This window comes from Marinobacterium sp. NO-S09 (assembly GCF_059179545.1).
Genome location: NZ_CP168954.1, coordinates 2,245,712 through 2,361,054 on the forward strand (window position 1 = coordinate 2,245,712; position 115,343 = coordinate 2,361,054).

Genomic DNA, 115,343 nt, shown 5'->3' on the forward strand with positions numbered 1-115,343 from the left:
GATTTTGCCGAAGTAAAAGGGGATGGTTGTATCAGCAAACAGATCGCTGATCTGGCCCTGAATATGCTGAATGTAGATGAACGGGGCTTTGATCATATGGATCGGCGCCTGTTGCTGACCATGATTGAAAAATTTTCCGGTGGCCCCGTCGGAATCGATAACATCGCCGCGGCGATCAGTGAAGAGCGCGATACCATTGAGGATGTGCTGGAGCCCTACCTGATTCAGCAAGGCTTCATTATGCGCACCCCGCGTGGACGCGTAGTTACCGATCATGCGTATGTCCACTTCGGACTGGAAAGGCCTGACTGATATCAATCCCTCGTGATGAATTGATGACGTGGACTCAGGGTGTGATCAAGGTCAAGTAATCCTGGGTCAATCCTGCTTTAGCATGGCTGTAGCCACTAAACAGGGGGAAGCCCAGATGTCCGCGTTATTAAGTCACGATGAGCTTGAGGGTATCGCCCTGGAGCTGCGCGAGTTATTGGACAGCCTGCACGAAGAGCTTGCAGATGAGCTGCATACCATCGAGCATGCCCGTCATCAACTGCAGCAGGCACGTGCCAGACAGAGTGACCGCGAAGCGGCGCTTGAGTTGGCGCAGCGCCTCAATCTTGAACATCTTCGAGAGCATCTGGATACCATTGCCGCCTGCAACGAGGCTCTGCAGCGAATCAGTCGTGGCCATTACGGCCGCTGTACCCGTTGTGGTGAAGCAATTGAGCTGAATCTCTTGCGCGCAGACCCGCTCACCCATCGCTGTATGGCCTGTCAGAGCTAATCTCTTGTTTTAAAATCTGCGGCTGTTATTGTTGTCTGCCATCATGGTTTGATTAGGGCAACGGCATGCCGTTTCAGTGGCCGGTTCGGGTCTACATCGAAGATACCGACGTAGGTGGTATCGTCTACTACGTAAACTATCTCAAATTCCTTGAGCGTGCCCGTACCGAGTTGCTGCGCAGTCATGGCTATTCTCAGCAGGCGTTGGCAGCTGCCGGAACCCTCTTTGTCGTCACCCGAACCGAGTGCGACTATCGCAAGCCCGCCCGGCTGGATGATGAACTTCTGATTGAAGTCGAGATCGAAAAGATTTCAGCCACGCGTGTCACGTTTTTGCAGCAGATTGTCCGATCTTCAGATTCTGTTCTGCTTTGTCAGGCTAGAGTAGTGGTTGCCTGTGTGTCGGCAGCTGAACTCAAGCCACAGCGTTGGCCCGCAACACTTATTGAATATATGCAATGTAATCTTAGGCGCAGCTGACCGTTGAGGAGAAGTAATGGAAGATAAGCTGTCTATCTGGAGCCTGGTGCTTAACGCAAGCCTTGTTGTGCAGCTGGTTATGCTATCGCTGTTGCTGGCATCGTTTTTGTCCTGGGTGATGATTTTTCAGCGCAATCAGGTCATGCGCAAAGCACGTCGCTCGTTGAAGCTGTTTGAGGATCGTTTTTGGTCAGGTATCGATCTGGGCCAACTGTTCCGTGAGGTAAACCAGACACCCAACCCCAACAGCGGTGCCGAAAATATCTTCCGTGCCGGCCTGCAGGAATATACACGCCTGAGCCAGAAAAGCGGCAGTGACCCTGACATGATCATGAATGGCGTTCAGCGTGCCATGCGCGTTGCCATGGCGCGTGAAGAGGAGCGCCTTGAGCGTCATCTGCCGTTTCTGGCGACGGTAGGCTCTACCAGTCCTTATGTCGGTCTTTTTGGCACCGTCTGGGGCATTATGAATGCCTTCAGGGGCTTGGCAAACGTGCATCAGGCTACGCTGGCATCGGTGGCGCCAGGTATTTCCGAGGCGCTGGTGGCGACTGCAATTGGTCTGTTTGCGGCTATTCCGGCGGTTATCGCCTTTAACCGTTTCTCGGCTCAGGCTGAAGGCTTGTTGAGTGCCTATGACACCTTTGCTGATGAGTTCTCCAGCATTCTTTACCGCCGCGTACACCGTGCGGCCTGAGGCTGAAGCATGATTCGCAAACAACGCAAAAAGCGCAGGCTGAACTCTGAAATCAATGTTGTTCCCTATATCGATGTGACTCTGGTGTTGCTGGTGATATTCATGGTCACCGCGCCGATGCTGACTCAGGGAGTTAATGTTGAACTGCCCCAGGCATCAGCGGAGCCCGTAGATGATCAGAATGAAGAACCAGTGATCTTGACGGTGGATGCTGCCGGACAGTACTACATTAATGTCGGTGGGGGTGAAGAAACCCCCTTGAGTGCTGACCAGGTAGCTGAGCGAGTGGGCAAGGTTCTGCAATCCGCACCGGACAAGTTATTGCTGGTGCGAGGTGACAAGAACACCAACTATGATCAGGTCGTCCAGTTGATGGTGCTGCTGCAACAAGTCGGTGCAGGCAGTGTCGGGCTGGTGACAGAATAGGGCGCATGGTGGATTTTAGAAGTTACATTCTGCCCACGTTTCTGGCTCTGCTAATTCACGGCCTGGTGCTGGCGCTGTTAAGCACGCACTGGATTGATCATTCTGAATCCAAGCGACCCATGCCGAGGCACATTCAGGCCCAAATGATCGACTTGAATGCACTGGCCGACCGTCAGGCAGAGCAGGAGCGTATCACTCAGGAAAAGGCCAAGCAGGCTGAGGCTGCTAAAGCCAAGGCTCAGCGTGAGCGTGAGCAGGCGGCTGCCGAGAAGCGGCGTCAGGAGCTGGAGCGCAAGAAGGCCAAGGCGGAAGCCGAGCGCAAGGCAAAGCAGGAAGCTGAGCGCAAGCGACAGCAGGAAATTGCTCGCAAGCGTGAAGCCGAGCAAAAAAAGAAGGCAGAGCTGGCAGCAAAGAAAAAAGCAGAGGCCGAAGCTCGCAAGCGTAAAGCTGAAGAGCAGGCACGGCGTGAAGCCGAGAAGGCGAAACAGGAGGCTGCCGAGCGTGCTCGTAAAGAGGCAGAGCGGCGTGAGCAGCAGGCAAAAGCTGAGCAGGAATTGCAGCAGGCGCTGGAACGAGAGCGTCAGGCACGCGCCAAGGCTGAAGCGGCTGCGGCTGCTCGGCAGCAGTCGCAGGCAGTGATTGGTGATATTCGCAGTTATATTCAGGCTGTGTTGCAGGATAGCTGGCGTATACCCAGTACTGCGCGTAACGGAATGGAAGCAATCGTGACGATTCATCTGCTGCCCAGTGGTGAGGTGGACCAGGCATACATCGCCAAAAGCAGTGGTAATGCGGCCTTTGACAATACCGCAGTTCAAGCCGTTTATCGTGTCCAGTCTTTTCCGCGTGTAGCGGATGTAGATCCGATACTGTTTGAGCGTCAGTTGCGTAAATTACAGGTTAAATTCAAGCCGGAGGGCCTCAGGTGGTAAAACTGAATCAGTTACTGGTATTGGCGCTGGCGGCGCTTATGTCTATGTCCATTCGCGCCGAGTTGGTCGTGGAGGTGACTCAGGGTGTGGAGTCACCTACCCGTATCGCGGTCGTCCCTTTTGCCAATGACAGTGGTCTGGCTCTGAGTGAGGACGTAGCAGATCTGGTGCAGCAGGATTTGGGGCGCAGTGGCTTTTTCGAACCCATGGCGCGTGAAAACATGCTGGGCTTTCCCAGCCGTCGTGCTGATGTCTATTTCCGTGACTGGCGTATATCACGGATGGACTACGTGGTAATCGGTCGTGTTGAAAGCAACGCAAACGGGCAGCTTAATATTACCTATGAGTTGTTTGATGTGTTGCGCGAAGAGTCTTTGATGATTGAGCCGCTAAGTGTCCCCCAGGGTGGTTTGCGCGATGCGGCACACTTCATTGCCGACCGTATTTTCGAAGAACTGACCGGGCTTAAAGGGGCTTTCTCGACACAGATCGTCTATGTTACGGCTGAGCAGCTGTCCGCTGGAAAGCAGCGTTTCCGTCTGAAGCTGGCCGACTGGGATGGCGCGCGCGCGCAGACTATCCTTGAGTCTCCTGAGCCTATTCTGTCTCCCGCCTGGTCAATGGACGGCAGTAAACTGGCGTACGTTTCTTTTGAGACCAGCAAGCCCTCTATCTATGTGCAGCACCTTGCGACGGGTAAGCGTGAACGTATTCAGTCGTTCCCGGGGCTGAACGGTGCGCCGGCCTGGTCACCGGACGGCAATCAGTTGGCGTTGGTGCTTTCGCGTGATGGCAACCCGGAAATTTATGTGCTGAATCTGCAGACACGTGAGCTGCAGCGCATTACCCGTCATTACGGCATTGATACCGAGCCCAATTGGTCGCCGGATGGCCGCTCATTGATTTTTACCTCCGACCGTGGTGGTCAGCCGCAGATTTATCGTCTGGACCTGGCGAGTCGCAACCTGGAGCGTCTGACCTTTGAAGGCAATTACAACGCAAATGGTCGTCTTACTCAGGATGGTCGCTTCCTGACCATGGTTCACCGCAGTCAGGGCGGGGGCAATGGATTTGATATTGCCGTGCAGGATTTGAAAACCGACCGTGTGGATATCCTGACGCGTTCAGGTTTGGCAGAATCACCCAGTATTGCGCCTAATGGTAGTATCGTAATCTATGCTACCCAGGAAGGAACGCGTGGTGTGCTGTCGGCCGTATCTCTGGATGGTCGGGTACAGTTCAGAATGCCGGCGAATGAAGGGGATGTGCGTGAGCCTGCATGGTCACCCTATCTCCGCTAATTTGCATGATCCAAACATTACACTGATAACCAATTAACTATATAACGCTTAGAGGAAACAGCATGCGCGTAGCCAACTTTACCAAAGCCGTCGCCATTACATCTGCAATGATTCTGGCCGGTTGTAGCACAACCAGCACTACTACTGATGGTGGTGCTGCAGGCTCTGCTAATGGTGGTCAGGACGGCGCTGGTGCCAGCAGTTACGGTGCAAACAGCGGTGGTGTATCCGCCGGTCAGGTGGTCACTCGTGAAGACCTGAATCAGCTGCAGACCGTTTTCTACTTCGACTTTGATAAAGCCGTTGTTCGCCAGCAGGGTTTTGCTGATCTGGAAGCACATGCGCGTTACCTGGCACAGAACCCCACTGCCTCGGTGCGTCTGGAAGGGCATGCTGACGAGCGTGGTACCCGTGAATACAACATGGCGCTGGGTGAGCGTCGTGCCAAGTCCGTCGAGCGTCTTCTGATGGTCAATGGCGCGACTGCCAACCAGGTTGAAACTGTCAGCTACGGTGAAGAAAAGCCTGCCATGATCGGCCATGATGCCGCTGCCTGGGGCAAAAACCGTCGCGTTGAGCTGAAATACCTGAGCAAATGATCCGTATAGCCAAAAATGGCATCCTGGTGGGGCTGCTCAGTGCAGCCGCACCGGCTTACGCCGATGTCCCGGTAATTGAGATTCGTGAAGCGGGAAGCGGCTCCACGACTTCCGGTCAGCCTGTTGCGCTGGGCGCCAATTCTGCGGGAAATGAAATGGTGCTGCTGATTCAGCAGCTTCAGGACGAAGTGAGGAGCCTGCGTGGCACGGTAGAGCAGCAGCAGCGTCGACTGGACCTGCTGGAGCAGCAGCAGCGTGAGCGTTACCGGGATATTGATCGTCGCCTGAGTCTGCTGTTCCAAAGCCTGCCCGCAGATGCAGCGCTGGCGACGGGTGAAGGCTCTGCGACAGCAGCGCCACCTGTTCCAGGGCCTGCCGAGTCTAAGGTTTCAGCTGATAAGCAAACGGTTCCCGAGTCGGTAGCACAGGATGTTCCGCAGGCTTCTGAAAGCCCGTCAGCACCCGCCAGTGCCGATCAAAATGCTTATGAAGCGGCTTACGGTCTGATACGTCAGCGTGACTTTGTTGAAGCCAACAAGGCGCTTACAGCGTTTATCAATACCTATCCCAACAGCGGGCTCATTCCTAATGCCTGGTACTGGAAGGGTGAGGTGCACCTGGCGCAACAGCAACTTGAGGGTGCCCGTCAGGCGTTTACACAGGTGCTGGATAATTACGCCGAGCACAGTAAGGCACCGGATGCCATGTATAAGCTGGGAGTGCTGTTCGGGCGCAGTGGTGACACGGCTGGGGCTGAGCAGATGATGCGTAAGGTGATTGATACCTATCCGCAGTCATCAGCTTCTGAGCTGGCACGGGGTTATCTGACGCCTTAATTTGTAGCCAATAGATTTGATGTGAGTTGATGAAACAAGGTGAAAAACGAGCAGTTGTTCTGCTCTCCGGTGGTCTGGATTCAGCCACTGCTTTGGCAATGGCAAAAGAGCAGGGTTATGCCTGCTATGTACTCAGCTTTGATTATGGTCAGCGCTCTCTGACCGAGTTGAATGCGGCGCGTGCCATTACCGCTCAGGTGGGTGTTGCCGAGCATCGTGTGTTGCGCCTTAGTCTTGAAGACTTTGGTGGTTCAGCGTTGACCGACAACAGCATTGATGTGCCTGAAGATGAGTGTGAAGGTGTTCCGGTGACCTATGTGCCGGCACGTAATACCGTATTTTTGTCGCTGGCGCTGGGTTGGGCTGAAGTGCTGGATGCCGATGCCATATTTATTGGCGTGAATGCGGTGGATTACTCCGGTTATCCGGACTGTCGACCGGAATTTATCCAGGCATTTGAAACCATGGCGAACCTGGCAACACGTCGAGGCGTAGAGGGTGATCCGATCAGTATCGAAACACCGCTGATGCACCTGACCAAGGCCGATATCATCGAAAAGGGCACGGCGCTGGGTATCGATTACGCATTGACCGTCTCCTGTTATCAGGCCGATGATGAGGGGCGTGCCTGTGGTCGTTGTGACAGTTGCCGGCTGAGAGCCAAGGGCTTTGCCGACGCCGGTGTGGCAGATCCGACTCGTTACATGTAATTCTTTTGAAAAAGGGGTTGCCTTTCACGCAGTTAGGCGTAAAATGCGCAGCCCAGTGGGTCGTTAGCTCAGTTGGTAGAGCAGTTGGCTTTTAACCAATTGGTCATAGGTTCGAGTCCTATACGACCCACCACTTCCTTTCATCAGGCCGTCTGCCTGAGTCGATGGGTCGTTAGCTCAGTTGGTAGAGCAGTTGGCTTTTAACCAATTGGTCATAGGTTCGAGTCCTATACGACCCACCATTTTTTTCCAGTACTATCTTCATTTCCCTGTCACATTCTATCTGTATGCCTGTGCGCAATGTTTTCCGTGCATTGCTGCAACTATGGTATAATCTGCACCCTAGATTTATGCCCTCATTGGCAGTAACCCCCGCGGGATGACAAGAACCAATATTATGTTGAGTAAGCAGGACCTTGATGATCGCATTCTGGTGCAGGAGCATTTTGCTCAGGAGCACCTGCCGTCGCAGATGGGATCAGCAGAAATCGAACAATACAAAGAAAAGATTCGTCGACTCCTGGCAGAAAAAGATGCCTGTCTGGTTGCGCATTACTATACGGATGATCTGATCCAGCAGCTGGCCGATGAGACCGGCGGTTGTGTGTCAGACTCTCTGGAAATGGCGCGCTTTGGAGCCAAGCATCCAGCCTCGACATTGATTGTGGCTGGCGTTCGTTTCATGGGCGAGACGGCCAAGATTCTGAGCCCTGAAAAGCGCATTCTGATGCCGACCCTGGAGGCGACCTGCTCACTGGATATCGGCTGTCCTGCGGACGAGTTTTCGGCATTCTGTGATCAGTATCCCGATCATGAAGTGGTGGTGTACGCTAATACCTCGGCTGCCGTAAAAGCGCGTGCCGATTGGGTTGTTACCTCCAGTATTGCGCTTCAGGTCGTTGAGCACCTGAGTGATCAGGGTAAGAAGATCATCTGGGCGCCTGACAAGCATCTGGGCGAATATGTTCAGAAGCAGACCGGCGCAGAAATGATTCTTTGGGACGGCAGCTGTATCGTTCACGAAGAGTTCAAGGCCAAGGGTGTTCTGGACCTTAAGCAGGTTTATCCCGATGCTGCGGTACTGGTTCATCCCGAGTCACCGGATTCGGTTGTCCAGATTGCAGATGCCGTGGGCTCTACCAGCCAGCTTATCAAGGCGGCTCAGGAAATGCCCAATGAGACCTTCATCGTAGCGACTGACCGCGGTATCTTCTACAAGATGCAGCAGGCGGCGCCGGGTAAGCGTCTGCTTGAAGCCCCTACGGGTGGCTCTGGCGCGACCTGTCGCAGCTGTGCCCATTGTCCGTGGATGGCCATGAACGGTCTGGATAACATCCTTGCGGCACTGGAAAATGGTGCGGATGAGATCCACGTGGATGATGAGTTGCGTGAACAGGCGCTCAAGCCGCTTCAGCGTATGCTGGAGTTTCAGGCCAACTGATCCCTGTTCGGAAACGGCTTCACACCAGGGTGCGAAGCCGTTTTCATCACACTCTTCCTTGCTTGCACGTATCAACCTAGAACTGCTGTTTCATCTCTTCTCGAAGCGCCTTGGCTTCACGTTCACGCTGTTCCAGTCGAGCCTTGTCTGAGCCTGTCAGACCTTTTTCCCGTTTGGCATACTCAATCTGACGCAAAGCAAGATCAAACTGCGCTGTCAGCAGGAAGTATTCTATACGCGCTTCATGCACACCCAGCTTGTCGTCTATGAGGCCCAGGGTCTCGCTTAGCTGGTACAGCACCTCTGCATCCTCGGGGTAATCCCGTGCCAGACTGCGATAGGCGCTTGCTGCTTGCTGAGGCTGACCGGCTAGGTGCAAAGCGTTCGCGCGCAGCATGCGCACGGGGCGGTTGCCTGGATACAGTTGTAGCAGCTGGTCGGCGAGGGCAACGGCCTGCTGATGTTGTCCAGCTGACTGTAGCTGTTCGATACGTGTCATCTGCACGTAGGGGTGGCGTTTCAGTGAGTCTGGCAGGGACTGCCAGGTTGATTCAGCGAGTTGATGCTGCCCATCAGCAATGGCAGACAAGAGCAATCCATACTGATTGGCCAGTGACGGGTTTTTCTTGTGGGTAGCCTGGTACTGCTCAAGAATCTTGCGAGAGCTTTCATTGAAATGCACGGTCATGCGTGCTTTGACCAGCTGGAATTCAAGCGATGATTCCGTGTTGCGTGGTTTGGGCAGCTGATGCGCGCGGTTCATGGAGTCGGCGATACGAGACTCGGTTACCGGGTGAGTCAATAAAAACTCGGGTGGTTTCTGGCCATAGAAGCGATAGCTGCGCTGTAAGCGCGCAAACATGCTGGGCATGGCTTCGGGGTCGAAACCGGAAGCAGCCAGTGTTTGCATGCCGGCTCGATCGGCTTCCTGCTCGTTTCGACGGCTAAAGGCAAGTTGCTGATAGGCTGAAGCACCCATGGTAGATGAAATGACCGCCATGCCACCTTCTGAATCCGCGGCTGCCAGCAAAATACCGGCCAGCATGCCCGCCAGCATCATGGGGCGATTTTTGCGTTCCTCTTCAAGGCGCTGGGCGTAATGACGCTGGCTTAAATGCGCCAGTTCGTGTGCCAGCACGGAAGCAAGCTCGCCTTCTGATTCAGTGGTCAGAATGAGACCACCGTTAACGCCAATCACGCCACCGGGAACAGCAAAGGCGTTTATGCCGCGATTATCCAGCAGAAACATGGAGACGCGGCGATCCTGTACCTGACTGTTCGGCAACAGGCGCCAGATCAGGTCTTCCAGATACTGATAGCTTATCGGGTCCTGTAGCATTGGGGCCTGACCACGTAGTACACGTGACCAGCTTCGGCCCAGTCGGTACTCCTCTTGCAGGCTAATAGTCGCAGAGGTGCTGTCATTCAGCTGCGGCAGGTTATAGTCGTTAGCCTGGGCGGTTGGGGGCAGTGCCCACAGCAGCATACAGATCAGGATATGACGAAGTTGCAACATGGGGCCTTCACTTGTTCGGTTAACCTGTTGAAAGGATATGGTATAAAGTGCGATGCGTTCATGGCTAGTGTATAGGAGATAATGGATGACCGAACCTACGTTCGACCAGGAGCTGGATACCAGCGGGCTGAGTTGCCCCATGCCGCTGTTGAAAGCCAAGGTGGCCCTGCATCAACTCCTGCCGGGTCAGGTGCTCAAAGTGATCGCTACCGATGCCGGCTCTCTGCGAGATATTCCTGCCTATACTGGCCTGTCTGACCATGAACTGATTGATACGTTCAGCGAAGAAGGGCGTTACATTTTCTGGATTCGTCGTGGCCATTCGGCCTGAGGTCTTAGATGCGCAAGATTTTAAGTAAATGGATTGATCAATATTTCTCGGACGAGGAAGCCCTGTTTCTGTTTCTGCTGCTCGGTGGTGCCTTGCTGGCTATCTGGGTGCTGGGGCAGCCGCTGGCGCCTGTGATTGCCGGGGTTATTCTGGCTTTCCTCATGCAGGGAATGGTGGACTGGCTGTGTGAAAAGGGGATGCCTCACCTGGCGGCGGTGGCGCTGGTTTTTGTGCTCTTCCTCGGGTTTGTATCGGGCTTCCTGATTTTCGTAATGCCGATTGTGTGGCAGCAGCTGGTAAACCTCTTCAATGAGGCGCCCCGCATGGTGGCCGAGATGCAGGCGTTACTGCTGGTTCTGCCGGAGCGCTATCCGGATTTGATTTCAGAGACGCAGGTGCGGGAGCTGATTGCAGCGGCAGCAACTGAACTTAGCCGTTTGGGGCAGTGGGTGCTGACCTTCTCGTTGAATTCGATCACTGGAATCATGACCATCCTGATCTATCTGGTACTGGTTCCGATCCTGGTGTTTTTCTTCCTCAAGGACGGGCGTCGCTTGATGAGCGGTTGGGTCGCCTTCCTGCCACCGAAACGTGAAATGATGACTCGTGTCTGGCATGAGATGGATGACCAGATCGCCAACTATGTACGTGGCAAGGCGATCGAAATCATGATTGTCGGGGTGGTCAGTTACGTGACCTTCGCATTTTTCGGCATCAACTATGCCGCGTTGTTGGGCATTCTGGTCGGGCTGTCAGTGGTTATTCCCTATATCGGCGCGGCCGTTGTGACCTTGCCGGTAATGCTGATTGCCCTGTTTCAGTGGGGCTGGAGTAACGAATTCATGTACCTGATGATTGCCTACGGTGTGATTCAGGCGCTGGATGGGAACGTGTTGGTGCCTTTGCTGTTCTCTGAGGCTGTAAACCTGCATCCGGTCTCGATCATTGTCGCGGTGCTGGTATTTGGCAGTTTCTGGGGGTTCTGGGGGGTGTTCTTTGCCATTCCGCTGGCTACCCTGGTCAAAGCCATCGTCAGTGCCTGGCCCAAGGCGGTAGAAGAAGCGGCAGCCGAATAGAGCATCGGCTGCCGGAGGTTTTTACAGGGCCTTAACGGCTTCCAGTACCTCGTCAACGTGCCCTTTGACCTTTACCTTGCGCCATTCCTTGCGCAGTACGCCTTCCTTGTCGATCAGGAAGGTGCTGCGCTCAATGCCCAGGTGTTCGCGGCCATACATTTTCTTCAGCTTGATCACATCAAACAGCTTGCACAGCTCTTCTTCCTTGTCGCTGATGAGCTCAAACGGGAATTCCTGCTTGGCTTTGAAATTCTCGTGGCTGCGCATGCCGTCACGGGATACACCGAAAATCTCGGTATCCAGAGCCTGGAATTCCTGGTAAAGGTCACGGAAATCCTGGCCCTCGGTGGTGCAGCCCGGGGTGCTGTCCTTGGGGTAAAAATAGATCACGATGTTTTTGCCTTTAAGGGCGCTCAGGCTGACTTCAGTCTCGCTTGTGGCCTGGGCAGTAAAATCCGGAAAAGGCTTGTCGATTTCGGGTGTGCTCATGGGAACTATCCTTGGCTGATAAAAAGTCGCTTACACTACTACGCGAGGCAGCACGATTTCGTTTAGAATGCGTTGTTTACGATAGCAAAAAAGGCGCTGCTGGTTGAGGCTTCTGATTCTCACCGGTAGCATGGAAACCTTAGCTCACTGAGTTCCCGGACAAGATGGAGAAGAAAATGATTCGCGGCAGTATGGTAGCGCTCGTGACCCCGATGACAGCCAACGGAGAAATCGATTGGGCTGCTCTGAACAAGATAGTGGATCTGCATCTTGATAAGGGAACCGACTCCATCGTTGCCGTTGGTACCACAGGTGAGTCTCCGACACTGGGCTACGATGAGCATCTGGACGTAGTAAAGGCCGTCGTTGAGCGCGTCAATGGACGTATCCCTGTTATCGCCGGTACCGGCGCCAACTCCACAGCAGAAGCGATCGAAATGACCGAGCGCGCTGCCAAGGTCGGTGCTGATGCCTGCCTGTTGGTTGTTCCCTACTACAACAAACCGACCCAGGAAGGTCTGTATCAGCACTTCAAGGCGGTTGCAGAAGCGGTTTCCATTCCGCAGATTCTGTACAACGTACCGGGCCGTACCTCTTGTGACATGTTGCCCGAGACAGTTTACCGTCTGGCCGAAATCGACAATATCGTTGGTATCAAGGAAGCCACCGGTAACCTGGACCGCGCACGTGAACTGATCGAAAACGTGCCGTCCGATTTCGCGGTGTACTCCGGTGATGATGCAACGGCCATCGAACTGATCCTGATGGGCGGTAAGGGCAACATCTCGGTTACAGCCAACGTGGCGCCTGCTGAAATGGCCGAACTTTGCCGTCTGGGTCTGGAAAAAGACTTTGAAGGTGCGCGTGCACTGCAGGCCAAGTTGATGCCGCTGCATACCAACCTGTTTATTGAAGCCAATCCGATTCCGGTTAAATGGGCGATGGCAGAGATGGGTCTGATTGAGCAGGGTATTCGCCTGCCGTTGACTGTTCTGTCCGAGCAGTACCAGGAACTGGTTCGTGCATCTCTGCGCGAGTGTGGCGTCATCTAACAGGGCAGTTTTATGCAAATACTACGGACGCGCTACCTGCCGCTGGTGCTGGCGGTTTCCTTCGCTACAGGCTGCAGTAACAACCCGATCTACGGTGACGAAGGTCTGGTGAGGGATCGAAGCCAGGATTACGAGCTGGCAACCAAGGCTGATCGACTCGATTTGCCGCCGCACCTGCGTGCCAAATCCATGCAGGATCAGCTGGTGGTCCCGGATGCCGGTGTTACAGCTGTCGGTCGCGGCGGTGATTTCAAGGTGCCGCGTCCGGAGTTCTTCTACGCTGAATCCGGTACGGAGAACGTCAACCTGCGCCGTATGGATGGCGAGAAGGTGATCCTGGTTGATGAGCCCATTGCCGATGTCTGGCGCAAGTTGCATGATTTCTGGACTTTCAATGATATCCAGATTGCCTATGCCGACCCGCGCCAGGGCGTGATGGAAACGGACTGGATTACCCTGGATGGTCATGATTACAGTGCCATCGACCTTTGGGTGAAGCGTCTGACGCTGCAGGATATCGATTCAGATACCCGTAACAAGCTGCGCATGACTGTACGTCCTGATCCCGATGATTATGGCCGTACTTCCATTCGCCTCTCTCACGTCCAGTTCCCGCTGGAGCAGGACGTTGCCGAGATTAACTGGCAAGAACAGGCAACGGACGTCGAGTACAAGTCCGACATGATGTTTGAAATGTTGCGCTACCTCAGCAAGGCCAGTGCCGAACCGACGGCACAAACCCTGCTTTCCATGCAGCAGAAAGACGGTGTCGTGCGCCCGTTGCTGGGGCGTGATGCCCAGGGTAATCCGGTGTTGAAAGTCGGTGCCGGTGCCGATCAGGCATGGGAGCTGGTTAACGAAGCGCTGGACAAGGCAGAGCTGGATGTAGGTACGCGTGATCAGTCACTGGGTGTGTTCTACCTGACCTACACCACCACGACACCGGTTGAAGAGGTCAATAAAATGGGCTTCTTCGAGTGGTTGCACTCGGACCGCGACGAAATCACTCTGAATACTGACTTCATCGACTCTGCGCTTGGGTTCGAAGAGGGTAGTGACGTGATTCGTTATAGCTCCAATTCCAATGAGCCGGCTGCTGAAGCCGGCGGTGATGTCGAATCTGAGCTGTCTGATCCGAACAATGCCGCCAATCAGGACGGCTATAAAATCTGGTTCGGTGGTCGTGTGCTTTATGTCTTCGGCAGTGGTGATGATTCGGGCCGATACAACGCAGAAACTGACAGCTTTGAGCATGTCGGGCGTTATCAGCTACACCTGAACCGCAGTCGTACCGGTGTTTTCCTGAGTGTGCATACTGAACAGGGACTGGAAGCACCTGCAGTTGTCGCAGAGGAGATTCTCTGGGCGGTAAAAGACCAGATGCCGGAACAGATCTAGTTCGATATCATCCAGTTCACTAGAAACGGGAGCCAAGGCTCCCGTTTTTTATGCGTGTAATCCTGAAGTAATGGGGTCAGAGGTTCATTCGGGATTTCAGAATGGGCAGGGGCTTTCCAGCTCCAGACGCTCTCCGGTTTCCGGGTGATCAAACGCCAGCATTTCGGCGTGTAGATGCAGTCTGGAGTACTGCTCTGCCTGTTCTGGTAGCGCATAAAAACGATCACCCAGAATAGGGTGGCCAATGGCCATCATATGTACCCGTAACTGGTGTGAGCGTCCGGTAATGGGATACAGGGTAACCCGACTTGTATTCAGTACCGGGTCACGTAAGGTGCACACCCATTCGGTGGTGGCCTGCTTGCCCTTGTCATGATCAACCATCTGCAGGGGGCGGCGTTCCCAGTCACAGCGCAGTGGCAACTCGACACACCCCTGATCCTGTTCCATAAGGCCTTCTACAACAGCGCTATAGCGCTTGTCGGTACCGCGCTCCTGAAACTGCATGCTGAGGTGGCGATGGCTGTCTGCACTCAGGGCAAGGACCAGTATGCCTGATGTGGCCTGATCCAGCCGGTGCACAATACGAGCTGTCGGAAAGTGCTGCTGCACACGCCGCCACAGACAGTCCTGTTTGTCTTCGCCACGCCCGGGTACAGAGAGCAAACCGGCAGGCTTGCTCACAACAACAACCTGGTCGTCGTGGTAGAGAAACTCAGGCATCCGGATGCACCAGCAGTAGCATGGACTCCACATGGGCGGTCTGCGGGAACATATCCATGATGCCAAACCGTTTGATGCGGTAGCCCTGTTCCAGTAGTGGGGCCAGATCGGCCACCAGTGCTGAAGGGTTACAGGAAATATACAGAATGCGTTTGGCACCATAGCTGGCCAGCTGATTGACGGTTTCACGGGCGCCAGTACGCGGTGGATCAAGCAGAATCAGGTCAAAACCTTCACGGAACCAGGGTGCGTGGCGGAACGTCTGGGTTAGATCGGCCCGGTAAAAGCTCACATTGTTCAGGCCAGCCTGTTCGGCGTTACTGCGCGCACGCTCGACCATGGTGTCGGACCCTTCGACGCCTACCACCTGCGCAGCTTTTTGCGCCAGCGGCAGAGTGAAGTTGCCAAGGCCTGAAAACAGGTCCAGCACGCGCTCCTCGGCAGAAGGTGCAAGCCACTCGAGCGCCTGATTGACCATCGCCTGGTTGATGGCCGCGTTTACCTGAATAAAATCCGTGCTGGCAAAAGCCAAAGACAGGTCCTGTCCTGGCAGGCTATACATCGCTTGGGCATCAGTCGACGCGGAGTTATCCAGGGCAATTTCCAACGCCAGGCCAAGTTCGTCTGCGACCTGTTGCAGTCGTACATGAAGGTTTTCTGGCAGGCCTCGTGTACAGCGCAGACGCAGGTAGCCGCCCTGATCGCCCCGGCTGATATCTGCATGTGTGATGCGGCGTACATCGCCCTGGTCATGCAGAGCCTCGCGCAGTAAGGCGAATACGGGTTGTAGCTGCTTATCCATGACCGGGCAGCTGTCGATATCCAGCAACTTGTTACTGCCGCGGCGGCGAAAACCGACAATGACTTCACCGTCACGTTGACGCTGATTAACTCCGATACGTGCAGAGCGGCGGTAACCGGATGCGTCGGCAACAAGTGGCGGCAGAATCTCTTCAGGTTCCACATTGGCGTAACGCTGCAGTTGGTCCAGTACCTGGCGGGATTTGTGCTGGCGCTGCGCCTCAATGTGCAGGTGTTGCAGGTCGCAGCCGCCACAGTCTCCGTAATGTGCACACAGTGGCTCGACACGGTCCGGACTGTCAGTGTGGCGCTGGATTACCTTGGCCGTATTGTAGCGTTTATGCGTTTCCTCAATACGGATCTCAACCTCTTCTCCGGGAAGTGCATCAGCAATAAACGTGGTTTTACCGTCAATCAGGCCAACACCACGGCCTTCATGGCTAAGGCGCTCCACTTTCAATGTGTGTGTGCTGTCGATGTTGGTTGAGGGCGTGCGGCGCTTGGAGGGGCCGCCATATTTGATACGTGAACGTCGCATAAATGCTGAATGCCTTGCTGATACGGGTTAATCGAGCGCTGAAATTGAATGCAGATGCCAATTGTACTGGATTTGATAGCGGTATGGGCGGTATCAGCCGCTAATGGAGTCCGTTCGGCATTGGTCTGCAACTCGTGTCATAATTTGATCCTTCATTTCCATTCCAGTCGAGTCAGAGAGGCATCAATGTCGCAGGAGCATCCATTCGCACCCTATGTCCGAATTCTGGGGAAGGGTAAAAAGGGTAGTCGTTCCCTGACAACCGAAGAAGCCCGTGATGCAATGGGCATGATCCTGGATGACAAGGTAGAGCCTGAGCAGCTTGGCGCTTTTCTGATGCTTATCCGAATCAAGGAGGAGGCGCCGGAAGAGTTGCAGGGTTTTGCGCAGGCTGTGCGAGCGCGCATGCAGCCTCCGGCTGAGCTCACGGCTGACCTGGACTGGTCGTCGTATGCCGGCAAGAAGCGTCGCCTGCCCTGGTTTTTATTGGCTGCGCTGGCTTTGGCTGACGCTGGTATCAGGGTATTCATGCATGGGGCGCGCGGTCATACCCCAGGCAGGATCTATACCGAAGATGTGCTGGCTCAGTTCGGAATAAGTGCCTGCGCGGACTGGGCAGCAGTTGGAGAGCAGCTGTCACAGAAAAACTTTGCCTTCATGTCCATTGATGCCATGGCCCCGCGCCTTGGACAAATTATCCAGTTGCGGCCTGTTTTGGGCCTCCGCTCACCCGTACATACCCTGTGTCGTCTGTTAAACCCCTTGCAGGCAGAGTGCTGCATTGATGGCGTTTTCCATCCTCCTTATGCGCCTATGCATCAGAAAACGGCGCAACTGTTGGGAACGGCATTTAGTCTGACCATCCGTGGCGATGGTGGCGAAGCTGAAATGAAGCCTGACTCTGACAGCGAGCTGCATTGGGTAATGAAAGAGCAGCTGACCGAAGAGTTCTGGCCTCGTTTGTACGCACAACGACTGGTGCGCGAGGATGAGCTGGATACTGAAGACTTGTTGCGTTTCTGGCGCGGTGAACTGGCGCATGAATACGGTGAGGGCGCTGTCATCAGCACGCTTGCCGGAGCGCTGAGATTAGTGTCCAAAGGGCAGCAAAAGTCAGCAGCTGAGTGGGTGAAGGATGCGCGCCAGTGCTGGCAAAAGCGCGATCTGACGCGGTTTGGCTAATATCCGATCAATTTACTCAAGATTAAATTGGGTGTATGCTGACACCAAGTGCAACCTAGAGCCAAATGAAGATTCACAAAGGTAGTTTATGACCATTACAGTGACCAAGCCTGCCGAAGGGTATCTGGCAGAGCTGCTTGAAAAACAGAATGTTGAAGGTATTGCGGTACGCCTGTTCGTCACTCAGCCCGGTACTGCCTACGCCGAAACCTGCCTTGCCTACTGCCGTCCTGACGAGGTTAATTCGGAAGACGAAATCATGGACCTGGAACTGCTGCGCTTCTATATTGAGCGTAACAGCCTGCCATATCTGGAAGAGGCGCTGGTCGACTTTTCCGAAGATCGTATGGGTGGCCAGCTGACAATCAAGGCTCCGAATGCCAAGGTGCCGAAGGTCTCAGCCGATAGTCCCATGGATGAGCAGATCAATTATGTGCTTTATTCAGACGTTAACCCGGGCCTGGCATCTCACGGCGGTGAGGTTAAGCTGGAACAGTTGATTGAAGAAGAAGACGGTGCAATTGCTGTATTGCGTTTTGGTGGCGGTTGTCAGGGCTGTAGCGCAGTGGATATGACGCTCAAGGATGGTGTTGAAAAAACGCTGATCGAGCGCGTACCGGGCCTGAAAGGCGTGGTAGATGCTACCGACCACAGCGTTCGTGAAAACGCCTACTTCAAGTAATCCTCTCGCTTCATCCGCGGGGGAATTGAGTCAGGTTCCCCCGTCCTTCCGCACCGGTCTGCCATTTTATTAGTCGTAAGTGGTTGTATTTAGATTAAAGATCCCCATTGAATGACTAAGCGAACATTACCAAGTAGCGTCAGCGTACCTGGCGCCCTGCAAAGAGGCACTCATCATGGATCATATTGAAGCAAACGATGACGCTGTGACCGTCGAGCTTCCCGTATTGCCCCTGAGGGATGTGGTTGTATATCCCAATATGGTGATCCCGCTGTTCGTGGGTCGTGAGAAGTCGATCCATGCGCTTGAACTGGCAATGTCAGGGGATAAGCAAATTCTGCTGGTTGCCCAGAAGAGTGCATCTGAAGATGAGCCCAGAGCGGGTGATCTGTTCGATATTGGCTGTGTTGCCAATGTATTGCAGATGCTGAAGCTGCCGGATGGCACCGTGAAGGTGCTGGTAGAAGGTGAATACCGTGCCGGTGTAGAGCAGCTGGTTGAAGAAGCCGAGTGTTTCAGTGCCCAGGTTAAGGTGCTGCCCGTTGATACTGTCAGCAGCGCTGAAGCCGAAGTCTACAAAAAAACGGCGCTTGACCAGTTTGAGCGTTTTGCTCAGGTCAACAAGAAGATCCCGAGCGAAGTCCATAGCTCTCTGCAAGGCATTGACGATATCGGCCGCCTGGCAGATACCATTGCTGCTCACATGGCGCTGAAGCTGGAAGAAAAGCAGTCCATTCTGGAAATGCTCGGCGCGCGCAAGCGTCTTGAGCACCTGATGTCGCTGATGGAAGCGGAGATCGACCTGGTTGAGGTTGAGAAACGTATCCGTGGACGCGTCAAGAAACAGATGGAAAAGAGCCAGCGCGAGTACTATCTGAATGAGCAAATGAAAGCGATTCAGAAAGAGCTGGGCGATATGGACGAGTCTGGCGCCTCCGATATGGAAGAGCTGAAAAACCGTATCGAAGCCGCTGGCATGCCTCAGGAAGCGCTGGACAAGACATTGAGCGAGTACAACAAGCTCAAGATGATGTCTCCCATGAGTGCAGAAGCCACGGTTGTCCGCGGCTATATCGACTGGATGCTGCAGATTCCCTGGACCAAACGTTCACGCGTGCGTCTGGATATGCGCCATGCCGAGAAAATCCTGAACGAAGACCACTATGGTCTGGAAGAGGTCAAGGACCGCATTCTGGAATACCTGGCGGTACAGAAGCGAGTCAAGAAAATCAAAGGCCCGATTCTGTGCCTGGTTGGTCCTCCGGGTGTAGGTAAGACCTCACTGGGCCGCTCCATTGCGCGTTCCACCAACCGCAAGTACGTTCGTATGGCATTGGGTGGTGTGCGAGATGAGGCCGAGATCCGTGGCCACCGTCGTACCTACATCGGCTCCATGCCCGGTAAGCTGATCCAGAAAATGGCGCGTATCGGTGTTAAGAACCCGCTGTTCCTGCTGGATGAGATCGACAAAATGGGTATGGATCATCGCGGTGATCCCTCATCAGCTCTTCTGGAAGTACTGGATCCGGAGCAGAACAGCAGCTTCAACGACCATTACCTGGAGGTGGATTACGATCTCTCCGATGTGATGTTCGTGTGTACCTCCAACTCCATGAATATCCCGGGTCCGCTGCTGGACCGTATGGAGATTATTCGTATTCCGGGTTACACCGAAGACGAAAAGCTCAATATCGCACGTCGTTACCTGGTGCCTAAGCAGCTGAAGAACAACGGCATCAAGGCGAAAGAGCTGGAGATCACCGATGAGGCGATTCTGGGTCTGGTGCGCTACTACACCCGTGAAGCCGGTGTTCGTGGCCTGGAGCGTGAAATAGCCAAGATTGCACGTAAGGTTGTGCGCGAGCTGGCACTGGAAAAAGAAGGCCAGAGCCTGAAAGTGACAGCCGATGAGCTGGAACATTACAACGGCGTCAAAAAGTACAAGTTCGGTATGGCGGAAGAAGAAGACCAGGTGGGTCAGGTAACTGGCTTGGCCTGGACTCAGGTCGGCGGTGATATTCTCACCATCGAATCCGCTGTTGTGCCGGGTAAGGGCCGTCAGATGAACACAGGCTCTCTGGGCGATGTCATGAAGGAATCAATTCAGGCTGCCATGACGGTGGTGCGCAACCGTGCCCGCCTGCTGGGTATTCAGCCGGATTTCCATGAGAAGCGTGATATTCATATTCACGTGCCTGAAGGGGCAACTCCGAAAGATGGCCCCAGTGCCGGTATTGGCATGTGCACCGCAGTTGTTTCGGCTCTGACCGGTATTCCTGTACGTGCAGATGTGGCCATGACGGGTGAAATTACCCTGCGTGGGCAGGTTTTGGCGATCGGTGGGCTCAAGGAAAAGCTGCTGGCAGCACACCGAGGCGGTATTCGTACGGTGGTCATTCCGGAAGAAAATACCCGCGATCTCAAGGAAATTCCCGACAATATCAAGGCAGATCTTGATATTCGTCCGGTCAAGTGGATCGACGAAGTGCTGGATATTGCACTGACGCATGCACCAAAGCCCTTGACAGATGATGAAATTGAAGCTGCTGCAAATGAGAAAAACGGCAGCCGAAATGAACCCAGTCAATTAAGTACGCATTAACGCAAAGCCCCAGCATAAAAGGGCTGCAGCCAGTTGACACCTGTTTCGGGCAGTTGGTATAAAGTTGCAGACTATGCGCTGGGCAAAGACAACGGATAGAACACGACAACGATTCTAAAAGGGGAACAATGTGAATAAATCTGAACTGATCGACGCGATTGCTGCATCTGCTGATATCCCGAAGGCAGCCGCCGGTCGTGCACTGGATGCAACACTGGAATCTGTCACTGAAGCGCTGCAGCGTGGTGAATCCGTCGCTCTGGTTGGTTTCGGCACCTTCGCGACCAAAGAGCGTGCTGCTCGTACCGGTCGTAACCCGCAGACTGGCAAGCCGATCGATATCGCCGCTGCAACTCTGCCGACTTTCAAGCCGGGTAAGGCTCTGAAAGACGCAGTAAACAAGTAATCGGAACTAAAGTCCTGATTACCTCGGAGCGGTAGTTCAGTTGGTTAGAATACCTGCCTGTCACGCAGGGGGTCGCGGGTTCGAGTCCCGTCCGTTCCGCCAACTTACGATCCTGTCCGACATTTCGTCGGATATTTAAAGTGATCTGAAAAAGCGCATTCCCTCCGGATGCGCTTTTTTTATAAATCAGAGTGTACGCTTACAATGCTTCAAACCATCAGGGAAAATTCACAGGGGATTATCGCCAAGGCGATCGTCGGCCTGATCATCGTGACCTTCGCGCTGTTCGGTGTGGAGTCACTGATCGGTCTGGCCAACAGTGAAAAACCGCCTGCTGAAGTCAACGGTGCCGAGGTCAGTGCCGTGGATCTGCAGCGTGGAGTCGAACTGCAGCGCCGCCGGATTCTGGCTCAGATGGGCGAGGATGCGGATCCTGCCGCAATTGACGAGAATCTGTTGCGCCGCCAGGTGCTGGATGCGCTGATTAATCAGGAAATCCAGTTGCAGTCTGCCGAAGAGCAGGGGCTGTATCTGTCTGATGCCATGATTGATCAGATGATTGTATCCACGCCGGATTTTCAGATTGATGGCCGTTTTGATCCCAACCAGTTTGAATCCACTTTGCGTACGGTTGGCATGACGCCGCTGATGTATCGTCAGCTGCTGCGCAAGGAGCAGTTGATTGGTCAGGAGCGCAGTGCATACCAGCTGTCTGCATTCGCCACGCCGGCTCAAGTGAAACAGCTGCTGGCACTGGATCGGCAGACACGCGACATCGCCTGGACACGTCTGTCCCGTGACGCAGTCGAGGAAGGTCTGGAGATCACCGAGGCCGACCTTAAGGCGCGCTATGAAGCCAACCTGGATCGCTTCATGACAGAGCCACAGGTAGTGCTCTCCTATGTCGAGCTGAATCAGGCAGATTTTGCCGATCCTGAAGCTGTATCGGATGCTGATGTGCGTGGCGCCTATGAGCAGGAGCTGGCGCGCTTTGAAGCTGATGAAGAGCGTGATGCTGCCCATATCCTGCTTGAAGTCGGTGATGCAGGTGAAGCTGAAGTGCGTACAGAGGCTGAGGCATTGCGTCAGCGTATTCTGGATGGCGAAATCACGTTTGCGCAGGCGGCTGAGGAGTTCTCTGCAGACCCGGGCTCCGCTGCACAGGGTGGTGAGCTTGGCTTTAATGCCCGTGGTGTATTTATTGGTCCGTTTGAGGACACGCTGTTTGGCATGCAGTCAGGTGATCTGTCTGAGCCGGTACGCACCGAGTTCGGTTACCACCTGATCAAGCTGAATGACATCCGTGCCACAGAAGCGCCTACCTATGATGAGCGTGCTCCGGTTCTGCGTGCAGAGTTGGCAGCGCAGCAGGCCGAAGCCGGCTACGTTGAGGCTCTGGAGCGTCTGGCTGATTTGAGCTTCTCGTCGGCAGATCTGGAAGTTCCTGCTGAAGAACTGGGTCTGGCCATTCAGACAACTGAGCCATTTGCCGAAACCGGCGGCAGCTCTGAGTTGACCAATAACTCTAAGGTCCTCCGTGCGGCCTTCAGTGCTGATCTGCAGGATGAAGGGCTCAACAGTGCTCCACTTGAACTGACGCGTGAGCGTGCGGTTGTCGTACGTGTGAAGGAAAATATTCCGGCACGCCAGTTCGCATTTGAAGAAGTGGAAGCACAGCTTGAAGCTGAGCTGCGTCAGGAGCGAGGCTCTGAAGCGCTTTCAGCGCGTGCTGAGGCACTTATTGCTGCGCTGGGTGAAGGAAAGTCCCTGGATCAGGTGGAGCCTGACCTGAGCTGGTCTGTTGCTGCTGATATGGCGCGTGAGTCGGATCAGGCGCCTTTGGCGGTAAATCGCCTGGCCTTCGAAATGGCACGTCCTGCTGAAGATCGGCCGGTCTATGCTGAAGTCGCCTTGAGCGATGGTGACCTCGCGGTGGTGGAGCTTTCCGCAGTTAATGAAGCAGACCTGAGTGGTGTAGATGCTGAGATGCTGCGTCAAATGGGTGGCTTTATGGCTAACCGTAATGGTCAGTTGAGCTACCAGGCGCGTCTGGAGGCGATGGAAGCTGCTGCTGAGGTAGAGCGTAACTAACCTTAGGTGTTTATCTTAGCCATGAAAAAGCCGCCCAAGGGCGGCTTTTTTCGTTGTTGTGGTGTTTGCCAGACTGGAGTTAAAGGGCTGATGCAGCCAGCAGGTTACGGGTGTACTCGTGTTTTGGTGAAGAAAACAGTGTTTCGGCATCAGCATGCTCAACCACGTTGCCCTGGCGCATCACCATGACCCTGTGGCTCATTGCGCGAACAACAGCCAGGTCATGGCTGATAAAAATGTAACTGAAACCATAGCGAGTCTGTAATTGGCGTAGCAGTTCAATCACCTGTTTCTGCACGGTTCTGTCCAGCGCCGAGGTTGGCTCATCAAGAATAATCAACGCCGGTTTGAGGGCTAGTGCCCGTGCTATGGCGATACGTTGACGCTGACCACCAGAGAATTCATGTGGATATCGGTTCTGCATCTGCGCATCAAGACCCACTTCCTCAAGCGCCTGGCAGATGATCCTGTTCAGCTCATTGCTATCCCTGATGCCCTGCACCTCCAGGCCTTCAGCAATGATATCACCGATCGTCATGCGGGGACTGAGGCTGCCGAACGGGTCCTGAAACACCACCTGTAGCTGCTGTCTAACTGGGCGCATCTGTTTGCTCTTGAGCGTATCAAGCCGCTCACCCTTAAACTCAATTTGGCCTTTGCTGCTGATCAGGCGCAGTATTGCCATGGCCAGGGTGCTTTTGCCGGAGCCTGATTCACCGACGACGCCCAGTGTTTCACCGGGGTTGAGTGTGAGATCGATACCGTCGACTGCGCGGTGATAGCCCTTGATGCGTTTGAGGAGTCCTCCGCGTTGTTCAAACCAGACTTTAAGGTCTTTGGTCTGCAGCAACGGAGATGAATCAACTGCTATGGGGTCCGGGCTGCCTTCAGGTTCTGCCTCGAGCAGGGTGCGTGTGTAGGGGTGTTTAGGTGCTCGGAACAGGCTTTCACAGGGGCCTGTTTCCATGATTTCGCCCTGGTGCATAACACAGACGCGGTCAGCAACACGGCGGACAATATTCAGATCATGGGTGATCAGTAAAATTGCCATGCCCAGGCGCTGTTGCAGAGATTGCAGAAGTTCCAGTATCTGCTGTTGTACGGTTACATCCAGTGCAGTCGTCGGCTCATCTGCGATCAGAAGTTCCGGCTCGTTGGCCAGTGCCATCGCGATCATGACACGCTGTCGCTGACCACCTGAAAGCTGATGGGGATAGTGCTCCAGTCGGCCTTCAGGGTTATCAATGCCCACCAGTTCAAGCAGCTCAATCGCTTTTTCCCTGCATTGCTGGCGCCCAAGGCCGCGATGCAGGCGCAGCGTTTCGCCAATCTGCTTCTCCAGGGTATGCAGGGGGTTGAGCGACGTCATCGGCTCCTGGAAGACATAGCTGACTTTGTGGCCGCGAATCTGCCGCAGCTTGAGTTCACTGGCCTTGATCAGGTCCTGATCACGATAATGAACAGCGCCGCTGGGAAAGCTCACCTGATGTGATGGCAGCAGTTGCAGCAAAGACAGGGCCGTGACCGATTTGCCGGAACCTGACTCGCCGACCAGCGCCAGGGTTTCACCCGGATTGATCTGAAAACTGACCCTGTTCACTATCGGGGTGTCTGACCCGGTAAATTGCACGCTCAACTGGTCAACGTTCAGTAGAGGTTTGGTCATGATCAAACTTTCCTTGGGTCAAAGGCATCGCGAACCGCTTCGCCGATGAATATCAGCAGTGTCAGCATAACTGATAGCGTGATAAAGGCTGTCAGCCCAAGCCAGGGGGCGTGCAGGTTTTCCTTGCCTTGTGCCACCAGCTCACCCAGAGAAGGCGAGCCCGGCGGCAGGCCAAAACCAAGAAAATCCAGTGCAGTTAGCGTCACGATGGCGCTATTGAAAACAAAAGGCATGAACGTCAGCGTGGCCACCATGGCGTTGGGGAGTACGTGTCGGTACATGATTTGTACATCGCTAAGCCCCAGGGCGCGTGCAGCGCGGACATATTCAAGATTGCGCCCGCGCAAAAACTCCGCCCTCACCACATCGACCAGGCTCATCCAGGAAAACAGCAGCATGATGCCCAGAAGCCACCAGAAGTTGGGTTTGATGAGGCTGGCCAGAATGATCAGCAGGAACAGGACGGGCAGTCCCGACCAGATTTCGATAAAGCGCTGAAACAGCAAGTCGATGCGGCCACCGTAATAGCCCTGCACCGCCCCGGCACAAACCCCGATGACTGAGCTGGCCAGTGTGAGAATCAGCGCAAAAAGCACTGAAATCCTGAAGCCGTAAATGACGCGTGACATCACATCACGGCCCTGATCATCGGTGCCAAGCCAGTTGGTGGAGGTCGGTGGTGACGGGGCGGGCTGCTCCAAATCGTAATTGATGGTGTCATAGCTGAAGGGAATCGGTGGCCAGAGTATCCAGCCACCATCCTCTTCAATGATTTCCTGCAGGTAGGGGTCCCGGTAATCGGCGGGCAGGGCAAACTCGCCGCCGAAATCGACCTCGGTATACTCTTCCACTACAGGCACAAAGTACTGGTTGTTATGCTGGATCAGGATCGGCTGGTCATTGGCGATCAGCTCGGCAACCAGGCTGAGAAAGAAGAGAGTGGCAAAAATCCAGAGCGACCAGTAACCCCGTCGATTACGTCTAAAGCTGTCCCAGCGGCGCTGTTGTATAGGACTCAAGCGCATGTCAGATCTCCCGGCTCTCGAAATCGATACGGGGGTCAACCAGGGTGTAGGTGATGTCGCTGACCAGTTTCAACAGCAGGCCTACCAACGTGAATATATATAGAGTGCCGAAGATTACGGGATAGTCACGGTTGATGACGGCTTCGTACCCGAGCAAGCCCAATCCATCCAGAGAGAAAATCACCTCGATCAGCATGGAGCCGGTGAAAAAAATACCAATTAGTGCGGCAGGCATGCCGGCAATAATCAGCAGCATGGCGTTACGGAAGACGTGGCGATACAGCACCGAATTTTCACTCAGGCCTTTCGCGCGTGCAGTCAACACATACTGTTTATGGATTTCATCCAGAAAGGCATTTTTGGTTAGCATGGTCAGAGTTGCGAAGCTGGATACCACTGATGCCAGTACCGGCAGGGTAATGTGCCAGAAGTAGTCACCAATCTGCTGCCACCAGGTCATTTGATCAAAGTCGGGGGAGGTTAGCCCGCGCAGCGGGAACCATTCCAGATAGGTGCCCCCGGCAAACAACACAATCAGCAGAATGGCGAACAGGAAGTTGGGAATGGCATAGCCGATAATGATCAGGCTGCTGCTCCATACATCAAAGGGGGTGCCGTCGCGAACGGCCTTGCGAATACCCAGAGGTATGGAAATGAGATAGGTGATGAGTGTGGTCCAGAGCCCCAGTGAGATCGAGACCGGCAGCTTTTCGATGATCAGGACTACAACGCTTTTATCGCTGTAAAAGCTCTTGCCGAAGTCGAATTGGAGGTAGTTGCCCAGCATCTGCAAAAAACGTTCGTGTGCGGGCTTGTCGAAGCCGTACAGCTGCTCAATTTCGGCAATCAGGCTGGGGTCCAGTCCTTCTGCACCTCGGTAGCCATCGCCAGTGGTATCGCTTTGGGGGCCGCTGCCCATGCGGTTGGTGGCCGCAACGCCCATCCCTTCCAGTTCTGCAATTGTCTGTTCCACCGGCCCGCCGGGCGCAAACTGAACCAGTACAAAGTTCAGCAGCAGAATGCCCAGCAGGGTCGGAATGATCAGCAGCAATCGGCGCAGTATATACGCTGCCATCAGGGTTTGGCCCACCAGGTATCCAGGCCGATATCATACTTCGGGCTGGTTTCGGGGTGCGCCAGATGGTTCCAGTAGGCAATACGCCAGGCGTTGATGTGGTAATGCGGGATGACATAGTGATTCCACTGCAGCACGCGATCCAGTGCGCGGGCATGGAGTACCAGTTGCTCCCGGTTCGGCGCGGCAATCAACTCTTCTACCAGATAGTCAACCGCAGGGTTGCGAATACCGATCAGGTTGCGGCTGCCGGGGCGGTCTGCATTATCGGATTTCCAGTAATCGCGCTGTTCATTCCCCGGAGAGCTGGATTGGCCGAAGCCGTAGACAATCATGTCAAAGTCGAATTGGCGCAACAGGTTGATGTACTGGGACACGTCTACAATGCGGATATCCGCGGAAATACCCAGGCGCTCCAGGTTGCGAATGAAGGGTGAAACGACACGCTGGAATTCTTTTTGCACCAACAGGATTTCAAAATGGAAGGGCTCGCCGGCAGCATTTACCAGCTTGCCATCCTGAAGTGACCAGCCATCCTGTTGCAACAGGCGCAGTGCCTGACGCAGCTGTTTGCGGTTACGGCCACTGCCATCGGTTTGGGGTGCCTTGTATACCTGGGTAAAGACTTCTGGCGGCACCTGATCGCGAACGGGTTCCAATATCGCCAGTTCAGCAGGCGTGGGCAGCTCGTCAGCAGCCATCTCGGAATTATCAAAATAGCTGTTGGTGCGGGTGTAGGCGTTATAGAAAAGATTCTGGTTCGTCCACTCGAAGTCGAAGGCGTAAGTCAGCGCTTCACGGGTTTTGGCGGAAGCAAACTGGGGGCGACGGGTGTTCATGATGAAGCCCTGCATGCCCCTGGGGTTCTGGTGCTGGATCTCTTCCTTGCTGATGCGGCCATCATCAAAGGGGGCGCCGGTATAGCCTGTGGCCCAGGCCTTGGAGGCGTGCTCACTGCGATAGTCGTACTCGCCTGCCTTGAAGGCCTCAAGTGCTACGGTACTGTCTCGGTAGTAATCGAACTGGCGCTGATCAAAATTGTGCCGGCCAATATTGACGGGCAGGTCCTTGCCCCAGTAATCATCACGGCGCTGATAAACGATGGTGCGACCCGGGTCGATGCGCTCGATGGAATAGGGGCCGGAACCCACGGGAATATCCAGTGAAGGGCTGCTGAAATCACGTTCCTGCCAGTAATGCTTGGGCAGAATCGGCACCTCGCCCACGATCAGGGGAAGCTCCTGGTTGCTGGTGTTGCCAAAGTCAAAGTGTACCCGGGTCGGGGAAAGTGCCTTGATCTTTTCGATGCCGCCATAGTAGCTCTTGAAAAAGGGGCTGCCTTTTTCCAACAGGGTGTTGAACGTAAATACAACATCCTCGGCAGTAACCGGCTGGCCATCGCTGAAGGCGGCTTCAGAGTGTAATTCGAACTCTACCCAGCGTCGTTGAGGGTCCAGTACAACTTCTTTTGCCAGCAGACCGTAGAGAGAGAAAGGCTCGTCGAGGGCACGAGCAAGCAGGCTGTCATACATCAGGCCTGTACTATCGGCGGCGGTGCCTTTGATGATGAACGGGTTAAGGCTGTCAAAGGTGCCGATGGAGGCTTCGCGCAGGCTGCCACCTTTGGGGGCATTCGGATTCACGTATTCGAAATGCTCGAACCCCAGGGGATATTTGAGCTCGCCATGCATGGCAATACCATGGCTGGGTGTTTCGGCGTTCGCGGTGCCAAAGCCAAGGCTGCAGCTGAGTACAGCAGTGAATACCCATTTGGGCAGTCTATTCAAACCTCGCACAGATCTCTCCTTGCAATGACGACTAACGATAGAGCACTGCTTTTACTGACCCGCTGTCAGGGTTTGGGTTCATTCCTGTCAGCGAACTGCTGCAGTTTGTCATGAATTTCCCGGCGTTTCACACCGCTTTTAATAAGCTCCTGATAATAATGGGTTAGGCGCTGCTCCAGCTCTGATTCACCCTGTGCGAGCTGACGGATCAGGTCGATATCCATCCAGCGCCGTATTTTGCTGAACAGCACCCATTTGAACAGTACCGCCAGCACTACCGAGATAACAATGATGACAATACTGAGCGTATCCATGCTAGCTGGCCTCCGCAATATCGACATAAAGGGTCAGGGGCTGACCGGGTCGCAGCAGGCTGTCTGCCTTCAGCTGGTTCCATTCCAGAATGTCACCAATGCTGACGCCAAAGCGGCTTGCGATGACGGATAGGGAGTCGCCCTTGCGAATCCGATAGCCGACCTTTTTGACCTGAGGCGAGCGAGCTTGTGTATCCGGCAAATTGATGTTGCCCGTAACGGGCTCGCTGGCACCCAGAACCAGCAAGGTCTGGCCTTCACGCAGTGTATCGCCGGGTGCCATCTGGTTCCAGCGAGCCAGGCTGCGCACACTGACACCGTAACGTCGCGAGATGCTCCAGAAGCTTTCGCCCTGGTTAACGGCATGGTAAAGCTTGTCAGTAGTGGTCTGCTCAAGTCGCTGGCGCTGTGCCTGCTTTCTGCGTGTCTCGCTGAGGGCGTATTCGGTTGCTGGACGAGTGGGCTGGGGAACCAGTAGCGCCTGACCTGCTCGAATCATGTTGCCCTTGATGCGGTTGCCCTGGCGAATGACTTCTGTCGAGCTGTGGAAGCGCCGTGCAATGGTGCTGAGTGTATCGCCACGTTTGACGGTGTAGCGGTGCCAGCTAACCCGTTGGTCGGCAGGCATGGCATCAAGGCTGGCCTGTAGCGAAACTGCCTTGTCAGCCGGTACCAGCAGTATATGAGGGCCTTCGGGGTCTGTTGCCCAACGGTTGAAGCCCGGGTTGAGGCGGTACAAGGCATCGGTATCCATATCAGCCAGCTCGGCAACTTCTGCCAAATCAATCTGGCCGCCAGTTTCTACCTGGGCAAAGTAGGGCTCGTTGCTGATGGGGCTCAATGTCAGCCCCATCTGTTCAGCATCGCGCACCAGCCGTGCTACTGCCAAAAGTTTGGGCACATAGGCTTCTGTCTCGCGAGGCAGGTCCAGCGACCAGTAGTCGGTAGACTTGCCCTGTCGCTTGTTACGGCGAATCGCCCTGCTTACGGTGCCGCCGCCCGCATTGTAGGCCGCCAGGGCCAGCAGCCAGTCACCGTCGAAGCGTTTGTTAAGCTGCTGCAGGTAGGTGAGTGCAGCATCGGTAGAGGCCAGGATGTCACGACGCCCGTCGTACCACCAGCTGGAGCGAAGGCCAAAGTGGCGAGCAGTGCCCGGGATAAACTGCCAGGGGCCTGCTGCTCGTCCGTGTGAGTAGGCAAAGGGATCAAAAGCACTCTCGACGGCGGGCAAAAGCGCAATCTCTGCCGGCATGTCGCGTTTCAATACTTCGGTGATGATGTGGTGGTAATACGGAGCAGCTCTTTCACTTACGCGAAGCAGGTGAGTAGGGTGGCGCTGATACCATTTCAACTGGGTTTGCACGCGCGGATGGTCAATATCGACCGGCAGTTGCATGTGCAGTCGGGTCAACTCCCAAAGATTTTCGGGTGCCTGTTGCTCCTTGGTGTTACTGGAAGTGCCGGAGCGGTTGGCAGCAGTTTGGGTATTAGCCTGATCCTTGGCAGTTGCGGGCGAATTGGAGCTTTGCTCGGGTTTTATGTTGGCCGTCTGACAACCAGAGAGGACCAGGCCCAGTGCCGAAACCAGCACCAGGGTCGGTAAAGATCGCATTGCAACAGAATCCCAAAATAACCTTAAAAAACATGATTCTATGGATCCTGTTAAGAACGGTCAATTTAGCAAACTGTCTAATATCAATATATGACGCTTAACAGAGGATTAAAGCAGGCTCAAAAACCGATATTTTAACGAAAATACCAGCGTTTTGAGCCTGGCTTTATCTGTGTGCGGGCTGGTTAAAGTGATTAATCCAGAGCGGTGTTAAAACTGGTTCTTCCATTCCCGAAGGGCTGCCAGTACTTCTACATCACTGCTCAGAGCATTGCCACTGAAGTGTTCGGCAGAGTTGATAACGGCTTGTACCTGTGTCCGCATATACGGGTTGATCAGTTTTTCCTGAGCAATGGTTGATGGCAGTGTCGGTTGATTGTTTTCACGCAACTTGTGACAGCGTTCACGGGTGCTGGTGATATCTGTGTTTTCGGGTTCTACACAGGCGGCGAAACTCAGGTTGGCCAGGGAGTACTCGTGGGTACAGTACACCTCGGTTGCGTCAGGCAGGCTGGCAAAATAGTGCATGGCGTCCAGCATCTGTTTGGCGGTGCCTTCAAAAAGGCGGCCACACCCAGCCAGGAAAAGAGTATCTCCGCAAAACAGTTGCGGGGTGCCTTGCGGCTGAAAATAACTGATGTGGTCGCGTGTATGGGCCGGTACGGCTTGAATGGTTAATCCAAGGCCGAGAATGTCGATTTCATCGCCCTGTGATAACGGCTGTGAAATGCCTTCAAACGGTGAATCCTTGGGGCCGTAAACAGGGACATCAAAAGCGGACACCAATTGGGCGACGCCGCCAGTATGATCGGCGTGATGATGGGTGATCAGGATGGCATCCAATTCCAGCTGGTTTTCCTGCAGCCAGGTCATAACCGGGGTTGCATCACCAGGGTCGACAACAACTGCCTTGTTGCCTGCTGAGGCTCGGGTTAGAGCCCATATATAGTTGTCGTTAAAAGCCGGAATGGGAGTTACGGTAAACATGGGGAACTCCTGTGTCATAATTTGTAATGAGCAGCGCTTGGTTCAGGGCCTTGTATGACTACTGTATACTGGCGCCGGATGAGATGTCACAACTTTCAGGGCGCATGATGAAGTTCAGTGCACAGATGCCGCAACACAAACTGGCTCCGCTATTGGCCGAGTGGTTTGATTCCGAGCTGGGTCAGGAGCTGATCGAGCATGAGCGAGCCCTGGCCGAACAGGTGCTGCCGACCCTGTTTGGATACCACTTGTTGCAGGTCGGCTATGACTGCCGCCAAACACTGTTTGAAACCAGTCCCGTGTCTCGCAAGGTGATGCTGATTCCGGCCATGCAGCTTGGCGCCGGACCGTTCACCATTTTGGCCGAGCATGAAGAGTTACCGGTTCTGAACAACGAAGTGGATGTGGTCATATTGCATCATGCGCTTGATTTCGCCTCTAATCCGCATCAGGTACTGCGTGAAGCTGCACGTGTACTTAGGCCGGGCGGGCACCTGGTCAGTTTCAGTTTCAATCCTGCCAGTTACTGGGGCCTGAGGCGTTTAACGAGGCGCCGAGTCCCGCCCATGTGGTCAGGTCATTTTATTCGCCTCGGGCGTTTGCATGACTGGTTGAGCCTGCTTGAAATGACGGAGCTCAAGACCCGATCAGCTTGCCATCACTTGCCTTTGAAAAGCCCGAAATGGCGTCAACGCTTGCGCTGGTTTGAGAAGCTGAGTCAGCGTGTGCCCATGCACAGTGGTGCCACAATGATGGTGTTGGCGCGCAAGGATGTGGTTGGCATGACACCGATTAAACCGGAATGGCGTCGCCGACGCATACTGAGCATGCCGGTACCTGAACCTAAGCCTACAGCCAGAGGATAAAGCTTGAAACCTGTTGAGATCTATACGGATGGTGCCTGTAAAGGAAATCCTGGCCCGGGTGGCTGGGGCGCTGTCTTGCGTTATGGTGAGCATGAGAAAGAACTCTTTGGTGGTGAACCCGATACAACCAACAACCGCATGGAGTTGCAGGCGGCCATCTCCGCACTGGCGAGTCTGAAGCGTCCCTGTGAAGTTGTGCTCACAACCGATTCGCAGTATCTGCGACAGGGTATTTTGAGTTGGTTGGCTGGCTGGAAGCGTAATGGCTGGAAAACGGCCGCGAAAAAGCCGGTCAAGAATATGGACTTGTGGCAGGCGCTGGATGAACAGGTTGCGCGGCATCAGGTTGAGTGGCGCTGGGTCAAGGGTCACAGTGGTCACCCTGGTAACGAGCATGCAGACCGGTTGGCCAATCGTGGTGTAGAGGAGTTTGGCAAGGCATGAGCATGAGACAGATTATTCTCGATACCGAAACCACGGGTATCGACCCGGAAGCCGGGCACAACATCATTGAGATCGGTTGTGTCGAAATGGTTAAGCGTAAGCTGACCGGGAACAATTACCATCGTTACATCAAGCCTGACCGTGAGGTAGAGGCCGAGGCGATTGAAGTCCACGGTATTACCAACGAATACCTGGCCGGTAAGCCCAAGTTTGCGGCGCTGGCAGACGAATTTCTGGAGTACATTCGTGGCGCGGAGCTGATCATTCATAACGCGGCATTCGACGTGGGGTTCATGAATGCCGAGTTGGCTCGTAATGGTATCGCCGAGCGGATTGAAGATATCTGCCAGGTAACCGATACCCTGGCACTGGCGCGGAAGAAATATCCCGGCCAGCGCAACAGTCTGGATGCGCTCTGCCGTCGATATGGTATCGACAACTCGCACCGCGAGCTTCACGGCGCACTGTTGGACTCCGAGATACTGGCGGATGTGTATTTGTCCCTTACCGGTGGGCAGACCAGCCTGCAGTTGGGTCAGAATGGTGGTGGCAGTGAAGAAGAGGGTGAAGTCATTCGCCGCATCGATACCTCTCAGTTGTCACTCAAGGTCATGCGCCCGAGTGAGGATGAACTGGCAGCACATGAGGCTTTTCTCGATCTGCTCGACAAGAAAAGTGACGGTGCTGTCTGGCGACGTGCTGATGCTGACCCGGTGACACACTAAGGGAGTTGTGATGTTCTCTGTACCTGTTCGTGCTTACTACCTGGCGTCTCAAGGCCGCTTACTTGCTTTCGAAGGCGAGCAGGTATTGAGTCGAGAACAAGCTGATCGTTTCAAGCCCTTCGCCGAAGCGGAATTAAGTGTGGGCGAAGGTGTAGGGTTGCTGATTGTCCCGGCTGAGGTCATGGCTGGAGCTGAAGAGATAGCCTTGCGTGCATTGCTGGCCAGTGCGGCAGATGAGCTGATGTTTGCTCAGCACTCCAGGGCCGCGCAGCTGGCAACCTGGCATGATCAACACCGTTTTTGTGGGCGTTGTGGAATGCCCATGTCAGACCATGAAAAAGACCTGGCACGGCAGTGTCCTCAGTGTCATCTGACTCAGTATCCGCGTATCTCGCCTTGTGTGATTGTGCTGGTGCGCCGGGGTGACAAGTGTCTGTTGGCACGGGCACCGCATTTTGCTCCCGGTCGTTTCAGTACCCTGGCAGGCTTTATCGAAGCGGGGGAAACGGCAGAGCAGGCGGTTGCACGCGAAATCATGGAAGAAGTAGGGATTGAGGTAGGCAATGTGCGTTTCTTTGCCAGCCAGTCCTGGCCGTTTCCGCATCAGCTCATGCTGGGCTTCTTTGCTGATCATGCGGCAGGTGAACTGCAGCCGGATGGGGTGGAAATAGTTGAGGCCGACTGGTTTGGCGTGGATGAACTGCCGGACTTGCCGCCGCAGTTCAGCATCTCACGCCAATTGATTAACCATTTCTTCTTTGAGCAGATCAGCGATTGAACAGCTTGCCCAGTTTGGTGGCCAGCATGACGTTGCCTTCGGCACGCAGCTGGCCCTTGAGGTAAGCGCTCATGCCATCCTGTTCGCCGCTGATGACAGCCGTTAACGTGGCCTGATCCAGATGCAGGGTGAGGCTTGGGTCATCATGCAAGCCGATCTGACTATCGCAGCCATCAGGCCTTACATGTACGTAAAACGAGTCCGCATCTGTCAGGCGGAATTGGATAACGGCATCGAGGCCCTTGGCATTTTCCGCATTGAACTTCTGCGGCATTTTTTGCACGATCCGGTCGATGCTGAGCAGCTCGGTCATGAGTGAAAGTATCCTGAAATAGAGTGACATGATTCCCAGAGGATCTATGGTACAGTAGCCGGATTCTTAAGCGAATACACGGGTTTACCGGAGATTGAACTTGACAGCCTTTGTTGCGGAATATGGCCTTTTTCTGGCCAAGGTTATTACCCTTATTGCAGGTGTTCTGTTGTGTGTTGGTGGCATTGCTGCAGTGGTTGCTCGCCGTCGCGAACATCAGCCGGATGGACACATTGAAGTCAAGAGCCTGAATGACCGCTTTGATGAAATCAAAAGCGATATCGAAGCGGCGGTTGTTGACGAGGCGTTGGCCAAACAACATGAAAAGGCGCGCCGCAAACAGGAAAAGGCTGAAGCCAAGGTGCTCAAAAAGACCTTGAAGCAGGGCAAGGATCCCGAGAAAAAACGCACGCGAGTATTCGTGCTTGATTTTGATGGCGATATCCATGCTTCTGACGTAGACCGTCTTCGTGAAGAAGTCAGTGCGGTGCTGATGATTGCTGACCAGGATGATGAGGTTGTGCTGCGCCTTGAAAGTGGTGGTGGTCTGGTTCATGCCTACGGTTTGGCCAGTTCGCAGCTGGAGCGCTTCCGCTCGCGCAACATCCGCCTGACCGTGTGTGTCGATAAGGTTGCGGCCAGTGGTGGATACATGATGGCGTGCATTGCCGACCATCTGGTGGCAGCGCCTTTCGCGCTTGTGGGTTCCATTGGTGTGGTCGCGCAATTGCCTAATTTCCACCGTCTGCTTAAAAAGCACGACGTGGATTACGAAGTGCTTACCGCCGGCGAATACAAGCGCACCTTGACCGTATTCGGCGAAAATACCGAAAAAGGCCGGCAGAAGTTTGTCGATGAGCTGGAAGATACACATACCCTGTTCAAGGAATTTGTATCCGAGCACCGCCCGCAGCTGAATATGCCTGAAATTGCGACCGGTGAGGTCTGGTTTGGCAAGCGTGCGCTGGAGCATAAGCTGGTTGATGCCGTTACAACCAGTGATGATTACTTGTTTGATCTGTGCCGAGAACACGATGTATTTGAGGTCAGCTACGAAGTTAAACAGAGCCTGCAGGACCGCCTGGGTCATCTGACGGCAACAGCTGCTGATGGTGCCTTGTCCCGTATTTGGCAGCGCGTGCTCAATAGTCGATTTTTGTCTCGATAAGGGCGCACGGGTGGTCGCCAGTCGACCATTTGATATTCAAGATTGATGGCAATGGAACAGCAGATGTACGACTCAATCGATACCGCCGGCAGGATACTGCGTGCGGCCGAAAAGCTATTTGCCGAGCAGGGGTTCAAAGGTACGACCATGCGTCAGATTACCACCGAAGCGGATGTTAATCTGGCGGCGGTAAACTACCATTTCGGGTCCAAAACCGGGCTCATTCATGCTGTTGCCGGCCAGACTCTGGAGCCCTTGTGTCAGGATATTGAAGCGGCCCTTGCCGAGCATGGCCGCACCGAGGTTGTTCCGCTTGGTCCATTGCTGAATATTCTGGCCTCGGCTTTGGTGCGCATTCACCAAAGCAACCCCTATGCATTGTCAGTACTGATGCGTTGTCTGGAGCAGGCGTATCGGCCAAATCAGGCTGAATTACAGGCATTTCTCCTCAACACCTATGGCGCAAGGCTGCATCACTTCCTACAGCACCTGCGCCATGGCAGTGGCGTTGAAGGCGAAAGTGAATTTTTCTGGCGTCTTCACTTTCTGCTGGGCTCGGTGGTATTTACGCTCTCCAACCTGCATGCGCTGGTCGCGCTCGATGCTGAAAGTGACAGCGATGAAACAGCGCTGGAGCCAGTTTTGCGCCGTCTGGTGCCGGTATTGACGGCTGGTATGCAAGCACCGCTACAGCACGAGATCAGCTGATGCTGTCATTAACCGTTTCCATCCGTCAGCAAAGTCTGTTTGTTATGAGAGGCGATGAGTGCCAGGTGGTCTATCCGGTTTCGACGGCCAGTGCTGGCGCCGGCGAGCAGAACGGCAGCGGCTGTACACCCCGTGGACGTCATTATGTGCGTGCTTGTATCGGTGGCGGGCTTCCCTTGGGAACTGTTTTTGTTGGTCGGCGTCCCACAGGGGAGGTATACACCCCGGCGCTGGCCGCGGAATACCCTCAGCGTGACTGGATACTGACCCGTATTCTCTGGCTTTGTGGTCTTGAGACCGGCCGAAACCGGGGCGGTTCAGTGGACACGCAGCGACGTTATATCTATATCCATGGCACCCCCGATACCGAACCTATGGGTGTGCCGCGTTCTCATGGCTGTATTCGCATGCGCAATGCAGACTTGCTTGCGCTGTTTGACCAGGTGCAGCCGGGAACGCCCATCCTGATCGAGGAGTAAGATCGTGACTACAGGCGTATTGATGCTGGATCTGGCGGGAACGGAATTAACCGACCAGGAGCGTCTCCTTCTGGCAGCTCCCGAAGTCGGTGGCCTTATCCTCTTTGCCCGCAACTATGAATCCCCTTCGCAATTGAGCAACCTGATGCAGGATATTCGCGCTGTGCGTGAGGACATTCTTGTTTGTGTGGACCATGAGGGCGGTCGGGTCCAGCGTTTCAGGGACGGCTTTACCCGTTTGCCGCCCATGGCGGTTCTGGGGCAGCGTTGGCAACAGGCGCCGGCTGAAGCAATTGCCTGGGCCCATGAGTTGGGCTGGCTGCTGGCCTCCGAGCTGCGTGAGTACGACATCGATTTCAGCTTTGCACCGGTGCTTGATCTGGACTGGGGTAACAGCAGTGTTATTGGCGACAGGGCCTTTGCTGACAATGCGACTGCCGTGACTGAGCTGGCCGGCGGCGTAATGGCGGGCATGCACGAGGCAGGTATGGCTGCTACGGGTAAACACTTTCCGGGACATGGCTGGGTAGCTGCCGACTCACATCTAGAACTTCCGGTTGATGAGCGCAGTTTCGCCGAGATTGAAGCGGATGACCTTCAGCCCTTTGCTGCTCTGGCAGGGCGAGGTCTTGATGCGGTAATGCCGGCCCATGTGATCTATCGCCAGGTATGCTCGGCGCCTGCAGGCTTTTCCCAATACTGGTTGCAGCAGGTGCTGCGTCAGCGTCTGCACTTCGATGGTGTGATCTTTAGTGATGATCTCAGCATGGAGGGGGCCGGTTACGCCGGTGACTTCAAGCAACGCTGTGATCTGGCGCTGGATGCGGGCTGCGATATGGTATTGGTCTGCAATAACCCTGAGGCGGCGGGGCAGGTGTTGGCGCATCTGCAGCAGCGTAAGATATCAGCCCACCCGCGTCTGCAGCGTATGCGTGGTCGCCCGGTTGCTGGCGTGGATGCGGAGCGCCTGCAGCGTGCGCGTCAGTTGGCTGAGCGACTCGTTGGAGGCGTCTGATGTTGGAGCAGATGCTGACCCCGACAGTTTCCCGATTGGTAGAGTTCTGGCCTTGGCTGAGTGATTACCGTTGGCAGCTGGGAGCCACTCTTCTAGTGGCATTGGTCTGTGTCCTGACTGTTCTGTTCAATATGGTGATGAGCCGGTTGATCAGTTATCTCAGTCATAAAGGCTCACAACTTGATGGGCAGTTGCTTAAGGCTGCGCGTTCACCCTTGAGAGCCATGATTTGGGTTCTGGGGCTATCCCTGCTGCTGGAAATCCTGGATCGTAACGAACTGGCTGCTACCGGTGCTGTTGGTGATGAAGTCCGGCGCTTCGGAACCATCCTCATTCTGGCCTGGGCAGGTCTGCGTCTGATTAAGGTGATTGAAGACTGGGTGATCGGCGCCACCGGAAGCCGGCAGCGCATGGATCGCACATCGGCCGATGCCATTGCCAAATTGATGCGCTTGATTCTCTTTGTGCTGGTCGGCCTGACCCTGCTGCAGTCTGCGGGTGTCAGTATCTCCGGTATTCTCGCCTTTGGTGGTGTGGGTGGTATTGCAGTCGGCTTTGCGGCTCGTGATCTGCTTGCCAACTTCTTTGGCGGTTTGATGATTTATATGGATCGTCCTTTTCGAGTGGGTGACTGGGTGCGCTCTCCTGATAAGGAAATCGAGGGGACAGTGGAGCATATCGGCTGGCGCCTGACGCGTATCCGCACCTTTGATCAGCGCCCGCTGTATGTACCCAATGCAACCTTTATAAATATCGCGGTCGAAAACCCCTCTCGCATGTTTAATCGCCGTATATTTGAACATGTGGGTGTGCGTTATGACGATGTGAGCCGGGTGCAGCAGATTGCGAATGAAATACGTGAAATGCTGTCCTCACATGATGAGATTGATACCCGTCAGACACTGATCGTGCACCTGAATCGCTTTGGTCCTTCGTCACTGGATATCATGGTGTACACCTTCACCAAAACCACGCAATGGGTTCGATATCATGAGATCAAGCAGGATGTCATGCTGAAGATTGCGCAGATTATTGAACGCAACGGTGCTGAGTTCGCTTTCCCGACCCAGACCGTGCATTTGGCAGGTACAGAATCAGAAGAGCCAGCCTTTGCAGGCTTTCCACCGGCAGGTGAAGGGCAGCTGCGTAAATGAGTCGTAGCGGTAATGCCCAGCAACGCTGGCTCAAGCAGCTTTCACGCACTGGTTCCAGCTGGATTCGCTTATCCATAGCGCTGGGGCTGGTGTCAGGCCTGCTCCTCATCCTTCAGGCGCATATCCTGGCCAGTGTGATTCATGACACCCTGTTTGCCGATGGCAGCCTGATGGATCAATGGGGGGCTTTGTCACTTTTCCTGGTTGCCTTGCTGCTCAGGGCCTTGCTGTCACCGATCAGGGAGTGGGCGGGACAGCAAAGCTCAACCCGGATACGTCAGTCCTTGCGCAAACAGCTACAGCAGAAGCTGGCGCATCTGGGGCCGGCCTATACCTCCGATGAGCGCAGTGGTCGACTGGTCAGTGAATTGATGGAGCAGGTTGAAGCCCTGGATGGCTTTTTTGCCCGTTACTTGCCGCAAATGTCGCTTGCGGCCCTGTTGCCGCTGGTATTCCTTGCCTTTGTGTTTCCGGTTAACTGGGCAGCAGGCCTGATTTTCCTGTTTACCGCACCGCTCATCCCTCTGTTTATGGCGCTGGTGGGCATCAAGGCCGCCGAAGCCAATCGTAGAAATTTCGAAGCGCTTTCACTGCTCGGTGCGCAGTTCCTGGATATAGTGCAGGGCATACTGACCCTGAAGCTATTTGATCGCAGTCGCGAGCAGGCGGATGTGGTAGCCCGTGGCGCTGAAGGTTTCCGTGTACGTACGATGCAGGTATTGCGCCTGGCATTTCTGTCCTCTGCGGTACTGGAATTCTTTGCTTCCATCTCCATTGCGGTTGTTGCCGTATACCTGGGCTTCAGCTTCCTTGGTCATCTCGACTTCGGTTACTGGGAGTCGCCGGTTACCCTGTATCAGGGGTTGTTTATTCTGCTGCTGGCGCCTGAGTTCTACCTGCCGCTCAGGGAGCTGGGTACGCACTACCATGCCAAGCAAGAGGCGGTCGCTGCGGCTGATCGCCTAAATACCCTGCTTGATCAGCATAGTCTGTCCCTGCCATCCGAGGGGCAAGGGCTGGATGGCGCCATCAAGTCAATCGAAATCAGTCAGGCGCAGCTCAGTTATCCGGGCCAGGCGCAGCCGGTTTGGTCTGACTTGAATCTGAAGCTTGTATCGGGGCGGCTGGTCGCGCTAATAGGCCGCAGTGGCTCGGGAAAATCATCGTTGTTGCAGGCGTTGTTGGGTTTCAGGGCACTTGATGCCGGTGAGATACGTGTCAACGGGCGCTTATTGAGTGATATAGGTACCGATGCCTGGTTGTCTCGTGTTGCCTGGGTGAGTCAGCATACCAGTCTGCTTCCCGGCACCTTGCGGGAGAATCTGCTGTTTGCAGCACCTGAGGCGGGGGATCAGGACCTCTATGCTGCCCTTGAAGAGGCTAATGCACTGGAGTTCGTGCAGCGTTTGCCGGAAGGTCTGGATACCCGGGTCGGTGAGCGAGGTGTCGGGCTTTCTGGCGGTCAGATACAGCGAATTGGGCTGGCGCGCGCCTTTTTGAAAAATGCCCCTGTGCTGCTGCTGGATGAGCCGACGGCCAATCTGGATCGCGACAGTGAGCGCCTGGTGCTGCAGGCGCTGGAGCGTTTGTGCCAGGATCGGCTGGTCTTGATGTTGACCCATCGTCGCGCGTCCATGTTGCGGGCTGATGAGATCTGGCGGCTGGAAGAGGGTAAGTTGATCGCGGTGGAGGCTGAGTACTGATGCGAGCACTGGTCCCCTTTATTCGATTGATGCGAGCGCATCTGGGCTGGGTCGTTCTGGGCATGCTGGCGGGCTTGTTAACGCTGCTTGCCAGTATCGGTCTTTTGACCCTGTCCGGCTGGTTTATTTCTGCGACAGCGCTGGCCGGGGGGAGCCTGGTGACAGCGCAGGCATTCAACTATTTTACCCCGGGTGCCGGTGTCAGGGGGTTTGCCATCCTGCGCACAGCCGGACGCTATGCCGAACGCATCACCACCCATGAAGCGACCTTCCGGTTGTTGGCCCAATTGCGGGTCTGGTTCTATACGCGCCTTGAGGCTTTGGGGCCTGCGCACCTGCAGCGGTATCGTTCCGCTGACCTGCTCAATCGACTGGTCAGCGATGTTGATGCGCTGGATAACCTTTATCTACGTGTTCTGGCACCTACTTTCATCGCAGGGCTGATCGGTCTTTTGGGCGTGTTTTTTCTCAGTCTTTTCAGTGTCCCTGTGGCGCTTGTTGCTCTGGCAGGTTTAGTGTTGGCAGGTGTGGGTGTTCCCTGGCTTGCGAATCGCGCCGGTCGTCGTTTGGGGCGTCGGCAGGTCGAGTTGACGTCCCTGCTGCGCACCGAGCTGACCGGTATGGTACAGGGTCTGGCGGATTTGAGTATATATGGCGGCGTGGACAGGGTTGTTCAGCGTACCCAGAAGGCCGAGCGGCGCCTGTATTCGATTCAGCGGCGCATGGCGCTGATCAGTGGTGCGGCTTCCGGGCTGAACACGCTGATAGCAGGTGTCAGTACTTTGCTGGTGTTGGTTATCGGTGTGGCTATGGTGCAGGAAGAGATGATTGCGCCGGCGATGTTGGCCATGCTGGTATTTTGTGTCCTGGCACTGTTTGAAGCAGTGGCGCCGCTGCCGCTGGCGTATCAGTATTTGGGGCGAACTGCGGCTGCTGCCGAGCGGTTACAAGAGGTGGCTGAAGCCGAGCCTGAGGTTGTGTTCCCGCAGGCAGGGGTAGAGCCGGTTGCGCCGGGCCGTATCGCATTTACCGATGTCACTTTTCGCTACCAAGAGGCTGCACCTCTGGCGCTGTGTGATTTCAATTTGACCATCGAGCCTGGTGAATCGGTGCTCATTCTGGGGCATACAGGCAGTGGCAAGAGTACCTTGTTGAACCTGCTCGCACGTTTCCATGATGTTACCCGTGGCGAGGTTGAATTGTCTGGTCTGTCTGTTCGTGATTTCAGTGAGTCACAGTTGCGTGCCCAGATCAGCACGCTGTCACAGCCCGTTGAGCTTTTTGCCGGTACGCTGGCCGACAACTTGCGATTGGGTAACCCGGCGGCGGATGATACGGCACTGTTACAGGTGTTGAGTATCGCCCGGTTGGATAAAGAGTTGGGTGATCAACCCCTGACGTATTCAGTGGGTGAGTCAGGTGGACGCTTGTCAGGTGGACAGCGAAAGCGTGTGGCGCTGGCCCGTGCCTTGCTGCGAGAAGCGCCCATTCTGTGGCTGGATGAACCGACCGAGGGTCTGGATATCGACACCGAGCGTCTTGTGATGCAGGCGGTGCTTGGCCGCTGTGTATCGCAAACACTGGTCGTGATCAGCCATCATTTGCAGATGGCAGATCAGTTTGACCGTGTTGTGATTCTGGATGCCGGTCGTATTGTCGAGCAGGGCAGGCCTGCTGAGCTGGCGGCGGATGCAGGCAGTCGCTTCAGTGAATTGCTGGAGCTGTAGATATCCTGCCTGATCAGGTAAAGACCTGTGGGAACAGGCCTTAGTTCACCGGTCGAATGCGCAAGAGTACCCCGAATTTGGGGTGATCTATGTAGTGGGTTTCCTTTGAGCGCATGCGGCGGGACTGGCTGAGTTGCCAGGTATTGGCGGGGGTTTCTGCTTCTGCCGGAAAGCCCACTACTTCTGGTGTCTCTACGCTATTTTTTGCGCCACTGTCGTCAATGCCCTGGTCCATCGACGCCGTTTCGGCGGCTTGCGCGGGTGTGCTGGTGTCACGCGGCATGTCGACCAGGCGGTTGGATGTGAGCTGCAGGTTCGGCTGGGCATGCAGGAAGCGTTGCTTGTATATGCTCAGGTTCCCGCTCAGAGCATAATCCTCGAAGTTCGCATCAATCAGAACCTTGCGTGCGCTTGACGGGCCGCCAATCGGCTGTAACCAGCCCTTATGATAGAGCAGGGCGTAGTTGTCGCTGCGAGATAAGGCTGCAGCATCACCCCTCAGTTGCAGGTCGCCGGTTGGCAGTTGCTCGAAATACTGTAGCGGGTAGCCGTTCCAGGGCGACAGGGAAATGCTGTCCAGTGTGTCCGGTGCTTCCAGTCGAGGCCAGAATTCGCCGCCATCATCGCTGTTCAGGTTGGCAAAAACGACCATTTCGACCTTGTACATGTCGGCTGCCTGCAGGCTGGTAGCAGCCACAGTGAGGCTCAGGGCCAGGGCGGTTCGGCGAAAAAACTTGGTCATGGTTCAGCGATTCTCCTTGGCTGACAATTGTCCCAGCAGGGCTTCAACGGCAGTGAAGCGAGATGCCGGTTTTTCCATGGGCTGAGTAAACCTGAGTATGCTGGCGCCGTCCAGTTTGAAATGCTTCGGCTGGCGCTGAATCATGTTAATAATCACCATGGGGTCAATAGAGGGCTCGGCCTCAAATTCGATTCGGCCACCCTTGTCACCGGCATCCAGTTTAACAATGCCAAGCGCTTCAGCCTTGAGTTTGATCTGGGTAAGGCGCATCAGGTTGCGGGTTGATTCCGGCAGCAGGCCAAAACGGTCGATCATTTCAACCTGCAACTCATCCAGTTCGGATTCGCTGCCGGCGTTGGCAATACGCTTGTACATGATCAGGCGATTGTGTACGTCTGGCAAGTAGTCGTCGGGTATCAGCGCCGGCAAATGCAGATTGATTTCGGTGCCATGATTGAGTGGCTTGTCCGGGTCTGGCGTTTTGCCTTCCTTGATGGACTGTATGGCCTGGTCCAGCATTTCCATATACAGACTGAAACCTACGCTCTGCATTTGGCCGCTCTGCTCTTCGCCAAGCAGCTCGCCGGCACCGCGAATTTCAAGGTCGTGGGTGGCCAGAGTAAAGCCGGCACCCAGAGTGCTGGATTGGCCGATGGCTTCAAGGCGCTTCTGCGCGTCTTTGGTCAGCAGTTTAACTGGCGGTGTCAGCAGGTAGGCGTAGGCCTGGTGGTGCGAGCGGCCGACACGCCCACGCAGCTGATGCAGCTGCGCCAGGCCAAACTTGTCGGCACGGTCAATGATAATGGTGTTGGCGCTGGGAACATCGATACCGGTTTCGATGATGGTGGTACAAACCAGTACATTGAAGCGCTTGTGATAGAAGTCACTCATCACCTGTTCAAGCTCGCGTTCGCGCATCTGGCCATGACCGATGGCGACGCGGGCCTCAGGAACCAGGTTGCTGATCTCTTCGGCCACGCGGTCGATGCTCTTGACCTCATTGTGCAGGTAATACACCTGACCGCCACGCAGCAGCTCACGCAGTATCGCCTCCTTTACCAGTGGTGTCTCACTCTGGCGTACGAAGGTTTTGACCGAGAGGCGTCGAGCCGGTGGTGTGGCGATGATGGACAGGTCACGTATGCCTGACATGGCCATATTCAGTGTACGAGGGATTGGCGTGGCCGTCAGGGTAAGGATATCCACCTCAGAGCGCAGGCTCTTCAGGCGCTCTTTCTGCTGAACGCCAAAGCGGTGTTCTTCATCGATGATCACCAGTCCCAGGTTTTTGAAGTTGATGTCACCCTGAAGCAGCTTATGCGTGCCGATCAGTATATCGACCTTGCCCTCGTCGACGGCTGCCATGGTTAGCTGCTGATCTTTTGCGCTTTTGAAGCGGGAGATAAGCTCGATATTCACCGGCCAGTCGGCAAAGCGGTCACGAAAATTCTCAAAATGCTGTTGGGCCAGCAGGGTAGTCGGCACCAGTACAGCGACCTGCTTGCCGCTTTGTGCGGCAATGAAGGCGGCGCGCATGGCGACTTCAGTTTTACCAAAGCCCACATCGCCGCAGACCAGTCGGTCCATGGGGGTAGCAGCTCGCATGTCGCTGACAACCGCTTCGATTGCGTTGGCCTGGTCGGGCGTTTCCTCAAAGGGGAAGCTACTGGCGAATTGCTGATATTCCTGTTCTTCAAAACCAAAGCTGAAGCCCTTGCGGGCTGCACGTCGGGCGTAGATATCGAGCAACTCTGCGGCAGAATCACGGACCTTTTCAGCGGCCTTGCGGCGTGCCTTGGACCATTGCTCTGTTCCCAGCTTATGCAGCGGTGCGGATTCATCGCTGGCCCCGGAGTAGCGCCCAATCAGATGCAGTGAAGCGACAGGTACATACAACTTGGATTCATTGGCATATTCGAGCACCAGAAACTCATTGTGCTGTCCATCCAACTCAATAGTTTGCATGCCTTGATAGCGGCCGACACCGTGGTCCACGTGCACGACAGGTGCGCCAATGGTCAGTTCTGACAGGTGGCGAATGGCCTGGTCGGCATCGAGTTGTTCCTTTTCCCGGCGCCGGCGCTGGAATATTTGCCGGCCAAACAGTTGTGTTTCGGTGATCAGGTGAAAATGACCGGGCAGGCTGAGCCCTTGCTCCAGCGGGAAGGTCGTGATCGCCAGGGGAATGTCCGACTCAATGAAGGCCGACCAGTTACTGCATTCAGTCAGTGGCAGCCCCGCTTTTTGCGCATGCTCCATAAGGGCTTCGCGGCGACCTGCGGACTCTGCACAAATCAGCACGGGATCGTTATGTTGCTGACGAAACTCAATCAGATTCAGCAGGGGGGCTTCACGCGCTGATGACGTCAGGTCGGGTGGCGGTTCGCTGGGCAGGTTGTCGCGGCCCGGACGTACATCCTCTGCTTCCTGTGTAGTACGCAGCACAGGACGCTGGCGCAGCTCTGCGAACAGCTCTTCAGTGCTGATAAAGAGTTCTTCAGGCGTAAGTACAGGGCGCTGCAGGTCTCCGCATCGCTCCTGATAGCGTTGGCTGACATCAGTACTGAAATGATCAGCTGCCGATTTGAGATCTGCATCATGCAAGATCAATGTAGTCTCAGGCAGGTAGTCGAGCAGCGTGGCCATGCCATCAAAAAACAGTGGAGAGTAATACTCGATGCCTGGCGGCGTCAGTCCACTGGATACATCCTGATAGATAGGGCACTGAGTGTGATCAACGTCAAAACGCTCACGCCAGCGCTGTTTGAACTGGCTGATGGCCGCTTGATGGAACGGAAATTCGCGCGCAGGCAGCAGCCGGATGCGTTCTACCTTCTCGATGGAGCGCTGTGATTCCGGATCAAAAGTGCGAATGCTGTCGATTTCATCATCAAATAGGTCGACGCGCAGCGGCAGGTCGCTACCTGTAGGGTAAAGATCGATAATGGCGCCGCGGATGGCAAACTCGCCATGCTCGTAAACCGTATCTACGGCGGTATAGCCGGCATCAATGAAACGCTGGCGCATGGCCAAGCTATCCAGTTTTTGTCCCTGTTCGAGAAATAGCGCGTTGGCGGTGACAAAACTGATCGGTGCAATACGATGCAGCAGGGTACTGACCGGGACGATTAAAACGCCGCGTTTCTGCTCTGGCAGCTGGTGCAGGGTGCGAACGCGCTCGGAAATAATATCCTGATGCGGTGAAAAGCTGTCATAGGGTAGTGTCTCCCAGTCGGGGAGCAGGTCAGCCGGCAGTTCCGAGTTGGTATAGAAACGGACTTCCTGTAACAGGCGTTCGGCAGTTTCCATATCCTGGCTGACCAGAAGGATCATGCCGTCATGCTCGCGGCTTAGTTGCTGCACGAGAAGGCCTGTCGCGCTGCCCCTTATCTGGCCAATACGCTTGATATCTCCAGGGCCTCTGGGAATCGGAACCTTGATTGCTGCAGTCAACGCTTGCTCCTCGCTCCATGCTGGTAAAGGCACTATTGTACCTTCTGGTGAGGGTGTTCGCAGCTGGTGGAGACACTAAGGACCAAAGTATACGGTGTCAGGTTTGCCCCCGATGGCCGAAAAGAGGATAATGCGCGCACCCAAATTGAGCGATGACAATTTCGGAGTTACCTCGTGAGCCAAGAAATGATTTTCGCAGACTGGAAAGCCCGTGAAGCAATCGCAGAAGCGATGGTGCCCCTGGTTGGCCGTCTGTACCGTGACCGCAACATTGAAATCTCTGTATACGGCCGCTTGATCGTCAAGCGTTCCGTTATCGATATCCTGAAAGCACACCGCTTCGTGCGTCAGATCGAAGGTGAAGAGATCTCCGTTGTGGATACCTTCCCTGTGCTGGAAGCCGTCGCTGCGATGGATGTGACCAATGCGCACATCGATATCGGCAAGCTGGCGGTTAAATTCCGCAACGAAGGCGATGGTCGCACTCTGCAGGCATTCCTGCAGGAAGAGCTGGCTGGTGCTTCCACTGAGCCGGCTGAAGCTCACGAAAGCACTGATGTCGTCCTGTACGGTTTCGGTCGTATCGGCCGCCTGCTGGCGCGCCTGATGCTGGATCGCGCCGGTGGTGGTCACTCTCTGCGTCTGCGTGCCATTGTTGTGCGCAAGGGCAAGGCAGAGAACGACCTGGAGAAGCGTGCCAGCCTGCTGCGTCGTGACTCCGTGCATGGTTCCTTCAAAGGCACCATCCAGGTAGATGAAGAGAACAACGCGCTCATCGCCAATGGTAATTACATCCAGATTATCTTCGCTGATGGCCCGGATCAGGTTGATTACACTCAGTACGGCATCAAGAATGCACTGGTGATCGACAACACCGGTATCTGGCGTGATGAAGCTGGCCTGTCTCTACACCTGAAATCCAAGGGTGTTGCGCGTGCGCTGCTGACTGCGCCGGGTAAAGGCGTCAAGAACATCGTGATGGGTGTGAACCATCAGGACGTTAACGACGATGATCGCGTCCTGTCTGCTGCTTCCTGCACAACAAACGCCATTGTTCCGGTCCTGAAAGCCGTAAACGACCAGTTTGGTGTTGTAAACGGTCATGTTGAAACCGTTCACTCCTACACCAATGACCAGAACCTGATCGACAACTACCACAAGGGTGATCGTCGTGGTCGCGCAGCTGCGCTGAACATGGTTCTGACCGAAACCGGTGCTGCCAAGGCTGTTGCCAAGGCGCTGCCGGAACTGGAAGGCAAGCTGACCGGTAATGCCATCCGTGTACCGACCCCGAACGTTTCCATGGCGATCCTGAACCTGAACCTGGGCAAGGATACCGACAAGGAAGAGTTGAACGGTTATCTGCGTGATGCTGCACTGTATTCTGATCTGCAGAAGCAGATCGACTACAGCAACTCACCGGAAGCGGTTTCGTCTGACTTCGTTGGTTCTCGTGCAGCAGGTGTTGTAGATGCGCTGGCGACCATCGTTGATGGCAACCGTTGCGTGCTGTACGTCTGGTACGATAACGAGTTCGGTTACAGCTGCCAGGTAATTCGCATGGCTCAGCATTTGGCTAAATGTACGCTGGATGCTTTCCCGGAAGCCAAGCACTAAGTAGCTCGGTTTTTGAACGCTAAAGGTCGCCGTGAGCGGCCTTTTTTGTATCTGATGTTTTATATATCAATATGAAATATACATATATGTAAAAGATCTATCACGAAGATTACATTTTGATGGCTGCAGGCCCAAGTAAAACAGTGGCTTGTAGAAAAATAACCGGAGTCTCGGTTATACTTGCAGGGATTTTTTGGTGGGAATTTCCCTGCATGAAGGGGTGGGCGCAAGTCGTTGTTTAGATTGGACGTTAGTCGAGTCTAAAGGCTGCGTCATTAAGTTGTGCAGAGAACCTCCTGGATATTTTTGTAAGTTGGGTGAGACTAATGATCAAGATCAATAAAGGTCTGGATCTGCCTATCGCGGGCGCACCGGAACAGACCATCACTGATGGTGCTGCCGTGCGTACCGTAGCTCTTCTCGGCGAAGACTACGTCGGCATGAAGCCGACCATGCTCGTCAAGGAAGGGGATCGGGTAAAACTCGGTCAGGCGATCTTTGCCGATAAAAAGACAGAAGGGGTCAAGTACACGGCTCCCGGCGCGGGTACTGTGAAAGCAGTCAACCGTGGCGAGCGTCGTGTGCTGCAGTCAGTGGTCATTGAACTGGATGATCAGGAAGAAGCAGTTGAGTTTGCCAAGTACCCGGCAGCTGAACTGGGTCAACTGACCCGTGAGCAGGTTGAAGAAAACCTGGTTGCTTCAGGCCTGTGGACTGCATTCCGTACCCGTCCGTTCAGCCGTGTTCCTCAGCTTGGCACTACGCCCAGCTCAATTTTTGTTACCGCTATCGACACTAACCCGCTGGCTGCTGATCCGTCTCTGGTGATCAAGGAACAGGCAGACGCTTTCAAAAGCGGTCTGACCCTGCTCACCCGTCTGGGCAGCAAGCAGGTATTCCTGTGTAAGGAAAGCGGTGCAGATATCCCTTCAGTTGATGGTGTTCGTACTGAGGAGTTTGCCGGCAAACACCCCGCAGGTAACCCCAGCACCCACATCCATTTCCTTGACCCTGTGTCTCAGGAAAAAACCGTTTGGACTATCGGTTACCAGGATGTAATCGCATTTGGTCAGCTGTTTGCCGAAGGTAAGCTGCCGACACAGCGTGTAATTGCGCTGGGTGGCCCTCAGGTCAACAAGCCGCGCCTGGTACGTGCCCGTCTGGGTGCCAGTACCGAAGAGCTGACCGCCTCTGAACTCAAATCCGGCAAGAACCGTATCATCAGTGGTTCAGTCTGGAATGGTCGTCGTGCGATGGGTCCTCATGGTTACATCAGCCGCTACGCCACCCAGCTGAGCGTTCTGCTGGAAGGTGATAGCCGTGACTTCATGGGCTGGATTGCGCCGGGCAGCAACAAGTTCTCCGTATTGAACATGTTTGCGTCCGTGTTTGCGCCGGGCAAGAAGTTCGATTTCACTACCACGACGAACGGATCCGAGCGGGCAATGATTCCCGTGGGTCAGTTCGAAGCGTTGATGCCGCTTGATATCCTGCCGACCCAGCTGCTGCGTGCACTGGTCACCGGCGATATCGTGACCGCGATGCAGCTCGGTTGTCTTGAGCTGGATGAAGAAGACCTGGCTCTGTGCACCTTCGCGTGCCCGGGCAAGTATGAATACGGTCCGATTCTTCGCGACAACCTGACGCGCATCGAGAAAGAGGCGTAAGAGAGGCTGGTCATGAGTTTGAGAACCGTTCTTGATAAAATGGAGCCGCATTTCCACAAAGGCGGCAAATATGAAAACTGGTACGCTTTGTATGAAGCGGTCGATACCATTTTCTACACCCCGGGTCATGTGACCAAGAGCCCTGCGCACGTTCGTGACGGCGTAGACTTGAAGCGCATCATGATCCTGGTATGGCTGTGTACTTTCCCGGCGATCTTCTTCGGTATGTACAACGTTGGTCTTCAGGCTAACACAGCTATGGCTGAACTGGGCCTTACCGAATCTACCGGTTGGCGTGGTGCTCTGGCAGCAGGCCTGACAGGTTTCAGTCCTGACAGTGTCTGGGACAATATCATTCATGGTGCTGTCTACTGGCTGCCGATCTATATCACAACCTTCGTCGTGGGCGGCTTCTGGGAAGTTCTGTTCGCCATGAAGCGTGGCCATGAAGTCAACGAAGGCTTCTTTGTGACCTCTGTGCTGTTTTCCCTGATTCTGCCGCCGACGATTCCGCTGTGGCAGGTTGCACTGGGTATCAGCTTTGGTGTGGTAATCGGTAAGGAAGTATTCGGTGGTACCGGTAAAAACTTCCTGAACCCGGCGCTGACCGGTCGTGCTTTCCTGTTCTTCGCCTACCCGGCGCAGATGTCAGGCGATGCGATCTGGACAGCGGTTGATGGTTTCTCCGGTGCAACCCCGCTGGGCCTGGCGGCCATGGGCGGTGTTGAAGCGGTTCTGAATGCCAACATCACCTGGTTCGATGCTTTCGTAGGTACTATCCAGGGCTCCGTAGGTGAAACCTCTACGCTTGCGATCCTGATTGGTGGTGTTGTCATCCTCTTTGCCCGAATTGCGGCCTGGCGCATTGTTGCCGGTGTATTCCTGGGCATGGTGGCGATGTCAACGCTGTTCAATATGATCGGTTCCGATACTAACCCGATGTTTAACATGCCGTTCTGGTGGCACCTGGTTCTGGGTGGCTTTGCCTTCGGTATGATTTTCATGGCGACTGACCCTGTGTCTGCGTCCATGACAAACACTGGTAAGTGGTTCTTCGGTGCGCTGATCGGCATCATGGTTGTCCTGATCCGTGTCGCCAACCCGGCATTCCCGGAAGGTATGATGCTGGCGATCCTGTTTGCCAACCTGTTTGCACCGCTGATCGACAACTTTGTTGTCCAGGCGAACATCAAGCGGAGGATGAAGCGTAATGTCGTCTAATAACGATACTATGGGCAAAACCCTGCTGGTGACCGTACTGCTGTGTGTTGTTTGCTCAGTAGTGGTTTCTGCAGCAGCGGTAATCCTGAAGCCAAAGCAGGTTGCCAACAAGGAGCTGGACCGTAAGAGCAATATTCTTGCGGCGGCAGGTATTTCCGACCCCAACAAGAGCGTGGATGAACTGTTTACTCAGATCACCACCAAGTATGTTGATCTGGATACCGGCAAATATGTTGATGTACCAGCTGGCTACGATGACGCCAAAGCGGCTAAAGATCCGCAGCAGAACGTGCGCCTGAGCCGTGAAGAAGACAAGGCTGGCATCAAGTCTATCGCTCAGATCAAACCGGTTTACCTGGTTCAGAGCGACAATGGCGATGTTGAGAAGGTGGTCCTGCCGGTACACGGTAAGGGTCTCTGGTCTACCATGTATGGATTTCTGGCGCTGGAAGGCGACCTGAATACCGTTGTGGGTCTGGGCTTCTTCTCGCACGGGGAAACCCCGGGTCTGGGTGGTGAAGTAGACAACCCGTCCTGGAAAGCCATCTGGCCTGGCAAGAAAGTGTACGGTGAAGACAAGACAGATCCTAAGATTACTCTGATCAAGGGTGCTGTTGATGCCTCTACGCCGAATGCCGAGTACAAGATCGACGGACTGTCCGGTGCCACGCTGACCAGTAACGGTGTGACCAACCTGGTTCAGTTCTGGATGGGCGAGAACGGTTATGCACCGTTCCTGAACAACCTGCGTGCAGGGGGGGCTTAATCCATGTCTAAGACTAAAGACGTTCTGGTAACGCCAATTTTCAAGAACAACCCGATCGCTTTGCAGATCCTGGGTGTTTGTTCTGCCCTGGCAGTTACCTCCAACATGGCGACCGCGATGGTGATGACGCTGGCAGTAATTGCCGTAACAGCGTTCTCCAACTTCTTCGTGTCGCTGATTCGTAACCACATTCCGGGCAACATCCGAATCATCGTTCAGATGACAATTATTGCCTCGCTGGTAATTGTGGTTGACCAGATCCTCAAGGCATTTGCCTACGAGATCTCCAAGCAGCTGTCGGTATTCGTTGGTTTGATCATCACCAACTGTATCGTAATGGGCCGTGCGGAAGCCTTCGCCATGAAGAACCCGCCGCTGCCTAGCTTCATGGATGGTATCGGTAATGGCCTGGGTTACGGTGCGGTACTGCTGTTCGTTGGCTTCTTCCGCGAACTGTTTGGTGCAGGTTCTCTGTTTGGTATCGAGATCCTGCCGCTGGTTAACAATGGTGGCTGGTACCAGGGCAACGGCCTGATGCTGCTGCCGCCGAGCGCATTCTTCCTGATCGGTATCTTTATCTGGATCATCCGTACCTGGAAGCCGGAGCAGGTTGAGAAGCCTGACTTCGAAATGGCTCCGAACACCAAGAAGGAGGCTGCGTAAGTCATGGAACAAATGATCAGCCTTGCTGTTAAGGCGATTTTCGTTGAAAACATGGCGCTGGCCTTCTTCCTGGGGATGTGTACCTTCCTGGCGATCTCGAAGAAGGTCCAGACTGCAATTGGTCTGGGTATTGCCGTTATCGTGGTGCTGGTCATCACGGTCCCGGTCAACAACCTGATCTTCAACTATCTGCTGCGTGAAGGTGCGCTGGCCTGGGCCGGTTATCCTGAAGTGGACCTGAGCTTCCTGGGTTATATCTCCTACATCGGCGTAATTGCCGCGATCGTACAGATCCTGGAGATGTTCCTGGACAAGTTTGTGCCGTCTCTTTACAACGCGCTGGGTGTGTTCCTGCCGCTGATCACCGTGAACTGCGCCATCATGGGTGCTGCTCTGTTCATGGTAGAGCGTGACTACACCTTTGGTGAAAGTGTTGTATACGGCGCAGGTGCCGGTATCGGTTGGGCGCTGGCAATTGCCGCCCTGGCAGGTATCCGTGAGAAGCTCAAGTACAGTGACGTTCCGCACGGCCTGCGTGGCCTGGGGATCACCTTTATCACTGTGGGTCTGATGTCTCTTGGCTTCATGTCATTCTCCGGCGTACAGCTGTAACCGGATGACAGGTAAGCGTGAAGGATAGGATGAACCGATGAATATAGAAGTCATTATCCTCGGTGTAGTGATGTTTACGGCGGTGGTGCTTGCACTCGTTGCCGTAATCCTCGCTGCCCGAGCCAAGATGGTCAGCTCAGGCAATGTGACCATCGAGATCAACGATGATCCGGAAAAATCGATCACTGTTCCGGCCGGTGGCAAGCTGCTGCAGACGCTGGCCGACAAGGGTATCTTCCTGGCGTCCGCATGTGGCGGCGGTGGTACCTGTGCCCAGTGTAAATGTCAGGTAACCGAGGGCGGTGGTTCCATGCTGCCGACCGAGGAATCTCACTTCACTCTGCGTGAAGGCAAGGAAGGCTGGCGTCTGTCCTGCCAGGTTGCCGTCAAGCAGGACATGAAAGTTCACGTTGAAGACGATGTCTTCGGTGTGAAAAAGTGGGAATGTACTGTCGAGTCCAACCCGAACGTGGCGACCTTCATCAAGGAATTGACCCTGCGTCTGCCTGAAGGTGAAAACGTTGATTTCCGTGCCGGTGGTTATGTCCAGCTGGAAGCGCCGCCCCACGTGGTTAACTACAAGGATTTCGACATCCAGCCCGAGTTCCGTGGTGACTGGGACAAGTTCGACATGTGGCAGTTTGTGTCCAAGGTCGACGAAACCGTTATCCGTGCGTACTCCATGGCGAACTACCCGGAAGAGCGTGGTGTTGTTAAATTCAACATCCGTATCGCGTCTCCGCCTCCGGGCAGCCAGGGTATTCCGCCGGGTCAGATGTCTTCCTATGTGTTCAACCTGAAGCCGGGTGACAAGATCACTGTTTACGGACCCTTCGGTGAATTCTTCGCCAAGGAAACCGATAACGAAATGGTCTTCATCGGTGGTGGTGCCGGTATGGCGCCCATGCGTTCACACATCTTTGACCAGCTGAAGCGTCTGAACTCCAAGCGCAAGATCTCCTTCTGGTACGGTGCTCGCTCCGTGCGTGAAGCCTTCTACGTTGAAGAATTCGACAAGCTGGCGGAAGAGAACGAGAACTTCACCTGGCACCTGGCGTTGTCTGATCCGCAGCCGGAAGACAACTGGACCGGATACACCGGTTTCATCCATAACGTGCTGTATGAGCAGTACCTGCGTGATCATGATGCGCCGGAAGACTGCGAATACTACATGTGTGGTCCTCCCATGATGAACGCATCGGTTATCAAGATGCTGGAAGATATGGGTGTTGAGCCTGAAAATATCATGCTGGATGACTTCGGTGGCTGATATTGATGGCTAATCAGATACGTCTGACTAAATGGCTGGCAGCTCTGCTGCTGGCCGTTTTTGTTTTTGGACTTCAGGGTTGTGATACAGCCCCCAAAGAACAGGTTGTGGGTTTCCAGGGCATGACCATGGGGACTACATTCAGCATGAAGTGGGTGGCAAGCTCGGAAGACGAGTTGGCTGCTGTTCGTACTGATGCCGGCAAGTTGCTGAGCCGAATTAATCAGCAGATGTCGACTTACATCGACGACTCTGAGCTGTCACTGCTTAATCAGATGCCGCATGGCCAGGTGCGCAGTGTGAGTCCCGAGTTGATGCAGGTATTGGCTGAAGGGCAGCGCATCAGTGCGCTCACCGGTGGTGCCTTTGACTACACGGTAGGTTCTTTGGTGAATCTGTGGGGGTTTGGTCCTGATGGTCGGATCACCCATGCGCCTGACCAAGCCGAAATTGACAGTCTCAAGAGTCGTATTGGCTATGGCTTTGTCGAGCTTGATCCAAAGGCACAGACAGTTGGCAAGCAGGGTGAACAGTATGTAGACCTGTCTGCCATTGCCAAGGGCTATGGTGTGGATGAGCTGGCGCGCCTGCTCGAAGCACGGGGTATTGAGCGCTATCTGGTAGAGATAGGCGGAGAGCTGCGTGCGCGTGGCAGCAAGCCCAATGGCGAATCCTGGAGGCTGGCAATAGAAACGCCCACCCAGGGGGAGCGCAGTGTTCAGGAAATCATTTCCCTGACCACGGGTGGGGTTGCTACATCGGGGGATTACAGGAACTACTTCGAGGAAGATGGTGTCCGATTCTCCCATACCATTGACCCACGTACAGCGCGTCCTATCAGGCACCGTTTGGCGTCGGTCACGGTTATTCGCCCAACTTGTATGGAGGCTGATGCATTAGCCACTGCCCTCATGGTGATGGGCGAGGAAGAGGGGTACAATTTTGCCCTTGAACATGAAATTGATGCCTTTTTTATCAGTAAGACTGATGAGGGCTTTGCGACCCGTTTTACGCCGGGTTTCGCCAACTACATGAATTAACAGGAGGGAATTATGGCTACCATGATCCTGACCTTTGCGGCTTTGCTGCTAATTGTTGTTGCCATGTCCGTAGGTGTTCTCCTTGGGCAGAAACCGATCAAGGGCTCCTGCGGCGGCATGAGCGCGCTGGGTATGGATACCGTATGTGATATCTGCGGTGGCAATCCGAGCAAATGCGATGAAGAAAATCAGCGCGTGGCAGGCAGCGACGACGCTGATCTTGCCTATGAGGTTAAATCTAAAAGCTAATAGGTTGTTGTAATTGGCACCGTTAAGCTGGACGCTCACTGCTTAAAGTAGAAGCGTTCGCTAGTGGACGATCAACTAAGGGGAAAGTAATGGCTGTATATGACTATGATGTCGTAGTAATCGGTTCTGGTCCTGCGGGTGAGGGGGCTGCCATCAACGCAGCCAAGCAGGGACGTCGAGTCGCTATCGTTGAAGAGCAGGATACGGTAGGCGGCAACTGCACTCACAAAGGGACTATCCCGTCCAAGGCACTGCGTCACTCAGTCAAACAGATCATCGAATTCAACACCAACCCGATGTTCCGTGATATCGGTGAGCCGCGCTGGTTCTCCTTCCCCAAGGTGCTGAAGCGTGCGGAAAAGGTCATTTCCAACCAGGTCATGCTGCGTACCAACTTTTATGCGCGTAACCGGGTAGACGTATTCTTCGGCCGTGCCCAGTTTTCACAGCAGGGTGAGGTTGTCGTTGAAGGCGACAAGACCGGCCGTGAAGTACTGCGTTCCAAGAATTTTGTTATCGCAACCGGTTCCAGCCCCTGGTGTCCGCCTGATATCGACTTCGATCATCCGCGTATCTACAACTCCGATACCGTGCTCAAGCTGAGCCACACCCCGCGTACGCTGGTTATTTATGGCGCAGGTGTTATCGGCTGCGAGTATGCCTCCATCTTCAGTGGCCTGGGCGTGAAAGTGGATCTGATCGATACCCGTGATCGCCTGCTGTCCTTCCTTGATGATGAGATCTCTGATGCCCTGAGCTATCACCTGCGCAATAACGCTGTGAAGATTCGCCATAACGAAGATTATGAATCGGTTATTGGTGATGACCATGGCGTGACCATGACGATGAAGTCAGGTAAAAAGCTGCGTGCGGATGCCTTCCTGTGGTGTAATGGCCGTTCAGGTAATACCAAAGGCCTGGGGCTGGATAAAATCGGGCTGGAAGCCAATAGCCGTGGCCAGTTGCAGGTGGATGAGCACTACCGCACAGAAGCTGAAGGCGTTTATGCGGTAGGTGATGTGATTGGCTGGCCGAGCCTGGCCTCTGCAGCGCTTGATCAGGGCCGCTCTGCATCTGCCGACATGCTGTCTGAAGATGACTTCCGTTATATCAATGATGTGCCGACCGGTATCTACACCATCCCGGAAATCAGCTCCATTGGTAAAACAGAAGAAGAGCTGACCGCTGAGTGTGTGCCCTATGAGGCAGGTCAGGCATTCTTCAAGGATACAGCACGTGCGCAGATCTCAGGTGAGCCGGTCGGTATGCTGAAGATCCTTTTCCACCGCGAAACCCTGCAGATTCTCGGCATTCACTGCTTCGGTGACCAGGCTTCGGAGATCATCCATATCGGCCAGGCAATCATGAGCCAGGAAGGTGAGGCGAATACGCTGAAGTACTTCATCAATACCACTTTCAATTACCCAACCATGGCGGAAGCGTACCGCGTAGCAGCCATCTCGGGCTTGAATCGTATCTCCAACCTGTAAGGGTGCGCTGGGGCTCACCTAAACAGTGTTGAAAAAAGCCGCCCTTGGGCGTAATGCTGTTCACTTAAGCGGAGCAGCTCTGCGGTTCACCGGGTAGCGAGTTTTAGACATCTTGACCGTCCTCGGCCTTGAAGGGCGTGGACGGTCATCCAGGAATAAACTCGCTACGCCGGCTCTCAGCTCCGAAAGCCTTGCCCCCGTTCTCGACACCGGATGTGCTGCCGCCATCACGATCAACTGCGCCGCTATATAATGATAGGCTGGTTTGAAGCGGATCTGATGAGGGGCCCGGCCATGACTTACCGCCGCTTGACTCGCTTCGCGCCGTATCACGTTGTAAGCCAGCAGTAGCCCCCATACTTCCTGGTAAATCAGCTCGACCTTCTTACTGCGTAGGGTAACGGCATTGTTCTGCATCGACGACTTGATGTCTCTAAAGCCCAGCTCTATCTCCCACCGCTCCTGGTACAGCTCGGCGACCTGAGCTGCACTGTATTGCTCTGCCGGCAGCGAGGTAAACACGGTTTTTAGCCGCCCTTTGACCTCGTAGCTTACCGCTCGAACGGTCCAGGTTTTCGGGAGCTCAGGATTACGTTTACGCGCCTGGGGCGAGACCTTCATGCGCAGCAAACGGTCGTGCTCGCTGTACCGTTCAATCTCTTCGGACACTAAGCCTTTACGCTCGGGGATCAACCAGTACCGGTGCTTTCCTTCGGCGGTCAGCCGCAACAGGAAGTCGGCACCCCAGAAGCCTTTGTCAAAGAGGGTAACGGAGTCATCCGGTATCCGGTCTAAAAAGGTGTCAGCCAAGCGGAGTTCACTACGCCTGAAGGGGCTGAGCTGGGCATCCAGAATGACATGCGAGCGCACATTCATCAGCGCAACGAGCCGCATCATCGGGAAAGGCGTCTGGCGATTCGTTGACGTGTTCCCCGAACCAAAATGCTCACGCAGCTCCGGTGTATCGGGTGTTCTTAATATGGCCCCATCGACGGCCAATACTTGCAAGCCATGCCAGTCATCCTCCGGGTAGCGCTCAAGTCCCCATTGCTGACCAGTGCGCTGAAACAACCACTGCACAGGGTCCGCCCCTAGTCGTTGCCGGGCTTCTGAAATGCCACTGGGCGCCAATAAGGTGTCATTGGCCAGCCCCTGAGCACAGATGTTCAAACGCCGGGCAACCTCACTGACCGGCTCATTCCTGAACAGCGCCATACCTAACACCAGCCAGAGTACTTGCTCACTGGGTAACCGACGGAGCCGGATCGTCGCCTTGCTCGAAAGATGAAGTGCCGACTCGATCCACTCGACCGGGATGTTTTGGGCAAAGGTACTGAGATCGGTAAAGGAGTGTAGCTCGTCAATATCGAGCAGAGTCTGCTGAATAGGCACAAAGAAATCCGGTATCCAATGAAGAATACCGGATTTTCTTAAAGGCCCGAGAAGGGGGCAAGCCTTAACCGAACAGCATTAGGACCTAGTCCGGCTTTTTTGTGCGTGTCTTGGGCGGCAGGTAAATGTCATCTTCAAGGTGTTTGCCTTTCACTTGAAGTCGCTTTTCAACCCAGCGGTTGTAGAGCTTCCACACGAAGAAGCCCGGTAGCATCATCAGCATAATTCCCAGCATCAGGCCGGCGCCTGCGTGGGATTCAGGCATCAGGGCGCTGGCCCAGTCCAGTACGCCCAGCTCCCGTCCGGCAAAAAACCATCCAACCAGACCGATAAAGCCAACACCTGTGGCAAGCAGGTATAGGCGGGGGTATGGGGTATCAAGCGGTTTCTGACTCATGACAAGCTATCCTGTGCGTTCTGGCGTTGCTTTGCCTGGGCTTCCAGAATCAGTCGAGCCAGTTGGGTCCGGCAGCTCTCGGGCATGCGAAGAAATTCAACCCCGATTTCATATTCATCCCCGGTGCCCGTTGGTGAACAGCGCATGACGCGAGAATAAAGCAGGAGTCCGAGGCGAGATTCAGTGAAGACCAGTTTTAGAGCCAGCGCCTGTCCTGTTTCCAGCGGTGAAGTGCGGGTAAAATTGAGGCCACCTTCACTGAGGTTGATGTACTGAGGCTCGCCCTGTTCAAGGCTTAGTGTATCGGCAGAAAGGGTGTTGGCAATCAGCTCTATTTTTCGATTAAGCACACGAAAACAGGCTTCTGCTGCTGGAGACTGCTCTCCGAGGCGGTGCAGGCAGTGATTGGATTCGGCTTCCAGGTCACGAAGCTGTGCCTGCAAGAGGAAGAAGGGTGAGACCTCAAACTGATCGGGCCGACCTGACTGTTGAATCTCGGCATCGCTGATGCACTGGTGTTCAATAATCACCGGGTGATCGATTCGGTAGAACTGACGCCTTTCGGTCACGCTGAGTCTCCTCGTCTCCATTTGGAATCACTGCTGTCAGTATACGCAACAAACACGCAATTCTGTTAGAGCTGTGGTGCTAACTATGGTTTAATCCTGCCCCATGTTCAGACCACTATCATTATTTGTCGGGCTTAGGTACACCGCTGCCAAGCGTGGCAATCATTTCATATCCTTTATTTCGCTGGTTTCGATCCTGGGCTTGATGCTGGGTGTCGCGGCTCTCATTCTAGTGCTTTCGGTGATGAACGGTTTCGACCGTGAATTACGTCAGCGTATATTGGGCATGGTGCCGCATGCCACCTTGAACGCCTATGGCGAGCAGGGGCTGGAGAACTGGCAGAACCTGCAGGCTTCGGTTGAGACGGCGCCGGGTGTTGAGGGGGCTGCCCCCTATATCCAGGCACAAGGCATGTTGACCAGTCGTGGTCGTGTGCAGGGTGTGCTGGTCAACGGTATTGACCCCGCACTCGAGGCGCAGGTTTCTATCATTCAGCGCCACATGCAGGAAGGTGGCCTGAGCGACCTCGCCGGCGGGGAATATCGCATTGTGCTGGGTGAGCTATTGGCGCGTTTCCTCGGTGTGACGGTCGGCGATAAGGTTACTCTGGTGCTCCCTGAGGCTTCGATCAGTGTCGTCGGTGTTGTACCTCGACTTAAACGTTTTCAGGTCAGTGGTATCTTCTCAGTGGGTGCCGAGCTGGATTCCAATCTTGCTTATATTCATATCGCGGATGCCGCCCGCATCAAGCGTATGAGCACGGGTCGTGTAGATGGCTTGCGTTTGAAGTTTGATGACCTGTTCCAGGCCCCTAGGCTGGCTCGTGAAGTCGCTTCTGCGCAACCCGAGCCGCTCTATGTCAGTGATTGGACACGAACCCATGGCAATCTGTTTCAGGCCATCCAGATGGAGAAGCGGATGATTGCCTTATTGCTGCTGCTGATTGTTTTTGTAGCGGCGTTCAATATTGTCTCGACGCTGGTCATGGTGGTGACAGACAAGCAGGCCGATATCGCCATTCTGCGAACCATGGGCGCAACACCGGCCACCATTCTGCGGGTGTTTATGGTTCAGGGCATTCTGATCGGCCTGATCGGAACGGCGCTGGGTGTGTTGCTGGGTGTGACGCTGGCACTGACAGTTACGGATCTGGTGGCCTGGATTGAGCAGGTGCTGGGTATCGAGTTTCTATCGGCTGATGTGTATTTCATCAGCTATTTGCCTTCCGAGCTGCTTTGGTCCGATGTGGGCATGATTACTCTGGCCGCATTCTCCATTAGTTTCCTGGCCACGCTTTATCCCGCATGGAGGGCGTCGCGTACTCAACCGGCAGAGGCATTGCGTTATGAGTGAACCAGTATTGCTGGCTAAAGCGATCCGCAAGGGGTTTCAGGAGGGTGGCAAGTCTTTTGAGATCCTCAAGGGTGTCGATTTCCATGTCCAGCCTGGCGAGCGTGTCGCCATTCTGGGCAGCTCCGGCAGTGGCAAAAGCACCTTGCTCAATATACTTGGCGGGTTGGATAAGCCTGACAGCGGCGAGGTCAGTGTAACCGGGGAATCACTCTATTCCATCAGTGAGCGCAAGCGATCAAGCCTGCGTAACCAGGCACTGGGTTTTGTCTACCAGTTCCATCATCTGTTGCATGAGTTTTCAGCCCTCGAGAATGTGGCAATGCCCCAGTTGCTGGCTAAAGTAAGCACTGAAGCGGCTCGTCAGCGTGCTGAAGCATTGCTCGTACAGGTTGGCCTTGAGCATCGCTTGAGCCACAAGCCTTCTCAATTGAGCGGTGGTGAGCGTCAACGAGTCGCCATTGCCCGTGCATTGGTAAATGATCCCGCCTGCGTGCTTATGGATGAGCCGACAGGTAATCTCGATCGTCATACGGCGGCCGATGTGCAGTCCTATCTGGACCGGCTGAATGCGGAGTTGGGGACTGCGTTTATCATGGTAACCCATGATCTGGGGCTGGCGCAGAAAATGGACCGAACACTGGAGCTTGTGGACGGTGAACTCAAGGCCGTTTAGCGGCCGTTATGGTGATTGCGTTGATGACGCTGTTCGATGCGCTTTCGCCAGCTCCGATTGACATGCCAGATCCAGAATCGGCTGATGGCGACATACCCCAGAAGGCCGAATACAACGGCGCAGATAGCGCTACCGGTTAACAGTGGCCACCAGATGGATGAAATTTCTGCCTGAATGGTCTGCAATGACCACGCGTGTGACTGACCCAGGCTGCTTTCTTCACCTAATACCCACAAGCCAAGTCGATAACAAACATAGAAGATCGGTGGCATGGTAAGTGGGTTGGTGATCCAGACCAGGCCGACTGAGATCGGCAGGTTACTTGAAACCCATACGGCTAATACGGCGGCAACGACCATTTGCCCGGGGATGGGCATAAAGGCGCACATAATGCCGACCAGGAATGCACGTGCAACGGATTTGCGCGTCAGATGCCATAAGTTAGGGTCGTGAAGATGTCGACCTAACCAGCTGAGGTGTCGATGGCTGCGCAATGTGCGCTCGTCGGGCATGTATTTACGGATCAGCTTGCGCGGCATGGAAACATCGTGACGTCAGCTATCAGTGGGTGGCGACATTATGCCGCCTGAAAGTCGTTAATCCAACACTAAGGATCAAGGATGATCACTTATTTGGCTGGAATAATACTTCCGGCTCTACTGCCCTCCCTGCAATATGCGCTGTTGCTGGCCTTAATACTGGCCTTGGGCTGCCTTTGGCGCCGTTGGCGCAACACTCTTTTGTCCCTGGTATTGGGTGTGTGTATCGCCAGCATTTACGGCGCCTGGCAGCTGCAGCACCGGCTCGATCAGCCCCGAGTCGATGTGACTCTGTCAGGGGAGGTTGTAGGTCTACCGGTTTCACGCAATGGTCGCCTTCAGTTTGTGCTTGGTATTTCTCAGGTTTTAACTTATTCCCAGGCCGCAACCCGGTTACGTAAGGTCAAGCTTAGCGATTATGAATCAGACGTTGAGCTGAGAACGGGTGATCAGGTCGTTGTGCGTGCGCGGCTGAAACCGCCGCGAGGATTGTATAACCCTGAGGTTTTTGATCTGGAACGTCACTATCTGGCCAACGGACTGGATGCCCGCGGATATGTGCGTGAATGGATTGAATTGAAGCCTTCGGTACCTGGCCCCTGGCAATGGCGACAGATGTTGAGAGATCATTTTACGGAACACTATGATCGAATCGCCGCGACGACATTGACGGCGTTGGTGTTGGGAGAGCGCATCGGTTTCACTGATCAAGAAAGGGATGTGCTCAGAATCACGGGGACGGCGCATCTCATGGTTGTCAGTGGCTTGCATGTGGCTGTGGTCGCCGGTTTTGCGTGGTTTTTAGGGCGGCTCGCGGCTGCTGTTTGTGCCGGAGTGACGGGTAACCGGACCTGTATCCGTGTCTTGCCCCTGGTGTTTGTGGTTACGCTGGTGACGGTCTATGCATGGTTGGCCGGCTGGGGGTTACCGGTGCAGAGAGCCTGGCTGATGATGCTGGTGTTTGTATTAGGCAGTTGGCGCTTATTGCAACTGACAGCATGGCAGCGCTGGCGTTGGGCACTGGTTGTGGTCGTCAGTATCCAGCCGTTGGCTGTTTTGGAGGCAGGCACCTGGCTGTCGTTTACGGCAGTGGCGTTAATTATTCTGGCCAGTCAGTCGGGTGCATCAGTCAAGCGCTGGGCTGACATGCCAGCAGCCTGGGCCAAAATTCAATTGTCGTTGTTTTTGGGCATGCTCCCCATCACGGTGCTGTATTTTCAGCAGTTCAACCCGTTGGGAATTCTAGTCAACCTGGTCGCCGTGCCGCTGTTGACGATGGTGGTGTGGGTACTGCCCCTGTTACTGCCGCTGGCCGTATCCCTGCCCGCTCTTAGAGGTCATGTTGAGGCTTTTATTTCACTGTATTGGCAAGGGCTTGAGTGGGCAGCGGATGTGGCAGGGCTTTACATGACCACGATTAAGCCTGATGCAGGGCTTGTGTTTCTTTTATTGTTGATAGGGTGCTGTTCACTCCTGCCGTTAGGGTGGCTGTATCGGCTGCTTGCCTGTGTCGCCTTTCTGCCGTTGTTGTGGGTTAAACAGACTCCGCTGGAGAATGGGCGTTTTGAAGCCCTGGTGTTCGATGTTGGTCAGGGGCAGGCGGTGTTGGTCAAAACAGCTGCTGGTAACGTGCTTTACGATACCGGGCCTGGCTACCGTTCAGGTGGTGCTGCATTTGATTATGCAATCGCGCCCTACCTCAGGGCAGAGGGGATAAATCAGCTGCATACACTGGTGTTAAGTCATGATGATATGGACCACAGCGGCGGCTATGAAGCTCTGTTGCGGGAAGTGCAGGTTGATCGGTTGTTGGCCGGTGAGCCCGAGCAGCGCAAGGGCAGTGTTGCCTGTGTAGATCAGCGCTGGGTAATGGGCGGTACCGAGTTCAGGGTATTGCCTGCGTATTCAGGCTCGACAGAGGCGCTGGCATCCAACGAGCGCTCCTGTGTTGTCAGTGTACGTAATGAGAAATGCAGTCTGCTGCTGACGGGGGATCTGGGCCATAGTGGTGAGTACCGTCTGTTGTCAGCCGGTCGAGTACAGCCACACACCTGGTTGATTGCGGGTCATCATGGCAGTCGCGACTCCACCAGTACTGAACTGCTTGAGCAGGTTCGGCCAAGGCAGGTACTGATCAGTGCCGGTTTTGCCAATCATTTCGGCCATCCGCACCCTGAGGTTTTACAACGCCTTGAAGGGCGCAATATACCTTGGGTTGAGACCGGCAGTGCGGGTGCAATTACTCTGTCTGCTAATGCGGACGGCTGTTTGTTGAGCCAGCACAGGCAAACAAAAAAGCGTTATTGGACAGCCGGTTAACCCGCTACTCCTGGTTTGGGGGCTGTGCTACAGTTAGCGCGATCAACAGGAGGTGACGACAGGTGTTTGAAGTACTTTTTGCCGGTGGCTGGTTGATGCTGCCTATTATAGCTTGTTCCATTCTTGCCCTGGCGATCTGCGCCAACCGTTTAATGGTGTTGCGTCCTCAGCTGGTTACGCCCAGAGGCCTGCTGGCAGAAGTATGGGAGCTGACGCGTAGTGGCACCATGACTGCAGAGCGTTTGAAAGTTATCCGTAACTCCAGTCCTTTGGGGCGTATCATCGTGGCAGGGCTGAATAACTCGCGACATGGCCGTGACATCATGAAGGAGAGTATTCAGGAAGAAGCCTCCCACGTTATTCATGACCTCGAGCGCTTCCTCAATCCACTGGGGACTGTGGCTGCAGTTACGCCTCTATTGGGCCTTCTGGGTACCGTGATTGGCATGATCAAGGTGTTTCTGGAGATCATGGCGCAGGGGACCGGAAATGCCGCTATTCTGGCTGGCGGGATTTCAGAGGCGCTGATCACAACTGCCGCGGGCCTGTCGGTTGCTATTCCCGCTTTGGTGATGCATCGCTATTTCCAGCGCCGTATCGATACGCTTGTTCTGACCATGGAGCAGGAGTCGGTCAAACTGGTTGAAGCGATTCATGGTGATCGTGAGGTCGACATCCACTGATGTCGGAGGCATAACGTGAAATTCCAACGCCAAAGACGTGAAGAAATTAACATCAATTTGACGCCACTTATTGATGTAGTGTTTCTGCTGCTGATCTTCTTCATGATTACGACCACCTTTACCCGTGAATCTCATCTGAGCATCAGCTTGCCGGAAGCGTCGAGTGCTGAGTCGCCTGTTGAAGAGCCGAAAAGTATTGAAGTGTTAATCGGCGCGGATGGCCAGTACTCGATTAATGACGCACCCCTGGTAAACAACGAGTCCCTGACGCTGAGGCGAGGTATCCTCAAAGTAGCCGGTGATGCCCGTGATATGCCCTTTGTTATCACGGCTGATGCAAAAGCACAGCATCAGGCCGTTGTGCGTGTGATGGATGTGGCAGGGGATCTGGGCTTTTCCGCACTGAGTATTACGACGCAGCAGGCTGCCAGGGAGTGAGTGTTCTGGCCGATGCCTGGTACCGTAACGCGACCTGGCTCAAACTCCTGCGTCCCTTGTCTGCGCTTTTCAAGTTGCTGGTAACCCGGCGCTGTCGTCGTCAGCGCCAATATCAAATTGATCCGAGCCCGCTGCCAGTGCCGGTTATCGTAGTGGGTAACATCACTGTCGGTGGAACCGGTAAAACCCCGCTTGTTATTGCGTTAATCGAACACCTTAGGCAAGCGGGCTATACACCTGGTGTAGTCAGTCGTGGCTACGGCACCCAGGCGCCTTATTATCCTTTCTCCGTACAAGCGGATACTGTTCCCGAGCACGGAGGTGATGAGCCTTGTCTGATTGTGCGGCGCACCGGCGCGCCTCTGTTTATCGACCCCAATCGTATGGCGGCAGCCAATGCATTACTGGAACGGCACGACTGTGATGTGCTGATCAGTGATGATGGCTTGCAGCACTACGCCATGCCGCGCGATATCGAGATTGCCGTGATTGATGCTGCCCGAGGCCTGGGTAATGCGCGATGCCTGCCTGAGGGGCCGTTGCGTGAGCCGCCTGAGCGCCTTGAGGAGGTGGATTGGGTTGTGTTTAACGGCCAGGTCCCGACACAACTGCTGTCATTGCCTCCACTGGCGAATGTCCCTGTTGCCATGCAGCTGCAGCCCGGCGAACTCTGGTCACTGCAGGGTAAGGGGGCAGTGGCGCCGGCAAACTGGTCAGGTGGGCGTAAGGTACATGCAGTGGCCGGCATCGGCCACCCACAACGTTTTTTTGATACCCTTAATACTCTGGGGTTTGACGTAATAGAGCACCCCTTCGCGGACCATGCACACTATGAGCCAGAGCAGCTCACATTTGAGCCCGAGTTACCGGTGATAATGACAGAGAAGGATGCTGTAAAATGTATGGAACAACCTCCAGCTCAGGCATGGGCGCTGCCGGTAGAAGCCTGTCTGGAGCCTGATTTCCTGTCCGCATTACTGAAGCAACTGGCCGCTCGCTCGGCCCAACTGATGGATAAGCACAATGGATCCCAAGCTACTTGATATTCTGGTCTGCCCTGTTTCCAAAGCTCCTCTGGAGTGGAACCGGGAAACCAATGAGTTGATCTGCCGCGCCAGTGGCCTGGCCTATCCGATTCGGGATGATATTCCTGTTATGCTGGAGTCCGAAGCCCGTCAGCTCACGGCCGATGAAAAGCTCAAGGAGCATAAGCTGTCATGAGTTTCAGCGTCATTATCCCGGCCCGTTATGCTTCAAGCCGTTTTCCGGGCAAGCCCCTGGCTGATCTCAATGGCAAGCCCATGTTGCAGCATGTCTACGAACGTGCCTGTGAAAGTGAGGCTGTACGGGTTGTTGTTGCCACGGATGATCAGCGAATTGCGGATGTGGCCAAGGGGTTCGGTGCGGAAGTGTGCATGACCTCCTCAGATCATCCCTCGGGAACAGATCGTCTGCAGGAAGTGGTGCAGGCATTGGGGTATTACAGTGATGATATTGTGGTGAATGTTCAGGGCGACGAGCCCATGGTGCCACCACGCATCATTAATCAGGTCGCACATAACCTTATGGCGATGCCGGAAGCGGGTATCGCGACCCTGTCAGAGCCGATTGAGACCGTCGAGTCCTTGATGAATCCCAACGTTGTCAAGGTGGTAACCGACACTCGCGGCATGGCCATGTATTTCAGTCGTGCCCCCATGCCCTGGCCGCGTGATGCGTTCATGCAGGGTGTGACCGATGAAATGCCCGAGGGCTTTGACTGGCAGCGTCATATCGGCCTCTATGCCTACCGGGTGAAGATGTTGAATGACTTTGTGCGTTGGTCGCCGGCGCCGCTGGAATTGACCGAGTGCCTGGAGCAGCTGCGCGCGCTCTGGAATGGAGTTGGTATCCATGTGGCGGTCGCTGATGAGATACCGCCCGCGGGCGTTGATACGCCGGAAGATCTGGCGCGTATTGCCGCGATCATGGCGCAGGGGCAGGGCGAGTAATATGAGCGAACCGGTCAGGATTTTATTCGTTTGCCTGGGCAATATCTGCCGCTCACCTACGGCGCATGGCGTGTTTGAAAACAAGATAGAGCAGTTGGGTCTGTCGGAAAGGTTTCAGATCGACTCTGCCGGCACTGCTGCCTACCATGTGGGTAAGGCTCCTGATCCGCGCACCCAGGCCGCAGCCCGTCGCAGAGGCTATTCGCTGGAGCACTTGAGGGCGAGGGCGGTAGAAGATGAAGACTTCTCCCGCTTTGATTTTATTCTGGCAATGGATGATGCCAATCTCAGGGATCTGCGCGTTCGCTGTCCCCGGGGGTATAAAGGGCATCTGGGGCTCTTTCTTGATTTTGCCGAGGGGCAGCGGACACGTGAAGTGCCGGATCCCTATTACACCTCCGGTGAGGCCGGGTTTGATGAGGTACTGGACCTGGTCGAAGCTGCCAGTGAGGGGTTGTTGAGGCATGTGCAGCGGGAGCAGGGCATTTGACCTCTCTGCCTTTCCAGTTCGATACCAGTCTTGCACAGTGTAATACTCTCGGTTTGCCGGCGCACGCTGAGCGTTTTCTGGAAGTAACCTCCATCGAGCAACTGCCTGAGCTTGAATCCTGGCTCAAGCAAGAAGCTGCTCCTTTGCTGGTGCTGGGCGGTGGCAGTAATCTTGTATTGGCTGACAACCTGCCCGGTGTGGTGGCGCATATTGCCATCAGGGGCTGGGAGTTGATGGCTGAGCGGGGTAGTGAGGTTGTGCTCAAGGTTGGGGCTGGTGAGAACTGGCACCAGACAGTCGCCAGAACTCTTGAGTCAGGCTACTTTGGTCTTGAAAACCTGGCGTTGATCCCGGGCACCTTGGGTGCCGCTCCTATTCAGAATATTGGCGCCTACGGGGTCGAGCTGAAAGACCGTTTACGTGCGGTAGAGGTGTTTGATCGTCAGGATCAGTCGATTCGGCAGCTGAGCAACGTTGAATGCCGTTTTGGCTATCGTGACAGTATTTTCAAGTCGGGCGAGCCGGGACGTTACATCATCACGGCAGTCGAGTTGGCGCTTAATAAAAAACCTGACTTACAGCTGGATTACGGTGGTTTGCGAGAAGCGCTAGCTGGAATTGATGCGCCAGGTCCGCTGGATGTGTTTGATGCCGTGTGCCGAGTACGGCGTAACAAGTTGCCCGACCCTGCGGAGCTGGGTAATGCCGGTAGCTTCTTCAAGAACCCTCTGGTGCACTCGGCGGTTTATGAGCGAATTCGCGCTGACTATCCTGATCTGGTGGCATTTCCTGAAGCTGATGGCCGTTGGAAGCTGGCAGCAGGCTGGCTAATTGATCGCTGTGGCTTGAAAGGCGCGCGAGACGGCTCTGTGGGCACCTATCCACGACAGGCACTTGTACTGGTTAACTGGGGTGGTGCACGTCGTGCGGACGTTGAGCGCTTTTCGAGCTCCATCCGAGATGCTGTGCTGGACCGTTTTGGCGTTGGGCTGGAGCCCGAGCCGCGTTTTTATCCCTGACCACTGTTTACCTTGATATTTAAATAAAGAAACCGTATTCAAGCTGCTAAAGCAAAGGTACTTAAACAAAAAAAACCGCATACCCGTGAGGGATGCGGTTTTTTTATGAGCATCTGTTCAGGCCCGTTGCCGGGCCCGGCAAGATGCATCAGCCATCACTTATGAAGCATCGGAGTCTGCCTGGGTCTGACGACGACGCACTTCACGAGGATCGTTAGGTGCACGACGGCTGCGACGACGAGGCTTGGGCTCTGTCTCAGCTGCAACTTCAGGCTCAGCAGTGGCTGTTTCTGCTGATTGGGTTTCAGTGGCAGTGGCTGATACTTCCTCAGTAGAGGAATCGGCAACTGTGGCTGTTTTGCTCTCAGAGGTATCAACGGCTGCTTCAGCAGGCGTGTTCTCAGAGGCATCAGCAGGTGCTGCTTCAACTTTCTGTTCAGCGCTTGCGGCTTTCGGGGCTACAGTAGTCTGCTCAGGCTGCTTGTCAGCTTCGGAGGCCTTATCGCTGGTCTCAATGGTTTCAATTGCAGTGGCAGCTTCTGTGCTTTCAGCATCAGCCTGCTTGCTTGGCTCTTCTGTCCGGGTTTCAGGCTGGACTTCGGCTTCAGGCTTGCTGGAGTCGTCACCTTCGCTTGCCGGTGCTTCTTCGCCCTTGGTTGTTGCATCCTTATCATCCTTCTTGGCTGCATCGGCAGACTTGTTGCGAGATGGGCGACGGCTGCGACGACGTTTGGGCTTGCTCGGTGCTTCGGCTGTTTCCTCGCTGTTCTGCTCGGAGGAGCCTGCATCCTTATCAGATGCCTCTGAGTCTACGTTCTCTGAGTTTGTAACATCAGAGTTGGCTGCTTCTGCAGCGCTTTCAGAGGACTTGGCTGATGCTGGCTGAATGTCTTCAGCTTGCGTGTCAGCGGTTTCTGCAGCTGGAGCTTCAGCGGTTGCTTCAGTGACTGTAGCGTCGGTGCCGGTTTGTACAGTATCGCTCTGGCCGGCTTCGGCTGTAGCAGGCGCGGCTTTGGTTTCCTCGCTTACAGTCGCTACTCCAGCAGTAGCTTCGTCAGAATCGGCAGTTGCACCAAGCGTTTCATTGGTGATTTTGCTTTCTGCCAGCAGGGCCTGGATTTCAGTCTCGGCGGCTTCATCACGCATGGCATCCGGAAGAGGTGTACGTTTTGCTGTACGCTCCTCAGAGTTGCGGCGACGGCGGCCACGTCCACGACCGCGGCTTTCATTCTGCTGATCCTGCTCGGCATTTTGTTTATTGCCGGTTTCGGCGTCAGCAGGTTTTTCGCTGCGGTTCTGATCGGTCTGGGTCTGGGTCTGAGTCTTGTCGCTGGCTTCGTCACGGTTGCGACGACGGCGACGACGACGGCTGGAGCCTTCTTTTTTCTCAGGCTGCTCGGTTTCACCGATGGCAGGCAGGTTCTGTTCGCGCTCAACAGTGATGATTTCATCCTTGTCACGACGCTCAGGCTGCTTGCGGCGGCGATCACCGGTGTCGCGGCGACGGGAGCGGCGGTCACCACGGTTGCTGCGCTTGTCGTTGCGATCACCCTTGTCGCGCGGCTTGTCATCGGAAGATGAGGCCGGTTTTTTGTCCTGCTGTTTCGGCTGCTCTTTTTCCGGCTGGCTGGTTTCACCGCCACCGAACAGGCTGCGCAGGGCAGACAGGATGCGTTCACCGAACGAAGGTGTAGCGGCAACCGGTGCCTTGGTTTCGACCGGAGTCTCCTTGGCAGGAGCCGGTTCTGCTTCAACCTCGGTTGACTTGGGTGCGCGTGTTGGCGGTACAACCGCTTTAACGGCAGCCTGCTCGCGCTTGGGTGCTGCAGGCTTGGATGTTTCGACCTGTTCCGGTTCCTGCTCAGGCTGGAGGGTGTAGCTTACATCCTGAGTAGTGGTGACGGTGTGGTCGTCACGCAGGCGAACCACCTCATAATGAGGGGTTTCCATGTTGGGGTTGGGAACTATAACGGCACGGACCTGGTGGCGCAGCTCAATGTTATGAACTTCGTGACGTTTCTCGTTGAGCAGGTAGGTGGCAACCGTAACAGGCAAAATTGCGCGGATCTGAGCGGTGCGGTCCTTGGAGGACTCCTCTTCGATCAGGCGCAGGATAGACAGTGCCAGAGATTCGGTATCACGGATGCTGCCCTGGCCGTTACAGCGCGGACATACGCTGCCACGGGATTCAGCCAGTGACGGGCGCAGACGCTGGCGTGACATTTCCAGCAGGCCGAAGCGGGAAATGCGACCCATCTGGACGCGGGCACGGTCCAGCTTGAGGGCGTCACGCAGGCGGTTTTCAACTTCGCGCTGGTTTTTGATAGGCGTCATGTCGATGAAATCGATCACGATCAGGCCGCCGATATCACGTAGGCGCAGTTGGCGTGCGATCTCGTCTGCCGCTTCAAGGTTGGTCTGCAGGGCGGTCTCTTCGATGTCGCCGCCGCGGGTCGCGCGTGCGGAGTTGATATCGATGGACACCAGTGCTTCGGTCGGATCAATCACAATTGAACCGCCAGATGGCAGTTTTACTTCACGCTCGAAAGCGGTTTCGATCTGGCTTTCGATCTGGAAACGGTTGAACAGCGGAGTCTGCTCTTTGTACAGCTTGATGCGGTTCTCATAGCTGGGCATGACCTGCTGCACAAACATCTGTGCCTGATCGTAAACGCTGGGGTTGTCGATCAGTACTTCGCCAATGTCGGCACGCAAGTAGTCACGGATAGCACGGATTACCACGTTGCTTTCCTGGTACACCAGGAAGGGAGCAGGGCGCTCGTTTACGGCCTTGATGGCATCCCATAGCGTGATCAGGTAGTCCAGGTCCCACTGCAGTTCTTCAGAGCTGCGACCAATTCCGGCCGTGCGGACAATAGCGCCCATGCCGTCCGGGATATTCACGCCGGACAGGGCTTCTTTGAGCTGGGTGCGGTCATCGCCTTCGATACGGCGTGAGATGCCACCGGCACGCGGGTTGTTGGGCATCAGGACGAGATAGCGACCGGCCAGACTGATAAAGGTAGTCAGTGCAGCACCCTTGTTGCCACGCTCTTCTTTATCAACCTGAACAATAACTTCGGTGCCTTCCTTAACAACTTCCTTAATGTTCGGGCGCTGGCCGCGTTCGGGCTGCTTGCAGAAATACTCGCGGGAGATCTCTTTCAGCGGCAGAAAGCCGTGGCGTTCGGCACCAAAGTCAACAAAAGCGGCTTCGAGGCTGGGTTCGACGCGGGTGATGCGTCCTTTATAGATATTGGCTTTTTTCTGTTCGCGGCTATCGGATTCGATATCCAGATCAAACAGACGCTGGCCATCGACCAGCGCTACGCGCAACTCTTCAGGTTGAGTTGCGTTGATCAGCATTCTTTTCATGTTTTGTGCGTTCTCATAAACGCAACGCTTCTCGCCCTGGTCGCCAGGGAGGGAATCAATGTCCAGTCTTTGGATGGGTGGTTAATCGGTACACCACCGGCTACCTGGCAATCGGCCCAGTAGCTCTAAATCGTCAGTGAAGGAAACGCAGACCTATGTCGTTATTGTCTATGGCTGTTGCTGCTGCAGTTTGAACGCGAGCAGGTTCCGGGTCAGCGTGCGTCTTCACCTCCAACTGAACCTTCTGTCTAACGAAGGTCGTGAAAGCGTTACGTGAAAAATTGGTTTCACGGTATTTAGTCTATGCCGCAATTCGGGCCTTGCGCGGCCTCAAGTCCGGGTAACTGGAGGGGCCGTCTGCAGGAATTGAAATTTACTAAAGCCAACCGCCTGCGGCATCGGTAGAATATAACAGCTAACCCAGAAGGCATCAATTAAGAGTCATTTTCTCTGTATGACGCAAAAAACGCAGCAAAAAGCTCAACAGGTCCGTTTTGTAGAAGTTGATCCGGACCAGGAAGGACAAAGGATAGACAACTTCCTGCGCACCCAGCTTAAAGGCGCTCCGAAAAGTCTTATTTACCGCATCCTTCGCAAGGGTGAGATCCGTGTGAACAAAAAGCGGGTAAAACCCGATACCCGTATCAATGCAGGTGACCTGGTTCGTATTCCGCCCGTTCGTATTCCTGAGCGTGGTGAATCTGCGCCAGTGAGTGCAGGCCTGGCAGAGCATCTGGAACAGGCTATTGTGTATGAGTCCGATAGCCTTGTGGTGATTAACAAGCCTTCCGGTCTTGCCGTGCACGGCGGCAGTGGCGTCAGTCTTGGCATGATCGAAGCCTTGCGCCAGATTCGACCCAAGAGTCGTTTCCTGGAGCTGGTGCACCGGTTGGACCGCGATACGTCCGGCTGCATTATGGTGGCCAAGAAACGTAGCATGCTTCGATACCTTCATGATGCGCTGCGACAGCGTAAGGTGAATAAGATCTATCACGCTCTTGTTGTGGGGCGTTGGGAAAAACGCAAGCAGGCCATTGATGCGCCCTTGCTTCGGTATGAGCTTAAATCCGGTGAGCGCATGGTGAAGGTAAACCCGGATGGCAAGCCGTCGGTTACCCGTTTTCAGGTATTGCGTCGTTTTCAGGATGCTGCCACGCTGATTGAAGCGCGGCCGTTAACCGGACGTACACATCAGATACGCGTACATACACAGTATGCAGGTCATCCCATCGTGGGTGATGTGAAATATACGCCGGATGCTGAGAATGAACATTTTCGCCAGTTGGGCATCAAGCGCTTGATGCTGCACGCAGCCCGGCTTGAAGTCGAACTGCCGGATGGCGAACAGCTTTGCGTTTCTGCCCCGATGGACGCAGAGACCGAGAAGCGGTTGTCAGCTCTGGCTGATCGTTTTGCCGGTGAGGAGTGAATGCCATGGATAACCCACAGAAAGCGCAATTCTTCGCAGCTGCTGATGCGATGTTGGCGGCGGGGCGTAACCCTGAACCGGAATTCCTGCTCGATCAATGTCGCCTGAACGACATTGCGGAAGCAGAAGAGCTGCTGTCGGAATGGCGCAAAGGATTGGGTAATCGGTTAGGGACTCCGCGCTCTCCCATTGCGGGAGAAGTGCCTGAGTCGGTTCAGGCGATGATGGCGCGTTTGTGGCAAGCTGCCGTTGATGAAGCGACAGATCGTGCCAATCTGATCCAGCAGATCCGCGTGCAGCCGGAGGAAGCCCAGGCTAAAGCCTGTGATGATGCCCTGCGTGAGTCGCGTGGCGAAATCAGTGAGCTTGAGAAGCGTTATGGCGAACTCGAACGTCGTTTCGAAGCGCTACAGGATCGTGCCAGTGCCCGGGAAAAAGAAATTGAGTCCCTGAAGCAGGATTTGTCTCAGGAGCGCAATGAGCATCAGCGCACCGCTCAGATGCATGCCAATGTCTGTCAGGAGTTGGCGCAGCTGCAAAAATCACATCAGGATGCGCAGAAAGTATTTGAGCAACGTCTCAAGGACGAAAAACGCTACAGTCTTGAGGCGATTGCCAAGGCAGAGGTGGATACTCGTCATTACCGTAATGCGCTGGATAAGCTGCGTGATGAAAGCGGCCGTGCGGAAGCAGACCTGTCGCGTCAGCTGTCGGGTGTTGAGAGTCAACTGGGCAAGCGTGATGCCAAAATCGATACGCTTACCACTCAATTAAAACTGGCCAGTGATGAGCTGGGCCGGTTGAAGTCCGAAGACGTTCAGCAGAATAAAGAGCAGGCGCAACTGAGCTCTCAGCTGTTGGCCGAGCGTAATAAGGTCAAACGACTTGAAAAACAGGTGCTGGAAGGTGAACAGGCGCGTGACAAGGTCGCTGCCCGGCTTGAAGCGCTCACGGCCGAATCGTCCAAACGCGAGCAGCAACTGCGTAGCCAGTTGCAAAGTTCGGAAGACCAGCTGCAAAAAAGCCAATCCAGCCTGGCAACCATGGAAAAACGTATCGCTGCGTTGGAGGAGGAAAATCGTCGTCTGAAGAACCGAACCTGAGCCAGGTGATTGACTTCATTGAGGAAAAGGGTTGGTTGCTTGTTTATTCTATAATGTTATATTGAACCTTGATTTATAAAACTTCGGGCGACGCGAAATGAAACTGCAGCAGCTTCGTTACATCTGGGAAGTAGCACGACATGACCTGAATGTGTCTGCCACCGCGCAGAGTTTGTACACCTCTCAGCCGGGCATCAGTAAGCAGATTCGTTTGCTTGAAGATGAGCTGGGTGTTGAGGTGTTTGCACGCAGTGGTAAGCATCTGACGCGGGTTACGCCGGCGGGTGAAGCGATTCTGGAGATTGCCGGAGAAGTGCTGCAGAAGTGTGATGCCATTCGTCAGGTCGCCCAGGAGTTCAGCGATGAGCGCAAGGGCAAGCTGGAAGTGGCTACCACACATACCCAGGCTCGCTATGCGCTGCCGCAGACTATTCACGACTTCATCAAGGACTATCCGGATGTGTCACTGCACATCCATCAGGGTACGCCCATGCAGATCTCAGAGATGGCGGCCGACGGTACGGTTGATTTTGCCATTGCCACCGAAGCGATGTCTCATTTCAGTGATCTGATCATGATGCCCTGCTATCGCTGGAACCGTTCAGTGGTCGTGCCAGAAGGGCATCCGCTGACCGAGTTGCCCGAGCTGACGCTGGAAGCGCTGGCCGAGTGGCCGATCATTACCTATGTGTTTGGTTTTACAGGCCGCTCCAAGCTCGACGAAGCCTTTATTAACAAAGGCCTGGAGCCCAAGGTGGTGCTGACGGCGGTCGACTCGGATGTCATCAAGACATACGTACGCCTGGGTCTGGGTGTCGGCATTATTGCCACCATGGCGTTTGAAGATGGACAGGATGATGGTCTGGTAGCACTGGATGCCAGTCATCTTTTTGAACACAGTGTGACGCGTATCGGTTTCCGCAAGGGGACCTTTCTGCGTGGGTACATGTACGACTTCATTCAAACCTTTGCACCTCATCTGACACCGGATCTGGTTCGTCGTGTTCAATCTTGCAGCAATCGACATGATGTGGACGAACTCTTTGCAGGGCTAGAGTTGCCGGAGCATTGAAAGCCTTGATACGACAAGGTAAATTGTGGCGCACTAATATTTATTTACTGGAGGCGTCCGCGTGGAACTGGCTTGTCTTGACCTGGAAGGTGTTCTAATCCCCGAGATCTGGATTGCATTTGCAGAAGAAACCGGTATCGAGGAGCTTAAAGCCACAACCCGGGATATTCCCGATTACGACGTCCTGATGAAGCAGCGCCTGCGTATTCTGGATGAGCATGGTCTGACCCTGCCGCAGATTCAGGATACCATCAGCCGCCTGGCCCCGCTGGAAGGTGCGCGTGACTTCATCGACTGGTTGCGTGAGCGCTTTCAGGTAGTGATTCTTTCCGATACTTTCTATGAGTTCGCGGCACCCCTGATGAAACAGCTGGGTTACCCCACGCTGTTGTGCCACAAGCTTGAGGTGAACGAAGAAGGTCGTATCACTGACTACACGCTGCGCCAGCGTGACCCCAAGCGTCAGTCAGTACGTGCTTTCCAGTTGCTGAACTACCGTGTGATTGCGGCCGGTGACTCCTACAACGATACCACCATGCTGGCTCAGGCCGAGTCCGGTATTCTGTTCCATGCACCGCAGAACGTAATTGAGGAGTTTCCTCAGTTCCCGGCTGTACAGACATTCAGCGATCTCAAGCAGGCGTTTGTTGATGCAAGCGCCCGTGATCTGAAAATCTAAGTGTACGTGAGGTAGGTATGAAGAGGTTTCTGCGCAAGCCATTAATGTTGGGTGTCTTCTTGCCGGCCGTGGCTTTGACGCTTGGTGCCTTTTCATACCAGCCTCTGCACTCTGATCTTAAGCTGCCAATTCAGGCATTGCCGGACAGCGAGCTGGAAACCCCGGAATCACTGAGCCGGGTTGATGTTCGTGTGCCGGACTTTACCTACACAATTCAGCGCGGCGATACGCTCAGCACCATTTTCGACATGCTCGATGTGGGGCAGGCAGCCATGTACCAGGTGCTGGAAAGTGATGTATCCATCCTGGCGCTCGATACACTGAAGCCGGGAGACCAGTTGAGCTTCTGGCTCGACGAAGGGCAGCTTGATCAGCTGGAGCTGCGTTTCAGCCCTGCCCATCAGGTCGTGTTCTCACGTGCAGGGGAAGAAACCTTTGAATACAGTGAAGTGCGTGTTGAAGGTGAATGGAAAGAAGAGGTAGTAGCTGGCGATATTAACGGCAGCTTCTATGTGTCTGCCAAGCGAGCCGGACTGACAGCTTCGGAAATTCAGAAGGTTTCCGCGCTGCTTCAGGACAAGCTTAACTTTCGCCGAGACCTGCGTGCCGGCGACAGTTTTCAGGTTGTGCGTGCCAAGCAGTATATTGAGGGGGAAGCAACGGGTAATACCCGCCTTGAAGGCCTGCGTATCCTGAATCGCTCACGCGAGCTGACGGCGTTCAACTTTGAGGGTCAGTATTTTGACCTCAATGGTGATAGCTTGGCCCGTGCGTTCATGCGTTACCCGACCAAAGGCCGCTACCGCTTGAGTTCTCGCTTCAATCCCTTCCGCAAGCACCCGGTGACAGGTCGTGTGCGTCCGCATAATGGGACCGATTTTGCCACTCCCAAGGGCACGCCGGTACTGGCAACAGGCGATGGTGTGGTGACGCGCGTTACTAAACACCCCTATGCCGGTTTGTACATTGTTATTGAGCATGGGCAGAAGTATAAGACTCGCTTCCTGCACCTGAGCAAGGCATTGGTGAGCAAGGGCCAGACCGTGAGCCGTGGTCAAAAGATAGCGCTTTCGGGTAATTCGGGCCGCTCAACCGGTGCGCATCTGCACTATGAGTTGCATATTAATGGCCGCCCGGTGGATGCCATGAAAGCCGCAATTCCTGTCGCAGAAGGGGTTGATAAGGCCGATCGTCTGGCGTTTGATTCCCTGCGGGATCGCCTGCTGGCACAGATGAATAAGCAGGGGCAGGGTTAAGTACCCAGCCCGTGCAGCAGGTTATTAACCTTGTTAAAGGTTTCCTGATACTCCTCCTCAATTACTGAGTCGGCGACAATTCCGCCACCGGCCCAGCAGTAAATCTCGCCTCTCTGGCACAGCAGTGTACGAATGGTGATGCTTGTGTCCATGCGTCCGCAGCAGCTGATATATCCGATAGAGCCGCAGTACACCGAGCGGCGCTGAGGCTCCAGTTCGTCAATAATTTCCATGGCACGAATCTTGGGTGCGCCGGTGATAGACCCGCCGGGGAAAGCATCCCTGAGCAGGTTAAGTGCCGTTGCACGGGGCTTGAGTGTGCCGCAGACGCTACTGACCAAATGGTGCACATTGGGGTAACTCTCGATGCTGAAAAGCTCTGGCACGTCGACGCTGCCAGGGGCGCAGTTTCGGCTGATATCGTTGCGCAACAGGTCAACGATCATCAGGTTTTCGGCGCGATCTTTCTCGGCAGTGCTCAATTCCTGCGCTAATGCTGCATCTTCCTCCGCGGTTTTGCCACGTGGGCGTGTTCCCTTGATGGGGCGTGTTTCCACTTGTCTGTCGCTGTCCACAAACAGGAATCTTTCAGGTGACAGGGACAGGATCGCACCTTCGGGTGACTCAATGTAGGCTGCGTGGGGGGTTGTCGCCTGTCTGCGCAAGCGTTTATAGGCGTGCCAGGGGTCGCCCTGATACTGAGCCTGGAAGCGTTGGGCAAAGTTGATCTGATAGCAGTCGCCGGCATGGATATAGTCATCGATTTTTTCCAGCGCCAGGCGATATTGATCCGCGCTCAGGTTACTTGCAAATGCTTGTGTCAGCGCGAATGTATCCTGGTCGGAGTTGTCATTGCATGCCGGAGAAACCAGCAGGCTTTTTACCTGGGCAATGACGTCATTAGCCAAGGGATGCCAGATCAATCGACGGCTATTGTCGACATGGTCGATGACAACTGCCCAGAGGTAGCGACCCACCAGAAGCCAGGGATAATCGATATCTGCCTGCGCATGCTCGGGAAGCTGCTCGATAGCACGGCCAAGATCGTAGCCGAAAATACCCATCAGGCCCGCATTGAAAGGGCTGTCAGATAGCGGTTTCGGGCTGCCCAGCTCATCAAGTAATTGTTGCAGGCAGGCGAAAGGGGGCTGGCTTGGGTCCAGTTGCAACGGCTCGCCGTTGCTGTCGCGGCAGCTTAAGCCGGCAGCAGACATGGAAACGAGGCGGTCTGGCCCTGCGGCTATGATGTCGTAGCGTCCGGTGATAGCCTCCGGCTGACTGCTGTCCAATAAGACGGGATGGCCCAGGGGACGAACGCGCTCCAATACCTCGTGTGCATTCAGTCGATTATCCAGTGCCTGTTGCTGTATCACCCGTCACGCCTCTTCAAAATGCGCATTTTACCCTGTACATACCGGGAATCGCGACCCTCTAACCCGTTATAATTAATGGGGTAACCCTTTTTGAGGATCATTATGAAACACCCTTGTCAGATTTCAGAGCATCGACTGGCGCTGCCGGACCAGTCTCTGTGCTACCGCCTGTACCGTAATCCGGACGTCGCCCCCGGTCGGCGCTTACTGCTTGTGCACGGCGCCGGTGTCGCCGGTACTGATACCTGGCATCTGCTCACGGCTTACCTGGCGCATTGGCACGAAATTCTGGTACCTGACCTGCGTGGTGCCGGTGATAGCCACTTTCCTGATCGGAAAGAGTATGCCTTCAAGGTAGAGGAGTTGGTCAGTGACATGGCGTCGCTGCTGGATCACCTGGCCTGGTGGCAGTTCGACTTGGCCGGTTATTCCTTGGGCGGGCTCGTCAGTATGCTATTGAAGCAGCGCTATCCTGATCGGGTCGGCAAGCAGTTTCTGCTGGAGTCTGCGGTGCTCGACCGCCCCGACTGGAATACCACCGTGCAATTGCGTCAGCGTTATTCGGAAGCAGCGGTGCATCTGCGCGATACGGATCATGAGCGGGGCATTGTCCAGTTTCTGGATACCATTTCCCCGAATCGACGGGTGTCACCTCAGGTGCAGGCGGTTGCCGTAAAACGATTGGGACGCAGGCCTGAAGGCTTTGCCTTTGCGCTGGATGCCGTTACTGATGCGATCAACCGAATCGATCGCGAGCAGCTGGTGGCGGCACAGGGAGATGTCAGCAGTTTTATCGGGGGACAAAGTGTCGATTTAATGCATCAGTACCATCTTGGGCTGGCTGAGCGGCTCCCTAACTGGCACTACTTTATAGTCTCGGGTACCGATCATTCCTTGCCATTCCAGAAACCCAGGCAGATCGCACGCAGCATGAATGAAGAGCTGCAGCGGTACCTTGAACAGCACTGAGGGAATCCCCCTAGACTTTTGTAGGATGTCGACAATTTTTCCATTCAGCCATGTTGACGCTCAAGTTTAGCAGCGGTATCGTTGCTTCATTGAACATTGTCGACAATCTTGGTGAGGATCAAACAGGACGTGAAAGAGCAGACAGGGCAGCGCAAAGTAGTGCCGCTTGAACCCGAAACTCGAACCCTTGCAGACCGTGTATGTCAGCAGATCGTGACCGCCATCGTAAAGGGTGAAATCCCGCCGGGTCACAAGATCAGCGAGCCGGAACTGGCACGCACCTATGGCATCAGTCGTGGCCCCTTGCGTGAGGCCATTCGCCGCCTGGAAGGCTGGCGCCTGGTAGAACGCAAGGCGCATGTGGGAGCGCGAGTCGTTCAACTGTCCGCCCATGAGTTGATTGAAATCTATCGCGTCCGTGAGGCCCTGGAAGGCATGGCTTGCCGACAGGCTGCCCAGAACATGACGGATGAAGAGATTGAAAGCCTCAAGCGCCTGCTGGATGAGCATGAAGCATCTGTAGAACAGCGTGAGGGCCGCTCCTACTTCCAGAAAGAGGGCGACCTGGATTTTCACTACCGCATTGTTCAGGGCAGTAAAAATTCCAAATTGCTGGAGTTGCTGGGCGACGATCTTTACCACCTGGTACGCATGTACCGCTATCAATTCAGTGTTTCCAGCTCCCGCCCCAAGCGGGCACTTAAAGAACATCGACAAATCATCGATGCGATCGAGGCGCGCGATGAGGAGTTGGCCGAAATGCTGATGCGCCGACATATCAGCGCGGCGCGTCGCAATATAGAAGCCAAGCTGGATACCGATAACAAACCGGAAGGGGATAAACATGGCTGAAAAACTGACTGCAGGCGGACGTTTCCGCAAAGCACTGGCTGACAGCAATCCGCTGCAGATCGTAGGTACGGTCAATGCCTACAACGCAATGATGGCAACCCGTGTTGGCCACAAGGCGATTTACCTGTCAGGTGGTGGCGTTGCCAATGCATCTTACGGTCTGCCGGATCTGGGCATGACTTCCATGAACGACGTGGTCGAAGATGTACGCCGTATCACCAGCGCTGTTGATACCCCGCTGATGGTTGATATCGATACCGGTTGGGGTGGCGCTTTTAACATTGCCCGCACCATCAAGGAGATGGAAAAGGGCGGTGCAGCTGCCGTTCATATCGAAGACCAGGTTGCCCAGAAGCGTTGTGGTCACCGCCCGAATAAGGAAATCGTCTCTCTGGAAGAGATGGTTGACCGTGTAAAGGCTGCCGTTGATGCCAAAACAGATGATGACTTCTTCGTCATGGCACGTACTGATGCCTTCCAGATGGAAGGTCTGAACGCAGCCGTCGAGCGTGCCCAGGCATGCCTGGAAGCTGGCGCTGACGGTATCTTCGCCGAAGCCGTGCACACTCTGGATGATTACCGCGCCTTCTCAAACGGCATCAACGGTGCTCACCTGCTCGCCAATATCACCGAGTTTGGTGCCACGCCGCTGTTCAATACCTCAGAGCTGTCCGAAGCTGGTGCAACCATGGTGCTGTACCCGCTGTCCGCCTTCCGTGCGGCCAACAAGGCGGCCTTGAATGTGTATGAGCATCTGCTCAATGACGGCGACCAGAAGGCTGTTGTCGACAGCATGCAGACACGCATGGAACTCTACGATTTCCTTAACTACCACGACTTCGAGCAGAAGCTGGACGCCCTCTTTCAGGAAGGCAAAAACAAATAAATATAAGTCATCATCCGCATAGCGGATCGAGAAAACTGGTACAGGGAGGCCTGGCCTCCCGGCAACAGATTAAGGAGTGACAGATGGCAGAAGCAAAGAAACTCGGTGGCGCAGGTCTGCGAGGACAGTCAGCAGGCGAAACCGCACTTTGTACTGTAGGTAAAACAGGTGCCGGTCTGACCTACCGTGGTTACGACATCAAGGAACTGGCTGACAAGGCACAGTTTGAAGAAGTTGCTTACCTGCTGCTGTACGGCAAGCTGCCGAATCAGGCAGAACTGGATGCGTACAAAGCCAAGCTCAAAGGCATGCGTGGTCTGCCTGAAGCCCTGAAAGTGGTGCTGGAACAGATCCCGAAAGATGCGCACCCGATGGACGTTATGCGTACCGGTTGCTCCATGCTGGGTAACCTGGAAACAGAACAGGATTTCTCTGAGCAGCACGATCATATCGACCGTATGCTGGCCGTGTTCCCGTCGATCATCAACTACTGGTACAACTTTGCCCATCACGGCAAACGTATAAACACCGAGACCGACGCTGACTCTATCGGTGAGCACTTCCTGTGGACCCTGCATGACAAGAAGCCGGATCCGCTGCACGTTAAGGTAATGCATGCGTCGCTGATTCTGTACGCCGAGCATGAATTTAACGCCTCAACCTTCACCGCACGTGTCTGTGCTTCCACTCTGTCTGATATACATAGCTGTGTCACCGGCGCAATCGGTTCCCTGCGTGGCCCGCTGCACGGTGGTGCAAACGAAGCTGCGATGGCTATGATTGAACAGTGGAAATCGGCTGATGAAGCTGAAGAAGCGATCATGGGCATGCTGGCGCGCAAGGACAAGATCATGGGCTTCGGCCACGCGATCTATCGTGACTCTGATCCGCGTAACGCGATCATCAAGGAGTGGTCGGAGAAACTGGCAGAGCAGGTGGGTGACACCGTTCTGTATCCGGTGTCCGAGCGTGTTGAAGCGGTGATGTGGCGAGAGAAGAAGCTGTTCTGTAACGCTGACTTCTTCCATGCCTCTGCTTACCACTTCATGGGTATTCCGACCGAGCTGTTCACGCCGATTTTCGTATGTTCGCGTGTGGCCGGCTGGACTGCTCACGTGATGGAGCAGCGCGCCAACAACCGTATTATCCGTCCGTCCGCTGACTACTCTGGTCCGGAATCGGCCGAATGGGTTGCGATCGAAGATCGCGCCTGATCGCTGCGGGGTGCGGTCGAAGTGACCGCACCCATCGCTCCTCGGGATAAAGGCTAAGCGCACTGCGCTCCCAGGCCCGCGTCAATGAACACCTACTCGATGGACTCCCGACGCCATGAATACTGAATTTCGTAAATCTTTGAACGGTACTGACCTGGATTACTTCGACACCCGCGCGGCAGTTGAAGCGATCGAGCCCGGTGCCTACGCCAAACTGCCGTACACCTCACGTGTACTGGCTGAACAGCTGGTACGCCGCTGTGATCCGGCAGCTCTGACTGATTCGCTGAAGCAGCTGATCGAGCGCAAGCGTGACCTGGATTTCCCCTGGTATCCGGCCCGTGTGGTTTGCCATGACATCCTGGGTCAGACGGCGCTGGTGGACCTGGCGGGTCTGCGTGATGCGATTGCTGAAAAGGGTGGCGACCCGGCAAAAGTAAACCCGGTCGTACCGACTCAGCTGATTGTTGACCACTCTCTGGCCGTTGAAGCGCCGGGCTTTGATCCGGATGCGTTCGAGAAGAACCGTGCCATTGAAGACCGTCGTAACGAAGACCGTTTCCATTTCATCGACTGGACCAAGACTGCGTTCAAAAATGTCGATGTAATCCCGGCGGGTAATGGCATCATGCACCAGATCAACCTGGAGAAAATGTCTCCGGTGATCCAGGCGCGTGATGGTGTGGCTTTCCCGGATACCTGTGTCGGTACCGATTCCCATACACCGCACGTAGATGCACTGGGTGTTATCGCTATCGGTGTGGGCGGTCTGGAAGCGGAAACCGTCATGCTGGGCCACCCTTCCATGATGCGTCTGCCTGATATCGTGGGTGTTGAGCTGACCGGTGAGCGCAAACCGGGCATCACTGCGACCGACATCGTGCTGGCGATCACCGAGTTCCTGCGTAAGGAGCGTGTGGTTGGTGCTTATCTGGAATTCTTCGGCGAAGGTGCCGACAGCCTGACCATTGGTGACCGTGCCACTATCTCCAACATGACACCTGAGTATGGTGCCACTGCGGCGATGTTCTACATCGATGGCCAGACCATCGACTACCTGAAGCTGACTGGCCGTGAACCGGAACAGGTTGCTCTGGTTGAACAGTACGCCAAGGAAACCGGCCTGTGGGCTGATGACCTGAAAACGGCAGAATACGAGCGAGTACTGACCTTCGATCTGTCTTCTGTTGAGCGTAACCTGGCGGGCCCGTCCAACCCGCACCGTCGCCTGCCGACGTCTGCACTGCATGATCGCGGTATTGCCGATGAAGACATGCTGGCTGCAGCACGTAAGGAAGAGGAAGAGGGGCTGCTGCCGGATGGCGCCGTCATCATCGCAGCAATTACGTCTTGTACCAATACGTCCAACCCGCGCAACGTGGTAGCAGCCGGTCTGGTAGCCAAGAAGGCTAACGAGCTGGGCCTGATCCGTAAGCCCTGGGTGAAGTCTTCATTTGCACCGGGCTCCAAGGTTGCGCGTCTGTACCTGGAAGAAGCGGGCCTGTTGCCGGAGCTGGAAAAGCTGGGCTTCGGTATCGTCGCTTATGCCTGCACCACCTGTAACGGCATGTCTGGAGCTCTGGATCCGAAGATCCAGCAGGAAATCATTGATCGCGACCTGTACGCAACTGCCGTGCTGTCCGGTAACCGTAACTTCGATGGCCGTATCCACCCGTACGCCAAGCAGGCGTTCCTGGCGTCTCCACCGCTTGTCGTGGCCTACGCCATCGCCGGTACCGTGCGCTTTGACATCGAGAAGGATGTACTTGGCACCGATCAGAACGGTAACCCCGTTACCCTGAAGGACCTGTGGCCGTCGGACGAAGAGATCGATGCAATCGTCAAGGAAAGCGTTAAGCCGGAACAGTTCAAGCAGGTCTACATCCCGATGTTCGACCTGGGTCAGGTTGAAGAAGCGGAAAGCCCGCTGTACGACTGGCGAGAAATGTCCACCTACATCCGTCGTCCGCCGTACTGGGAAGGTGCGCTGGCCGGTGAGCGTACTCTGACGGGCATGCGTCCGCTGGCGGTACTGGGTGACAACATCACCACTGACCACCTGTCACCGTCAAACGCGATTCTGGCCAGCTCTGCAGCCGGTGAATACCTGGCCAAGATGGGCCTGCCGGAGGAGGACTTTAACTCCTACGCGACTCACCGTGGTGACCACCTGACAGCTCAGCGTGCAACCTTCGCCAACCCGAAACTGTTGAACGAAATGTGTCGTGATGACAAGGGTGAGGTGATTCAGGGCTCTCTGGCACGCCTTGAGCCGGAAGGTCAGCAGATGCGCATGTGGGAGGTGATCGAAGCCTACATGAATCGTAAGCAGAATCTGATCATCGTTGCCGGTGCTGACTACGGTCAGGGCTCGTCACGTGACTGGGCTGCCAAAGGTGTTCGCCTGGCAGGTGTGGAAGCGATTGTGGCTGAAGGCTTCGAGCGTATCCACCGCACCAACCTTGTCGGCATGGGCGTATTGCCGATGCAGTTCAAGGAAGGCGAGACTCGCCACACGTATAACATCGACGGTACCGAGACCTACGATGTGAAAGGTGAAATCGCGCCAGGTGCTGAACTGACGCTGGTAGTGAACCGTGCCAACGGTGAATCCGTTGAAGTGCCGGTTATCTGCCGTCTGGATACTGCTGCCGAGGTGGAAACCTACAAGTACGGCGGTGTTCTTCAGCGTTTCGCCAAGGAGTTCCTGCAGGCTGAAGGCGCTGCCTGATTCCGCAACTCCACTGATATATCCCGGGCCGGCACTGCTGGCTCGGGTTTTTCCCGGAGCAGGTGCTGCTACCGTGCCGGGATGTAACTGCACCGGACACGCCGTAAACCCGCCCATGGCAACAGACGGTCCGCTGCAGCCACACCCCGTCTCGTCCTCAAGTTCCTTCTGGCTCTCCTGCATTCGGCAACCGACTTATTTTTGGAGCATCTACATGTCCAGTGTTCCCCAGATCAAAGTACCGGCTACTTATATCCGTGGCGGTACCAGTAAAGGCGTTTTCTTCCGTCGTCAGGACCTGCCGGAAGCCTGCCAGGAGCCCGGAGAAGCCCGCGACAAACTGCTGATGCGAGTGATCGGCAGCCCCGATCCCTATGGTCAGCAGATCGACGGTATGGGCGGTGCCACCTCGTCTACCTCCAAAACCGTTATTCTGGATAAAAGTACCCAGCCCGATCATGATGTTGACTACCTGTTCGGTCAGGTAGCGATCAACAAGGCATTCGTGGACTGGTCAGGCAACTGTGGCAACCTCACCGCAGCGGTTGGTGCATTCGCCATCAGTGGTGGCCTGGTCGATGCGGATCGTATTCCTGAGAACGGTATCTGCACCGTTCGCATCTGGCAGAAGAATATCCAGAAAACGATTATCGCCCATGTGCCAATCACCAATGGTGAAGTGCAGGAAACCGGTGATTTCGAACTGGATGGTGTCACTTTCCCGGCCGCCGAAGTGGTGATCGAGTTCATGGACCCGGCCGATGGTGAGGGCTCCATGTTCCCCACCGGTAATCTGGTCGATGATCTGGAAGTACCGGGAGTAGGTACTTTCAAGGCGACCATGATCAACGCCGGTATCCCGACCATTTTCGTGAATGCAGCCGATATCGGTTATACCGGTACCGAACTGCAGAAAGATATCAATGGCAATGCTGAAGCGCTGGCGCGTTTTGAAACCATGCGTGCCTATGGTGCCGTCAAGATGGGCCTGATCAAGGACATTGAAGAGGCTGTTGCGCGTCAGCATACGCCTAAAATTGCGTTTGTAGCGCCGGCGACTGACTATGAAGCCTCCAGCGGCAAGCAGATCAGTGCAGATGACATCGATGTCTGTGTACGTGCCCTGTCCATGGGTAAGCTGCACCATGCCATGATGGGAACAGCCTCGGTTGCGATTGCGACGGCAGCGGCTGTGCCGGGGACCTTGGTTAATTTGGCGGCGGGTGGCGGCCCGCGTGATGCGGTGACCTTTGGTCATCCTTCAGGCACCTTGAAAGTCGGTGCTGCTGCCGAAGAAGTTCAGGGTGAATGGACGGCTAAAAAGGCCGTTATGAGCCGCAGTGCTCGTGTCCTTATGGAAGGTACCGTGCGAGTACCGGGTGATACCTTCTAATCGACCGCTTTGCAGCGTTACTGGAGCAGGCCCGGCAGATGCCGGGCCTGCTACTTTATGCCATAAGTGTTTATTTTTACGGACAGCAAAGGACCGAATAGCGTAAACTTAACCGGAAATGTACCGATTGAGTGATGATACCCAATGGTCCGTAAGCTAATCCGCACTGGCCCGTCCCCGGCCGTCGCTTACACACTGATCGCGGCACTCACACTTTGCCTGTTGTTACTCGGCGGTTATGTTGTCCGACAAGCAGAGCAGCGCGTCACACAGATACAGCAGGTTGAAGCCGTAGGAATGCTGTCGCAGAAACGTGCCGAGCTGGAAAGTCGAATCAATTCAGTCCTTTATCTCTCATCCACGCTCAGTACTTACATCGCGGTCAATCCTCAAAAGGATATGCAGCGTTGGTACAACCTTTCCAAAGAGATCGTCAAGGAAGCACCTTTGGTGCGCAATATAGGCCTGGCGCCTGATAACGTGATGCGATTTGTATTCCCGCTGTCGGGTAATGAGAAGGCGTTGGGCCTGGATTATCGCAAGGTGCCTGCACAATGGCCTGCTGTTGAAAGAGCCATGAAAACCGGAAAAATGACGTTGGCCGGGCCTGTCAACCTGGTGCAGGGTGGTCGTGGTCTAATAGGCCGAACACCAATTTTCACCCTTGATGGCGCAGAGTCAAGATATTGGGGGCTGTCTTCCGTTGTCATTGATTACGATGGTTTGCTGGAGGGTGTGGGTCTTTCCGAGCAGGTCGGTGAGTTTACCATTGCCATACGTGGCAAGGATGGTGCGGGGGAGCAGGGGGAGCTCTTCTTTGGTCGTGAAGATACCTTTGCAAACGCGCTTGCCAAGTTGGAGATCTATTTCCCGAATGGCTCTTGGGTGATAGCAGCATCGCAGGCAACCGATACCCGTATCGCGCTGGTTTGGCTTAGAGTTCTGTCTTGGGCGTTGCCGCTGTTTCTGTGCCTTGCCTTGATCATCATGTATCAGCTTTATCGCTTTGCGCTGACACAGTCGCTCACTGACTCGCTGACTGGCTGTGATAATCGCCGCTCTCTGATGCATAAAATGGAGCAGCTGGCTGCCCTGCATCCCCGCACCGGTCAGGGATTTGCATTACTGTTCATCGACTTGAACCATTTCAAGGAAGTGAATGATACGCACGGTCACCATGTGGGTGATGAGCTGCTGAGGCAAGCGGCTAAAAGGCTACTGGTGCAGGTGCGTCAGTCAGACTCGTTGGCGCGCAACGGGGGAGATGAATTTATTCTTCTGTTACCCTCTATGGGCGTAGATGGTGCAGGCAAGCTGGCTGGGAAGTTCGAGGCTTTGATGGCAGAGCCATTCAAGATTGATGATATCGAAATCACTATTTCTGCCAGTGTGGGCTATGCCATTTTCCCTACTGAAGTTAAGACCGCAGATGAATTGATGAATCTTGCAGACGCCCGCATGTATGAGCGAAAGCGAGAAAAAAAGGCGCTGGAAGCTGCAGGTGAAAAAGAAGAGGAAATAGCGGAGTCCTGAAGCTCAGGACTCCGCAGCCGGTATTAGCGGCTGGCGAGCGGTGATTTCAGGCGCTCAGCCATTTCACGCAGGCAGGTTTCGGTTGCATCCCAATCGATGCAGGCATCGGTAACCGATACACCGTATTTCAGCTGTGACAGATCATCCGGAATGGACTGATTGCCCCACTCAAGGTTGCTTTCGATCATCAGACCGACAATGGATTTGTTGCCTTCCAGAATCTGGTTGGAAACGTTCTCGGCGACCAGAGGCTGAAGAGCAGGGTCCTTGTTGGAGTTTGCATGGCTGCAGTCAACCATGATGTTGCTCTGCTGTCCGGCTTTTTCCAGTGCCTGTTCGCATAGTTTAACGCTGACAGAGTCATAGTTGGGCTTGCCATTACCTCCACGCAGAACGACATGGCCGTATGCGTTACCACGGGTGCGGACCATGGATACTTCGCCATTACCGTTGATACCCAGGAAGTTGTGCGGGTGGCTAACGGACTTCATCGCATTAACGGCAACGTCCAGGCCGCCGTCGGTACCGTTCTTGAAACCGACCGCACAAGACAGGCCGGAGGACATTTCACGGTGGGTCTGGGATTCAGTGGTACGTGCGCCGATAGCAGACCAGCTGATCAGATCCTGCATGTACTGCGGTGAAATCGGATCCAGTGCCTCAGTAGCCAGCGGCAGACCCATTTCTGACAGGTCAATCAGCAGCTTGCGGGAAATATGCAGGCCCTCTTCGATGTCGAAGGAATCGTTCAGGTGTGGGTCATTGATCAGACCTTTCCAGCCCACGGTTGTACGGGGCTTTTCAAAATAGACACGCATAACCAGATACAGACTGTCCTTAACCTCGTCCGCCAGGGCCTTGAGCTTGCGGCCATATTCCAGAGCGGCTTCCGGGTCATGGATGGAGCAGGGGCCGACAACAACAAACAGGCGCTTGTCCTTGCGGTCCAGAATGTCCTTGATTACCTGACGGCCTTCCATCACGGTTGCGGCGGCCGCTTCCGTAATGGGCATTTTGGCCTTGAGTTCTTCCGGGGTAACCAGGCGAACATTGGATTCGATATTAAGATCTTCTACACGTGTATCGGTCATCGTATTGTCCTGACAGCGGCTTGGTAGCTGAGACCGGCTTCTTGTGAGCCGATTAATTCTGTTTTACCACATCAATGCTTTGGTTATAAGTGCCTGTTGGTGTTAGTACCGGGCGGTTTCAGGGCAATGGAGGTGGTAAACTTATTCAAAGCCGGCAGAACGATTTACCCGCTGTCGGGTCACAGAGTGAGTGTTAGTGTCAGGATAAGGAAAACCAGCTTGTTTACGCGCCTGTTTTTGATGCCTTTAATATTGCTTTTAAGCCTGTTGTCAGGGCCTGCTGCGGCAAGCCTGTTTGGCTCAGGTGCGAGCAGTGATGGTCCCTTGGACGTTGAAGACGCTTTTCGCTTGCGTGTTGAGGTGCCAGCGGAGGGTATTACTCGTCTGGTATGGGACGTTCAGCCGGATTATTACCTCTACCGTGAGCGTATAGAGGTGACTCCGCCCGATGGCATTGAGCTGGTAGAACGCCGTGATATTTCCGGTGATATGAAGGACGATCCGCTTTTCGGTCGAGTAGAGGTTTACCATAACGAGGCACAGGTTGATTTGCTGCTCGGGCGTGCAGAGGGGGCCAGTGAGCAAGCACAACTGCAGGTAACCTATCAGGGCTGCTGGGAAGGGGGTGTCTGTTACCCGCCTGTCACCAAAAACGTTGATGTGGATGATCTGCCACTTGCGGCGGGTTTGAGTTGGCCCGAACAGGCAGGAGACACTCAAGCGAATAATCCGGCTGAGGCAAGCAATCCTGTGCTGCCGGCAAGTGAGCAGGATCGTTATGCCAGTCTGCTGGCCAGTGATAACTGGACGCTGATGCTGGGGGCCTTCTTCCTGGCAGGCCTGGCCCTTTCACTAACGCCCTGTGTGCTGCCCATGATTCCTATCCTGTCCAGCCTGATTGCAGGGCAGGGGCATAAAGCCAGTACCCTGCATGGCTTCCTGCTTTCGCTTGTCTATGTATTGGCAATGGCCCTGACTTATACGGTGGCCGGTGTCTTGGCTGGTCTGTTTGGTGCCAACCTTCAGGCGACGCTGCAGAACCCTTGGGTCATCGGTACTTTCAGTGGCTTGTTTGTGCTTCTGGCGTTCGCCATGTTCGGATTTTATGACCTGCAACTGCCCAGCGGGCTGCAGACACGTTTGAGCAAGCTGAGTCATAACCAGAAAGGTGGCACCCTGGCCGGTGTTGCCATCATGGGTGTATTGTCCGCATTGATTGTGGGGCCGTGTATGGCAGCGCCTTTGGCGGGGGCGCTGATCTATATTGGTCAAAGTGGAGATCCAGTGCTGGGTGGTGCTGCGCTATTTTCCCTGTCCATGGGGATGGGTGTTCCGCTGCTGCTGGTGGGCGCTTCGGCAGGCAAGTTGCTGCCGCGTGCCGGTGCATGGATGGAAGGCGTAAAAGCCGGTTTTGGTGTGGTATTACTTCTGATGGCGGTGTGGATGCTCGATCGTATTCTGGCGACCGAAATCACCATGCTCTTGCTGGCGCTAATCCTGATCATCAGTGCGGTATACCTCAAGGCGCTGGATCGCTTGCAGCATGAGAACAGCGGTTGGCACCGTTTCTGGAAAGGTGTTGGTGTCATCATGTTGCTCTACGGAGGTGCATTACTGGTTGGTGTTCTCTCTGGCGGCAAGAGCCTTCTCTATCCCTTGCAGGGTGTGATGGGGGTACAGGCGCAAAGTGTTGAAAGCCAGAAATTGCCTTTCGAGATGGTCAGCACTCAAGCCGACCTGGACCGTCTGCTGGCACAGGCAAAAGCCAACAGTCAGCCGGTCATGCTCGATTTTTATGCCGACTGGTGCATCAGTTGCATTGAATTGGACTATGTTACCTTCAGTGATACAGGGGTACAGCAGTCACTGGCACCGTTCAAATTGATTAAGCTGGACGTAACGTCCAACGATGCTGAAGCGAAAGCGCTGTACAAACGCTTTTCCATAATTGGACCGCCCGCGCTGATTTTTTATGACGCAGATGGTGAAATCAGGCCTGAGCTAACGCTGATCGGGGTGATTGATCCGGACGACTTCATTGCTCAGGTGGGTTACGTTCAACAGTAACGCTCTGAGGCAGGTGTATGAAAATAAGCAGATGGGTTGGTGTGCTGGCGCTGTCAGCAACCTCGGCATTGGCCGCGGACCCGGATATGGGTCAGCAGTTGTATCAGGATGTGGCCATTGAGCGCACGATCAAGGGCCAGCACTATACCGATGCCAACTGTGAAACCTGTCATCAGGCATCCTTTTACCAGCGTAATGACCGTAAGGTCAGCAGTATTGCCGCATTGGAAGCCTACGTGGAAGGCTGTAATACCAACCTTGATGTTGGTTGGTTTCCGGATGAGGTGGCAGATGTTGCTGCCTGGTTAAACCAGGAATACTACCGTTTTGAGTGAATAAGAGCCCCGTTTTGGGGCTCTTGTGTTTCTGCACTTCAGCTTTGCAGCTCAGGAAGATTTCGGAACAGTTCCAGCGCCTCAGGGTTTGCCAGCGCGTCCTTGTTCTTCACATCTTCACCCAGCACGACCTTACGCACGGCCAGTTCGACGATTTTGCCACTGATGGTGCGGGGAATATCCGTTACCTGAATCACCTTGGCGGGCACGTGCCGTGGTGTGGTGTTGGCTCTGATCGTGCTGCGAATACGATCAATCAGTGCCTCGTCCAGTTCGACCCCGTCGCGCAGGCGGACGAACAGTACAACGCGCACGTCGTTATTCCAGGGCTGGCCGATACAGAGGCTTTCCAGTACCTCTTCAACCTTCTCGACCTGGCGGTAGATCTCGGCGGTACCGATGCGTACACCACCGGGGTTGAGCACGGCATCGGAACGGCCATGGATAATGAGGCCATCCTGAGCCGTGATTTCGCCATAATCACCATGCGCCCAGATATTATCGAACTGGTCGAAATAGGCATCGTGGTATTTTTGCCCATCCGGGTCATTCCAAAAGCCAATCGGCATGGAGGGGAAGGGATGGGTACATACCAGTTCGCCTTTCTCGCCGATAACGGGTTCACCTGCATCGTTGTAGATTTCTACCGCCATACCCAGGCCGCGGCACTGGAGTTCGCCGGCATAGACCGGGCGGATCGGGCAGCCAAGGGCAAAGCAGGAGATAATATCGGTACCGCCGGAGATCGAAGACAGCTGCAGATCCGCCTTGATGTCTCGGTAGACATAGTCAAAGCTCTCATGAGCCAGCGGCGAGCCGGTCGACAGCACTGCTTTGAGTGCAGATAGATCATGGCTTTCACGGGGTTTGACACCGGCTTTCTCCAGTGCGGCAATGTATTTGGCACTGGTACCGAAAATGCTGATCTTTTCCTGTTCGGCAACATCCCACAGGTATTCGGGTTCTGGCGCAAAGGGGGAGCCGTCAAACAGCACCAGGGTACAGCCAGTGGCCAGGCCGCTGACCAGCCAGTTCCACATCATCCAGCCGCAGGTGGTGTAATAGAACAGGCGGTCATCGCGACCCACATCCGTATGCAGGATATGTTCTTTCAGGTGCTGCAGTAGAGTGCCGCCGGCACTGTGAACGATGCACTTGGGCACGCCGGTAGTGCCGGATGAATACATGATGTAGAGCGGGTGATCAAACGGCAGCTGTTCGAATTCGATCTCGGTGGCGTCGGTATCGATATAATCATTCAGCAAGACAGCACGATCAATGGCGCTGATATCCGGTTGTACGCTGATGAAGGGTACCACCACGACTTTTTCGATGGAGGGGATCTGCTTAACAATACCTTCAACACGCTCCAGGCTGTTCAAAACCTTACCGTTATAGCGGTAGCCATCGGTCGTGAGCAGCACCTTAGGTTCAACCTGACCAAAACGGTCCAGCACACCATTAATGCCGAAGTCAGGTGAGCAGGAACTCCAGACTGCGCCAATTGAAGCGGTGGCAAGCATGCCGATAAGTGTTTCCGCAATATTGGGCATGAAGCCGGAAACACGGTCACCGGCAACAACGCCCTGGCGGCGCAATGCGCTGGCGAGCTGGGCAACACGCTGGTGCAGCTCGTCATGGCTCAGTTCGACGCGGGTATCGTCTTCACCACGAAAGATGACAGCAGGTTTATCGTCACGGTAGCGCAGCAGGTTTTCAGCAAAGTTCAGGCGAGCTTCAGGGTACCAGCGCGCACCAGGCATGCGATCCGGATATTCCAGAACGCGGTCGCCTTTGTGGCTGGCAATAACGCCGGCATACTGCCAGAGTGCATCCCAGAACATCTGGTTGCTGCTCAGACTCCAGTCATACAGGCTTTTATAATCGTTCAGTTCCAGTCCGTGCTGCTGGTTCAGCTGCTGCATGAAATCCATGATTCGAGTTTCATTGCAGCGTGCCTGGCTGGGTGTCCAGAGTGGTGCCGTCATCGACCTCTCCTGTCTGTCGTTCTTATTCGTGAGAATAGTGGCGTTAGATAGCAAAACGCTTGTCTATCGATGAAAGTTTACGTTTACGTAAACTTTCATCGATATGGAGAGGGGAGTCAAGAGGACCTAGGGAAAATACTGATATTTGCTAGCGCAGGTAGGATTTGCTGATGTCCCGGAAGGTATCAGTGCCAGCGCGGCGTAACCACTCAAATGCGACCATTTCACGGGTAACGACATGGATACCACAGTGACGGAAACGTTCCAGTGCGGCCGCACGGTCGGCAGGCTTGCGAGAAGAGACACAGTCCTCGACAACATATACTTCGCGTGCCTGCTGTTTCAACTCAATGGCGGTTTGCAGTACACATACATGGGTTTCCATGCCGACCAGAATAACCTGATTATGTTTGCCGCTATTGATGACGCGGTTGGGTTCGGCATCCGACATGGCTGAAAAATGGATCTTTTCGAGGATATTTTCCTCGGCAATCAGCTGACGCAGTTGCGGCAGGGTATAGCCCAGGCCTTGAGGGTATTGCTCGGTCGCCAGGACAGGTACTTCAAGGCGGTTGGCAATTTCAATCAGCCAGCGGCAGTTGTCGATGACTTCATCGGCCTGGTGGATCACGGGCGCCATCTTTTCCTGAATATCAATGACGAGCAGGCAGGATTTATCGGGGTGGATCAACATGATTATGTCCTCATCAGGTGCGTGGGGGCAGCTTAGCCCGAACCGGGGCCAGGGTGAATGGTGGCTTGATGAATTGAGCGTTGCAATAAAAACCAGAGGGACGTTTGATGAAGGGGCAGTCGTTGCCGGTACGTGACCGGCGAACGGCTGCCGTTGGCACAGAGCGGTTCTACTCAGCTCAGCGCTGGATAGAGGAGTCCTGGTAACGTTGCGGCAGGTACTTGATCTGCTCGGGGCCGAGATCGGTTATGGAGTTAACCCCCATTAAGGCAAGTGAGCGTTCGATTTCAGTCTTTAACAGGGTTAGAGCGCGCTCAACACCTTGCTGGCCACCTGATGCCAGCCCGTAAAGGTAGGGACGGCCGATTGAGCAGGCATCGGCACCCTGAGCCAAAGCTTTGATGACATGGGTGCCGCGACGAATTCCACCATCCACGATCAACTCCAATTGGTTGCCAATGACATCCCGGATGGATGCTATACAGTCAACGGGGGCCGGGGCGCTTTCCAGCTGGCGGCCGCCATGGTTTGACACCATCAGTGCAGTAGCTCCGATCTCGACAGCGCGCTGGGCATCTGCCGGCGATTGAATACCCTTGATAACAAAGGGGCCGTCCCACTGCTCGGCGAGCCAGGCGGCATCTTCCCAGGTAACGGTCCGGTCGAACTGGCTGTTCACATAATCAATCAGTGCCATGGCTCCCTTGTCCAGTGCATCGACACGGTGGACCACATTAGCAAGACGGAAGTCGGAATCACGTGTGAGGTTGTACAGCCACTCGAAGCTGGTGCCATAGCTGAAAAAATTACGCGGCGTGATCTTTGGTGGCATGGTCATGCCGTTATACAAATCGCGTTCCCGGTTGCCTGCAAGCGGCGTATCAACCGTCAGGCAAAGGGCCTGGTATCCGCTGGTTTTGCAGCGTTGCACGAACTCACGGGTGAGCTGTCGATCCTTGAGTATGTAGATCTGGAACATCTTGGGCCCGGCTGTCGCAGCGGCGATATCTTCCAAGCTGGTGGTGGCCATGGTTGACAGGCTGTAGAAAGTACCGAAGTTGTCAGCTGCGCGGCAGGCACCCAGTTCCTTGTCATGGTGAAAGAGCCGTGACATGCCGGTGGGCGACAGGAAAAAGGGCAGCTCCAGCTCAGTGCCCAAAATCCGAGTCTTCAGGTCGATATTATCGACATTGCGTAAATAGTTGGGCATCAGTTCGTAATCATCGAACGCCTCAGTGTTGCGCCGCATGCTCCACTCATCGTCAGCACCGCCGTCAATGTAATGAAACATGGGGGCTGGCAGTTTGCGTTTGGCACGTTTGCGAAGGTCGGCAATATTGTGGCACTGCGACAGTTTGGGCATGGCAATTTCCTTATTGTTTTACGGCGAAGTTTGCGTGTTGAGGCTTTCGGCTACGGCATCGATATGGGCTCTGGCGGCACGGCGGGCAGCAGCTGGCTGACGCTGGGCAATGGCACGGTAGATACGGCGATGCTGAGTTCGTAGCTGGCTTTTGATTGAAGCCTTGAAATAGAGCTGATCAGATGTATTGAACACAAAGCTCATCATCAGATCGCGAATACTGTTAAGCGCCAGTAGCAGAATAGGATTGTGGGCGGCTGCGTAGACTGCATGATGAAAGCGCATGTCACGCTCGGCATGGGCAGAGGCGCTGTCTTTTTCCGGCTGTTCCTTGACCAGTGCATGATAGACAGTCGTGAGTTCACGCAGGTCCTCTTCGGTCGCGCGCTGAGCTGCCAGGTACGCTGCTTCGCCTTCGAGCAAACGGCGCACTTCCAGGAGGGATTCAAGTGTTTGCGGATGGTTTTGAAGAAGCTGGTGCAGGGGTGAACCTGGATCCATCGGCTGTACTTGTGGCTGCATTTCACGAAAATTACAGACGTAATGGCCACTGCCGCGACGCGACTCTATGACCCCTCGAGTGCGAAGTGTCTTCAGCGCCTCTCGCAAGGTATTGCGTGAAACATGCAGCTTTTCCACCAGATGTCGCTCGGATGGCAGGCGGCCGCCTGCCTTGAGTCGGCCATCCAGAATCATGGCCTCTATCTGGCGTGCAACTAGCTCTGGCAGTGACTGGGAGGCGGTCATGGTGGCGAATGTATCCGGGTTAATGTTGAGGAGCGAATCTAGCCATAGTTGTATCTTTGTGCAATCCAGAAACCGGGTAAGCCCTGATTTATTCTTGTAACTAATTGAATAACTTAATTTAAATCTGAAGTTGGGCAGAAGAATTATGCTGGAAACTGGTGGGGCCAATTTTGGGGTTTGATCGTGTAGCCCAGTGATCATGGTGATGACCGGGCTGTGTATGGCCTCAATCAGGACACCCAGAACCTCAGATAGAGATAAGAGCAGGCAAAACCGATCATGACGGCAATGGAAAAGCGACTATAAAGTGTCATCAGATTGCCGGGACGACAGGCAGCAGGCACGAAGTCTGATCGGATCGCCCGGTGGTTCAGGTAGGCGATCAACGGGGCGGTGATAAAAGCAATGGTAGCCGCCATATCGATCAGGCTTGTCAGTGATGTCATAAAGAACTGATAGGTCAGCGCCGCGCCTGCGGCCATCACCACCAGAGTGCCGATATAGAAAGGATCAGACTCGGTAAGCTTGTGATCGTCCTGGTCTTCCGGGATGTCCAGCCAGCGCCTGTGCAGTGAGGATAGCGCGCGCGGGAAGGCATCCATAATTGCCAACAGGCTTGAATAGATGATCGCCAGAGCGGCAATACCGATCACGGGCCCTGCACTGCTGCCGAATACGGCTTGATAAAGACTGATAAGCTGAGCCGAGAATGCCGCTGAACCGGATTGCAGTTCTATACCCTTGTCATGCATCAAGCCCGCGCCCAGCAGCATGAAGCACACCGCCAACAGCAGTGTGCCGCCAAAGCTCAGGTTAAAGTCAAAACGACTCTGGGCAAGGGTCGGAGGATGTTCGCTGTTTTCTGCCTTGGCTTTGGCCCAGAGTGATTGCCATACGGACGCATCCAGAGGAACGGGCATCCAGCCGATAAGTGCGGCGACAAACATCAGGCCGACAACATCAAGTTCAGTCGGTAGCCATTGCACCCCTTCACTCCAGGATATCTCCGGTATCACGGTCGCAGTGGCAAAGAGGGTGCACGCCATCATAACCACGACCAATACCTTGGTAACGCGCTCCAGGGTGTTGTAGTGGCCGATCACGAGAATCGCTGATGTGACAGCAATCAGGCCCAGCGCCATCCAGTGTGTCGGGAGTGTGAGGGCGAATACGACCTTGATCAACCCCGCTGACATCAATGCCAATGCTGATACTGCGAACAGCAGGGAACTCAGCGTAACAAAGAAATACACGCACAATACCCAGCGACCCTGGCGGCGGTAGGCTTCAAGCAGCGTTACGCCTGTTGCAGGCAGGTAGTCACTGGCAAAACGAAAAGCGGGATATTTGACGGCATTGGCGACAATGACAATCAGCAGTAGTGCAAGGCCGTAGAGTGCCCCGGCTCGGGTCGACTGCACCAGATGAGAGGTACCCACACTGGTGGCCGCAAACAGCAGACCAGGTCCAAGAACGCTGAGATTGTTTAGCCAGGAGGGTTTAGCCGCTGGTGCGAGCGGCAAGGATGGAGTCCGTTTCATACATAGCTGTCTCTTATAGATTCTTATATGCATCCGAGTCCGTTTCAAGCTGTCAGCGGGGCCCAGAGTTACGGGGGCGTACAGCCATGGCTCGATTGCGGCAGCTAAGCTAATTCAGCATCAGAAGTCCGGCAAGTGATCGGAGGTGCTTGAAAATTTTATGTTTTTAACTAATTGATTTGTAATGCTTTAATTTTATTTTGTCTTGTTTTTTTTTGACAATAACTGGTCCAACCACTTTTGTGGCAAGCAGGGTTAGGGTATTGGATAGCAATGAACAGGTATGTAGGAATTCAATGCGATCTGGAACAGGCGTGAAGGCAGTACTTGGGGGCTTTGCTGTTTGAGGGGCATTGGTAAACAGGTATAAAAAAGGCAGGCTCTGACGAGCCTGCCATACAAGGGCAAAGTGTTACTCTGGGCTCGTCCTGGGACGTGCCGGATGGGCGTGCAATTGAAATCATATTTCGACTGCATGTGTTCAGAATAGCATAATCGCCAAAAAGAGATACACTAAACTTAATAAATAAATATATTGTGTATCACATTGACTGGCTTGCACACTCAGGCTGTGTTAGAAAAGATGCATATAAAAACAACTCTGGAGACCCAGCATGAAAGTGTATTCCATCGACGGCATTACCCCGGTGATTGATCCCACCGCCTATGTTCATCCTTCTGCTGTCTTGATTGGTGACGTGATCATTGGTCCGCGCTGCTACGTTGGCCCTGCCGCCTGTCTGCGCGGTGATTTTGGCCGCCTGGTGCTGAAGGAAGGCGCCAATATTCAGGATACCTGTGTCATGCATGGGTTCCCGGGCACCGACACCATTGTGGAAGAGGACGGGCATATCGGCCACGGTGCCGTATTGCACGGATGCGTCGTCAAGCGTAATGCACTGGTGGGTATGAATGCGGTGATTATGGATGGTGCGGTTGTGGGTGAGTCATCCATTGTTGCTGCGATGGCGTTTGTGAAAGCGAAGTTTGAGGTTCCGGACCGCTCACTGGTTGCAGGTTCACCGGCTCGGATTATTCGTGAGCTTGGAGAAGAGGAGATTGCCTGGAAATCCAAGGGAACTCAGCAGTATCAGGACCTGGCGATTCGCAGTCTCAATACCATGCAGGAAGTAGAAGCACTGACCGAAGTGGAGCCGGACCGTAAGCGTTTAAGCTTTGATGATGAAGTAATTCCGCTCTACCAGGCCAAGCAGAAGAGTGGTGGCGACGCCTGAAGTTGGTGAGGTCAGGCCCGGGCTGGATGTTCGTTGTCCGGCTCGGGCCAGCTATCAGTTTTCGTCTTCGTGGAACTGGGGCCAATATTGTTTAACGACCGGCCCTTTGGTATCGAAGGCGTGACAGGTATTCAGCATCGGTGGCGGATTATCACCCTTGGCACCAAAATCTTCCCGCTTTTCGCGCTCATGGTGAGTGGTCTGGTAGGCCGTCGTCGCCAACACGCCCAGCATTTCCAACAGGTGGGTGCAGCCTTGTGTACCACCTAATAGTTCACGCGTCAGTCGGGTAAATCCCGGTGCAATTCGGTGCCCGATCAGTCTGCGGAAATTGTCCGCAACCTGGGGGCAGTAACGGAAAGGCGTGTAATCCATGCAAGCCTCAACATTATGGATGTTGAGATCGTAGTCGATGGTCATGCGCAGTGACATCTTGTGCAGGGGTTCTCCGGCCGGAATCAGGCCGTTGTTACGCTCTGCGACCTCAAGATCAAAGCTTTTTATATCGACCAGTTCGCCTTCAATATCCCAAAGGCCATCACTGCGTTTGTAACCGTTACAGGTTACATGACGGGTATGCAGCAGCTCGCGCTGGACAGGAGTTGAAAGAGGCATGGTGTTCTCTCTTGGGCTTCAGTGGATCAGAGCCCGCCGAAACGCTTGTAGAAGCGAGGCGAAGGTTCTGGCAGGGGGCCATCTGCGGTTTCCTGAGTGTGTGACAGCCATTCATCCGCCTTATTGTAGATCAGGCGGTAGATATTGCGGCACAGCACACGGGCTGAGGTGCCAGCCCAGTCAGCAGGCAGCAGTTTTTCCGGTAATAGCGGGTCCCGCAGCAGCAGGCGTCGATAGTGGTGAATCAGCAGGGTGCGCAGCTGGAAGCACTGTTCGGGCTCCAGCTCGTCGGCCGATTTGATCGCCCGCAGAATCGGGCGGAACCGATCCAGGAACTGCTGATAGTCTTCCGCCAGTTGCTGCAGGTTCCAGCATTCATGGACCAGCTCTTTCAGCGATTCCGATGTCTGGGTCCCGACTAGTTCCGACTTCATGTGGATCACTTCATTCTGCACGCATAATTCTTGCAGAGTATTCGCCAGTTCAAGCTCATCAGCCATCGGGTGGGCCATGATGCTGGGGGCGATATTGCCAAACCCCTGCCACTCAAGCTCTTTCTTTAATACCTTGCGCAGTTCGTTGTCCAGCTGGTTGGCAAGAATCATGTCCCATTTGCCATCCCATTCAGGGTACAGCTTGGCATAGATACGGCGAAAGGCGCTTTCAAAACGGCGGCGACCGGAATCGGTCAGGCTGTAATAGCTGCGTCGACCAATCTGGGTGGACGTTAGCCAGCCATCTTTAGTCAGGCGGAATATTGAGGTGCGCACCAGGCGCTGGTTGAGCCCCAGAGGCTCCAGCAAATTGATCAGGCTGCCAAGCCAGACGGTTCCCCCGCGCGGCGCAATGGCATCACCGTAGATGGTGATGATCAGTGAGCCGCCGCGAATAGGACGTTGCTCCTTGAACTCCTGAACGAGTTCTTCGATACAGCGTATTTTTGTCATTGGTAAATTCTGTAACACATTGGCAGCTCTGTAAGACTAGGATTTTAAAGCCAAACGGTGCGCATTCTCAAGTTGACGCTTAAGCGCGTGATAAAAACTTGCCGGTTTCGGTGTTAATTTTCACCTGTTCACCGGCTTCCAGGTATTCCGGAACCTGCAGTTCCAGACCGGTGGCAAACCTGGCGGGCTTGGTTCGGCCGGTGGCGCTGGCCGCTTTCATTCCGGGGACGGTTTCAATGATTTCCATAACGACGGTGGCAGGCATTTCGATGGTCAGGATCTCGCCGTCGACCAGTAACGCCATAATGTTGTCCATACCGTCCATCAAGTAAGGCAGTTGGGCTTCAATGGCATCCGCATTCAGCATGTACTGGGAGTAGTCCTCAGTGTCCATGAAGGTATAGAGGTCGTCTTCTTTATACAGGTAAGAGACTTTGCGGCGCTCCAGCAGAGCGTCCTTGATCATGTCATCGCCGGTAAAGCTCTCTTCGTACTTGCCACCACCGGGCAGCTTGTTAAAGCGGATACGATAGAGTGTTTTGGCACCGCGGGCGGTTGGGCTGGAAACATCAATTTGCTGGACCAGCATGTAATGCCCATTGATTTCGACCAGGTTACCACGTTTAACATCAGCCGCTTTCGGCATAATGAAGTACTCCATACACAGGTACAGGTTAGAAAAAGGGTATTCTAGGTGAAAACCGGCGGACGGCACAGATTCCACCATGACTGGTTGTGCCGATGCCTCCGGCGAACGTACACTCGGAGGTATCCAATCTACCCAGGTGAGTATGCGTCATGTCCAGACCATCCCCGCGCTTTCCGGTGAACTGCCTGAAGGCTTACCACGCGCATATCTATTTTGATGAGGACACCTTGCCACGCGTCGAGCAGTTATGTGCCCGCTCGGCGGAAGAGTTCGGTTTAAAGGTCGGGCGTATCCACCAAAAAAATGTAGGTCCGCATACTCGCTGGAGCGTACAGGTGCTGTTTGGTACCCGTGACTTTGATTCGTTTATCCCCTGGCTGGATGAACAGCGGGGTGACCTGAGTGTGCTTGTTCACGGCCTGACCGGTGATGACTATAAGGATCATACCGATCATGCCTACTGGCTGGGTCCGGCCGTTGAACTGGATCTGTCGATGTTTACGCCGGTTGAATGATCAGCTGATACGGCGCTTAAGGCCCGTTTCATTGATGATGCGGGTCGCAATTTCTTCAATGGAGAAATTGGTAGTATTGATGCAATCCACATTTTCCTTGGTAAACAGGCGCTCGACCGTACGTACCTCGAAATCACACTGGTCCAGTGACGCATAGCGACTGTTGGCGCGGCGTTCATGACGAATAGCGGCCAGCTGGAAGGGGTCAATGGTCAGACCGTACAGCTTGTGGCGGTGCTGCTGCAAAATTTCCGGCAAGCGGTTGGCCTCCATGTCTTCCTCTGTGAGCGGGTAGTTGGCTGCGCGAATACCGAATTGCAAAGCCATATAGAGACAGGTCGGTGTTTTACCGCAACGGGATACACCTACCAGAATAATGTCGGCCTGATTGTATTGACGGGTACGTGCACCATCATCGTTGTCCAACGCAAAATTGACGGAATCGATACGGTCTTTGTAGCGCTCCATCTCATTGATCGCGTGTGATTTGCCCACGGAATAGGACGAGTGGGTTTCCAGCTCTGATTCCAGCGGCTTCAAGAAAGTTGAAAATACGTCGATTTTGAAGCCGTTACAGCTGGCCAGCAGATCACGTATTTCATCATTGACGATGGTATCGAGTACAATGGGTGGCTTACCGTCTATTTCGCCCTGGCGATTAATGCGATCTACAACCTGTTGCGCTTTTTGGACAGTGTCGACATACGGCAGGGTTATCTTGTCAAATGTAATAGCTTCAAACTGCGAAAGCAGGCTGTTCCCCAGGGTTTCAGCCGTAATGCCTGTGCCATCTGAAATAAAGAAAGCCGTGCGTTTCATACCTACCTCGATTGTCGACAACTTGTGTGTTCTCCTGCCATGGCAGGGGGGCTACTTTAGCAGAAAAAAACCGTCCCGTTCTTGTAGTTAAATTACATTTTGGCCAGGCCAAGATTTTTTGATTTATCTGCAGTATTATCCGGCTCTCAGACTGAATAATAAGAATGATCCTTACGTCAAACGGCTCAGACTCAGGAGAACTGGCTTTGCAGGATTATGTACTGCGCCTTGAACAGGCGGGCATGGGAGATGTCGACAAAGTCGGCGGCAAGAATGCATCTTTGGGTGAAATGATTCACCAGCTTAGTGATGCCGGGGTGCGAGTACCCGGCGGTTTTGCCACCACCGCGCTTGCCTATCGTAACTTTCTGGCGCAAAGCGGTCTTGCTGATCGTATCAACAAGGCGCTGGACGAACTGGATGCGGATGATACCCGTGCATTGATTGAAACCGGTAGCCAGATCCGACAGTGGATCATGGATGCCGAATTCCAGCCCGAGCTGGATCAGGCGATCAACGATGCCTGGGCGGAAATGAGCGAGGGCGATGATATTTCCGTTGCCGTACGTTCATCCGCAACTGCGGAAGATTTGCCCGATGCTTCCTTCGCAGGCCAGCAGGAAACCTTCCTGAACATTCGAGGCCTGGAAAATGTAAAACACGCCATCAAGGAAGTGTTTGCATCCCTCTACAACGACCGCGCCATTTCCTATCGTGTTCACAAGGGCTTTACCCACGCCGAAGTCGCGCTGTCCGCTGGCATCCAGCGTATGGTGCGTTCTGAAACCGGCTCTTCCGGTGTAATGTTCACCATGGATACCGAATCAGGTTTCAACCATGTGGTGTTTATTACCTCCGCTTATGGTCTGGGTGAAACCGTGGTGCAGGGTTCCGTAAACCCGGACGAGTTTTACGTCTATAAGCCGACTCTGGCACAGGGCGCCCCAGCTATTTTGCGCCGTACCCTGGGCTCCAAAGCGATCAAAATGGTGTACACCGAAGACGGCAGCGCCGGCAATGCGGTTGAGACTGTTGATGTCGCCAAGGCTGATCGCAACCAGTTCTCCATCAGTGATGCTGATGTAGAAGAGCTGGCGCGTATCGCTGTGATCATTGAAAAGCATTACGGTCGCCCGATGGATATCGAGTGGGCCAAAGATGGTGATGACGGCTTGCTGTACGTGGTTCAGGCGCGTCCTGAAACCGTTCAGAGCCAGAGCAAGGGTACCGTGATTGAGCGCTACCTGCTGAAAGAGAAGGGCAAGGAACTGGTTGAAGGTCGTTCCATTGGCCATCGTATTGGCTCTGGTCCGGTGCGCGTGGTCAGTGGCCTGGATCAGATGCATGAAGTTCAGCCGGGTGATGTGCTGGTAACCGATATGACTGATCCGGACTGGGAACCGGTCATGAAACGTGCTGCTGCCATTGTGACCAACCGCGGTGGCCGTACCTGTCACGCGGCAATCATTGCCCGTGAATTGGGTATTCCGGCAATTGTCGGCTGCGGCGATGCCACCGAAAAACTGAACGATGGCCAGCTGGTCACCGTATCCTGCGCCGAAGGTGATACGGGTCGCGTCTATGAAGGCGAGCTGGCGTTCGAGCATCAGAGCAACAGTGTTGAATCCATGCCGAGCCTGCCGTTCGAAATCATGATGAATGTGGGCAACCCGGATCGCGCTTTCGATTTCCAGTCTCTGCCCAACGCCGGTGTTGGCCTGGCACGTCTGGAATTCATCATCAACCGCATGATTGGTGTACACCCGAAGGCACTGCTCAATTTTGATGATCAACCGCGTGATACCAAGCAGGTGATCGAGCGCCGTATTGGTGGTTACGCATCCCCGGTCGATTTCTATGTCGACAAGCTGGTGGAAGGTATCTCTACGCTGGCGGCTGCCTTCTATCCGAAGAAGGTGATCGTGCGCATGTCTGACTTCAAGTCAAACGAGTACGGGCACCTGATCGGCGGCGATCGTTACGAGCCGAGCGAAGAGAACCCCATGCTGGGCTTCCGTGGTGCGGCGCGCTACATCTCCGATAACTTCCGTGACTGCTTCGAGCTGGAATGCCGCGCCATCAAGCGCGTGCGTGACGAAATGAAGCTGACCAATGTGGAAGTGATGATGCCGTTCGTCCGTACGCCGGGCGAAGCCAAGCAGGTCGTTGAACTGCTGGCGGATAACGGTCTCAAGCGCGGTGAAAATGGTCTGCGTCTCATCATGATGTGTGAGATTCCGTCCAACGCACTGCTGGCAGACCAGTTCCTGGAGTACTTCGATGGTTTCTCCATCGGTTCCAACGACTTGACGCAGCTGACACTGGGTCTGGACCGGGACTCCGGCATTATTGCCCACTTGTTTGATGAGCGTAACGAAGCTGTGAAACGCCTGCTGGCAATGGCGATCGAAGCCTGCCGCAAGCAGGGCAAATACGTCGGTATCTGTGGTCAGGGCCCGTCTGATCATCCTGATCTGGCGCGCTGGCTGATGGAGCAGGGGATCAACAGCGTTTCCCTGAACCCGGACTCAGTTCTGGATACCTGGTTCTTCCTGGCAAACGAAGAAAAGGCCTGATTTAGAGAACCTTGCGCATGGCCTGGTAACGGGCCATGACTTCCCCTTCTTAAATAAATGTCATCTTCTTCCCTCTTGCCAGATAGGGCTGCAGTTCTTTCGCACCTATGTCTTGCGCGCAATCACTCGACCTAAGACGACTTCTTTAATTGTTCCAAAACAACTAATATAAGAATCAGGTCGGTATGGGGTGCCCCACTCTCTGTGAAAATGGAAGTCATAGTGTGTCCATGCGCCGGCAGGGTCGTATCTTGGGATGCAGGATAGAGCATGACTTCCAGCAACAAACGCAAACCCAAACCCTTGACTGCTGACACTCAAGCTTCAAGCGCAAGCGAGGAGTTGATACGTGGTTTGGAACACTTGGTATTCAACTCGACCGAGGGTGTACTGCAAGGTCTGTTGGATGCCATACCTGATCTTATCTGGCTGAAAGATAATGACGGTGTTTACCTCTTCTGTAATGCCGCTTTTGAACGCTTCTTCGGTGCTTCTCGCCAGCAAATCCTGGGTAAAACCGATTACGATTTTGTAGATACAGACCTGGCCGACTTCTTCCGCAAGCATGACTTGCGTTCCGTGGCGAACGGCAAACCAAGTATCAATGAAGAATGGCTGACTTTTGCCAGTAATGGGTACATAGGCCTGTTCGAAACCATCAAGTCTCCTTTGATAGATGCGAATGGGCAGCGTCTTGGGGTCCTGGGGGTCGCTCGTGATATCTCCAAATTGAATACTGCCAAAGAGTCGCTACGAGAGCGGCAAACCATGCTGGAGACCATCGTAAATCTGGCCGGCAATGCCATTGTCCTGGTCGACCCTGAAACCGGTGGCATGCTTGAATTTAACAAGGTTGCCTTTCAGAACCTTGGTTACACCCGAGACGAATTTTCTGATCTGACCATATTCGACCTTGATGAATTGACTGAGATTCAGGTACGCAAAAAGTTTGATCTCATCCTTGAGGCAGGTAAGTTGAGCTTTGAAACTCGGCATCGGCATCGGCATCGGCATCGGCATCGTCAAGGGCATTACCTTAACGTTGTAGTCAGTGCCAGTGTTGTCGAGCTTCAGGGCCGAGCCTATATCGAGTCTTCCTGGACAGATATCAGCGAAATCAGGCAAGCAGAACAGTCGCTCCGTATTCGAGAATGTGAGCTTGCCAGGGCTCAGCAGGTTGCCAGAATTGGCAGCTGGTCTCTGAATGCGGTAACTGGCGAGTTGAGGTGGTCAGATGAAACCTACCGGATCTTCGGGATTCCAGTCGGGCAGCCTATCGACTATGCCGGTTTTATTGAGCGTGTCCATCCAGAGGATGTCGCTGAGGTGGGTGATGCCTGGTCAAATGCGATGCGGGGGGCACCTTATGATATCCGCCATCGCATTATCGTTGATGGTGAAACCCGATGGGTTCATGAGCAGGCGGAACTGGAGACCGAGCACGAAGGGCAACTGTTCAAGGGAGTGGGCACGGTACAGGATATAACGGAGTCCTGGCGTGACCATCTGCTGCAAGAAACCAGTAACACTACTCTGCATAGCCTGGCTCAAGGGCACTCACTGTCAGCGGTTTTAACAACACTGGTCAACGGTCTTGAAAGTATCAATCCGGACATGCGTGCCAGTATTCTCCTGCTTGAACCTGGCGGGTCTGGCTTGAGTGTTTCAGCTGCGCCCCGATTAAACCCCGGCTTTGCCCAAGCCCTCGCTTCACTGGGCATGGACAGAGTGCCTTCCATGTTAAAAGCGGCTATCGACAATGGCCAAACATCAGTACTGGATGATATTACCCAGGCTCAGGATTGGGCGGAGCTATCGGGGCTGATCAAGGCGGCGGAGCTCCGTTCATGCTGGTGTCGGCCAGTAATTGCTAAAAATGGGCAGGTGCTGGGTGTGTACGCAGTTTTCTATCAGCGCCCGGGGGTGTCTTTGACCGCTGATCAGGCGCTGGTGGAATCGCTGGCAGGTTTGACTACCCAGGTGATAGAGCAAACGCGGGTGCAGGATGCACTGCACCTTTCTTCCCGCGTAATAGAATACAGTCACAGTGCCATTACGGTTACGGATGCCCAGGGGCACATTATCGCAACCAACCCGGCCTTCACACAGTTGAGTGGCTACACTCAGGAAGAAGTGATCGGGCGTAAACCCGACGTACTGCGTTCGGGGCTTCAATCCGAAACCCTTAACGATTCTTTCTGGAAGGCCCTGGAGGAAGATGGTTATTGGCGGGGTGAAATCTGGAGCCGACGCAAGGATGGCAGCCGCTACCTGCAATGGCTGACGGCCAGTGCCGTGCGTGACGCCAAAGGTACCATTACCCACTTTATCGGCATTTCTGATGACATCACTGAAAACAAGGAAGCGATGGAGCGTATCGACTTCCTGGCCTACCACGACCCCTTGACCGAGTTGCCTAACCGCCAGTTGGCGCGAGACCGTATGGAGCAGGAACTTACCCGTGCCAAACGGGAAGTTGATGCGCGCTTTGCCTTGTTATTTGTAGACCTGGATCAGTTCAAATCGATCAATGATGCTCTTGGTCATACTCAGGGCGATGACCTCATCCGTGCGGCAGCGGAACGGCTTGTGGAAACCGTTCGCGAAACCGATACCGTGAGTCGTCAGGGCGGTGACGAGTTTCTGATCATGCTTACTGGCGACATTGAGATGCATGCGGTGTCGTCCATCTGTACCAAGGTCTTGGCAGCAATGGCGCAGCCGTTCGATTTGGCGGGGCAAAGAGTATCCATCTCGGCTTCCATTGGTGTTGCCATGTACCCAGACGATGGCACCTGCTTTGACAGTTTGATGAAAAAAGCCGACATGGCAATGTACAGTTCCAAAGAAGCCGGGCGTAACGCTTACCGGTTCTTTACCAACAAGATGAATGTGGACGTGATGGATCGCATCATGGTTCGTAATGGTCTGCTCAGGGCATTGGAGCGTCGCGAGTTCGTCTTGCATTATCAGCCACAACTGGACGTAAACAATAGTCAGATCGTTGGTGTAGAAGCTCTGCTCCGTTGGGAAAACCCCGATATTGGCATTGTGCCGCCGGACCGGTTTATTCCCGTGGCAGAAAGCAGTGGTTTGATTGTGGAAATTGGTCGTCGGGTGTTGCAGGAGCCTGTCGTCAGCTGAAAGCCTGGCAAGATGAATTTGGCCTCACTGACTTTGTCATGGCGGTCAATATCTCGGCTCTGCAGTTTACTCGGGGTGACCTCTATGAGGCGGTTTCATCGGCGATTAGCGAGTCAGGGATCGATGCATCCAACCTTGAGCTTGAGCTCACGGAATCCATATTGCTCAAAGAAGCGGACCAGGCACTGGAAGTCGTGAGTCGGTTGCGCAATCTGGGTGTCAAAATGTCTATCGATGACTTCGGCACCGGATATTCGAGCATGGCTTATCTTAAGCGGCTATCGGTTGATAAGCTCAAGATTGATCGGTCGTTTGTAAAAGACATCGACGTGGACAGTGAAGATGCAGCTATTGCTCATGCTGTCATTTCCTTGGGTCATATACTGGGGCTGACGATTATTGCTGAGGGAGTTGAGGATGAAGCGCAACTGGCATTTTTACGCTCGCACGGCTGTGATCAATACCAGGGCTACTATTTTTCTCGCCCACTCCCTGCAGTTGAATGTGCCAGGCTGTTAAGTAAAAACCAGAAGATGACCGGTCAGTAAAACCGGGTCTATGACGTTATGAAAATTTGAATACAAGGAGGTATTCATGGCAATTCCACGACTAGTGCAGCGCTGCAATGGCAGCTGGCACTTCGTTCAGCCAAGTACAGAAGTATCTGTAGTGCTGAGGGATTGCAACTAATGAAGTCTCTCACCCGTGCGCTCATGGTATGGGCTCTGTTGGTTGTCGCGTTCTCTCTGGCGCTTGTAGTCATTGATGGTGGCTCCAGCTCGCACCAATGGCTTAGCCAGCTAATAGCTCGACTAAAAATCAGCGCCATTGTAACCGCCCCTGTTGCCATACTGGTTTGGCTGTTTGGACTCAGAAGTGCCCGGCGAGAAAGGGACAGGCAAAACATACAGACGTTGATTGAGCAGCCGTTTCCTCAAGGGGAGGTGGTGTTTGCTTATCTGGACAATAGCCGGCGTGCAATTGTGGCACTGATTGTGTTGTGTCCGATTATTCTGGTGCTTGGCGTTAAACTCCATGAGTGGTCCCGGCTGGATCAGGTAGAGGTCGCCCTCTGGCTGATGTTAGCCCTTATATTTCTCACCTTGCTGCTAGCCTTTGGGCGAGCACTGGCAAATCTTAGAGTTGCTCTGAGCGGTGGTTTCACTGTGAGGGTTGGGGAGAAAGACGTTCAACTACCGGTATTCAAACACCTGATGTATCACAGGGCATCGGTTCCACTGGCGGGACTCACATTTGTCGGTATTATGGGGAAAAGAACCGGTGTGCGTAGCCTGTGCTTTGGCAGCAGCAAAGACCGTTACGTGCTCGAGGAAAGGTATTCAAATGAGGTGGACTTCATGCGAATGTACCGGCTGATCCGCCAGCGTGCGCTTGAGATCAAAAAGCAGCAAAACAGTACCCATAAATCGGTTACCCAGGGCGGATACGTGAACGGAGAGCGATGATGGCATACACCAAGGTCATAGACTTTGCCAAGGCCGGCGGTAAGCACCGTGAAAAGCGCGAGCATGAGGAAAAGGAAGGGCGTGCCGAAGCCATGCGTGATCGGTTTGCCAGGGCGCTGCCTGATAAACCACGCCCGGTTAAAGATTATTTTAAAAAGAAAAAGGCCAGGAAAAAGCGGTAAGAAGGTGAATAAAGCGCCGCCGGGCACCGCGGACGGAAGATTACTCAGGTATACTGTACAGGGCATCCGTTGGATGCCTTTTTTATTGGCGCATCAGCGCGAGAGACAGTGATCGGGGTGTTAAATGGTTGAAACCGGGCAGCTCAACAAGCTCAAGGTAATTCGTGAAGTCGATTTTGGTGTCTATCTGGAAGGTGGCAGTGAGGGCGGTATTCTATTGCCCAAGTCTGAAGTACCTGAAGGGACACGCCTGGGCGACAGCTTACAGGTGTTTGTGTACCTGGACACCAACGACATGCCGATCGCGACCACCAAGCGACCGCGTGCCCAGGTAGGCCGGTTTGCCAATCTTAAGGTGGCAGAAGTGAACGAGATCGGTGCTTTCCTGGACTGGGGACTGCCCAAGGATCTGTTCCTGCCCTACAACGAGCAGACCCGACGTTTGGCGCAAGGCGATTACGTCACTGTATTCCTCTATCTGGACAACACCGGGCGTATCGCGGCAACCACTAAGCTGGAAAAACATTTTGATCCTGAGGTGACCTACGAGCAGGCTCAGCTGATTGAAATGCTGGTATGGCGCCGTACTGATATCGGTTATCTGGTGATTATCGATAACTGCACCTCTGGTCTTCTGCATCAGCAGGATATTCACCGTCCCGTGCGCGTGGGGCAGAAGCTGCCTGGCTTTATCAAGCAGGTGCGTGAGGATGGCAAGATTACGGTCATGCTGGAAAAGCCGGGCTACGGACGTGTAGATCCTTTGGCACAGCAGATTCTGCAGTACCTCGAAGCGCGTGAAGGGTTTTGTGCATTGGGTGACAAGAGTGATCCGGCTGCCATTAAGGAAACCTTTGGTGTCAGTAAAAAAGCCTACAAGATGGCGTTGGGCCAGTTGATGAAAGCCGGTCGAATCCGTCAGGACGAGCAGGGTATTTACCTGAACGACTGATTGTTTTGCACTCCTTTCGCGATTTAAGTTTCATTTAAGTCCGCTTCTCTATTCTGGCTCCTGTCAATCAACACAGGAGTCAGATCGATGAAAACACTGCTTACCTCTCTGCTGCTTTCCACCGCCGTAATCGCTTCACCTGCCTTTGCAGGCGACAAATGCGATGTCCCCAAAGACGAGTGGCAGTCTGAGCAGGCCTTCCGTGATGCCGTGGCGGCCAAGGGTTGGGAAATCAAGAAATTCAAAATTGACGATGGCTGCTACGAAATCTATGGCTACGACGAGAAGGAGCGCCGCGTAGAAGCGTACTTCGATCCCAAGAGCTTCGATATTGTAAAAATGGAACTCGAGGACTAAGGAGGTCGCCATGGTCACCGTAAAAGTCTGGGACCCGTTGGTCCGTGTGTTTCACTGGTCGCTGGTGATCTGTTTTACGGTGGCCTGGATCAGCGCTGATGAATGGCAGGATCTGCACGAAGTGATGGGCTACATTTCGGCAGGGCTGGTCGTTTTCCGCATTATCTGGGGGCTGACCGGCCCTCGATATGCGCGCTTTACCCAATTTGTCCGCTCACCCGGACGTGTATTCAGTTACCTGCAGGATATCCGTAAGGGGCGTGAAACCCGTCATATCGGTCATAATCCGGCAGGGGGCATGATGGTCGTCGCTTTGCTTCTTTCCCTAGGGGCGCTGACGCTCAGTGGCTGGCTGGGGACCGATATCTTCTGGGGTGAGTCCTGGGTCGAAGAGGTTCATGAAAGTGCCGGGAATCTGGTGCTGCTGCTGGTCGCATTACACCTGGCCGGTGTATTCTGGGCCAGTTTCAAACATCACGAGAACCTGCCGCGTGCCATGATCACCGGGCGTAAGCGCCCAGCAACCGGCACGGATCAGGAATAGCAGCAATAATATCAGGGGAGGTATGTGTGAGCAGATTCACCAGACATCTATCAGTCCTGGCGTTGAGTTCTGGCTTGCTGTTCTCCCTTGATGCATCTGCCAGTCGTGACCTTGATCAGGACGAAGTCATGCAGCTGGTTAGAGAGGGCAAGATACGCCCGCTGACTGAACTGATGGCGCTGAACCCTGAGCGATTCTCGGGCCACCTGCTGGATGTGGAAGTTGAATACGAAAATGGCCGGCTGGTGTATGAGGTTGAGATACTGGACGACGCTGGTAATGTCAGAGAGTTTTACCTTGACCCGGTCACCGGTGCGATTCTGAAGGAAGAGATAGAGGATGACTGAACATGCGCCTGTTGCTGGTCGAGGATGACAATGCACTGGTAGACCGGCTCAAGCCTGAGCTGAAGAGTGCAGGCTTTGCGGTTGAAGTTTCAGCAGATGGCGTGGATGCCGAGTTCATGGGGCTGGAAGAAGCCTTTGATGTCATCGTGCTGGATCTTGGCCTACCGAAAAAACCGGGCATGCAGGTATTGCAGAGCTGGCGTAGCGCCGGTTGTACCACTCCGGTGCTTATTCTCACTGCCCGTGATGCCTGGCATGAACGTGTCGATGGGCTCAAGGCCGGTGCGGATGACTATTTGGGCAAGCCCTTCCATACGGAAGAGTTGCTGGCCCGACTGGAAGCGCTAGTGCGGCGAAAACATGGTCATGCCAGCAGTTTGCTGGAAGTTGCCGGTTTGCAATTGGACTCTGATCGACAAACGGTCGTGGATGCGCAGGGGCAACAGCATCAACTGACTGGAGTTGAGTTCCGTCTTTTGCGATACCTGATGCTTAATCCTGACCGTATCCTGTCGAAAACGCAGCTCAGTGAGCACGTGTATGAAGAAGACCAGTTGCGTGACAGCAATGTTATAGAGGTCTACATCAACCGCCTGCGCCAGTATCTGGGCAAGAGCGTGATTCTGACCCGCCGCGGACAAGGCTATAGCTTCCCCTCAACACCCGCTGCGACGCGTTAACATGCCGAACTCTCAACGTTCCCTTGAATGGCGGATTAGGCGCCAACTGCTGTTCAGTCTGCTGTTGATGCTATGTGGCTTGATGCTGGTCGTGCATTTTGGTGTAACCCAGTTGACCCGGTCCTTTGTTGTCAGCCGTTTGGAAACGGATGCCGAAAGCCTGATTGCTGCGCTGTCGCGAGGAACGGATGGACAATGGCAGCTGAGCGAAGACGCCATCATGCAAGCTTATCAGCGCGTTCAGTCAGGACATTATTATCGCCTCAAAGCGGACGGAGTTGATCTGCGCTCAAGGTCGCTGTGGGATCTGGATCCGCAATTTGAGCTGCAGGCGCCGGGAGAATCCAGGGTGGCGGAATCCAGCCCCCTGCAGAGTCAGCACTGGCTGGCGCTGGAACAGGGCTTCACGCGCGGGGGTACGCCTTTCACCCTCTGGGTGGCGCAGGACATTGCCGAGCTTAAACATGACCAGGAACAGCTGGCTGTCTGGTTGATTGTGCTGGTTGGTCTGAGTGTCCCCCTTGTGCTGTTACAGCAACGCCGAGTACTCAAGCGAGGTTTTCAGCGACTGGAACCCTTGCGCCAGGCATTGGCTCGGCAGCAGGCGGGCGAGGATATCGACTTGCCGGCTGATGTGCCCAGGGAAGTGGAGCCGCTGGTAACCAGTATCACGCAACTGCTGCATCAATCAGGTCAGCAGATTAGCCGCTCACGCATGGCTCTGGGCAATCTTGCCCATGAACTCAAACGGCCGCTGCAGCAGTTGCAGTGGTTGGCAGATCAACACCCGGATCCGGAGCAGAAGCAGCAATTGATGATGCTGTATGAGGAACTCTATCAGCGTATTGAGCGTGAGCTGAGGCGGGCACGCATCGCCGGCGCACCGGGACCCGGGCGTCACTTCAATCCGCAGGAAGAAATTCCGCATCTGGTTCAGTTGCTGCAGCGTATTGGTCGCGATGATATTCGGTTTCAGTCTGAGTTACCGCAGGGCACCATGCCGTTTGACCGTGACGACATGCTTGAATTGCTGGGCAATCTGCTGGATAACGCCTGGCGACACGCCACCCATTGTGTGTCCTTGCAAATCCTTCCACCGTCGCCCGACATCGATGCCTGGTGTCTGGTTATCAGTGATGACGGAGCCGGAGTGTCGGAGGAAGCCATGCAGCGCATGTCGCTGCGCGGAGTACGGATAGACGAACAAAGCGGAGAGGGCAGCGGACTGGGATTGTCGATCTGTTCCGCTATCGTAGAGAGCTATGCCGGCAGCCTGGCATTTGGCCATGCACCGGAAGGCGGGCTTCAGGTCAGCATTCAACTCAGATAATG

General features: G+C 54.5%; 108 protein-coding genes and 3 tRNA genes (1 of these 111 cut by a window edge). 81 read left to right on the plus strand and 30 right to left on the minus strand.

The annotated features are described in order from the left end of the window. From ruvB to nadA, 13 genes are all read left to right on the plus strand, one after another. A protein-coding gene (gene ruvB, locus O3C79_RS10385) for a Holliday junction branch migration DNA helicase RuvB (protein WP_494383049.1) crosses the window boundary here: on the plus strand, window positions 1-312 show its final stretch. The gene continues 699 nt to the left of window position 1, outside the view; 312 of the gene's 1,011 nt are visible here — the last part of the coding sequence; its start codon lies beyond the left edge, outside the window; the stop codon is at window positions 310-312. A gap of 115 nt (window positions 313-427) precedes the next feature. After that, entirely contained in the window at window positions 428-784 is a 357-nt protein-coding gene (locus tag O3C79_RS10390; protein WP_076462535.1) for a TraR/DksA family transcriptional regulator, read from the plus strand. Window positions 785-849: 65 nt separating this feature from the next. Beyond that, window positions 850-1,263, plus strand: a complete 414-nt coding sequence (gene ybgC / locus O3C79_RS10395) for a tol-pal system-associated acyl-CoA thioesterase (protein ID WP_076462534.1) — start codon at window positions 850-852, stop codon at window positions 1,261-1,263. A gap of 16 nt (window positions 1,264-1,279) precedes the next feature. Continuing rightward, window positions 1,280-1,960, plus strand: coding sequence for a protein TolQ (gene tolQ, locus O3C79_RS10400; protein WP_010325506.1), 681 nt, complete (start codon window positions 1,280-1,282; stop codon window positions 1,958-1,960). A 9-nt stretch (window positions 1,961-1,969) separates the two neighbouring features. After that, complete coding sequence (gene tolR / locus O3C79_RS10405; RefSeq protein WP_494383050.1) at window positions 1,970-2,386, plus strand: protein TolR; 417 nt, start codon at window positions 1,970-1,972, stop codon at window positions 2,384-2,386. 5 nt (window positions 2,387-2,391) lie between these two features. After that, entirely contained in the window at window positions 2,392-3,318 is a 927-nt protein-coding gene (tolA, locus tag O3C79_RS10410) for a cell envelope integrity protein TolA (protein ID WP_494383051.1), read from the plus strand. Beyond that, window positions 3,312-4,619, plus strand: a complete 1,308-nt coding sequence (tolB, locus tag O3C79_RS10415; RefSeq protein WP_494383052.1) for a Tol-Pal system beta propeller repeat protein TolB — start codon at window positions 3,312-3,314, stop codon at window positions 4,617-4,619. Before tolA ends, tolB begins: the two co-directional genes overlap by 7 nt. A 62-nt stretch (window positions 4,620-4,681) precedes the next feature. Beyond that, a complete protein-coding gene (gene pal, locus O3C79_RS10420; RefSeq protein ID WP_010325502.1) occupies window positions 4,682-5,218 on the plus strand; it encodes a peptidoglycan-associated lipoprotein Pal in 537 nt (178 codons plus the stop codon). Next, window positions 5,215-6,054 carry a tol-pal system protein YbgF gene (gene ybgF, locus O3C79_RS10425; protein WP_494383053.1) on the plus strand — a complete coding sequence of 280 codons (840 nt, stop codon included), beginning with the start codon at window positions 5,215-5,217 and terminating at the stop codon, window positions 6,052-6,054. Before pal ends, ybgF begins: the two co-directional genes overlap by 4 nt. A 29-nt stretch (window positions 6,055-6,083) precedes the next feature. Next, window positions 6,084-6,764, plus strand: a complete 681-nt coding sequence (gene queC / locus O3C79_RS10430) for a 7-cyano-7-deazaguanine synthase QueC (RefSeq protein WP_010325500.1) — start codon at window positions 6,084-6,086, stop codon at window positions 6,762-6,764. Between the two features lie 57 nt (window positions 6,765-6,821). Then, a tRNA-Lys gene (locus O3C79_RS10435) sits at window positions 6,822-6,897 on the plus strand. A gap of 33 nt (window positions 6,898-6,930) precedes the next feature. Next, a tRNA-Lys gene (locus O3C79_RS10440) sits at window positions 6,931-7,006 on the plus strand. A 155-nt stretch (window positions 7,007-7,161) separates the two neighbouring features. Beyond that, a complete protein-coding gene (gene nadA / locus O3C79_RS10445) occupies window positions 7,162-8,205 on the plus strand; it encodes a quinolinate synthase NadA (RefSeq protein ID WP_494383054.1) in 1,044 nt (347 codons plus the stop codon). A gap of 76 nt (window positions 8,206-8,281) precedes the next feature. On the opposite strand, the gene O3C79_RS10450 is transcribed toward nadA, so the two are convergent. Next, entirely contained in the window at window positions 8,282-9,721 is a 1,440-nt protein-coding gene (locus O3C79_RS10450; RefSeq protein WP_494383055.1) for a M48 family metallopeptidase, read from the minus strand. A gap of 85 nt (window positions 9,722-9,806) precedes the next feature. On the opposite strand from O3C79_RS10450, the gene O3C79_RS10455 reads away from it, so the two are divergent. Continuing rightward, window positions 9,807-10,052, plus strand: a complete 246-nt coding sequence (locus O3C79_RS10455) for a sulfurtransferase TusA family protein (protein WP_010325497.1) — start codon at window positions 9,807-9,809, stop codon at window positions 10,050-10,052. Between the two features lie 8 nt (window positions 10,053-10,060). Beyond that, window positions 10,061-11,128, plus strand: coding sequence for an AI-2E family transporter (locus O3C79_RS10460; RefSeq protein ID WP_076462529.1), 1,068 nt, complete (start codon window positions 10,061-10,063; stop codon window positions 11,126-11,128). Window positions 11,129-11,149: 21 nt separating this feature from the next. Here O3C79_RS10460 and O3C79_RS10465 read toward each other — a convergent pair whose 3' ends face one another. Then, the gene (locus O3C79_RS10465; protein WP_010325495.1) at window positions 11,150-11,617 is read right to left on the minus strand and encodes a peroxiredoxin; all 468 of its coding nucleotides are present in this window, start codon (window positions 11,615-11,617) and stop codon (window positions 11,150-11,152) included. Window positions 11,618-11,793: 176 nt separating this feature from the next. Between O3C79_RS10465 and dapA the strand changes: the two genes are divergently transcribed. Beyond that, window positions 11,794-12,669 carry a 4-hydroxy-tetrahydrodipicolinate synthase gene (gene dapA / locus O3C79_RS10470; protein WP_010325494.1) on the plus strand — a complete coding sequence of 292 codons (876 nt, stop codon included), beginning with the start codon at window positions 11,794-11,796 and terminating at the stop codon, window positions 12,667-12,669. A 12-nt stretch (window positions 12,670-12,681) separates the two neighbouring features. Next, window positions 12,682-14,067: an NlpB/DapX family lipoprotein gene (bamC, locus tag O3C79_RS10475; protein ID WP_494383056.1), complete on the plus strand. Its 1,386-nt coding sequence runs from the start codon at window positions 12,682-12,684 to the stop codon at window positions 14,065-14,067. Between the two features lie 96 nt (window positions 14,068-14,163). On the opposite strand, the gene O3C79_RS10480 is transcribed toward bamC, so the two are convergent. Both O3C79_RS10480 and rlmD read right to left on the minus strand, forming a co-directional pair. After that, window positions 14,164-14,790: a pseudouridine synthase gene (locus tag O3C79_RS10480; protein ID WP_010325492.1), complete on the minus strand. Its 627-nt coding sequence runs from the start codon at window positions 14,788-14,790 to the stop codon at window positions 14,164-14,166. Continuing rightward, window positions 14,783-16,129: a 23S rRNA (uracil(1939)-C(5))-methyltransferase RlmD gene (gene rlmD / locus O3C79_RS10485; protein WP_494383057.1), complete on the minus strand. Its 1,347-nt coding sequence runs from the start codon at window positions 16,127-16,129 to the stop codon at window positions 14,783-14,785. The genes O3C79_RS10480 and rlmD overlap by 8 nt, the downstream gene beginning before the upstream one ends. A gap of 186 nt (window positions 16,130-16,315) precedes the next feature. Here rlmD and O3C79_RS10490 point away from each other — a divergent pair, with 186 nt between their 5' ends. From O3C79_RS10490 to O3C79_RS10515, 6 genes are all read left to right on the plus strand, one after another. Then, window positions 16,316-17,311 (plus strand): glycosyl transferase family protein, encoded by a 996-nt coding sequence (locus tag O3C79_RS10490; protein ID WP_494383058.1) that lies wholly within the window; start codon window positions 16,316-16,318, stop codon window positions 17,309-17,311. Window positions 17,312-17,399: 88 nt separating this feature from the next. Beyond that, entirely contained in the window at window positions 17,400-17,993 is a 594-nt protein-coding gene (nfuA, locus tag O3C79_RS10495) for a Fe-S biogenesis protein NfuA (RefSeq protein ID WP_010325489.1), read from the plus strand. Window positions 17,994-18,168: 175 nt separating this feature from the next. Further along, window positions 18,169-20,595 (plus strand): endopeptidase La, encoded by a 2,427-nt coding sequence (gene lon / locus O3C79_RS10500; protein WP_494383059.1) that lies wholly within the window; start codon window positions 18,169-18,171, stop codon window positions 20,593-20,595. A gap of 130 nt (window positions 20,596-20,725) precedes the next feature. Next, a complete protein-coding gene (locus O3C79_RS10505) occupies window positions 20,726-21,001 on the plus strand; it encodes an HU family DNA-binding protein (RefSeq protein WP_010325487.1) in 276 nt (91 codons plus the stop codon). Between the two features lie 25 nt (window positions 21,002-21,026). After that, window positions 21,027-21,103 (plus strand) — tRNA-Asp (locus O3C79_RS10510). Between the two features lie 102 nt (window positions 21,104-21,205). After that, window positions 21,206-23,092 carry a SurA N-terminal domain-containing protein gene (locus O3C79_RS10515; RefSeq protein WP_494383060.1) on the plus strand — a complete coding sequence of 629 codons (1,887 nt, stop codon included), beginning with the start codon at window positions 21,206-21,208 and terminating at the stop codon, window positions 23,090-23,092. Window positions 23,093-23,171: 79 nt separating this feature from the next. On the opposite strand, the gene O3C79_RS10520 is transcribed toward O3C79_RS10515, so the two are convergent. From O3C79_RS10520 to gloB, 7 genes are all read right to left on the minus strand, one after another. Continuing rightward, a complete protein-coding gene (locus tag O3C79_RS10520; RefSeq protein WP_494383061.1) occupies window positions 23,172-24,758 on the minus strand; it encodes an ABC transporter ATP-binding protein in 1,587 nt (528 codons plus the stop codon). Window positions 24,759-24,760: 2 nt separating this feature from the next. Then, window positions 24,761-25,783 carry an ABC transporter permease gene (locus O3C79_RS10525; RefSeq protein WP_494383062.1) on the minus strand — a complete coding sequence of 341 codons (1,023 nt, stop codon included), beginning with the start codon at window positions 25,781-25,783 and terminating at the stop codon, window positions 24,761-24,763. Between the two features lies 1 nt (window position 25,784). After that, the gene (locus O3C79_RS10530) at window positions 25,785-26,858 is read right to left on the minus strand and encodes a microcin C ABC transporter permease YejB (RefSeq protein WP_494383063.1); all 1,074 of its coding nucleotides are present in this window, start codon (window positions 26,856-26,858) and stop codon (window positions 25,785-25,787) included. Next, window positions 26,858-28,654, minus strand: a complete 1,797-nt coding sequence (locus O3C79_RS10535; RefSeq protein WP_494383064.1) for an extracellular solute-binding protein — start codon at window positions 28,652-28,654, stop codon at window positions 26,858-26,860. The genes O3C79_RS10530 and O3C79_RS10535 overlap by 1 nt, the downstream gene beginning before the upstream one ends. A gap of 56 nt (window positions 28,655-28,710) precedes the next feature. Then, the gene (locus O3C79_RS10540; protein ID WP_494383065.1) at window positions 28,711-28,959 is read right to left on the minus strand and encodes a hypothetical protein; all 249 of its coding nucleotides are present in this window, start codon (window positions 28,957-28,959) and stop codon (window positions 28,711-28,713) included. Between the two features lies 1 nt (window position 28,960). Next, a complete protein-coding gene (locus O3C79_RS10545) occupies window positions 28,961-30,571 on the minus strand; it encodes a LysM peptidoglycan-binding domain-containing protein (RefSeq protein ID WP_494383066.1) in 1,611 nt (536 codons plus the stop codon). A 210-nt stretch (window positions 30,572-30,781) separates the two neighbouring features. After that, entirely contained in the window at window positions 30,782-31,558 is a 777-nt protein-coding gene (gene gloB, locus O3C79_RS10550; protein ID WP_494383067.1) for a hydroxyacylglutathione hydrolase, read from the minus strand. An 83-nt stretch (window positions 31,559-31,641) separates the two neighbouring features. On the opposite strand from gloB, the gene O3C79_RS10555 reads away from it, so the two are divergent. The 4 genes from O3C79_RS10555 to nudC are packed head-to-tail and all read left to right on the plus strand — an operon-like array spanning window position 31,642 to window position 34,371. Further along, window positions 31,642-32,424: a methyltransferase domain-containing protein gene (locus tag O3C79_RS10555; protein WP_494383068.1), complete on the plus strand. Its 783-nt coding sequence runs from the start codon at window positions 31,642-31,644 to the stop codon at window positions 32,422-32,424. A 3-nt stretch (window positions 32,425-32,427) separates the two neighbouring features. Further along, entirely contained in the window at window positions 32,428-32,868 is a 441-nt protein-coding gene (gene rnhA, locus O3C79_RS10560; RefSeq protein ID WP_076462519.1) for a ribonuclease HI, read from the plus strand. Window positions 32,869-32,870: 2 nt separating this feature from the next. Next, window positions 32,871-33,593, plus strand: a complete 723-nt coding sequence (dnaQ, locus tag O3C79_RS10565) for a DNA polymerase III subunit epsilon (protein WP_494385789.1) — start codon at window positions 32,871-32,873, stop codon at window positions 33,591-33,593. 10 nt (window positions 33,594-33,603) lie between these two features. Next, window positions 33,604-34,371 carry an NAD(+) diphosphatase gene (nudC, locus tag O3C79_RS10570; RefSeq protein ID WP_494383069.1) on the plus strand — a complete coding sequence of 256 codons (768 nt, stop codon included), beginning with the start codon at window positions 33,604-33,606 and terminating at the stop codon, window positions 34,369-34,371. On the opposite strand, the gene O3C79_RS10575 is transcribed toward nudC, so the two are convergent. Then, a complete protein-coding gene (locus O3C79_RS10575) occupies window positions 34,361-34,684 on the minus strand; it encodes an SCP2 sterol-binding domain-containing protein (protein ID WP_010325474.1) in 324 nt (107 codons plus the stop codon). The two genes, nudC and O3C79_RS10575, sit on opposite strands and share 11 nt — an antisense overlap. 100 nt (window positions 34,685-34,784) lie before the next feature. On the opposite strand from O3C79_RS10575, the gene sohB reads away from it, so the two are divergent. The 7 genes from sohB to cydC are packed head-to-tail and all read left to right on the plus strand — an operon-like array spanning window position 34,785 to window position 42,638. Continuing rightward, window positions 34,785-35,852 (plus strand): protease SohB, encoded by a 1,068-nt coding sequence (gene sohB, locus O3C79_RS10580; RefSeq protein ID WP_494383070.1) that lies wholly within the window; start codon window positions 34,785-34,787, stop codon window positions 35,850-35,852. 51 nt (window positions 35,853-35,903) lie between these two features. After that, complete coding sequence (locus O3C79_RS10585; RefSeq protein WP_494383071.1) at window positions 35,904-36,560, plus strand: TetR/AcrR family transcriptional regulator; 657 nt, start codon at window positions 35,904-35,906, stop codon at window positions 36,558-36,560. Further along, window positions 36,560-37,039: a L,D-transpeptidase family protein gene (locus O3C79_RS10590; protein ID WP_494383072.1), complete on the plus strand. Its 480-nt coding sequence runs from the start codon at window positions 36,560-36,562 to the stop codon at window positions 37,037-37,039. The genes O3C79_RS10585 and O3C79_RS10590 overlap by 1 nt, the downstream gene beginning before the upstream one ends. 22 nt (window positions 37,040-37,061) lie before the next feature. Next, a complete protein-coding gene (nagZ, locus tag O3C79_RS10595; RefSeq protein ID WP_494385790.1) occupies window positions 37,062-38,054 on the plus strand; it encodes a beta-N-acetylhexosaminidase in 993 nt (330 codons plus the stop codon). Further along, window positions 38,054-39,208 (plus strand): mechanosensitive ion channel family protein, encoded by a 1,155-nt coding sequence (locus O3C79_RS10600; RefSeq protein ID WP_494383073.1) that lies wholly within the window; start codon window positions 38,054-38,056, stop codon window positions 39,206-39,208. The genes nagZ and O3C79_RS10600 overlap by 1 nt, the downstream gene beginning before the upstream one ends. Then, window positions 39,205-40,911 carry a thiol reductant ABC exporter subunit CydD gene (cydD, locus tag O3C79_RS10605; protein ID WP_494383074.1) on the plus strand — a complete coding sequence of 569 codons (1,707 nt, stop codon included), beginning with the start codon at window positions 39,205-39,207 and terminating at the stop codon, window positions 40,909-40,911. The genes O3C79_RS10600 and cydD overlap by 4 nt, the downstream gene beginning before the upstream one ends. After that, entirely contained in the window at window positions 40,911-42,638 is a 1,728-nt protein-coding gene (gene cydC, locus O3C79_RS10610; protein ID WP_494383075.1) for a thiol reductant ABC exporter subunit CydC, read from the plus strand. The genes cydD and cydC overlap by 1 nt, the downstream gene beginning before the upstream one ends. 40 nt (window positions 42,639-42,678) lie before the next feature. On the opposite strand, the gene O3C79_RS10615 is transcribed toward cydC, so the two are convergent. Together O3C79_RS10615 and mfd are read right to left on the minus strand one after the other, a co-directional pair. Then, window positions 42,679-43,380, minus strand: coding sequence for a CsiV family protein (locus O3C79_RS10615; protein WP_494383076.1), 702 nt, complete (start codon window positions 43,378-43,380; stop codon window positions 42,679-42,681). A 3-nt stretch (window positions 43,381-43,383) separates the two neighbouring features. Next, window positions 43,384-46,833 (minus strand): transcription-repair coupling factor, encoded by a 3,450-nt coding sequence (mfd, locus tag O3C79_RS10620; RefSeq protein ID WP_494383077.1) that lies wholly within the window; start codon window positions 46,831-46,833, stop codon window positions 43,384-43,386. Window positions 46,834-47,007: 174 nt separating this feature from the next. On the opposite strand from mfd, the gene O3C79_RS10625 reads away from it, so the two are divergent. The 10 genes from O3C79_RS10625 to sthA all read left to right on the plus strand — a co-directional run bounded on the left by O3C79_RS10625 (window position 47,008) and on the right by sthA (window position 57,428). Continuing rightward, complete coding sequence (locus tag O3C79_RS10625; RefSeq protein WP_029511336.1) at window positions 47,008-48,450, plus strand: glyceraldehyde-3-phosphate dehydrogenase; 1,443 nt, start codon at window positions 47,008-47,010, stop codon at window positions 48,448-48,450. A gap of 326 nt (window positions 48,451-48,776) precedes the next feature. Continuing rightward, window positions 48,777-50,117, plus strand: coding sequence for a Na(+)-translocating NADH-quinone reductase subunit A (locus O3C79_RS10630; protein WP_494383078.1), 1,341 nt, complete (start codon window positions 48,777-48,779; stop codon window positions 50,115-50,117). Window positions 50,118-50,129: 12 nt separating this feature from the next. Continuing rightward, on the plus strand, window positions 50,130-51,338 hold the full coding sequence (locus O3C79_RS10635; protein WP_494383079.1) for an NADH:ubiquinone reductase (Na(+)-transporting) subunit B: 1,209 nt from the start codon (window positions 50,130-50,132) through the stop codon (window positions 51,336-51,338). Then, window positions 51,328-52,104: a Na(+)-translocating NADH-quinone reductase subunit C gene (locus O3C79_RS10640; protein ID WP_076462508.1), complete on the plus strand. Its 777-nt coding sequence runs from the start codon at window positions 51,328-51,330 to the stop codon at window positions 52,102-52,104. Before O3C79_RS10635 ends, O3C79_RS10640 begins: the two co-directional genes overlap by 11 nt. A 3-nt stretch (window positions 52,105-52,107) precedes the next feature. Next, window positions 52,108-52,767: an NADH:ubiquinone reductase (Na(+)-transporting) subunit D gene (locus O3C79_RS10645; RefSeq protein ID WP_010325460.1), complete on the plus strand. Its 660-nt coding sequence runs from the start codon at window positions 52,108-52,110 to the stop codon at window positions 52,765-52,767. A 3-nt stretch (window positions 52,768-52,770) separates the two neighbouring features. After that, complete coding sequence (gene nqrE / locus O3C79_RS10650) at window positions 52,771-53,379, plus strand: NADH:ubiquinone reductase (Na(+)-transporting) subunit E (RefSeq protein WP_010325459.1); 609 nt, start codon at window positions 52,771-52,773, stop codon at window positions 53,377-53,379. Window positions 53,380-53,416: 37 nt separating this feature from the next. Continuing rightward, a complete protein-coding gene (nqrF, locus tag O3C79_RS10655) occupies window positions 53,417-54,649 on the plus strand; it encodes an NADH:ubiquinone reductase (Na(+)-transporting) subunit F (protein ID WP_494383080.1) in 1,233 nt (410 codons plus the stop codon). Window positions 54,650-54,654: 5 nt separating this feature from the next. Continuing rightward, window positions 54,655-55,689 (plus strand): FAD:protein FMN transferase, encoded by a 1,035-nt coding sequence (locus tag O3C79_RS10660; protein WP_494383081.1) that lies wholly within the window; start codon window positions 54,655-54,657, stop codon window positions 55,687-55,689. Between the two features lie 12 nt (window positions 55,690-55,701). Further along, complete coding sequence (nqrM, locus tag O3C79_RS10665) at window positions 55,702-55,938, plus strand: (Na+)-NQR maturation NqrM (RefSeq protein WP_010325456.1); 237 nt, start codon at window positions 55,702-55,704, stop codon at window positions 55,936-55,938. A gap of 89 nt (window positions 55,939-56,027) precedes the next feature. Beyond that, entirely contained in the window at window positions 56,028-57,428 is a 1,401-nt protein-coding gene (gene sthA / locus O3C79_RS10670; protein ID WP_494383082.1) for a Si-specific NAD(P)(+) transhydrogenase, read from the plus strand. A 60-nt stretch (window positions 57,429-57,488) separates the two neighbouring features. On the opposite strand, the gene O3C79_RS10675 is transcribed toward sthA, so the two are convergent. The 3 genes from O3C79_RS10675 to O3C79_RS10685 all read right to left on the minus strand — a co-directional run bounded on the left by O3C79_RS10675 (window position 57,489) and on the right by O3C79_RS10685 (window position 59,786). Next, a complete protein-coding gene (locus O3C79_RS10675) occupies window positions 57,489-58,814 on the minus strand; it encodes an IS4 family transposase (protein WP_494385791.1) in 1,326 nt (441 codons plus the stop codon). A gap of 91 nt (window positions 58,815-58,905) precedes the next feature. Then, on the minus strand, window positions 58,906-59,217 hold the full coding sequence (locus O3C79_RS10680) for a hypothetical protein (RefSeq protein WP_494383083.1): 312 nt from the start codon (window positions 59,215-59,217) through the stop codon (window positions 58,906-58,908). Next, window positions 59,214-59,786 carry a PilZ domain-containing protein gene (locus tag O3C79_RS10685; RefSeq protein WP_494383084.1) on the minus strand — a complete coding sequence of 191 codons (573 nt, stop codon included), beginning with the start codon at window positions 59,784-59,786 and terminating at the stop codon, window positions 59,214-59,216. Before O3C79_RS10685 ends, O3C79_RS10680 begins: the two co-directional genes overlap by 4 nt. Before the next feature lie 103 nt (window positions 59,787-59,889). On the opposite strand from O3C79_RS10685, the gene O3C79_RS10690 reads away from it, so the two are divergent. Together O3C79_RS10690 and lolD are read left to right on the plus strand one after the other, a co-directional pair. Continuing rightward, the gene (locus tag O3C79_RS10690) at window positions 59,890-61,140 is read left to right on the plus strand and encodes a lipoprotein-releasing ABC transporter permease subunit (protein ID WP_494383085.1); all 1,251 of its coding nucleotides are present in this window, start codon (window positions 59,890-59,892) and stop codon (window positions 61,138-61,140) included. Continuing rightward, the gene (gene lolD, locus O3C79_RS10695; RefSeq protein WP_494383086.1) at window positions 61,133-61,813 is read left to right on the plus strand and encodes a lipoprotein-releasing ABC transporter ATP-binding protein LolD; all 681 of its coding nucleotides are present in this window, start codon (window positions 61,133-61,135) and stop codon (window positions 61,811-61,813) included. Before O3C79_RS10690 ends, lolD begins: the two co-directional genes overlap by 8 nt. Here the strand turns inward: lolD and O3C79_RS10700 are convergent. Next, a complete protein-coding gene (locus O3C79_RS10700; protein WP_010321920.1) occupies window positions 61,810-62,352 on the minus strand; it encodes a DUF2062 domain-containing protein in 543 nt (180 codons plus the stop codon). The two genes, lolD and O3C79_RS10700, sit on opposite strands and share 4 nt — an antisense overlap. An 81-nt stretch (window positions 62,353-62,433) precedes the next feature. On the opposite strand from O3C79_RS10700, the gene O3C79_RS10705 reads away from it, so the two are divergent. The 8 genes from O3C79_RS10705 (at window position 62,434) to murB (ending at window position 69,292) form a co-directional block, all read left to right on the plus strand. Further along, entirely contained in the window at window positions 62,434-64,671 is a 2,238-nt protein-coding gene (locus O3C79_RS10705; protein WP_494383087.1) for a DNA internalization-related competence protein ComEC/Rec2, read from the plus strand. 62 nt (window positions 64,672-64,733) lie between these two features. Beyond that, on the plus strand, window positions 64,734-65,354 hold the full coding sequence (locus tag O3C79_RS10710) for a MotA/TolQ/ExbB proton channel family protein (RefSeq protein ID WP_494383088.1): 621 nt from the start codon (window positions 64,734-64,736) through the stop codon (window positions 65,352-65,354). Between the two features lie 15 nt (window positions 65,355-65,369). Further along, window positions 65,370-65,792, plus strand: coding sequence for an ExbD/TolR family protein (locus tag O3C79_RS10715; RefSeq protein WP_494383089.1), 423 nt, complete (start codon window positions 65,370-65,372; stop codon window positions 65,790-65,792). Beyond that, window positions 65,789-66,835, plus strand: a complete 1,047-nt coding sequence (gene lpxK, locus O3C79_RS10720) for a tetraacyldisaccharide 4'-kinase (protein ID WP_494383090.1) — start codon at window positions 65,789-65,791, stop codon at window positions 66,833-66,835. Before O3C79_RS10715 ends, lpxK begins: the two co-directional genes overlap by 4 nt. Further along, complete coding sequence (locus tag O3C79_RS10725) at window positions 66,816-67,013, plus strand: Trm112 family protein (RefSeq protein ID WP_494383091.1); 198 nt, start codon at window positions 66,816-66,818, stop codon at window positions 67,011-67,013. Before lpxK ends, O3C79_RS10725 begins: the two co-directional genes overlap by 20 nt. Then, window positions 67,010-67,783 carry a 3-deoxy-manno-octulosonate cytidylyltransferase gene (kdsB, locus tag O3C79_RS10730; protein WP_494383092.1) on the plus strand — a complete coding sequence of 258 codons (774 nt, stop codon included), beginning with the start codon at window positions 67,010-67,012 and terminating at the stop codon, window positions 67,781-67,783. Before O3C79_RS10725 ends, kdsB begins: the two co-directional genes overlap by 4 nt. Window position 67,784: 1 nt before the next feature. Beyond that, complete coding sequence (locus O3C79_RS10735) at window positions 67,785-68,273, plus strand: low molecular weight protein-tyrosine-phosphatase (protein WP_494383093.1); 489 nt, start codon at window positions 67,785-67,787, stop codon at window positions 68,271-68,273. Next, window positions 68,270-69,292, plus strand: coding sequence for a UDP-N-acetylmuramate dehydrogenase (gene murB / locus O3C79_RS10740; protein ID WP_494383094.1), 1,023 nt, complete (start codon window positions 68,270-68,272; stop codon window positions 69,290-69,292). The genes O3C79_RS10735 and murB overlap by 4 nt, the downstream gene beginning before the upstream one ends. Before the next feature lie 159 nt (window positions 69,293-69,451). Here the strand turns inward: murB and rne are convergent, their stop codons facing one another. Then, window positions 69,452-72,667 carry a ribonuclease E gene (rne, locus tag O3C79_RS10745; protein WP_494383095.1) on the minus strand — a complete coding sequence of 1,072 codons (3,216 nt, stop codon included), beginning with the start codon at window positions 72,665-72,667 and terminating at the stop codon, window positions 69,452-69,454. A 454-nt stretch (window positions 72,668-73,121) separates the two neighbouring features. Here rne and rluC point away from each other — a divergent pair, with 454 nt between their 5' ends. The 5 genes from rluC to O3C79_RS10770 all read left to right on the plus strand — a co-directional run bounded on the left by rluC (window position 73,122) and on the right by O3C79_RS10770 (window position 78,206). Next, window positions 73,122-74,096, plus strand: coding sequence for a 23S rRNA pseudouridine(955/2504/2580) synthase RluC (rluC, locus tag O3C79_RS10750; RefSeq protein WP_494383096.1), 975 nt, complete (start codon window positions 73,122-73,124; stop codon window positions 74,094-74,096). Between the two features lie 5 nt (window positions 74,097-74,101). Beyond that, entirely contained in the window at window positions 74,102-75,199 is a 1,098-nt protein-coding gene (locus tag O3C79_RS10755; protein ID WP_494383097.1) for a DNA-binding protein, read from the plus strand. A 97-nt stretch (window positions 75,200-75,296) separates the two neighbouring features. Next, window positions 75,297-76,271 (plus strand): HTH-type transcriptional regulator CysB, encoded by a 975-nt coding sequence (cysB, locus tag O3C79_RS10760; protein ID WP_010323954.1) that lies wholly within the window; start codon window positions 75,297-75,299, stop codon window positions 76,269-76,271. A gap of 61 nt (window positions 76,272-76,332) precedes the next feature. Further along, on the plus strand, window positions 76,333-76,950 hold the full coding sequence (gene thrH / locus O3C79_RS10765; protein ID WP_076462491.1) for a bifunctional phosphoserine phosphatase/homoserine phosphotransferase ThrH: 618 nt from the start codon (window positions 76,333-76,335) through the stop codon (window positions 76,948-76,950). Window positions 76,951-76,967: 17 nt separating this feature from the next. Beyond that, entirely contained in the window at window positions 76,968-78,206 is a 1,239-nt protein-coding gene (locus O3C79_RS10770) for a peptidoglycan DD-metalloendopeptidase family protein (RefSeq protein WP_494383098.1), read from the plus strand. Here O3C79_RS10770 and pabB read toward each other — a convergent pair. Continuing rightward, window positions 78,203-79,579 (minus strand): aminodeoxychorismate synthase component I, encoded by a 1,377-nt coding sequence (gene pabB, locus O3C79_RS10775; protein WP_494383099.1) that lies wholly within the window; start codon window positions 79,577-79,579, stop codon window positions 78,203-78,205. The genes O3C79_RS10770 and pabB overlap by 4 nt on opposite strands. 102 nt (window positions 79,580-79,681) lie before the next feature. Here pabB and O3C79_RS10780 point away from each other — a divergent pair, with 102 nt between their 5' ends. The 7 genes from O3C79_RS10780 (at window position 79,682) to O3C79_RS10810 (ending at window position 89,157) form a co-directional block, all read left to right on the plus strand. Then, window positions 79,682-80,548 (plus strand): alpha/beta fold hydrolase, encoded by an 867-nt coding sequence (locus tag O3C79_RS10780; RefSeq protein WP_494383100.1) that lies wholly within the window; start codon window positions 79,682-79,684, stop codon window positions 80,546-80,548. A gap of 129 nt (window positions 80,549-80,677) precedes the next feature. Further along, on the plus strand, window positions 80,678-81,400 hold the full coding sequence (locus tag O3C79_RS10785; RefSeq protein WP_010323959.1) for a GntR family transcriptional regulator: 723 nt from the start codon (window positions 80,678-80,680) through the stop codon (window positions 81,398-81,400). After that, window positions 81,393-82,286, plus strand: coding sequence for a methylisocitrate lyase (gene prpB, locus O3C79_RS10790; RefSeq protein ID WP_010323960.1), 894 nt, complete (start codon window positions 81,393-81,395; stop codon window positions 82,284-82,286). The genes O3C79_RS10785 and prpB overlap by 8 nt, the downstream gene beginning before the upstream one ends. An 83-nt stretch (window positions 82,287-82,369) precedes the next feature. Next, window positions 82,370-83,500: a bifunctional 2-methylcitrate synthase/citrate synthase gene (prpC, locus tag O3C79_RS10795; RefSeq protein ID WP_494383101.1), complete on the plus strand. Its 1,131-nt coding sequence runs from the start codon at window positions 82,370-82,372 to the stop codon at window positions 83,498-83,500. A gap of 115 nt (window positions 83,501-83,615) precedes the next feature. Then, window positions 83,616-86,231: a Fe/S-dependent 2-methylisocitrate dehydratase AcnD gene (gene acnD, locus O3C79_RS10800; protein WP_494383102.1), complete on the plus strand. Its 2,616-nt coding sequence runs from the start codon at window positions 83,616-83,618 to the stop codon at window positions 86,229-86,231. A gap of 214 nt (window positions 86,232-86,445) precedes the next feature. Further along, complete coding sequence (gene prpF / locus O3C79_RS10805; protein WP_494383103.1) at window positions 86,446-87,624, plus strand: 2-methylaconitate cis-trans isomerase PrpF; 1,179 nt, start codon at window positions 86,446-86,448, stop codon at window positions 87,622-87,624. 144 nt (window positions 87,625-87,768) lie between these two features. Beyond that, on the plus strand, window positions 87,769-89,157 hold the full coding sequence (locus tag O3C79_RS10810) for a diguanylate cyclase domain-containing protein (protein WP_494383104.1): 1,389 nt from the start codon (window positions 87,769-87,771) through the stop codon (window positions 89,155-89,157). A 23-nt stretch (window positions 89,158-89,180) separates the two neighbouring features. Here O3C79_RS10810 and O3C79_RS10815 read toward each other — a convergent pair whose 3' ends face one another. Then, window positions 89,181-90,248 carry a 3-deoxy-7-phosphoheptulonate synthase gene (locus tag O3C79_RS10815; RefSeq protein ID WP_494383105.1) on the minus strand — a complete coding sequence of 356 codons (1,068 nt, stop codon included), beginning with the start codon at window positions 90,246-90,248 and terminating at the stop codon, window positions 89,181-89,183. A 219-nt stretch (window positions 90,249-90,467) separates the two neighbouring features. On the opposite strand from O3C79_RS10815, the gene dsbD reads away from it, so the two are divergent. Both dsbD and O3C79_RS10825 read left to right on the plus strand, forming a co-directional pair. Next, the gene (gene dsbD, locus O3C79_RS10820; protein ID WP_494383106.1) at window positions 90,468-92,315 is read left to right on the plus strand and encodes a protein-disulfide reductase DsbD; all 1,848 of its coding nucleotides are present in this window, start codon (window positions 90,468-90,470) and stop codon (window positions 92,313-92,315) included. Window positions 92,316-92,332: 17 nt separating this feature from the next. Further along, window positions 92,333-92,650, plus strand: coding sequence for a hypothetical protein (locus tag O3C79_RS10825; RefSeq protein WP_494383107.1), 318 nt, complete (start codon window positions 92,333-92,335; stop codon window positions 92,648-92,650). 38 nt (window positions 92,651-92,688) lie between these two features. Here the strand turns inward: O3C79_RS10825 and O3C79_RS10830 are convergent, their stop codons facing one another. The 5 genes from O3C79_RS10830 to O3C79_RS10850 form a co-directional block, all read right to left on the minus strand. Continuing rightward, window positions 92,689-94,638 carry an acetoacetate--CoA ligase gene (locus O3C79_RS10830; RefSeq protein WP_494383108.1) on the minus strand — a complete coding sequence of 650 codons (1,950 nt, stop codon included), beginning with the start codon at window positions 94,636-94,638 and terminating at the stop codon, window positions 92,689-92,691. A gap of 148 nt (window positions 94,639-94,786) precedes the next feature. Further along, a complete protein-coding gene (locus O3C79_RS10835; RefSeq protein WP_076462480.1) occupies window positions 94,787-95,332 on the minus strand; it encodes a hydrolase in 546 nt (181 codons plus the stop codon). 178 nt (window positions 95,333-95,510) lie between these two features. Continuing rightward, the gene (locus O3C79_RS10840) at window positions 95,511-96,695 is read right to left on the minus strand and encodes an alpha-hydroxy acid oxidase (protein WP_494383109.1); all 1,185 of its coding nucleotides are present in this window, start codon (window positions 96,693-96,695) and stop codon (window positions 95,511-95,513) included. An 18-nt stretch (window positions 96,696-96,713) separates the two neighbouring features. Next, a complete protein-coding gene (locus tag O3C79_RS10845; protein WP_494383110.1) occupies window positions 96,714-97,442 on the minus strand; it encodes a FadR/GntR family transcriptional regulator in 729 nt (242 codons plus the stop codon). Between the two features lie 230 nt (window positions 97,443-97,672). After that, window positions 97,673-98,983, minus strand: a complete 1,311-nt coding sequence (locus O3C79_RS10850) for an Nramp family divalent metal transporter (RefSeq protein ID WP_494383111.1) — start codon at window positions 98,981-98,983, stop codon at window positions 97,673-97,675. 614 nt (window positions 98,984-99,597) lie between these two features. Between O3C79_RS10850 and paaY the strand changes: the two genes are divergently transcribed. After that, window positions 99,598-100,218 (plus strand): phenylacetic acid degradation protein PaaY, encoded by a 621-nt coding sequence (gene paaY, locus O3C79_RS10855; protein ID WP_494383112.1) that lies wholly within the window; start codon window positions 99,598-99,600, stop codon window positions 100,216-100,218. A 54-nt stretch (window positions 100,219-100,272) separates the two neighbouring features. Here the strand turns inward: paaY and O3C79_RS10860 are convergent, their stop codons facing one another. The 3 genes from O3C79_RS10860 to efpL form a co-directional block, all read right to left on the minus strand. Further along, window positions 100,273-100,833 carry a DUF2889 domain-containing protein gene (locus O3C79_RS10860; RefSeq protein WP_494383113.1) on the minus strand — a complete coding sequence of 187 codons (561 nt, stop codon included), beginning with the start codon at window positions 100,831-100,833 and terminating at the stop codon, window positions 100,273-100,275. A gap of 26 nt (window positions 100,834-100,859) precedes the next feature. Next, window positions 100,860-101,780: a phenylacetic acid degradation operon negative regulatory protein PaaX gene (gene paaX, locus O3C79_RS10865; protein ID WP_010323975.1), complete on the minus strand. Its 921-nt coding sequence runs from the start codon at window positions 101,778-101,780 to the stop codon at window positions 100,860-100,862. A 79-nt stretch (window positions 101,781-101,859) separates the two neighbouring features. Next, window positions 101,860-102,426, minus strand: coding sequence for an elongation factor P-like protein EfpL (gene efpL / locus O3C79_RS10870; protein WP_029511199.1), 567 nt, complete (start codon window positions 102,424-102,426; stop codon window positions 101,860-101,862). Window positions 102,427-102,578: 152 nt separating this feature from the next. On the opposite strand from efpL, the gene O3C79_RS10875 reads away from it, so the two are divergent. Beyond that, a complete protein-coding gene (locus tag O3C79_RS10875; protein WP_010323977.1) occupies window positions 102,579-102,944 on the plus strand; it encodes a DOPA 4,5-dioxygenase family protein in 366 nt (121 codons plus the stop codon). On the opposite strand, the gene ppsR is transcribed toward O3C79_RS10875, so the two are convergent. Then, a complete protein-coding gene (ppsR, locus tag O3C79_RS10880) occupies window positions 102,945-103,763 on the minus strand; it encodes a posphoenolpyruvate synthetase regulatory kinase/phosphorylase PpsR (protein ID WP_010323978.1) in 819 nt (272 codons plus the stop codon). 206 nt (window positions 103,764-103,969) lie between these two features. Between ppsR and ppsA the strand changes: the two genes are divergently transcribed. The 11 genes from ppsA to O3C79_RS10935 all read left to right on the plus strand — a co-directional run bounded on the left by ppsA (window position 103,970) and on the right by O3C79_RS10935 (window position 115,341). Further along, window positions 103,970-106,339: a phosphoenolpyruvate synthase gene (gene ppsA, locus O3C79_RS10885; protein WP_494383114.1), complete on the plus strand. Its 2,370-nt coding sequence runs from the start codon at window positions 103,970-103,972 to the stop codon at window positions 106,337-106,339. 270 nt (window positions 106,340-106,609) lie between these two features. Next, window positions 106,610-109,483 carry a PAS domain S-box protein gene (locus tag O3C79_RS10890; RefSeq protein WP_494383115.1) on the plus strand — a complete coding sequence of 958 codons (2,874 nt, stop codon included), beginning with the start codon at window positions 106,610-106,612 and terminating at the stop codon, window positions 109,481-109,483. A 38-nt stretch (window positions 109,484-109,521) separates the two neighbouring features. Further along, window positions 109,522-110,031 (plus strand): EAL domain-containing protein, encoded by a 510-nt coding sequence (locus tag O3C79_RS10895; protein WP_494383116.1) that lies wholly within the window; start codon window positions 109,522-109,524, stop codon window positions 110,029-110,031. A 141-nt stretch (window positions 110,032-110,172) separates the two neighbouring features. Beyond that, the gene (locus O3C79_RS10900; RefSeq protein WP_494383117.1) at window positions 110,173-110,949 is read left to right on the plus strand and encodes a hypothetical protein; all 777 of its coding nucleotides are present in this window, start codon (window positions 110,173-110,175) and stop codon (window positions 110,947-110,949) included. Next, on the plus strand, window positions 110,949-111,131 hold the full coding sequence (locus O3C79_RS10905; protein WP_494383118.1) for a tRNA (uracil-5-)-methyltransferase: 183 nt from the start codon (window positions 110,949-110,951) through the stop codon (window positions 111,129-111,131). The genes O3C79_RS10900 and O3C79_RS10905 overlap by 1 nt, the downstream gene beginning before the upstream one ends. 124 nt (window positions 111,132-111,255) lie before the next feature. Next, window positions 111,256-112,083, plus strand: a complete 828-nt coding sequence (locus O3C79_RS10910) for a CvfB family protein (protein WP_494383119.1) — start codon at window positions 111,256-111,258, stop codon at window positions 112,081-112,083. Window positions 112,084-112,170: 87 nt separating this feature from the next. Continuing rightward, a complete protein-coding gene (locus tag O3C79_RS10915; RefSeq protein WP_494383120.1) occupies window positions 112,171-112,440 on the plus strand; it encodes a PepSY domain-containing protein in 270 nt (89 codons plus the stop codon). A 10-nt stretch (window positions 112,441-112,450) separates the two neighbouring features. Next, on the plus strand, window positions 112,451-112,984 hold the full coding sequence (locus O3C79_RS10920; protein WP_494383121.1) for a cytochrome b/b6 domain-containing protein: 534 nt from the start codon (window positions 112,451-112,453) through the stop codon (window positions 112,982-112,984). A gap of 26 nt (window positions 112,985-113,010) precedes the next feature. Next, window positions 113,011-113,331 carry a PepSY domain-containing protein gene (locus O3C79_RS10925; RefSeq protein ID WP_494383122.1) on the plus strand — a complete coding sequence of 107 codons (321 nt, stop codon included), beginning with the start codon at window positions 113,011-113,013 and terminating at the stop codon, window positions 113,329-113,331. A gap of 2 nt (window positions 113,332-113,333) precedes the next feature. After that, the gene (locus O3C79_RS10930) at window positions 113,334-114,011 is read left to right on the plus strand and encodes a response regulator transcription factor (protein ID WP_494383123.1); all 678 of its coding nucleotides are present in this window, start codon (window positions 113,334-113,336) and stop codon (window positions 114,009-114,011) included. Between the two features lies 1 nt (window position 114,012). Beyond that, entirely contained in the window at window positions 114,013-115,341 is a 1,329-nt protein-coding gene (locus O3C79_RS10935) for a sensor histidine kinase (RefSeq protein WP_494383124.1), read from the plus strand. Window positions 115,342-115,343 lie beyond the last annotated feature (2 nt).

Coding starts and splice junctions, on each gene's coding strand:
- nqrE (WP_010325459.1), top strand. CDS start 52,771: ATGGAACAAATGATCAGCCTTGCTGTTAAGGCGATTTTCGTTGAAAAC.
- lon (WP_494383059.1), top strand. CDS start 18,169: ATGGATCATATTGAAGCAAACGATGACGCTGTGACCGTCGAGCTTCCC.
- ppsR (WP_010323978.1), bottom strand. CDS start 103,763: ATGAAACGCACGGCTTTCTTTATTTCAGATGGCACAGGCATTACGGCT.
- O3C79_RS10930 (WP_494383123.1), top strand. CDS start 113,334: ATGCGCCTGTTGCTGGTCGAGGATGACAATGCACTGGTAGACCGGCTC.
- O3C79_RS10915 (WP_494383120.1), top strand. CDS start 112,171: ATGAAAACACTGCTTACCTCTCTGCTGCTTTCCACCGCCGTAATCGCT.
- paaX (WP_010323975.1), bottom strand. CDS start 101,780: ATGACAAAAATACGCTGTATCGAAGAACTCGTTCAGGAGTTCAAGGAG.
- O3C79_RS10635 (WP_494383079.1), top strand. CDS start 50,130: ATGAGTTTGAGAACCGTTCTTGATAAAATGGAGCCGCATTTCCACAAA.
- O3C79_RS10900 (WP_494383117.1), top strand. CDS start 110,173: ATGAAGTCTCTCACCCGTGCGCTCATGGTATGGGCTCTGTTGGTTGTC.
- bamC (WP_494383056.1), top strand. CDS start 12,682: ATGCAAATACTACGGACGCGCTACCTGCCGCTGGTGCTGGCGGTTTCC.
- prpF (WP_494383103.1), top strand. CDS start 86,446: ATGTCCAGTGTTCCCCAGATCAAAGTACCGGCTACTTATATCCGTGGC.
- queC (WP_010325500.1), top strand. CDS start 6,084: ATGAAACAAGGTGAAAAACGAGCAGTTGTTCTGCTCTCCGGTGGTCTG.
- O3C79_RS10545 (WP_494383066.1), bottom strand. CDS start 30,571: ATGCGATCTTTACCGACCCTGGTGCTGGTTTCGGCACTGGGCCTGGTC.
- nudC (WP_494383069.1), top strand. CDS start 33,604: ATGTTCTCTGTACCTGTTCGTGCTTACTACCTGGCGTCTCAAGGCCGC.
- rlmD (WP_494383057.1), bottom strand. CDS start 16,129: ATGCGACGTTCACGTATCAAATATGGCGGCCCCTCCAAGCGCCGCACG.
- O3C79_RS10520 (WP_494383061.1), bottom strand. CDS start 24,758: ATGACCAAACCTCTACTGAACGTTGACCAGTTGAGCGTGCAATTTACC.
- nfuA (WP_010325489.1), top strand. CDS start 17,400: ATGACCATTACAGTGACCAAGCCTGCCGAAGGGTATCTGGCAGAGCTG.
- nadA (WP_494383054.1), top strand. CDS start 7,162: ATGTTGAGTAAGCAGGACCTTGATGATCGCATTCTGGTGCAGGAGCAT.
- O3C79_RS10530 (WP_494383063.1), bottom strand. CDS start 26,858: ATGGCAGCGTATATACTGCGCCGATTGCTGCTGATCATTCCGACCCTG.
- O3C79_RS10860 (WP_494383113.1), bottom strand. CDS start 100,833: ATGCCTCTTTCAACTCCTGTCCAGCGCGAGCTGCTGCATACCCGTCAT.
- paaY (WP_494383112.1), top strand. CDS start 99,598: ATGAAAGTGTATTCCATCGACGGCATTACCCCGGTGATTGATCCCACC.
- O3C79_RS10830 (WP_494383108.1), bottom strand. CDS start 94,638: ATGACGGCACCACTCTGGACACCCAGCCAGGCACGCTGCAATGAAACT.
- O3C79_RS10490 (WP_494383058.1), top strand. CDS start 16,316: ATGTCGCAGGAGCATCCATTCGCACCCTATGTCCGAATTCTGGGGAAG.
- O3C79_RS10815 (WP_494383105.1), bottom strand. CDS start 90,248: ATGACCGATACACGTGTAGAAGATCTTAATATCGAATCCAATGTTCGC.
- O3C79_RS10645 (WP_010325460.1), top strand. CDS start 52,108: ATGTCTAAGACTAAAGACGTTCTGGTAACGCCAATTTTCAAGAACAAC.
- O3C79_RS10840 (WP_494383109.1), bottom strand. CDS start 96,695: ATGCCCAAACTGTCGCAGTGCCACAATATTGCCGACCTTCGCAAACGT.
- O3C79_RS10460 (WP_076462529.1), top strand. CDS start 10,061: ATGCGCAAGATTTTAAGTAAATGGATTGATCAATATTTCTCGGACGAG.
- ybgC (WP_076462534.1), top strand. CDS start 850: ATGCCGTTTCAGTGGCCGGTTCGGGTCTACATCGAAGATACCGACGTA.
- rne (WP_494383095.1), bottom strand. CDS start 72,667: ATGAAAAGAATGCTGATCAACGCAACTCAACCTGAAGAGTTGCGCGTA.
- pal (WP_010325502.1), top strand. CDS start 4,682: ATGCGCGTAGCCAACTTTACCAAAGCCGTCGCCATTACATCTGCAATG.
- O3C79_RS10600 (WP_494383073.1), top strand. CDS start 38,054: ATGTTGGAGCAGATGCTGACCCCGACAGTTTCCCGATTGGTAGAGTTC.
- O3C79_RS10465 (WP_010325495.1), bottom strand. CDS start 11,617: ATGAGCACACCCGAAATCGACAAGCCTTTTCCGGATTTTACTGCCCAG.
- tolR (WP_494383050.1), top strand. CDS start 1,970: ATGATTCGCAAACAACGCAAAAAGCGCAGGCTGAACTCTGAAATCAAT.
- sthA (WP_494383082.1), top strand. CDS start 56,028: ATGGCTGTATATGACTATGATGTCGTAGTAATCGGTTCTGGTCCTGCG.
- cydD (WP_494383074.1), top strand. CDS start 39,205: ATGAGTCGTAGCGGTAATGCCCAGCAACGCTGGCTCAAGCAGCTTTCA.
- O3C79_RS10770 (WP_494383098.1), top strand. CDS start 76,968: ATGAAGAGGTTTCTGCGCAAGCCATTAATGTTGGGTGTCTTCTTGCCG.
- O3C79_RS10680 (WP_494383083.1), bottom strand. CDS start 59,217: ATGAGTCAGAAACCGCTTGATACCCCATACCCCCGCCTATACCTGCTT.
- O3C79_RS10875 (WP_010323977.1), top strand. CDS start 102,579: ATGTCCAGACCATCCCCGCGCTTTCCGGTGAACTGCCTGAAGGCTTAC.
- O3C79_RS10725 (WP_494383091.1), top strand. CDS start 66,816: ATGGATCCCAAGCTACTTGATATTCTGGTCTGCCCTGTTTCCAAAGCT.
- O3C79_RS10825 (WP_494383107.1), top strand. CDS start 92,333: ATGAAAATAAGCAGATGGGTTGGTGTGCTGGCGCTGTCAGCAACCTCG.
- O3C79_RS10640 (WP_076462508.1), top strand. CDS start 51,328: ATGTCGTCTAATAACGATACTATGGGCAAAACCCTGCTGGTGACCGTA.
- O3C79_RS10780 (WP_494383100.1), top strand. CDS start 79,682: ATGAAACACCCTTGTCAGATTTCAGAGCATCGACTGGCGCTGCCGGAC.
- acnD (WP_494383102.1), top strand. CDS start 83,616: ATGAATACTGAATTTCGTAAATCTTTGAACGGTACTGACCTGGATTAC.
- lolD (WP_494383086.1), top strand. CDS start 61,133: ATGAGTGAACCAGTATTGCTGGCTAAAGCGATCCGCAAGGGGTTTCAG.
- kdsB (WP_494383092.1), top strand. CDS start 67,010: ATGAGTTTCAGCGTCATTATCCCGGCCCGTTATGCTTCAAGCCGTTTT.
- O3C79_RS10920 (WP_494383121.1), top strand. CDS start 112,451: ATGGTCACCGTAAAAGTCTGGGACCCGTTGGTCCGTGTGTTTCACTGG.
- O3C79_RS10700 (WP_010321920.1), bottom strand. CDS start 62,352: ATGCCGCGCAAGCTGATCCGTAAATACATGCCCGACGAGCGCACATTG.
- O3C79_RS10705 (WP_494383087.1), top strand. CDS start 62,434: ATGATCACTTATTTGGCTGGAATAATACTTCCGGCTCTACTGCCCTCC.
- O3C79_RS10935 (WP_494383124.1), top strand. CDS start 114,013: ATGCCGAACTCTCAACGTTCCCTTGAATGGCGGATTAGGCGCCAACTG.
- O3C79_RS10555 (WP_494383068.1), top strand. CDS start 31,642: ATGTCACAACTTTCAGGGCGCATGATGAAGTTCAGTGCACAGATGCCG.
- dnaQ (WP_494385789.1), top strand. CDS start 32,871: ATGAGACAGATTATTCTCGATACCGAAACCACGGGTATCGACCCGGAA.
- tolQ (WP_010325506.1), top strand. CDS start 1,280: ATGGAAGATAAGCTGTCTATCTGGAGCCTGGTGCTTAACGCAAGCCTT.
- dapA (WP_010325494.1), top strand. CDS start 11,794: ATGATTCGCGGCAGTATGGTAGCGCTCGTGACCCCGATGACAGCCAAC.
- gloB (WP_494383067.1), bottom strand. CDS start 31,558: ATGTTTACCGTAACTCCCATTCCGGCTTTTAACGACAACTATATATGG.
- O3C79_RS10850 (WP_494383111.1), bottom strand. CDS start 98,983: ATGAAACGGACTCCATCCTTGCCGCTCGCACCAGCGGCTAAACCCTCC.
- cydC (WP_494383075.1), top strand. CDS start 40,911: ATGCGAGCACTGGTCCCCTTTATTCGATTGATGCGAGCGCATCTGGGC.
- O3C79_RS10575 (WP_010325474.1), bottom strand. CDS start 34,684: ATGACCGAGCTGCTCAGCATCGACCGGATCGTGCAAAAAATGCCGCAG.
- O3C79_RS10810 (WP_494383104.1), top strand. CDS start 87,769: ATGGTCCGTAAGCTAATCCGCACTGGCCCGTCCCCGGCCGTCGCTTAC.
- nagZ (WP_494385790.1), top strand. CDS start 37,062: ATGCTGGATCTGGCGGGAACGGAATTAACCGACCAGGAGCGTCTCCTT.
- nqrM (WP_010325456.1), top strand. CDS start 55,702: ATGGCTACCATGATCCTGACCTTTGCGGCTTTGCTGCTAATTGTTGTT.
- O3C79_RS10615 (WP_494383076.1), bottom strand. CDS start 43,380: ATGACCAAGTTTTTTCGCCGAACCGCCCTGGCCCTGAGCCTCACTGTG.
- O3C79_RS10585 (WP_494383071.1), top strand. CDS start 35,904: ATGGAACAGCAGATGTACGACTCAATCGATACCGCCGGCAGGATACTG.
- O3C79_RS10590 (WP_494383072.1), top strand. CDS start 36,560: ATGCTGTCATTAACCGTTTCCATCCGTCAGCAAAGTCTGTTTGTTATG.
- ybgF (WP_494383053.1), top strand. CDS start 5,215: ATGATCCGTATAGCCAAAAATGGCATCCTGGTGGGGCTGCTCAGTGCA.
- O3C79_RS10515 (WP_494383060.1), top strand. CDS start 21,206: ATGCTTCAAACCATCAGGGAAAATTCACAGGGGATTATCGCCAAGGCG.
- rluC (WP_494383096.1), top strand. CDS start 73,122: ATGACGCAAAAAACGCAGCAAAAAGCTCAACAGGTCCGTTTTGTAGAA.
- O3C79_RS10390 (WP_076462535.1), top strand. CDS start 428: ATGTCCGCGTTATTAAGTCACGATGAGCTTGAGGGTATCGCCCTGGAG.
- prpC (WP_494383101.1), top strand. CDS start 82,370: ATGGCAGAAGCAAAGAAACTCGGTGGCGCAGGTCTGCGAGGACAGTCA.
- O3C79_RS10480 (WP_010325492.1), bottom strand. CDS start 14,790: ATGCCTGAGTTTCTCTACCACGACGACCAGGTTGTTGTTGTGAGCAAG.
- tolA (WP_494383051.1), top strand. CDS start 2,392: ATGGTGGATTTTAGAAGTTACATTCTGCCCACGTTTCTGGCTCTGCTA.
- O3C79_RS10905 (WP_494383118.1), top strand. CDS start 110,949: ATGGCATACACCAAGGTCATAGACTTTGCCAAGGCCGGCGGTAAGCAC.
- cysB (WP_010323954.1), top strand. CDS start 75,297: ATGAAACTGCAGCAGCTTCGTTACATCTGGGAAGTAGCACGACATGAC.
- O3C79_RS10540 (WP_494383065.1), bottom strand. CDS start 28,959: ATGGATACGCTCAGTATTGTCATCATTGTTATCTCGGTAGTGCTGGCG.
- O3C79_RS10755 (WP_494383097.1), top strand. CDS start 74,102: ATGGATAACCCACAGAAAGCGCAATTCTTCGCAGCTGCTGATGCGATG.
- O3C79_RS10455 (WP_010325497.1), top strand. CDS start 9,807: ATGACCGAACCTACGTTCGACCAGGAGCTGGATACCAGCGGGCTGAGT.
- O3C79_RS10895 (WP_494383116.1), top strand. CDS start 109,522: ATGGCGGTCAATATCTCGGCTCTGCAGTTTACTCGGGGTGACCTCTAT.
- O3C79_RS10735 (WP_494383093.1), top strand. CDS start 67,785: ATGAGCGAACCGGTCAGGATTTTATTCGTTTGCCTGGGCAATATCTGC.
- nqrF (WP_494383080.1), top strand. CDS start 53,417: ATGAATATAGAAGTCATTATCCTCGGTGTAGTGATGTTTACGGCGGTG.
- O3C79_RS10630 (WP_494383078.1), top strand. CDS start 48,777: ATGATCAAGATCAATAAAGGTCTGGATCTGCCTATCGCGGGCGCACCG.
- O3C79_RS10890 (WP_494383115.1), top strand. CDS start 106,610: ATGACTTCCAGCAACAAACGCAAACCCAAACCCTTGACTGCTGACACT.
- O3C79_RS10845 (WP_494383110.1), bottom strand. CDS start 97,442: ATGACCGCCTCCCAGTCACTGCCAGAGCTAGTTGCACGCCAGATAGAG.
- O3C79_RS10835 (WP_076462480.1), bottom strand. CDS start 95,332: ATGTTGATCCACCCCGATAAATCCTGCCTGCTCGTCATTGATATTCAG.
- O3C79_RS10660 (WP_494383081.1), top strand. CDS start 54,655: ATGGCTAATCAGATACGTCTGACTAAATGGCTGGCAGCTCTGCTGCTG.
- O3C79_RS10910 (WP_494383119.1), top strand. CDS start 111,256: ATGGTTGAAACCGGGCAGCTCAACAAGCTCAAGGTAATTCGTGAAGTC.
- O3C79_RS10450 (WP_494383055.1), bottom strand. CDS start 9,721: ATGTTGCAACTTCGTCATATCCTGATCTGTATGCTGCTGTGGGCACTG.
- O3C79_RS10525 (WP_494383062.1), bottom strand. CDS start 25,783: ATGCGCTTGAGTCCTATACAACAGCGCCGCTGGGACAGCTTTAGACGT.
- efpL (WP_029511199.1), bottom strand. CDS start 102,426: ATGCCGAAAGCGGCTGATGTTAAACGTGGTAACCTGGTCGAAATCAAT.
- O3C79_RS10690 (WP_494383085.1), top strand. CDS start 59,890: ATGTTCAGACCACTATCATTATTTGTCGGGCTTAGGTACACCGCTGCC.
- prpB (WP_010323960.1), top strand. CDS start 81,393: ATGGCTGAAAAACTGACTGCAGGCGGACGTTTCCGCAAAGCACTGGCT.